We start from the raw sequence: 115,343 nt of genomic DNA, 5'->3' as shown, positions 1-115,343 counted from the left end.
TCCGCCCAGTCCTTCCGTCCCCCCGTCAGTCCGCCAGGGGTTGAAACCCCTGTCTAATAGCTAAAGTCCTCTCAAAGAGGACTGAAGAACTCATTAGTCGTCTTCAGACGACTTTAGCTTTGAGGCAGGGGTTTCAACCCTTGCCGGACTATTGGTTGTACGTTAAGTTGACAGGACGAAAGGCACGGTGCCGTGTCCCTAGTTAATAGACATCTCCTAAAAAGCAAGTTTTTAACAGGCATCCTGCCTGTTCCACAAGAATTATGGGAGATATCTAATTACCTTAATTACCGCTGTTCAATAGTTTTCTCACATCCAATATATTTTTACCCCCATCACCAATAATCAGTGGCAATTTCCCATCCCATTTTTCTATAGCCTGCCTTTCCAAAAGTTCGGGAGTCAAATTGTCCCGCAGCAACCTTTGCACTTCGGCTTCTCCCTTGGCTAAATTCACCTTAGCCTCGGCCTGTTTTACTGCCTTCAGCGCTAAAAACTCCCCTGTTTTTGCCTCTTGTTCGGCAATTTGTTTCGCCTCCACTGCCTCGCTAAACCGCTCAGAAAAGTGAACGTGTACTAAAGAAATATCATCAACGGCAATGTGATACGTAACCAGCCTCAAGGTCAAAGAATCATCAACGGCCGCTTTAACTTCTCCCCGTTTAGTAATAATCTCTTCAGCCGTGTATTTAGCCATAACTGCTTTTAATACTTCTTCAACAGCCGGCTCTATAATGCGACCAACGACTTCTTTTTCATCACCTATTTGTTGAAAAATAGCATTGGCTTCTTCTGGGATAATATGCCAATTGAGTGCTACATCTGTGAAAACATCTTGTAAATCTTTTGAGGAAGCTTCAGCGGAACTTTCCTGTTTTTGTACCCGGACGCTCAACTTTTTTACACTATAAACTGTGGGGAATATTACGTGAAGTCCTTCTCCGAGTACCTGTTCTTGCACTTTACCAAACTGCATCAGTACGCCCCGTTCTCCAGCGTTGACTGTGATAAAAAATTTGGACAAAATAGCTAAAAACACTATCAATATAGCTATTTGAACAGCTAGGTAAAAATCCTTATTTTTTTTATTGTTTGATTTGAGTGAGTCAACTTTACTGCTGGATTCTAAAATCATATTTCACCCCCATCGCACTTTATTCAAAGACAAATATTGAGTTAACCAATCGGCTATTTTCCTTCCACCAACAACTGTTCAAAATCCGCTGCCGCCAAAGGAGGACTGAACAAATATCCTTGCATTATATCGCACTTATAGCGCCATAAAAAATCTTTTTCGGCTTCTGTTTCAACTCCTTCGGCAATTACCTCAAGACAGAGACTGTGCGCCATTTCAATAATGGCTTTCACAATCGCTGCATTGGTGCAACCATCGGTGATATTGCTGATAAAACAGCGGTCTATTTTTAAAGTATCGAAGGGGTATTGCGTCAGATAGCTTAAAGAAGAATAGCCTGTTCCGAAATCGTCAAGAGATATACAAACTCCCAAATTTTTCAAATGTTGCAAAGTTGCGATCGCACTTTCGGCATCTTCTACCATCAAACTTTCTGTCAGCTCTAATTCCAAACTGCTCGCTTCCAAACCAGTTTCTGCTAAAATTTGGGCAACTCTGCTGCTGAGATCCGGTTGGTGAAATTGTCGCGGCGACAGATTCACCGCTATCCGAAGCGAAAAACCAGCATTTTGCCAAACTTGCATTTGCTTGCAAGCTGTCTGCAACACCCACTCGCCTAACTGTACAATGAAGCCAGTTTCTTCGGCCGCCGGAATAAACTCTGCAGGCGAAATCAGCCCTTTTTCGGGGTGTACCCAGCGCACTAAAGCTTCTGCGCTCATAATTTTACCTGTCTGGACATTGACTTGCGGCTGATAGTAAACTTGAAATTCTTCTCGTTCCAAGGCGTGGCACAAAGTTGTTTTTATTTGCTGTAATTTGTGGGCGGTATCTTGGATAAATTCGCTGCTTTGTGAGCGCAAAGTATTGTACTGTTCGGCGACAGCTTCTTGTTTTTTCAAGCGGCTCGATATTGCGCCCACAAGTTCAGCTTTACTAAAAGGTTTAGTCAGGTAATCATCGGCTCCTAATTCCATACCTTGCCGCATTTCAGAGCGATCGGCTTTACCGGTCAGAAAAACAAAAGGTACTGTAGCAGTAACAGGATTCGATCGCAAGGCCATCAGCACCCCATATCCGTCAAGTTCTGGCATCATCACGTCGCAAATAATCACGTCGGGAACATTTGACACCGCCGCATATAAACCTTTTGCTCCATTTTCTGCACCCGTCACGTGGAAACCTTCAGCTTTGAGGAGTTTGAGAATATTTTCCCGAATTACTTGCTCGTCCTCAATCACTAGAATCTTTTTCATAGGTCATTCCCTGAAAGCGGTATAATTGATAGGCGTTACTGAACGCGATAAGCGTGGCAATAACTGAGAACGCACAGCTCGATCGGCCCAACAGCCGAATATTTTCCGACACAAATAGCAAACGCCTGAAAAAAGCTAATTTTTCAAGCACAACTAGATTAAGGTTTCTCTGCTTAGTCAGTGCCGTCCGTATTATTACGAGGTTAATTAATAATCTCTCAACTAATTCTAGGCGATCGATAGTTAGCAGCGCCTTAAATAACTGCTAAACTAATTGTGCCACCTGAACGATTGTCTGCAAACAATCTCAGCCTATTTATACCAGTTGCCAAAAATAATGCAACTGCAAGCAAGTTCCAAACCCTTGCGGAGTCAGTCTTCCCCATTCTTCAATGTAAAATCTCAACTTTTAAATCTCAAATGGTATTACCTACTGGATTCCCTGAACCCGCACAGATTGGGGTCATAGAAGTTAAGCAATATCCTCACTACCGCGCTGTCACCTACACCCACGCAGGCGATTTGCGACAAGCAACTGGCATCGCCTTCAATCCCTTATTTCAACACATCAGCAACAACCAAATTGCGATGACAACGCCAGTAGAAGCGCGCTACACCGAAACTTCCGGGCAAATCAATGCGGTTCCCCAAGCAGAAGTTTCGTTCCTCTATCCCGCACCAAATATCGCCCCCAGCAGCGTTAACTCCGCTGTAGAAGTCACAGATACTTCTCCGATGACAGTTGTCAGCATCGGCGTGCGCGGGGCCTACACTTGGGAAAGCTACGAAAATAACCTCCAGAAACTCAAAGATTGGCTTCAAGAACATCCCGAATACGAAATAGTCGGGCCGCCGCGCCGCTTTTTTTACAATTCCCCGATGACGCCGGAAGCAACTAAAATCAGCGAGGTACAAATTCCGATCAAGTGCCGCTGACGTGAACAACTAATTCGCGAATGTGACCCCGCTGGCGGTGTTCCCAGAGGTAAATTCCCTGCCAAGTTCCTAACAGCAACCTGCCGCGATCGATCGGGATTTGTTCAGAAGTATGAGTCAGCGCAGTGCGAATGTGTGCCGGCATATCGTCTGGGCCTTCCGCATCGTGAATGTAGCGATCGCCCTCCGGTACCAGTTTAGCCAAAAAGTTAGCCAAATCCTTAAGTACATCCGGGTCAGCATTTTCTTGAATCACCAAACTAGCAGAAGTATGGCGCAAAAATAAACTACAAAGTCCCGTTTTAATACCTGAATTCGCCACCACATCTTCTATCTTAGGAGTGATTTTGCACAGAGATTTCCCTGTAGTTTGAATCTTGAGTATCTGTTGATAGTGATTCATTCGATTTTAGATTTTAGATTTTGGATGAGACTGATGCAAAAGTCTTCTGTCGGCGGAGATAGACTTTGTTTGTGTAAGATCGATTTCTAATCGCACTTATGCAAAATAGTCTACAACAGCTTGGGCGATCGCCTCCGTACCATTTTTATCCAATTTACCCGACAAACAGGGCGGATGCAGCGGTTTTCGCAAAAACTCCCAATCCCCCTCAAAAAACTCCGCCGCCGTCAAGATTTGATGTTCCGCATAATTTTGAATCCATTCAAGCAACACCGCAGCTTCTGCAAACCCTTCTCTCATTATAGAAACAACAGGTATTTCCAAGCGCAAAGCTTCCGCAAAAGTGCTGTATCCCGGTTTAGAAACTAAGCGCCCGCAGACAGGCATAATATCGACCGGACGCGGTAAAATCGGGAAAGATTGTGCAAACTCCTGACTTTTGACATAAACCAAATTCGGCAAATCGGGAGCTCCCGCATCAAAAGTAATAAATTGCCAGTCGCTAAATAGCTGTAAATTTTGATAAGGAATTTCCTCTAAACCCAATCCGCCGAAAGTCAACAATACAGTTTTTTCCAGCGGTGTTTCGATGCCGAATACTTCGCGAATTTTTTCGTTACTGTAGCGAGGATTGCCGCCCGTCAAGCCCACATCTTGAATATTGGGGAAAGCTGCCATCGGTTCGTGCAAAGGAAGACGAAAAAGCCGATCGCACATTCCGAAACATTCACCAATCCAATCTGCAATTTCTACAAATTCCCCGCCCCAATCGCGATAGATAAAATCCCACCCAAAATTGCTCATCATCCAGCAGGGAACCCCAGCCGCTGCCGCCATTCGCGTTGCCAAAGGAGGAATATCTGCCAGCACCAAACCCACCCGATTTTGCTTGATAAAATTAACTTCGCTGGCAATTAGGGAATTTTGCTTCTTCCGAATTTCCCGCAATTTTTCCAGCGTCGCGTCTTTATCCATATTCAAACTGTCAGCTTGCACGACACCCACATCAAAAGCGCGGGGACGGTGGATAAAGTCGCCACCAATATAACATTCTAGCAGCCAGCGAGGTGCTGTTGTTGTGATAATTAGTAAGATATCTGGATTTAATTCTTGAATTTTTGCAGCTACGGAGGAGACTCGGACAGCGTGGCCGAATCCGTGATTTGTGATGGCAATATATAATGTTGGTCGAGACATTGATAATAGGGAATTGGGAATGGGGAATTGGGAATTGGGCATCGGGCATCGGGAATGGGGAATTGGGAATTGGAGGTAGACACTCGAAGGCAACAAGGTCAAGCTTCAAGCGAGGCAAAACCAACAATGACACAATTAATAACTAATGACTATCGAATATGCAAGAACTCATCAATCGGACGCGCCCTCAGACCAAACAGGCAATTGATTAATTTTGTCCAGGGTTATATCTACATACTTTTGACCCTCCGTCGCCAGATTTTCCCCAAAATATCCCTCATCGCCGTCGTGCTTGTGAGGGCCGCTCAAAGCTGCTTCATAGCGGCCTTGCAAACGAGCTTGATTGAAAGGAGAAGTCGCGTACCAGTACCAGCGACTTGGAAAAACTATGCCGCCAATATCCTCAATTGAATCGCGAGTGCCGCGAAAGTGGAAAATGCGATCGGCTTCTGCAAAACCCTTTTCTCCCGAAAAGACGCCCCCAACCGAAACAACCGTAATTTTTGCCTTCAGCCGTTCTTTAAGATAGGGAGTAGCACCCAAAGCAACTTGTGCACCGCCGCTAGTGCCAATTAAAATAACTTTCAAAGGTTTTTGAGGATTAACTGAAATGGGATATTGAGCATTCATGCGATCGATAATTGCATTAGCAATTCCCTGATTGTATGCAAAGCCGTAGCGATAATCTAGAGAAATTGCAAACCTCCAGAGATTGCGAATTTTGATGAATATATCCCCCGCAATCGGCCCGCTTTTTGCCTGTTCTGCAAATCGCCAAAAAGGAGCTAGCCACCGCTCTCCTCCTAAACTTTTGTTAGAAACTGAGTAAGGAAAAACATCGCCCACGGCTACGCACTGCGGGTGACTTTTAACTAAATGCTTGAGAAAAAACTCTTCACCAGGGGTTAATTCATTCCCTGAAAAATCGCCAACTCCCGGTAAAAAGATGATATAACAATTGAGTGGCGAAGACTTGCGCGCTTCTAGATTGCCCTTATTAGAGGGCAATATCTCCGGCGGATTTTTCTTGAGGCCCAAAGTTTCGGCACTTTGATTCAGCCACCATATAACAGTTCCCACCGGCGAAAGAATACCCCAAATTATCAGGATTACACCTGCGATGAGCAACAAATTTAAACTTCCCCCGCGCAGCCATGCAAGTATCCGTAAAATCAATCTTAGCATTTAATAAAATCTGGTAGAATGCCAATTAATTACTTAATTACCTAGAAATTGTTCGGTGATTCTGCTGTATTAGAGCTTATTTTGTAAAAGTTGTCAACTATCTTGAGGAGCAGGAGTTCAACGTGAAGGGAGAAGATTCAATTGCAGGTTTGGGCGCAACGCTTTGGAACGCACTTTCTTTGAACGGCAATTTTTATGAAAAAACTCCCTACACTGGCAGAACTAAGCGAATAGCTTTAACAATTGTAATTTTAGCAGCGCTGTCCCGCGTGCTGGGCAGTGCCGTCATCTTGTTAATCAACCGAACTGAGCTATCAGTATTATTTCTAGGACTTTTGATAGAGGGTTTGGCAGTTGCGGGGGGTTATTATTTTTGGACTTTCACTATCTTTAAAATCGGGGAGTGGCTGAAGCCGGGTCACGTAACTTATCGGGAGTTGCTGGTTCCAATCGGATTTGCCTATGCCCCCCAAGTTCTGAATTTTTTAACCTTAATTCCCTTGCTGGGAGAAGGAATAGAGCGGATATTAGCTGTCTGGAGTTTGTTAGCTGTAATTGTGGCGGTTCGCCAAGGTTTGGATATTCAAACTCGCTGGGCGGTGTTAATTTGTTTTGTGGGTTGGCCGTTGATCCAAATTGCGATCGGCTTTGTGGAAGTAATTGAACAGTTGCTTTCACGATGGCTTTAATTCATCAATACGGCAGCAGTATAGTAAACTCGCTGCCCTCTCTAGGTTCCGACTTGCAAATTAACTTTCCTCCATGTTGTTCTACAACAATTTGATAACTGATAGATAATCCCAAACCACTCCCCTTACCTACCTCTTTAGTAGTAAAAAACGGATCGAATATTTTACCGCGTACCTCCGAACTCATCCCCACACCATTATCAACAATGCGAATCGCTACTTGATTTCCTTCCGCGACTTCAGTGCAAATCTGAATTGTAGGAGTCTGTTCCGAGTCAACTTCACTCCCTCTTTCGCGATAACAAGCATCAATCGCATTGGTCAGGACATTCATAAATACCTGATTAATTTCTCCAGGATAGCAGTTCACTAAAGGCAAATTGTCGTACTCCTTGATCACTTGAATATCAATTAATTTGTGATCCAAAATCATCAACGTGCTGTCGATACCTTCGTGAATATTAACCCATTTTCTATCTGATTCATCTAGCCGAGAAAAGTTTCGCAGCGACAGCACAATATCCCGAACTCTCGCAGCGCCCACTCTCATTGAATCTATCATTTTAGTGAAATCATTCATTAAAAAATCTAAATCTATTTGCTCTGTTTCATTTACTATTTCGGCCACGGGATTTGGGTAATTATTTTGGTATAAACGTAGTAGATTTAGTAAGTTCTCAGCGTATTCATTGGTGTAATGCAAATTTCCATAAATAAAGTTAATGGGGTTATTGATTTCGTGAGCAATTCCCCCTACCACTTGCCCTAAACTCGACATTTTTTCACTTTGAATTAGCTGCACTTGAGTGTGGCGAAGTTCTTCCAGTGCAGTATGCAAATTCTCAGTTCTTTGGGCTACTCGCGTTTCCAGAATACTATAAAAACGAGCATTTTCTAGAGAAATAGCTGCTTGTGCAGACAGGATTCCCAAAATTTCTACCCTGTCGCTAGTAAAAGCACCTTTTGTTAAATTGTTTTCTAAATAAAAAATTCCTGTAAGGTTGCCTTGATGGATAATTGGCAATACCAGGATAGATAGGGGTTGATTGGCTACAATATAAGGGTCAAATTGGAATTGCTCGGCTCGCGTAGCATCATCTAAAACCAAGTATTTTTGGGTTCTTTCTACATAGTTAATTAAGGAAATTGGGAGAATTTCGGATTCGGCAATCGGGAGAGATTGTAACAGAGTTACATCATTAAACTGACCTGTAAGTCCAGCTTCTATGAATAACTCATTACCTGTCTTGGCAAGAAATAATACTTTTTGAGCGCCTGCGTTTTCCTTGACAAGCTGTACGAGTTTCTCTAGCAAACGGCTGAGAATAATTTCGCTCGAAACAGCTTGAGATGCTTTGACAACAGTTGGTAAATCCAGCATCAAGCTATTGTCAACAGTAGTGGTAGCAGTCATTAACTCAACATTTTTAGATATTGCTCCTTGATTGCGATCGACTAAATAAGGATAACGGGATTCTAAGTATTTAACTTTTGCTATAGCTCCCCAGCGGATGTAGGCATAATAAGCTTTTGTCAGATAAGATCGAGCAATTATCTCTTTATCCAAAGATTGATAAAACTCTCCAGCTAATTCATATGCTAATGCTTCTTCTTGGATGTAACCGTTAGCAGCCGCTCCTTTAATAGCTAAGTCATAATAATCCATTGCTGCAAGTTTATCGCTAAAAATTCGAGCTTTCTCAGCTTCAACTAAGTCGTACTTGTGCTGATAATTCATGGGTGCATGGTAGGCCCACTTTTTCATAATTTGCTGATTAGAGTTAACAATAGCTAAGTCTGCTTCTTGATTCTCACTGTCACGATAGTTAGCCAGGAGGGCCAGCGAATAGTAGAAATTGTGTACCCCAACAGTGATTAAGCCGATCGCGCCATCTGCATATTCTGCCGCTAATTTACCGCGGGCAACAGCCGCAGCATAATCTTTAAATAAATAAAGCAGCATCAATTTAGCAACATAAGCTGCAAACAGCGACATTCGATTATTTTCTTTCTGCCAACGGGACATCACAGCAGGTTCATCCAACCCGCCGCTAACTAACCGTACTTGCTCTGCTGTGTTGCTTCTTAAGCTTGAAGCAGTTACTTGCCAAATTTGAGCATAACCTATGGCAAATCCGTGTTTATTTTTTTGCAAAAAATCCATACAAACGCTTTGTTTTTCTTCGACATATTCTAACTGTTCTCCCACTAACACTAAATTAGTAATATAGTGCATAAAATTATAAACCGCCCATTCTAAATCACCATTTTCTACACCGGATTTCATCCCTTCTACAAATGAATTAAGTGTATTTTTACTACACTCTTTCCAGATTCTTATATGAGCATTAAACATTACATAAACCTTAGCTTTCTGTTGGCTAGCATTAAATTGTTCTAGCAGCTTTAAAGCGATTAATCCAGCGTAGTAGCCAGCTTCGATGTCGCCTTCGATGCCGCACAGAATCATTCCATAAAGAGTATAGGGAAAAGTAGCTAATGCTGAATGACCGTGATCGATACAAAGATTGACCATAGTCAAGACGAGGGAGGACACAATTTCAGGTTTGGCAATATAAGCAGGAGGATAGAGGGCTGTCAGGATTTCCATAGCTGCCAGTAGATATGGATCTGTCATAACTGGCAGGTTTTCTAATTCCTCAATTCGCGGCAATTTTGGCACTGCAATGGTTTCGTTGTCTAATAGGTTGAGTCCCAGCATTTCCAGCACTTCTAAACCTGTTTCAACAGCTTTTAGCATCTGGCTTTGAGCCTGATAGAATAGGATCTTGAGCTGATACACTTTCACTATGTCAAGCTGGTTTTTAGCCGATCGCAAAACCACTTCCGCCAAAACTTCTGCTTGCTCAAAGTTGGTGTTTAAATATTCCGCTTCTAGCGTCTCTACATACAAGCGCAGCGTCATGCTATAGTTGCGAGCCCAGCTATCAGGTGCTAATAACGACATTCCCGCATTCAAATACTTAACAGCGGGTTCGTAGGCATTAGCTACTTTTGCCTTATGTCCAGCAATTAAATTTAATCCTGCTAATTCATCTTTTTCTGATTGCAGGATCAGACAATCAATTCCTACATTCAACTGGTTAATAATATCAAAAATTTTCTCTTCTACTTTATCGGCGGGCGTATTTTCAAACAGCAATTTACCGATGCTAAGATGAGTGACTTTCTTTTCATCATCAGGAATCAGCGAATATGCAGCTTGCTGGACGCGATCGTGCAAAAATTTATAGCTGATTCGCGAAGAATCGAAAGTTAAATTAGCTCCTCCTTCTCCACCCAAAAATAAAGGAATGAGGTAACTCTCATTCAAAGGAAGTATTAACCCTGCTTGCAAAGCATCCCAGAGTTCAGTCGCAGTGACTGATGGAGATTTTGCGTTGACAGTAGAGAGAACATCTAAAGTGAATTTGTCCCCAACACAAGCAGCCAATTTCAAAACTTGTTGTGTAGTCTCTGGCAATTGTTGAATCCGACTGGCTAGCAGTTCAACTACACTCTTATCTGTGATGCCAATAGCGTGAATCTCCTCAATGTTCCACTGCCACTCCCCTCTGCTTCCGGGAGACAGCAGCCGGGAAAAGTCAAATCTCAAAAGTTTTTCTTGATAAAGAGTGTTGAGCAATTGCATCAAGAAAAAAGGATTCCCACCAGTCTTATTCCAAATCAACTCCGCTAAAGGTTGAATTTTTTCTGAGTCATTCAATGTTTCAGAAATTAACTCAGTAACCTGGGCTAAAGAAAGAGGTTCCAGCACTAAATTGTTGATAATAATACCCGTTTCTTGAAGGTACTCTACTGTTTGCATTAAACGATGTGTAGAGCTAACTTCATGGTCTCGATAGGCTCCAATAAATAATAAATATTTGCTATCTGGGTCAGTCGCTAGCAATTCCATTAATTTCAACGTCGCTGAATCTGACCACTGCAAGTCATCGATAAATATAACTAATGGATGCTCTTTTTGCGCGAATACGTGGATAAATTCTTTGAATAGCCTGTTAAAGCGGTTTTGTGCTTCTGTGGGGGCAAGTTTCGCAACTGCAGGCTGTTTGCCAATTACCAATTCTAATTCGGGAATCACGTCAATAATTACTTGTCCGGCATCGCCTAGGGCGACTAAAAGTTTATGTTGCCAATCTTGTAATTTTTTGTTATTTTCGGAAAGTAACTGCTGGATCAAAGATTGAAAAGCTTGAATTAAAGATGCGTAAGGTATATTCCGCTTGAATTGGTCAAATTTACCTGAAATAAAATAACCCCGCTGTCTGGTGATGGGTTTTTGAATTTCGCTAACTAGGGCAGATTTGCCTATACCTGCATAACCAGACACTAGGATCAGTTCAATTTTTTGGGAAGGGGAAGAATTTTCCTCGCAAGGATTAGCTACACGTTCAAATGCTGCCAATAGTTCACTGACTTGGGTTTCCCGACCGTACAATTTTTGAGGAATCAACAACTGACTCAATATATCTAAGTTTCCCGGCGTAAAATCTACTATCTTGCCAGTAGTTTCTAACTGATTTAAACAAATTTCTAAATCTACCAACAATCCGCCTGCGCTTTGATATCTCTGTTCGGCATTTTTGGCAATCAATTTCATCACTATTTGTGAGATTGCTGGTGGAATGGCTGAATTAATGTGATGGGGTAAAATTGCTTGACAAGCTATGTGACTGTAAACAATTTCTAACGGGTCGTTGCTCATAAATGGCAATTGACCTGTCAGCATTTCATATAAAGTGATACCGAGAGAATAAAAGTCGGTGCGGTAGTCTAGGGTGCGGTTCATTCTCCCGGTTTGTTCGGGAGACATATAAGCAAAAGTACCGACTATCGAGTTAATATTATTAATTTGGGGATTTTCTTTGGACAATCGTGAAGCAATCCCGAAATCTGTCAGTTTAATAATTCCTGTTTGGCTGTTGATGATGATATTGCTCGGCTTAATATCTTTGTGAATAATTTTTTGAAGGTGTAGATATTCTAAGGTTTTTATAAGTTGGATGCCAAACCTCAAACAGGTGATGACTTCGAGCTTTTGTCTGGACATGAGGCGATCGAGAGATTCGCCCTCCAAGTCTTCTAAAAGCAAGCCGAGACGGTTATCAAAGGTTTCTAGGCTAATGACTTTAACTAGGCCCGGATGGTCTAAATGTTGGCGAATGCGATACTCGTGCTTGATCCGGGTAATTGCATCGAGGGTAGGATATTCAGCTTTCAGGATTTTGAGTACGGTTGTATCCTGGTGGGTGGGGATTTTTCCTCGATAAATAATCGTTTCGATACCTTCGTGGAGAGTGGAGTGGATTTGGTATTGCGAGAGAAATTGCATGGAGTTCGGCTCAGAGTTGAAAATATATCTGATTCTAGTCGCTGTTGGCTGTTGACTGTTGGCTGACGGCACGACCACCCTCAACCGTCAAAAGTCTTGACATGGCAACTGTTATATGCTTAATTCAACCATGTACTTAGGCCAACAAAAATCAAGCTTTATTTACTCGAACAAGAATACAATTTATACATAAAATGATAGTATTCATGCAATCAAGCCATTTTGCTACTATTATTCTCAATTAATATCCGATCGACAGCGGACGGCAACCACACCCCTACTATTCGGGTCTCCCCACTGTCTCTCCTCCCTTAGCAAGATACATTGTTAAAGAAGGAAATACACAAAAATTTACATCTATAATTTGTGTAGTGTTCCAAATCGCTCCTCACCAGCAGCGATACAGCCCTCGCCAAGACAGTAGGATAGAAAAAATATGTTTGAACGCTTTACAGAACAAGCCATTAAAGCAATCATGCTCGCCCAAGAGGAAGCGCGGCGCCTCGGTCACAATTTTGTAGGCACCGAGCAAATTCTTCTGGGACTCGTCGGCGAAGGCACTGGCATCGCTGCAAAAGTATTACTGGATATGGGCCTCAACTTGAAAGAGGCACGCAATGAAATTGAAAATATCATCGGTAGAGGTTCGGGGTTCCTTCCGCCGGAAATTCCTTTTACACCCCGCGTTAAGCGCATTTTTGAGACGGCCCTCAACGAAGCGCGGCAGTTAGGCCACAATTACATCGGCACCGAGCACATCCTGCTAGGGCTAATTCAGGACGATGAAGGGGTGGCGGCGAAGGTGCTGCAAAACTTGGGAATCGATCGCCAGAGAGTCCGCACGCAGGTAATCCGTGCCGTGGGAGAAGTCGCAGCGGTACCCGGAGGTAGGGGAGATAGTGGCGATCGCAAAATCCCGACTTTAGAAGAATTCGGCACAAACCTGACCAAGTTAGCCGCAGCCGGCAAACTAGACCCCGTAGTGGGCCGGGAAAATGAAATCGAGCGCGTGATCCAAGTACTCGGCCGCCGCACGAAGAACAATCCAGTGTTAGTAGGCGAACCAGGAGTCGGCAAAACAGCCCTCGCCGAAGGTCTGGCCCAGCGGATTGTTAATAGAAACGTCCCGGAAATTTTAGAAGACAAACAAGTAATCAGCCTCGATATGGGTTCGCTGATTGCTGGTACAAAGTTCCGAGGCGAATTTGAAGAAAGGCTGACGAAAATCATGGCCGAAATTCGCGCTGCCGGTAACATCATTCTGGTAATTGATGAAATTCACACCTTAGTCGGTGCAGGCGCAATTCAAGGCAGCATGGACGCCTCCAATATGCTCAAACCCGCCCTTGCTAGAGGCGAATTGCAGTGTGTCGGCGCCACTACCTTGGACGAATATCGCAAACACATCGAGCGCGACGCTGCCTTAGAACGCCGCTTCCAACCGATCAAAGTCGGCGAACCGAGCGTGGCTGAAACAATAGAAATATTGTACGGGTTGCGATCGGCTTACGAACAGCATCACAGACTGACAATTTCCGACGCAGCTTTAGAAGCAGCGGCTACACTGTCAGACAGGTATATTAACGATCGGTTTTTGCCAGACAAGGCGATCGACTTAATTGACGAAGCAGGTTCCCGCGTCCGCGTGCTGAATTCACAAACCCCGCCCGAAGTTAAAGAACTCAAAAAGCAACTGCCTGCAGTAACAAAAGAAAAAGATGCAGCAGTGCGCGAGCAAGACTTCGACAAAGCTGGAAAATTGCGCGATCGCGAATTAGAAATTGAAGCCGAAATTGCCGAAGCTACGATCAACAAAAGCCAGCTCAAAACCTCTCCTGTCGTCACCGAAGAAGATATCGCCCACATCGTGGCTAATTGGACGGGAGTACCGGTCAGCAAGCTGACAGAATCCGAATCGGAATTGCTGCTGCACATGGAAGACACCCTGCACCAGCGCTTGATCGGTCAAGAAGAAGCTGTCACCGCAGTTTCGCGGGCCATCCGCCGCGCGCGGGTAGGCTTGAAAAATCCGAATCGCCCGATCGCCAGTTTCATCTTTTCCGGCCCCACAGGCGTCGGCAAAACGGAACTTACAAAAGCCCTGGCAACTTATTTCTTCGGTTCCGAAGAAGCCATGATTCGGTTAGATATGTCCGAATTCATGGAACGCCACACGGTTTCCAAGCTCATCGGTTCGCCTCCCGGTTACGTCGGCTACGATGAAGGCGGCCAACTAACCGAAGCAGTCCGGCGCCGTCCTTACACGGTCATCTTGTTCGACGAAATCGAAAAAGCTCACCCGGATGTCTTCAACATGATGCTGCAAATCTTGGAAGACGGCCGCTTGACGGATGCTAAAGGTCGGACAGTGGACTTTAAGAATACACTGCTGATCATGACCTCAAACATCGGTTCGCGAGTGATTGAAAAAGGTGGCGGCGGTCTCGGTTTCGAGTTTGCTGAAAGTGCCGCAGACGGTCAGTACAACCGCGTTCGCAGCTTGGTAAACGAAGAACTGAAACAGTTTTTCCGTCCCGAATTTATCAACCGCTTGGATGAGATTATCGTCTTCCGCCAGTTGAACAGGGAAGAAGTCAAGCAGATTTCGGACATTATGTTGCAGCAAGTCTTCAGCCGCTTAACCGAACAGGGTATTACTTTGTCGGTGACAGACCGGTTCAAGGACTTGTTAGTTACAGAAGGCTACAATCCCAGCTACGGTGCTCGACCTTTGCGCCGCGCAATCATGCGGTTGTTGGAAGATGTACTGGCTGAGGAAATGCTGTCTGGGAAGCTGAAAGACGGCCAAAAGGCGATCGTTGATGTGGATGAAAACGGTCAGGTTAAGGTAGTGCCCGATGGCCCATCTGAGCCGAAATTGCCAGAATTCGCATTGAGCCATTAATGCCCTCTACAGACGGATAAATACTGTTAATTAAAAACCCGGTTTCTCCGAGAAACCGGGTTTTTAATTAAAAAATACCAGTTAAAAGAAAGCAACTTTAGGCAAGCTCCAATCCGGTAGCATCGTCGGGCGTAAAATCCAGTCAACAATCACGGACACAGCAACCGGAATCGATCTAATTAATCTGCGTTAATCTGTGTTTATCTGCCGATATCTGCGGTTAAAAAAAGAGAATTTCTCGAACCGCAGATGACAATGGATTGACGCAGATTCACGCAGATAAAGAGAGCTGACTCTAATCCCACGATTGCAATTGCACAACCCAATGCTGCACCAAAGCAGAAATGCGATCGCGCCGCGTTTCAAAAGTAGCAGCAATCCAGATAAACACAATCCCAAAAGCCAAACCAATTGCCCATTTTATCAGCGGGTAATCGAAGATCAGAATCACCAACTGATAGAAAACATTGATTAAAAATACAGCCGTTCCCACAAACAAAAACGCCCGAACTCGCAGCGCCAAACCCGCTGCAATCGCCACCAAACTAAAAACTGCGGCAACTAAACCGTGGCTTTGCTGAGTCAAAAGAGGCATCCCGCAAATCAGCGCAGTTGCGAGCATTCGCAGAGTGTGGCGCAGTGGTTTTTGTGCTGGTAATTTGAGAGTGCGATCGAACTGAGTAATGTAAAGTAAAGAAAGTCCTAAAGGAGTAACATAAAACTCTGGCTGAGTCAATCCTATTTCCCAAAACCACCGCAGCAATATCCAATCAATTATCGCCACACTCACATAGGTAAAACGGACTTCCTCCCTTTCCCAAGCCAGGAAAAAATAGAAGGTAGCAGCTATCAGCAAGCTAATAGGATAAAACTTAGCCGGGCTTTCCAAAATAGTAAGTATTGGAATCAGCAAAGCAATTACCTGCCAAGGTTTTTTTGACCAACCCCAGTTGTCCCAAGGCAAAATGTAAATGAAATAGGCTAATAGGGAAGCGAAGGCAACTTTCCAAGGCCCCAGCGGCCCAGAAATATACTTAACTAAAGGTGTATTGATCCAGTAAAGCCGGATGCCAAAGGCTTCTAGCCAACCTAAGTAAATCCAAATTTCTGCCCATTGGCTATCTAGATTATTTCGCCCTTGCAAGAAAGCGTATTGAACTAATAAAGCACCAGTGACTAATCCTAAACTTAAGCCAGATTTAATATCATAGGCAGAAGCCCACATCAGCAGCAAACTGCTCAAAACCCAGTGCAGGTGAGCAAATATTTTTAACTCTGCATTAGTTAAATGTAAATAATTGCTGAGCCAAGGAGATAAAATGCGATAGATATATGTTAAAGTTGTGCCGAGAGTGGCCAGGACAATTAAGCCGTCGCCAAAAGCTCCTCCTGGTGTTTGAAAAAGTTGATAGAGTAGCGATTCGTAAGCAGCAAGGGACACGCCAATTAATCCTAAATAAACCAAAGGTTTGAATTCTGGCTCCCGCCTACCTATGCCGATCGCAATTAAAGACGCCCCCAACACAGTTAAACCAGTCCAATTCGTCAAAGTGTGCGATCGGAAAGTTAAACCCAACACCCCATAAACCAAAGGTATCAAATGAATGCTAGGTAAAATTGTTCGATCGCGGTGGCGGCGCCGCCACACATCACCCAATAATTGAGTAAACAATCCGAGAGCGATATTAGCAACTGCCAAATTAATCGTAGTGCGATCGACAAAACTCAAACCGACTGCTGTCAACAACTCTAAACTCCAAGCCAAGGCATAAATTGCCAGAGGGGAAAGTTGGCGTAAACTTCGGAAAATTATCGCAGCCATTATCACCAAAATAGCAGCCAAAACTTCAGCAGAGGGCGGGAAACTCAAGGTACTGCCTGCGTACAGTTCAAAAGAATAAAAAGTAATAGTTGTTAACAGCAAGCTTGCCAGTAAGATTGCCCACCCATCTAAAGCTCGCTCGTAAATTTCAGCTAATTGAGAAGACTCAGGCAAACGGCTGGAAAAACGAACTATTATGCTGCGAAGCAACCACAGAGACAAAAGTGCGATCGCCCCGGCAATTGCCCAATCCCAACCCGACACAAAACCTAATTGATCGATCGCCGCAGCTACGAAACTCAAGCCAAACCCCACTCCAATTGCAGCCGCTGGCAATTCGACTAAATAGTAAGTATTAACCAACATTAATCCGGCTGCCAAGCCCAAACCAATTAACCGATATCCCGGAAAAGTAAAAATTAGAAATTGTGCGAATATTAAGGCGAGCGCACTAAAGGTACTGGCAACTCGTTTATGAGGAACCTCAGTATATTTAGCAACACCAGTCAATGCCAAAGGAGTCGCCAGCCAGAGCAAACTCCACTGAGGGCGGTAAGTAGCAGTACCCGCAATCAAATAATTTTGCAACAATATAAAGCTAAATCCTGCTAATACTAAGCCCAGATACCAAGAACTTTGGAACCATGCAGGATGCCAGCGGAAAAATGCCGAACTTTCTCGGAAATTAGCCGCTTTCATCCAGACAAAAAATACCCACTCAGCCACCATAAAAATCAATAATATTGCCGACCAAATATTTGGTTGCTGGTTGGGAAAAAATAAGTCTATTGCGGAAGCGATCGCGCCTAAACCAATAATGTGAGTTATGGGAACCAAAATTGCCGGATTTCCGTGTGGTTCATCCGCCGAAGCCGACCTCGAAACTCGCCGGGAATTATCGGGAATTACGTATTTCCAAGTTATCCAACCTAAAATTAAAGTAGATACTAATAAATTGAGCGATCGCCAAAACGGATTGAAAAAACTAATAACAGTTAAAACACTCCCCAAACCGAGAGCAAGGTTTGCGCCAAAACTGGCAAGTTGAAACTTTCGCTTGCGGTAGAGCCACTGGGCCACACTTACTATTAAAATTAAATAAGGCAACAGCAGAACACCCCAAAAAGCCCAAGGAGTTTCCTGAGAGTTTGTAAGCTGAGTTAAAAATGCAACAAATGGTGTTTTAATCCCTAAAGGAAGCACTCGCCAAAACAGCCAAATACTCTGAAGTCCCACCGCCTCAAGCATTAGCAAATCAAACTCTTGCCAAAACCGCACTAAACGGTTGTAAAAAAACCAAACAGCCAATCCGCTAACTGCGATCGCCTGTAGCGGAATGTCGCGAAAACAAACCAGGTATCCAAAACCCAACAAACCCATTCCCGCTAATTGCCATTTAAAAAAATTGCTGGGATTTGGCTGGTCGGATATATTGTTTTCAGTAGTCCCAGATGCGAGGGGGTGCTGCCAATCTAGCCATGCTAAAAGCACGCCACAAATCGCCAAAGCTAAACCCATTTCAGCGATATTTACACCCTTGACAAATATCGCTCGACTCAGTAAAATTCCTAACGAATAAGCTACTAAAGCCGCTTTTTTGTAAGTCAAAAAATCTCTGCTCAAACTGAAAGCAGCGGGGAATGTTTCAGTATTTACCCCACGTTGGATAGATTGCAATCGTTGTTGCTGAACTTGATAAACTGTAGTAGCAGCAGTTCCCACTGTACCCACATAAACCGCAGCCAGGGAAAAGCCGGCGAATGCCCACCCCCAGTGTAAATAACTCAATCCCAAGTGATTTAGGGCGATCGAACCAGTGATGTTTTTTCCTGAACAGCTTTGATATTGAGCTTTTATAATCCGGGTAGTTATCCAAGTCAAAATAAGTGCCGCTGCGATTGCTACCGCCCAATCCCAAGGATACCGCCACAATCCAAAAGTATCCATTGCCCAAAAATTGATCGGCACTAGCAACAGGGTTACTTCTTGCAAAGTTTGAGCAGTCAAGTGCAAATTCTGCTGTCTGTTTGCCCAACTGCTAATCGCCCAAAAGGTTAAAGTATAAGCTAACAAAACTCCATATTGTCCGGCGGCAGGAAATCTTTCCCACTGACTGGCAGCTAAGACTCCAGAGGAGACAACTACCATGAACACTCCTAAAAACAACAGCCACACCACGCTAATTTCTGCCATTAGCGACTGCAAAATTTGAGCGATAAAATTAGGGGTTTGAGTAGTTTCTGTGGGCCTAGCAACGCTTTCTCTGCTGCGAGGTAAGGCTTTTTGCGTTGATAAGGCAGGTATTTTTGGCTCGGCAATAGGATCTCGCGGGTTCTCAATTTCAGAAAGGTCTACAGCGGGCTCTGTGAGTGGGCAGACTAAATACTGCCCGCACAATTCCTCAACCTCAGCGGGCGAAAGTAAACCTAGTCGCAGCCACGCATCTAAACCTGTCAACAACTCAGGATGCGATGCTAAGACGCTCAATTCAATTTTGCTCGATCGATCTTTGGGAGACGACATCGGCTTAAACTTGTAGTACCTACATTCAAGCTATAGCCTAGATTAATGTCGAGCGAACAGGGCAACATTCCGCCATTGAAATTGGCACAATAAGTATTTATGACTAAAGAGCTGTTGCCGCAAGTGTCAACCGATAAAAAAAACCCGCTGATGAACCTACACCAGCGTGCATCAGCGGCTAAAAACTCCAAATTAGGACACAGCACCGGTGTCCTTACCGATCAACATATTGCAGCAAAGTGTCTACACTAGCATTGTGGTCTATGAAAGAAAACAAATGTTTGAAGAGGAGTTTTCCATCTGCACCCAAAACAAACTGAGCCGGCAAAGGAGCACCTAAAGCCTGACCGACTTGATAAGCCCGAAACACTTTACAGCCTGGATCAGAAAGCAGAGGCATTTTCAACCTTAAATCTCTAACTACAATTTGGCTTTGGCGATCGTCGGTACTGGCAACCATCAATAATTCTATATTGCGATCGGCAAATTTTTCCCAGTTTTCATTCAAAGCTTTAATGTGAGGAAAACAGAAAGGGCAATATTGCTTTTCAGTAAAAATCCGCGTAAAAGCCAGAACTACCGGCTTATCGCCGCGATAATTCGACAGCCGCACCAATTTGCCATTATTAATATCCGGCAATTCAAAATCTGGCGTCATCTGCCCCAGGTTCAGAACATTAGTCGCCGGAACAGGCAATAAATTTTGGAAAAACCGCTCATTTAACAATCCGCTAAAATTAGTAGAAGTCAGCATATTTCCTAATTGGGTAATTGCTAATTGCTAATTGTTAATTAAAAATCCGGTTAAATGAATTCCTCTGCGGGTACGGACACGACACTGCCGTGTCCTTACACCTATAAGGTGCTTAAACCGCAGCAAAGAATACCTTAGACTTGACCGGATCGGGAGTCATAGTCTTGTCACCGGGCTGCCAGCCGGCGGGACAAACTTCATCGGGGTGAGACTGGACGTGTTGGATAGCTTGCAGAGTACGGAGAGTTTCATCCACGTTGCGACCGAAGGCAAGATTGTTAATAGTAGAGTGTTGGATGATGCCTTCTTTGTCGATGATGAACAGACCTCTGAGGGCAACGCCTGCTTCAGGGTCGAGGACGTTGTAGTCTGAACTAATTGTTTTTTTGAGGTCAGCAACTAAGGGATAGTTGAGGTCGCCGACACCGCCTGATTTGCGGTCTGTTTGTATCCAAGCGAGGTGAGAGAATTCGCTGTCAACGGATACGCCGAGGATTTCGGTATCGATTTTCTTGAAGTCCTCGAAGCGATCGCTAAATGCTGTAATCTCAGTCGGGCACACAAAGGTGAAGTCCAAGGGGTAGAAGAACAGGACTACATACTTTTTGCCTTTATAGTCTGACAGTTTAACAGTCTTGAATTCCTGATCCACTACGGCTGTTGCTGCGAAATCGGGTGCAGCTTGACCAACCCGGAGGCATTCACTGGTCATAGATTTTGTTTCCTTTTTTACGAACTGTTACAAATATATCATACTCATAACGACTACAAGTATCTTCTCGATAAATCAAAAAAAATACGCTCTCAATTTTGAGAGCGCAGTTTTTTTATTTCATGATGGCTCAGGCGGGATTTGAACCTGCGACCTTGGGCTTATGAGTCCCCTGCGCTAACCACTGCGCCACTGAGCCAAATCTACTTCACGATTTACTATCGTAGCACGGTAAGGCTAGCTATGTCTTCTTTTCTAACAACACTATTTCTAATAACTTCCAGTAAAAGTTATGAGTTTTGATAATCATTCAAAACCCATAACTTCCGACCAGTCGTTACCGAGAAGCGCTGGACGCATCGTCGGGCAGAAAAGCCATTGGGTTGATAGCACCCTGTCCGGCGGGATGAATTTCAAAGTGCAAGTGCGGCCCGGTACTAAAGCCAGTGCTGCCCATTTCTGAAATCTGTTCCCCTTGAGCAACTTTCTGACCCTTTTGCACCAAAATTCGGCTGTTGTGGGCATAGACAGTCTCAGTGCCGTCAGGATGGGTAATTTCCACCAAATACCCGTAGCCGCCGTCGTTCCACTGAGCATAGGTAACCACCCCGTCTGATGCTGCCACAATTGGCGTGCCGATCGGCCCTGCAATATCAATTCCTTTGTGCATCCGTCCCCAGCGCCAACCGTAGCCAGAAGTCAGAACGCCCTTAGACGGCCAAATAAACCCCTTAGCAGACTGTTGTTTGCCGTTAGGCAGATAAGTCTCAGGGTTGGAAAGCGGAGGCAGTTCCGGAGAAACCATGCGTCCCAAAGACGGGTTGCTCAGGGGGTCGTAACCCTCGGCTCCCAAAGGAGCAGTTGCCACCACAGGGCGCTGCTGCTGCCCAGCAGAGTTTGGCGTCAGGTTTATCGGTTGCAGTTCCGCTGCGCGAGCGGGGTCTAAACGCTCCTGCTGCTGCTTCTGAACCTGCTCCGACCAAGCTCTTGATGGCGGTCTGCTGATTTCATTCTGCACTGCCTCAGTATAGTCGGGGGTGTAGAGATATGGATTGACACTTGGCATCTCCTCAGACGGGTTGACCGAGGGCCCGTCAGTTGGAGCCAGGGACACCGCATTGGCGCCGATCGAATTGCGCGAGGCACGATATTCCTCTCGCAGCCTGACCACTTCTGCCCTCAAGCGTTCGGAATAAGGGTTGAGAGCTTCTGCGGTGGGGAGAGCCTCCGAATTAGACTCTGGTAAAGCGCTAGTTGGATCGGCATTTGAACCCTGGGCGCTAGTATTTGCTACGAAGCTGATCGGCAGCGGGTATTCTCCCGTAGCGATGGCGGTAGCAGTTGCACTGGCTTGCCCAGGCAGGGCACTGGTGTCAACTGCACCTGTAAATGTTGGTTCGCCTTGCAGATCCAGCTTCCGTGGATCGCTAATGGTTTGGGAAACTTGAGTCAGCGGAATGCTGTTAATTTGGGGAACCATCGGCGCTGAAATATTGTTCAGACCTTCCAGGTTCTCCAGGGGAGAGACAACAGGCACTGTGGGCGCGGGTGCTGCAACGCCAGCACCGGCTATTTCCGAGGTAGACGAGCTGGGGTTCAAAGATGCGGGAACCGAACTCGCCGCCCTGACAGATGTAGAGTTAGAGGCAGAATAAGAGGCTGCCGCCTGCACCCCTGGATTTTTAAACCCAACTTGGGGAATTTTGAGCCGTTGATTGACATTCAGCAAGTTGGGGTTGCCGAGCTTGTTGACGGAGATCAGATCTGTGGGCGATACGCCGTGACCTTTGGCGATCGCATCTACCGTATCTCCCGGACGCACGCTGTAGAGAACCTCAGCCGGCCGGGCGGTACTTCCCGCAGGGGGGACTAGCACAGCCGTGGGCAAACTGGGTGTTGCCAAAGACTGTTCAATTGACTCGAATGCTCGATCGGGCGATGCTGCTTGACCTTCCCCGGAATTGGGAATTACAGGTGTGGCATTGAGGTCAGGAATACTTGTCCCAGTTGCATATCCGGGGGAGGTCAGCGTCGGTGCTGACTCGGGCACAAATGCCGCAGGTGTAGATAAATTTGCTTCCCCCTCCGACCCGAACAGGGTTCGACCCGATTCTGTGGTGCGGTTTTCCTGTTTTTTCAAACTGTCGATCGCCCCGTCTGCATTCGGGATTTCGATCGAACTTTGTTCCGGTACCGTTGTGACCAGCGGGGTCGCTGCGGTTGATGGCAGCGCTGTCATTGCTGCACTATCCAATGGCTCGGAGCCAGTCAGATTTAACTCTTGTTCGGGATTGACCGTCGCTGCGAGATCTAGCGAAGCCGATGTGCTATAGCCGGCGTTCTGTTGTGGTGTGGCTTCCGTCGCAGTCGGAATTCTGAGCTGTTGGCCAACTTGGAGTATGGTATCGGGTTGGATGTCGTTGGCAGTTGCTAGTGCCAGCGGTTCAACTTCATAATCCCGAGAAAGCTCCCAAAGGCTTTGCCCCTCCTGCACCTTAACCGTCGCGGGTTCATAAGGTGAGCCGGGCTGTTGGGCCCTGGAACCGTCAACTTGTGCCGATGTAGCGGGCCCGTTGGCCGATACTGGCTGTACTTCAGCGGTGGATTCTGATGTCGGTGCGAGATCAGACGCGCGAGCGCTGTCTCCATTTCTCGGTAGCAGGATGCCAGAAGCACCTACCGATATTGCCAGCCCGATCGTGGCGAGAGAGCGAACTCTGCCTGTGCTGAGCGTTGTCTGTTTGGATGGTTCCGCAGAACCATCTCTGTCGATTTCACTAGCCTGAACAGGCTTAATTTGGGGATATGTTCGTTTCAAAAAAACGACCTCCTACTGAGAAGCGCTAACTGTCCTTGGAAACACTCAAGGGGATCGCATGACGCTGAGTTTAAATCAACAAGCAAAAATATTCTGATTGTTGACAGCTATCATGCTTAGGCCAGATTACCTTGCTTTTTTAATTTAGACAAGCTCAAACCGTCAGAAATTTTAAAATTCTCGGTCAAACCTGCTGCAATTAACCCCACAAGCCTTACACCGCAATAGCTGGAACGAATACATAAAATCTTCGTTCCGGTAAGGCTCTGAACTCTTACCTATTATCTGACTTTATGCTAATTTCCGGACAGCCTACAACCGTATATTTACTAGATATAGTGTTCAAACCCAAGCTGGTGCTCGCTGACGCCCTAAATCGCTAAAATCCTTCGTTTTTGTTGCTGAATCATCTGGTGAGTAATTTGGTGTTGCTGATAACAATCTGTTTTTGAATGAATAAAATATATTAATGTCGGCTATCTAGATTTTCACCCCTTTGATACAAATTTCTTATATTAAAATGGAGAATTTGCCACCTCCGGCAGCTATTAAATATCTATATATTTATGTGTTGATAATGATTTATCCCAGCTCGCCCAACTGGCGTTTAGCCTCAAATAAACCCACAGCGGCGCTGACGGAGAGGTTCAAACTCCTGACTCCAGGCTGGCTCATCGGAATAAAAACTGTGGCGTCGCAGGCATCCAAGACGAATTGGGGAATGCCTACAGTTTCCGAGCCAAACATCAGCCAGTCGCTGGGCTGAAATTGGAATTCGGCGTAATTGCATCGCCCGCCAGTGCTGAATCCGATCGTTCGTCCCCCGCGCTGCTGGCGATAGGCCAGAAAAGCCGCTAAGTCTTCGTGGCAGTGGAGGTTGACGTAGGGCCAGTAATCTAAGCCGGCCCGTTTCAGGTAGCGATCGCTAATTTCAAACCCCAGCGGGCCCACTAAATGCAGTTCCGTGCCTGTGGCAGCGCAAGTGCGGGCGATATTGCCAGTATTCGGGGGGATTTGCGGGTGAATCAAGACAAGTTGGGGCATGAAGCTAATTAACCGCGAAAAATACAGCTATTGGGAAATTTCTAAAACTACCCAAAGGTAGATCTACCTTATAGCTTTTATTTATAACCTTTGTGGAGCTCCATTGATTAAATATTCTGATTTGTTTTTGGGAGTCGCTCTGCAACTTTTGACAATCAAGCATCCAGGATACAAGCCCCCGGATTCATCGGTCCAGAAATAAAAAACCTGTATCCGATAAAGGCGTCCCCGAATTTATCGGTGGGGTCGCCTCTAAAATCTAAAATCTAAAATCTAAAATCTAAAATCGATTGACCGGGAGGTTCGGGCTATTTGTATTGGCTAAGTACGCATAGCCAGGGGGCTAGTGAAAGCCCCCGTTATTATATACGGCGGGTAGTTCAGGCAACTAACTGGGCGCACAAGTTGTCTTCTAGCTCCCATTCTTGGTGAGCCATCCCCTGAATCCCTTGCAGAATAATACTGCGGGTGTCCGAACCGCCCTCGTGTAGCTTCAACCACTGCTGGGCGGTGTTGCCTTCCCGGAGAATCTTTTTGAGCGGCGAGAGAAAGCAGCTAAAGCCGCGTTTTTTGGCTATAGGCCACACTTCTCGGTAAATTTCCTCAATCCAATCTCGTGCCAGAATAGTTCTGCCGTCTTGCCAGTGGGTGAGTTCGGCATCCAAACTTTGCCGGGATGCAGCAATTTCGTTGGCGTCTGTGAGGGCAACTAAGTCTTCGTTGCGGGTGGCGGCCGGTAAGGTGCACAGTTCTAACGGGTCTAAGCTGGGGTCTTCCATCATCTGCCAAATGCGAGCTTCTAGTAAGGCAGTGATGGCTAACAAAGCCAGAGGATTGACCTCGAGGTCGCAAATTCTCAGTTCGAGGCGGTTGAGACAGTAGGGGCGACGATCGCCATTGGGCCGCACGGCAGACCACAAATGGCGGACGTTTTGCATGGTGCCGAGTTCTAGCTGTTCTTCAGTCCACTGAATGTAATGCTTGTGACTTTCAAACAGGGGGACGATGGCGGGAGTTTTGGGAAACAAACCCCACCGAGTGGAATGATAGCCCGTGACTTCGCCGTCGAGGAAGGGGGAAGAGGCGCTCAAGGCAAGGTACAGCGGTGCTTCGACGCGGGCGAGGCGGATGGCGCGCATCAGCATTTCTGGTTGGGAGATGCCGATGTTGATGTGAATGCTGGCGGTGACGACTTTGGTGCCGTAGGTTTGCTCGATGTAGGTGTGGTAAGGGTTGTTGGGATCGGATCTGTAAAATCGATCGCTACCTCCGAGAGACAGGGTACTTCCCGGCAGCAAGGTATAGTCGCCCAATTGTTTTAAATACTCGCGCAGCCGGACTCGCGGCTTGACTAAGGCGCACAGCAGGCGATCGTAGCTGCACAGCGGGGCGGTCGTGTACTCCACATTGCGGCTATCAGGCTCCCGCACAAACCCCTCTAAATCGGCAACTATGCGATCGGAGAGACCGACAACCTCACCTTCGGGAGTGCCGGTATACATTTCTACTTCAAAGCCTTTTGATAGCAGCACGTTTGTTCCTCAGCTAAGTTGAGTGCTAGTTTCTAGTATCCCAAAAATTGACCGGTTCATACTATCTTCCACGAGGCAGAGTTGAAATTTTTCGCCACTGGCACTAAAACCCGTTTTCAGTGCCGGCAAGTTTGAGCGTTTGTGTGTTAGTTGCGGGCGGGCCACGACAAATACTCCCCTCGCAAAGAGTTTCCGAGGCGGTTTTAGAGTCAAAAAGGCCGTTTGTTCGATCGCGGACGTGTTTCATGAGGCATTCGTGACGATCGAACTTATGGTCAATAGAACCCACTCCTGCCTCAGTTCGTCATCTGTTTTCTGCCTTGAGGGGGATAGCCGCAGATATATCTTGGGTGCGATCATAAAAGATCACTCTGCAATATTTTTGAGCTATTATTAACCCCTAAAAATCCCTGTGAAAGAGCCAGAAAAAACCCCTCCCAATTTTTGGAATATGCTAAGCAATTTAGCCTTAGTTCGGTTTTTGCTTTTATTTGCTTCTGGTTGGGCTGGACTGCAACTTTTAGCTTACTTTGAAACTGCCGTCGCAGTTTTCACCATTGCTGCACTCGTGGCTTTTTTGCTCAACTATCCCGTGCGAACTCTCCAAAGATTTTTACCGCGAAGTTTAGCTGTCGCCTTCGTTGTCTTGCTCACCATTTTAGTTTTTGGCTGTCTCACCGTCACTGTAGGCGTCACTCTTTTATCTCAAGGACAGCAATTAATTGACAGCATGACTGAATTTGTGAATGCTCTGGCGCCTCTATCCGAGCGCCTCGAGGCATTTCTGCGGGCGAGAAACCTGCAAGTTAACCTGCGAGTTATTGAGGAACAACTGCGAAATCAAGCTTTGGCTGGAGTTGTATCGAGTATTGCTTTTTTACAAGTATTTTTAACCAATTTATTGAATTTAATATTAATTATGGTAGTGGCTTCTTTCATGTTACTTGATGGAGAGAGGCTGTGGCTGTTAGTTCTCAAATTTATACCTCGACACCTGCACAGGCGTTTAAGCGTAACAATAGAGAAAAACTTTTTAGGATTTTTTCAGGCACAAATCCTATTAATGTTATTTTTGACAACAGCAAGTTTTTTAATTTTTCTGCTGTTAGATGTGAAATTTCCCTTAATTTTAGCGTTTATTATCGGATTGTTTGATTTAGTTCCAGGGATCGGAGCGACGCTGGGCATTAGCTTAGTTTGTTTTATTGTATTGTCTCAAAATGTGTGGCTATCTTTAAAAGTATTGGCAGCTTGCATTGTTTTGCAGCAAATTCAAGACAACTTTATTCATCCGAGACTGATGCAAAATTCGCTTAACCTCAATCCGGTAGTGGTATTTTTTGCGCTGTTAGTTGGGGCGAGAGCTGCAGGACTTTTAGGTATATTTCTGGCGATTCCGCTAGCGGGAGTGATAGTTAGCTGGTTTGACATTGAAGAAATGCAAGCGGAAGGTTAATTGATAGAGCCCTCCTACTTTATATCAAATCCGGCTGAAAAATTCAGTTTTAACGTGCCGACTCTAAGTCCCATGATTCAAAACTCTCCTGTTCCCAAAGCGCAACTAAAATTAAAGAGAATAAAGCAACTTAGGGTACACCTTACTGCGTCAAGTCAATGAATAAATTGCAAGTCAGTAGGAAATCTTTCTTCTTCTGGTTCTGGATCATAAATGTAATCGCAGTCAAAACGCAGAGCTTGAGAGTGGCGGCTGATAGAAAATCCGCAATTACTCACCATTTCTGTAGTAAAAGTTGCCATGACTAACTCAATGAGCCTTCTGTAGGAAATGTTAGGTAGTTGAACGTAATAGGTGCGTCTGGCAAAAAAGATTCTCTCATCTTTCGGTAGAATTATGCCATTAATTCTGTGTGCGTGTTGAATCGGCTTGATATAAGTTTCAATAAACTGGGACTGATTTTTTTGCAGTCTCGCTAATCTTTCGTGTTGCAACCAGCTCATTTGAAACACAATTTTAATAAATTCAAACCCCAAAATGTAGTTAAAAACATTATTGCGTTCTTCTGTACTCAAGACGAAGCGGAGTGCAGATTCTAAATATTGGTCAGTTTCTCGGCGCGATTGTTGAGCTGAGTGGATATAAAATTGTTTGATGTAGCTTCTTAAATCTGATTCGTTTAATTGTTTTTTGACCCGAAATCGGATTAAATACTCTTTGACTCGGTGTAGAGTATCTACATCTTCAAACATTTTTGAGACTAAACCGTCGGCTGTATAATTATCTAAAAATTCGGCTTGCAAGTCGGGAGTAGATGCACACAATATGTAGCAGAGGGACAAGACATAGCGCCGTTGGTTCCAAGGCAAACTTTGAGCCCAATCTTTAACTTCTAAAGGGAGTTTTTGGATCACGGTATCTGTGTGGGGGAGTTGAGCAAGGTCGGCATATTTATGTTTTTGTTTAATCATTGCCTGAAACCTTATATTAGTAAGTATACAGAGTAGTAGATCGCAGATGATGGGAGAGGGGAGCTGCGAGGGAGGGCTGCAAGTTATTCTGTCTTATTTTATTGCCATCTATCTAAATATACATTCTGTAGGGAACACAGGCCGTGATCTGTCTCACACTTTAGCGAGTTTTAAATCACAAAGGCTAGCTCTTCGCATCACATTTTGCGACTGTGAGTGTCACCCATAAAACTTATTTAGGTCACCGGAGCCACAGTGGGTTTCGTTGAGGATTAAGTCTGGTGATGCCTAAGTTTTTGTTAGTAATGATTACTGAGATCAATCATGAACTTGACTACAAATATTTTCCCGGAAAATCAGTGCCAAGACTTAACTTTTGGCGATCGCCTCGTGCAACCATTGCGACAGTGGCTTGATAGCATTGCCGTGGGAGAGCCACAAGTAACTCAGTGGTGTGCCAACTTATACTCGCACGGTGTCCTTTTGAGAGAGATATGCAGCTATGGGGACACCATCTTTTCCACATACCGCCTAAGTGCAAGCTGAATCCTGTGTATGAGGAATTAGTGGGGTTGCGTTTTCGATCGCCCTCGTTTTTTCCTAACCTATACGGGGAAGATGTAACGCCGTAGCTAATTGAGGGGTGTCATACCTCGATCGTCTATTTATCTCAATTATTGATGGGGTGTGTCGCTCTGGTAGTTGCGAGAGCCATCATTTAAGCCATAATTATTGATAATATCAATGGATGCGTCTCGATAGGAGTGGGTATCCATCGTCGCGCTGAAGCCAAAAATAATATTAAACGGTAGCATCAAAAACCATAACTATAAAAATAATTTAATGATCTACGTGGGCTCATGGAAGTGAATATGTTTAATGCAACTGAACTGCTGATTAATGCTTTTGTAAATCGACTCATTGAAGGGTACCGGTACACCTACGGCGGGTTCAAATCTGACTATAGTGAAATTATTGCTTGGGCAGCGAGTATGGCTTTGGAAAATATTGCTAATAGCGATGCTCTTTACCACAATGTGGAACACACTATTTTAGTGACCTTGGTGGGACAGGAGATTCTGCGCGGCAAGCACATCCGGGAGGGTGGTGTTTTGTGTGAACATTGGTTGCATTTCCACATTGCTTTGCTGTGTCACGATATCGGGTATGTGAAGGGGGTTTGTCGGCAAGATCGAACTGATTTGAGACTGTATGCAACGGGGATAGAGGATTCGCAAGTGAAGCTACCTCCGGGGGCAACGGATGCGAGTTTGACGCCTTATCATGTCGATCGCGGAAAAATGTTTATTGACGAGCGTTTTGGCGGTCACAAACTGATTGATGCTGAGGTGGTTAAGCGTAATATTGAGCTGACTCGTTTCCCAGTTCCTGCAGATGAAGATTATCAAGATACAGTAAATTATCCGGGTTTAGTTCGCGCTGCTGATTTAATTGGTCAGTTGAGCGATCCGCGATATTTGCAAAAGATTGCGGCGCTGTTTTACGAGTTTGAGGAAACTGGGCAAAATCTGGTTTTGGGCTATCAAAATCCGGGGGAGTTGCGGGATGGTTATCCGAAGTTTTATTGGAATGTGGTTTATCGATATGTGAAGAATGCGATCGGCTATTTGGAACTGACGCAGCAGGGGAAACAAATTGTTGCTAATTTGAGCGCGAATGTTTTTCGGGTGGAGCATTCTCAGGTAGGATTGGAGGAGGTGGCTGTAGTTCGTTGATTCCTTGTCATTGCGATGCGAGGAATGAAGCAATCTCAGCGCTGATTCCTTGTCATTGCGAGGAACCAAGCAATGCCAATAAAATGTGTAATTCCTGATAAAGTTCAGCAATCCTGTTGATATTGAAGCGCTAAATCTTCGATGAGTTCAACCATTGCGCGAACCATAGGCATTTTAGTGAGAATTTCGATCCAATACCACTGTCCATTGGGATTGAGTTCGATAAAATAGAGCGTGTCGTCCTCGTCGCGAATGATATCGAATGCACCAAAATTTAAACCAAACTCGTCAAGCATTTGATGAAGTTTGTTGAGGTAGTCGATCGGCAAGTTGTCGGGAACGTGAACGAGTTTATCCGGTTCGGTGACGCGCCAATCTAAGGTGACATCTGAATCGTTGATATGTTTGGCATCAATGCGACAGACAAAATCATGCTTGCCGATTAATGTAACGCGGTATTCTGCCTTCTTTGGAATGCGTTTTTGAAGGAAAACAGGTGCTAATCGAATGCTCTCTCGAAATGCTTCAAGTGTTTCTACATCAATGGGGCGAGTATAGCAAGCGTACTGCTTTTCATCATGTAAAAAACCAGAGTAGCGCATGGGTTTGACAATGCACTTTCCCTGTTGTGTCACAAAGTTGCAAGCCGCCTCGTATGAATTGGTAACGAGTGTTGGAGGGATGGTAATTCCGAGCTTGTGAGCAATTGGAATCTGATTAATTCGATGAGATGGCAATCTAATTTTATAGTAATGATTGACCCATCTAGCTTTGGGATATAGTCCAGAAAGTGAATAAATCAAAGATTCTGTTTCCTGTTGACAATACTTGATTGCCCAAGCATCATTAATTTGGGGATCAACTTGATAATCTTCGGGTTTTCGCCACCAAATCACGCCCACATCTTGAACTTCTCTCAAGGAGTCTTCAAAAAACAAAAAACTTGGACTGGGATTGCCAGAAGCTTGCCATTCATAAAAGTATTTACTTTTTTGGATAAAACTTTCAGAATTCAACCTAATTGCTCGAATCTTAGATTTGTGCAATTCGTTGATAACGATATCCGCATGAATGTCTGTCTCGGAAGTTACGATTAAAAGGTCGGTCATAACTAAATCAATTGAAACAATATTGACAATGAAAGACCTGTAATGCAAAATTTTATACAGGTCTTTCAAGAAACGAAATAGCGCTCGAAAGATTTTCTTGGCTACAATATTTTTTAGTCGTCCTCTTTCTGGTCCTCATCATTAGGCTGCAACCAATGTTCAGTAGAGCCCTTGCGAGTAGACCAGGAGCCACTCATGGAGGTGATGGTGGAAGTCTGTGTGCTGGGATCGTAGCTAATAGATGGCTCTTCCGAGATGTCGTACTTCGACAATATGCTCAGGTGCATCATCAAAGGATGTGCTTTTTTGTCGAGAGTGAGCTGGGTATTCGTCATGACTTAATTTTTTTTAGCGATGGCTTTCCACTCACAATGATAGAACTTACAAATTCATTTGTATAGTCGAATAAAGTCGAATAAAGTCGGATAAGGCAGAAAATTTTAAGAGCTATTCAACGGTTTTTGTATTTAAGGCGAAAATAGTCGGATCTAGAGGGTTATAATTTTATTATTGCGAGTTCGTGAGGAAAGCTGATGAATGTTAAGGAAGCACTGGCTTTTGCGGATGAAGTGGTCTTTGCGAAAACTGGCAAGCATTTAGATGATATGCAAGTTGGGGTGATTGAGGGCGTTTTGAAGCGGCAAAAGTACGGCGATATTGCCCGATCGCTGAATGGTACGGAGGGTTATGCTAAAGATGTGGGCTACGAGCTATGGCAGTTGTTCTCTGATGCTTTTGGAGAAGAGGTTAATAAGTTAAATTTGCGATCGGCACTGATTCGCAAGTCGAGGATTAGCAACGTTACTGGTGGCGTCATTACTGGTCATCATTTCGCTCATAATCATGTAATCGGATCGCTGAATATCTGCACATCACAGGAAGAGTCGCCTGAGTTTTTGCGGGGAAAGCTGCAGGCGAAAATGGAGGCGATCCAACGCTTGCAAGCAATAGGATTGAGCGACGAGCAAATCGCACAATGTTTGGATCTGACGCTAGAAGAGATTCGACAAGTCGATTTGACAGAATAGAAGATAGAGCAAAGGTGAATGGTTGATGGATTCCCCGGCTCAAGCTTGGATAGAGCATCCCATATCGCGTGTTCCGCAACTCGCCCACCCCGGAGAGTTGCGGAACACGCGATATAGCTCTTAATTCCAACAGGCCTAACCGATTTTCCCACTGGGTTAAAATAATAGGTAAGTCATTTTAAAAGAGATTGGCCATGACATTCATTAACCCCAAAACCGATTTTGCATTCAAAAAAATATTCGGCTCCAACGAAAGCAAACCAATTTTAATCAGCTTTCTCAATGCCATGATTTATGATGGCAACCCCACCATCGCCGACCTAGAAATTATCGACCCGTATTTAGCATCGAGAGTTCCGTATCTCAAAGACTCTTACCTGGATGTCAAAGCCAGGCTGGCAGGAGGCGCAACTGTAATTATCGAAATGCAAGTTTTAAATGTAGCATCTTTTGCGAAACGGGTGGTTTACAATGCTGCGAAAACTTACTCAACTCAACTGATTCGCGGTCAAGGTTACTTTAAGTTAAAACCTGTAATTGCTTTGACAATTACAGATTTTGAAATGTTTGACAATGACCAAGAAGTAATTTCTCACTTTGTCTTCAAGGAGAAAAAGCGTTTATTTGATTATGTCGATCCCGAAATTGAACTGATTTTTATAGAATTGCCAAAATTCAATAAACAATTGGATGAGTTAGAAACTTTGACTGACAAGTGGATTTATTTTATGAAAAATGCTCCCAGCTTGGAAATAGTGCCGTCAACAATGGAAACAGTATCGGAAATACAGCAAGCTTTTGCTATTGCTAATGAAACTAATTTGAATCCAGAGGAGTTGGCAGATTTAGAAGAACGCGAAATGTTTATTCTCGATCAGCAGGGTGTCTTGCTCAAGGGAATTGAAAAAGGAATCGCACAAGGCAGAGAACAAGGCATCGCAGAAGGGCGAGAAGAAGGTAGAGAAGAAGGACTCGCCCTAGGAATGAGAGAAAAGGCTCTAGAAATTGCTAGGCAACTTCTCAATTTCCTTGACAATCAAACCATTAGTCAAACTACTGGTTTGAGCGTTGAAGATATCCAAAACTTGCGGGAGGAATGAAAGGAAGGGAAAAAGTGCGATCGCCCAATTACTCTACATGTTCTCGCTACCAGGCTGAGCCGGGTAGCGCAGGTTTTTGAGTCTCTGCCTCTTTGATTGAGAATGACGCTAAATATTAATTCTCACCCATCTAATGCTTAAGGATGAGCCTGCCCTCTCTCTAAAGGAAGATTTCATTAAACCAGTAAATTCCGTATCATGCTGTAAAAGTCAGTCAGAGGGGAAAGCTATCTCCGACTCTAGCTCCGCATAACTGACCAATCTTACAATATAAAAAAATACATCTCATGACATCAGTCACTCCCAATCAAACTTCCTCTCAATACGAAGTTAGCGAACCAGAAGACAAAATTGAGTCTCTGGTAGAAGAAGTTAAGCCAGAAAGCGAACTCGATTTAGAATTCCTTTACACCAGAGACATTGAATTCCGACAAGAAACAATTTATTTTATTGTAGTCGATCGCTTTTACGACGGCGACCCCACAAATAATGAAGGACCAAACCCAGAACTGTACGATCCAGAAGGCAAAGATTGGGGCAGATATTGGGGCGGCGACTTGCAGGGAGTTATCGACAAGCTCGACTATTTAAAAGATATGGGTGTTACCGCAGTTTGGCTGACGCCACTGTTCGAGCAAGTTGAAGCATTATTTGTCGAACAAGCTGCAATTCACGGCTACTGGACTAAAGATTTCAAGCGACTAAATCCCCGCTTCATTGCCACAGGCGACAATCCTTCTATTAACCAAACACAAGAAAGTAAAGATACGCTATTTGACAAATTAGTACACGAGTTGCACCAGCGAAATATGAAACTCGTACTGGATATTGTTTGCAATCATAGCAACCCAGATTTTAGCGGTAAAAAAGGGGAACTCTACGACGACGGCGTAAAAATAGCTGACTTTAACGACGATGAAGATAACTGGTATCACCACTACGGCGAAGTCACAAACTGGGAAGATGAATGGCAAGTCCAAAACTGCGAATTGTCGGGTTTAGCAACTTTCAACGAAAACAATATTGCCTACCGGAATTACATTAAGTCAGCAATTAAACAATGGCTGGACAGAGGTGTTGATGCTTTGCGCGTTGATACAGTCAAGCATATGCCTATTTGGTTTTGGCAGGAATTTAATGCTGACATTTTAGCGCACAGACCTGATGTTTTCATTTTTGGTGAATGGATTTACAGCGATCCTCGAAACGATCGTTCTGTGGAATTTGTCAACGAGTCGGGGATGACTATTTTAGATTTTGGTCTGTGCGTGGCAATTCGAGAAGTATTGGGGAAAGGTGCCGACGCAGGATTTAAGTTAATCCAAGATGTCCTGAATTTGGATCACCGCTACTACGGGGCGACGGAGTTGATTACTTTTATTGACAACCACGATATGCCGCGGTTTCAGTCGTTGAATCCCGATCCAGAAATGCTGCTGTTGGCGATCGGTTTAATTATGACGACTCGCGGCATTCCCTGCATTTATTACGGCACCGAACAGTATCTGCATGATGATACAGATGGGGGAAATGACCCCTACAACCGCCCGATGATGGAAAATTGGGATACTGATTCGCCGATTTACCGAGCTGTGCGATTACTGTCGGGATTGCGGCGGCTGAATCCAGCTATTTCGATGGGGAGTCAGTGGCAAAAATATCTAACTCCTGATGTTTATTGTTACGTGCGCCGCTATCGCGATTCGGTGGTGTTTGTAGCGATGAATCGTGGCAATGCTGTTACAGTTAAAGAGGTTGATACTGAGCTGCCTGATGGAGAGCATACGGAGGTTTTATCGCGCCGTAAGTTTGAAGTTAAAGATGGGATGCTGTACAATTTAGAGCTGGGTGCGCGGGAAGTAATGATTTTTAGCCGCGTCGGAGAGCGAGTTAAGGCGAAAACTATTGTGCGGGCTCAGCTTAACAGCGTTAGAACTCAGCCTGGGGAAAAAATTGTGGTGATTGGAGATTGTCCTGAATTGGGGAATTGGGATATTAGTAAGGGCTACCCCTTAGAGTATATCAATACTAATACTTGGTTTGGGGAAATTCCTTTTAATGAAAGTGCGGGGAAGTTGATTTCTTATAAGTATGCGCTGCTACGGGAAGGACTGTCGCCGCTGCGAGAAAATCTGGTTTGTCGCCGCTGGGTTTTAGTTTCGGAAGGGACTGTGAAATGGCGGGATAAGTGGGCGAGTGGACGGGAATCTTAATAGTTTTAATTTGTGAGTTTTGAGTGAAACAGTTTTAGGCACAGAAACCGGGTTTGATGAACGAAAATACTTCCTTAAGGCTTTCGATTATCTTTTTAAAACCCGGTTTATTTAGTAGGTATTTAACTGCTGTAAAATTTAATTAGTAACTGCAACTCATAATTCATTACTTTTTAAATATGACTTAAGTAATAAAGAGTTTGGCTTTTTATTTATAGCAGTAAAGTGTGGATTGTGCATCCTCCGGGCGTGAGTTATGGTGCGCCTCGGCGCACCCTACATTTTTATTAAAGCGATCGCAACTTCTGGGCTAAAACATCGACATAACGTTCGCTGCTGTGCTGGTTCACAACCATTTCGTAGCCCCGCTGCGATTGAGATTCAGCTTCTTGAGGACTTTTTAGTAAATGGACGATCGCCTCCCGCAAACCTGCCGCATCTCCCACATTTACCACTTTAGCAATATCTGGGGCAGCTAAATAATCGACCATACCTTGAGTCCGAGTAATGGCGACGGGCCGCTTGCAGGCCATTGCTTCCAGTAAAGCCTGCACTCCCGCAGCATATTTATTGTCCACCAAACAAACTGCAATTACGTCTGCATCGCGGTAAAGCTGCAGTAACTCTGGCCAGTCGTAGAATTTGCAGGACATATTTTCTGGCATAGTATCGGGGAAAGCTTTCGATAAAGCCTTGGCATCTTTAGAAAAACCGCTAATTTTTACGTCAACATCTAAGTCAGCAGTTGCTGCAGCTAAGAGTCGGTAGTCGCGCTTTTCTAATCCGACGCTAACAACTGTTTGCCGCTTTTTCTCGCCAGAAACGGGACCAGGTGTGAAAAATTGGGTGTCTGTCTGTTCTAGAAGCACTAAAATGCGCGATTCAGGTATAGCTAAATAGCTGCGGATGAAGTTTGCTTGAGGGCGGGCGTTGACCATGAATAGGTCAATTTTTTCAGCCAAACCGAATAGTTTCAGGGCGACCCGGCCGCGAGGCCGATCGATATTGTGGAAAAATACTACAATTTTCGGGCGCTGGGGCAATTGGCCACACACCGCCGCCACTGGAATCCCTATGTCCTCGCCCGTACAAAATATCAGGTCGTCGCTGCTGACTTGCTTGGACAATTTACGCGCGGCGGCCCAATGTTCGGGTTTAGAAGAAATTTTTGATCGCAGCTTGTCACTCAACGATATCCCTTCGCCATCCGGGGCATGAACGGTGGCATTTAAGCGGTCTCTGAGGGTTCGCAGGAGGTGGCGAGGGCATTTGCCGAGTTTTGCATCGCGGTCAATTCCATCTAGGTCTATTTTCCGACCTAATGCCAAATGGTATTTCAAACTATTCTCCTTATAATTCTGCTGGTGCTGCCACAAATTATCTACCTCAGAAGATTCTATCGTCTGCTTTTGAACGTGCTGGTTCGAGCGATCAATTTTAGATTTTAGATTTTAGATTTTAGATTTGACTCTACAGATAAATCTGGTAAATCTGGGGGGTTCTCCCTCATGTCTAATTTTTTTTGAGTTCCACGAATCTTGTCTGGGGCTGGTATCGCAACGGCACTGATGGTTAGGAAACCGGGTTTCTCGACACCCGCGCGCAAATCCTGTACGAATAAAAAACAGTGAAACGCGCCGATCGATTGCAAGGACTTAAGCTTTTATGCTGAAGTTAGCTAAAGAATTTATGTTTAACCTCATGTATATTTCTCCAGAGCAAGATCAAAAAATTCGCTACACCATGCGCGAGTGCGGTCAAGAAGCTTACAAGCTAGCAGCCAAACCTTTTGAAGTTTCCGAGAAAGGGCCCAACGACTATGTGACGAGTATCGATCAATACCTAGACCGACAACTATCGGCAGCATTTAGCGCTTTGTTTCCTGAAGACGGCAGGATCACCGAGGAAAACGCCACCTCCAGAGCAGCTTACCGGGCCAATTACCAGCGCCTCTGGTGCATCGATCCCCTCGACGGGACTGAAGAATTTATTCGGGGAAAACTGCACTACGCTTCGATGGTGGGGCTGCTGCTGGAAGGAGAACCGGTGGCCGGCTGGCTCTACGCGCCAGCTTTTGACCAAATGTATTTTGGAGGCAAAGATTGGGGATTGTTCCAAAGTCTGGGAACCCAAGCGCCGCAACCGATCGCGCTGTGCAAACCCCCGGCTTTGACAGCGGAAAATTGTAAAATTGTTCTCGGAGACAAAGACCAGAAAAACTACGCCCGGGCGATCGCCCAAAGCATCCCCGGAGCAGAATTTTACTCGCTGGGCAGCTTTGGCTTAAAAGTGATGGAAGTTATCTTCGGTCGAGCTGGTTTGTACCTGTATCTCAACGGCAGAGTTAAAGTGTGGGATACCGCCGGTCCTCTGGCTTTAGCAAAAGCAGCCGGATTGGTGTGTTGCGACTTGCAAGGTCAACCGCTGAGGTGGACTAAAGATGCGATCGAGCCGGAAACTCTGGCCCACACCCAGTCAATCGCCATCGGCTGGCCGGAATACATAGAACCTCTGTTGGGTAAAGTTCAACAGGCAGTGGCAGGCTTGTAAACCCGTTTAAGATTAAAGAATCTGCCAATTTTACGTGAACCGGGCCTCTGCACCCTTATCATCAATTAAAGGAGCAACGGATTGTTTGTGTTCCCAAACATCGATCGTTCCCTAGCTGTTGGGTGTCGCCTAATCATATTTCCCACCTCCGCGAGTTTGCATGAAGACAGAAGCTTTCAGTGAGCTATTCCCTCTATTTAAGGGTGCTAACCCAGAAACCTTGGGAGGGCTACTATCAAATGCCGTCAAGCATGAGTATCCCCCGGGCCGAGCTGTGGTGATGGAGGATTCTTGGGGCAACGCGATTTACTTTGTCGTGTCTGGCTGGGTAAAAGTTCGGCGCTTGTCAAACGATCGAGCTGTATCAATGGCTATTTTAGGACGGGGTGCGTTCTTCGGCGAAATGGCCATTCTGGACGAATCTCCCCGATCGAATGACGTACTTGCTCTATCGCCCGTGCGACTTCTCAGCGTCACAGCTCAGCGATTTATCCAAACCCTGTTTAAAGACCCGCAATTGCACCACCGGATGCTGCAACTGATGGTGCGGCGACTTCGCCAAACCAATCACCGCTATCAACTCCGAAACCGCCAGCCAGCAGTTAAACTAGCAAATACTTTAGTCGAGCTGGCAGAAAACTACGGTCAGAAAACTGCTGAGGGCAAAGATATCTTCAATATTCCTTATGAAGACTTAGCTGATGTGACAGATATCACCCTAGATGAAACCAGCAAAATTATGGAAAAACTCGATAGTAAAGGGTGGATCAATATCGATCCAGACCACCAAACTATCCATTTGATCAACCTCAAGCACTTGATTAATTTGGCAAGTCAATGACTGATGTTACTTGTTTGGATACTTCGTCGGCTGCCGGCAACAGTCAGGGGCAACTAACAGCACCGACAATTCAATATTCGGTGGCGATGCCCAATCCTGAATCCCACCTCTTTGAAGTAACTTTGCGCGTGCAAGGTTGGTCGGAGGCGGTTCTGGATTTAAAAATGCCTGTTTGGACTCCCGGTTCTTACTTGGTTAGAGAGTACGCCCGCCACCTGCAAGATTTTAGCTCCCAGGCGGGCGATCGAGCTTTACCTTGGCGCAAGATCAGCAAAAATCACTGGCAAATCGAGACCGATTCGGTGTCAGATGTCACGGTTCGCTACCGTATTTTTGCCAACGAACTGACAGTGCGAACCAATCATTTAGACTCGACTCACGGTTATTTCAATCCGGCGGCTTTGTGCTTTTTCTTGCCCGGTTTTGAGCGCAACTGTTACACCGTGACTGTTGTTCCACCGCAGCCAGAATGGCGCACGGTTACGACTTTGCCACCTGTTTCTGGTCAAAATCTTACTTTCGCTGCTGCGGATTTTGACACTCTCGTAGACAGTCCTTTTGAGATTGGCTATCACGAAGTGTACGAGTTTGAAGTGATGGGAAAACCCCACCAGCTAGTCGTTTGGGGAAAAGGCAATTTAGATCCCGATAGCACGATTCGAGACATCCAAAAAGTGATCGAAGTCGAGGCAAAAATGTTTGGCGGTTTGCCTTACGAACGCTATGTGTTTTTCCTGCATTTGTCGGGCTCTGGTTTTGGCGGTTTGGAACACAAGGAAAGTTGTACTCTCAACTATCCGCGTTTTGGTTTTCGGGCTAAGGAAAAGTATGAACGCTTTATTCAGTTAGTAGCTCACGAGTTTTTTCACCTGTGGAATGTCAAGCGCATTCGACCGAAAGCTCTCGAAGTATTTGACTACGAAAAAGAGAATTATACTCCTTCTTTATGGTTTTCTGAAGGCACTACTAGCTATTACGATTTGGTGATTCCTTTTCGAGCTGGTCTCTACAGCGTGAAAGGTTTTTTCCAAGGTATGGCTAAGGAAATTACTCGCTTGCAGACGACTCCGGGGCGGAGCGTGCAGCCTCTGAGCGAGTCGAGCTGGGATGCTTGGATTAAACTTTATCGCCGGGATGCTAACAGCGATAATTCGCAGATTTCCTATTATTTGAAAGGGGAAGTTGTTTCGTTTTTGCTTGATTTGTTGATTCGAGCTAGACACGGCAACGAGCGATCGCTCGACGATGTGATGCGTTTAATGTGGCAGCAGTTTGGCAATGCTAATTCGACTGAAAATGGCGATTTTGACCTGAAGTCGGAAACAGAAGGCAAGTCGGCGCATTTGACATCAAACGGAGAGTTAAATTCTCCTTCGCTGCCAGCAGAAATAGGCTTTACTCCCGAAGAGTTGCAAAGTGCGATCGAGTCCGTAGCCGGCATCGATTTGAGCGACTTTTTCGCGCGCTATATAGACGGCACAGAAGAGTTGCCTTACAACAAATATCTCGAACCTTTCGGGCTGCAAATTTGGGTAGAGGAAACTGACCGAAACCCTCGCATCGGTTGGACGTTGGGAGCCGAAAACGGGCGGGAAATGGTTAAATTTGTCGAAATAGGCTCTCCGGCACAATTGGCGGGAATTGACGCTGGGGACGAGTTGCTGGCGATCGAAGGTTTTCGGGTAAATTCAGAACAAGTGGGCGAGAGGCTTAAAGATTATCAACCGGGGGACACAATAGAGGTGACAGTTTTTCACCAAGACGAACTGCGGACTTGTCGTGTGACTCTCGCGCCGCCCCGGCCTGGTCGCTACTCGATCGTGCCGGTGGAACAGCCCACCGCTCTTCAGAAACAAAACTTTACTGGATGGCTGGGAGTTCCTCTATCAAAATTGTGACATAAATGAAGGGGAACCGGAAAGAAAAGACAAGAAGGAATCAAGTTCAATTCCCAATTACCAATTACCCATTCCCAATTACCAATTACCCATTTTGATTATGCAAACCCCCCCTCCTCCATCAATTACGCCCCGCCAGATGAATCTGCTGAGAATTGTTGCTTCTATGGCCTGGGCTGACGGCGAACTGGCGACAGAAGAAGTTAATTTAATGCTCGATCGCTTTTGTAGTTTGTTTGCCCCAGATACCGACGGACAACAAATGCAACAAGAACTGCGGGATTACATCATGCAAAATATCCCCCTAGACGAGTTGATCGGCCAACTAGAAACTCAAGATGAAAAAGAATTAGTCTTGCAACTCGGCTATGAAGTGATTTCATCTAGTTCTCGCACTCCCGATGAACCCAAAATTAACGCTGAAGAAGCCGCAGCTTATCAAAAATTAGTGCAGTTGCTGAATCTTTCAGAGGATGCGGTCAAGCGTATTGAAGCTGAATCATCGGCGGGAGATACTTCGGAGGGAATTGTCGAGAAGATGGCTCAAAAATTAGAAAAGTTCATCAAAGGCTAGTTCGTGACTTGTGCGCGCTTGGCTTAAAAACCCGGTTGATTCCTAGATTTCTCGTTAATAAACCTGGAATTTTTCGTAGAAACCGGGAATAAGCCTCCCATCGGTAAGTCTTGTTAGGTAAATATCGGAATAATCATAAGTTTCTCAGTGCAACTATTTACAACTAAATCAGAAGAGAAATAAACCGGATTCTGACTCCCAATTTCCGAAGATACACTAACCAAAAAACACGGCAAATTTAATAATATTTTTATTTCCGGGAACGTTAACAGAATTTGCGATCGCCCTTCCCGCGCGCAGTCTTCCCCTTAACGAGAATTAGGGACTTAGGCAAAGCCTAAATCCCTAATTTATCTACCGATTTTTGGCGAACACTGAAAGTGAATCCAGCCAGTCATTAGTGCGGTAATTTGCTGAGGGCGTGCCAAGTTCTATAGCCGACAATTCCATCTTGCGGTAAAGCCTTGCTCAGTTGCAATTGTCGCACTGCTACATCTGTCATCGTCCCGAATAATCCGTCAATAAAGCCGAAATAGTATCCATTGATTTTCAAGACATTCTGAACAATTTTAACAGCATTACCAGAACTGCCCTTCATGACGATCGGCATATTCACAGGTGCACCAGAGTATAGTGCTTCCCAAGTGATAGGGCCGACAATCCCATCTTCTTTTAAAAAGACGCGGTGTTGATAGCCTTTGACCGCGTTTTGAACTTGCACACCGAAGATACCGTCCATCGGACCGAAATAATATGCCCAATGATATAGAAGTTGTTGTAGTTCCTTGACAGCTTGACCTGTTGAACCCATTTGTAAAGTGGGTTTGTTTACTCCCGTGGTTTCAGCAAATGCCAGACTTGATTGAGCAGTAGTATCGGCGACAATAGCCATAGTTTCATTGTTCAAGCTTCTTTCTTCGGTGTACATAATGTGGTTCCTCTCAAGATTTAAGTTTTCGTCTTTGATATTTCAGGTATAACTGGTGGGATTTGTGGATGCACAGTCACTTTTTGGAGTGTCACTCATGTGAGTGTCACTCGTTTGAGTTACCCGTTGGTTTGTCGTAAGGAATGCAAGTTGTAATATTTTGATGAGGACTTTCCTTGTCACTACAAACCAACGGGTAAGGTGCGCGGTGCGCACCCTACTACAAAATACAAAGGTGCGCGGTGCGCACCCTACCAACTACTGTTGATTGTTTACTAAGCAAATTCTCGCAAAGCTGGAATTAAATACTGTGTCAAAGTAAAGGCATCTACTCCTAATTCCGTCCGTTCTTTGGCCGCCATGATTCCGGCTTGAGCGTGCCACCAAGCTGCTGTTGCTGCAACTGATTGGGGGGGGGATTTGCGGGCGATCGCACTTGCTAATAGTCCCCCTAACAAGCCTGTGAGAACGTCGCCGCTGCCGCCTCTGGCGAGGGCTGGGGTGCTTTCGGGATTGAGGTAGGTGATGGTACGTGAAGCGCAGCTATCCCCTAGGGAATCCCCCTCCTCCTTCCAACTTATGCAAACTCTGGCTCCTTTGAGCAATACCGTTGCACCACAAAGCTGAGCCGCAGCTTGACTTGCGGCAATTCGATCCTCGCCTGTTTCGTCGGCTAATTCGGGAAATAAACGCTTGAATTCGCCAGGGTGAGGCGTGATAATTGTCAGTGCTGAGCGTTCGGACAAAATCGGGACTGTGCCGAGTTGAGCGAGGATATTTAAACCGTCAGCATCTAAAACCAGAGGTCGATCGCTCTCCAGTACAGATTCTACAGCTATTGCCGCTTCCAATGTCAGACCTGGCCCTGCGGCGATCGCATCATAAGAGCTCAAATCAATTGCTACTGGCAACTCGCTAATTGCACCGCTTTGGGTTTCGGGACATCCTATAACTAATGCCTCGGGCAACTGACTGCTCAACATCGGTTTAATCGACTCAGGAACAGCAATTGACAGCATTCCGATGCCGCTGGCTCTTGCTCCCAATGCTGCCAAAATTGCGGCTCCGCTGTAGCGGCGGGAACCTGCAATAATTAGTATGTTACCGTTAGTGTATTTGTGCGAAATGGGCGATCGGGGTAAGGGCAAATGCTGAGTTGCCGAGGCTGTTGTAATGCGTTGTATTGCTGGCGTTTCGCCCAATATTGCTGCAATATCTGCTGCCGGAATATCAAAATCAATTAATTCGGAACTGCCGATATATTCTAACGCTCTGTCTTGCAGAAATGCCATTTTCCACAAACCCAAACATAATGTATGTTTTGCCCGGATTGCCGTTCCCAAAACTTCGCCGGTATCTGTATGAATTCCCGATGGAATATCTATACTTAAAATAGGTATATTTAAATTATTTATTTCGTCAATAGCTGCGGTCGTGGCGTTATTAATTTCTCGTTCTAATCCAAATCCAAATAAACCATCTACGAGCAAATCGCAATTTTTCAGCGGTTCAATTTTGTCAACAAATGGAAGATTTAAATAACGCGCATAATCAGCGTGATTTTTTGTTAGTTCTTTTAGTTTAGAAAACGGGCAGTAAATAACTACTTGGAACCCTTGAAAGTGCAATTCGCGAGCCACAACCAAAGCATCGCCACCGTTGTGTCCGGGCCCAACCAATACCCCGATAACTGGCAATTGAGAATTAACAATATCTTGCTCTTCTCCCGTCTCCCTTCTTCCCTCTTCCTTCTTCCCTCTTCCTTCTTCCCTCTTCCTTCTTCCTTCCCCCTTCAAAAGCTCCTGAATGCGTCTAGCAATCAGTCCCGCGACTTTTTCCATTAAAGCTGCGACTGGCATTCCAGCAGCAAAGATTCTCGTTTCTATTTGCCGCATTTGGTCGGCGGTGACAACAAATTTTTGAATAGTCATATTAGTGCTAAAATTTCAGCTAACAGCAGCAGTGGCAGGTTGTAGTATACTTGTGGTATAATAAATTAGCTCGATCGAACTAACTCACAGTAAAATAGCAATTTCTCTCAGAATCATGAACAAGATTGTTGTAGGCCTCTCCGGCGGGGTCGATAGTTCCGCAGCAGCCGCAATTTTACACCATCAGGGATATGAAGTGGTGGGTTTAACGCTGTGGTTGATGAAGGGCAAAGGTCAGTGCTGCTCTGAGGGAATGGTCGATGCAGCTAAAATTTGCGAAGATTTGGGCGTTCCCCACCACATTGTTGACAGCCGCGATGTTTTTCAGGCAAGTATTGTCGATTATTTGGTGGAGGGTTACAGTGCAGGAGTTACGCCTTTGCCTTGTTCCCAGTGCAATAAAACTGTGAAGTTCGGGCCAATGCTTAAGTATGCTCGCGAAGAACTCGGAATTGAAAAAATCGCTACAGGGCACTACGCTCGGATTACTTACGATGCTGCTACGGGTCGCTATCAGTTGCTGCGGGCGATCGACCCTGCGAAAGATCAGTCTTATTTCTTGTACGATCTAACACAGGATTTGTTGGCGGGTACGGAATTTCCTTTGGGGGAAATTACCAAGACAGAAACTCGCAGAATTGCGGCGGAATTTGGCTTGACAACTGCTGATAAGCCGGAAAGTCAGGATTTGTGCTTGGTGGAAAGTAACGGTTCGATGCGGGCTTTTTTGGATAAGTACATTGCGCCGCAAAAAGGTGACATTGTGGACAAGTCAGGGCGGGTGCTCGGACAGCACGACGGCGTGCACCACTACACCATCGGCCAGCGGAAGGGACTCGGAATTGCTGCACCGGAACCGCTGTATGTGATTGAACTTGATGCTGCTGGCAATCGGGTAATTGTGGGCGATCGACAGTTGGCAGTAGAATCTGAATGTACAGTCCAGAAAGTGAATTGGGTTTCTGTGGCTGCACCGACGGCTCCGATTCGGGCTCAGGTACAGATTCGATATCGATCGCACCCCGTCCCAGCTACAATTATTCCTGTGGAACCATCCCAAGCAGAGGAAAAAGCCGGCGGTACAAGAGTTAAGTTGATTTTTGATGAACCGCAGTTGAGTATTACCCCCGGACAAGCGGCCGTTTGGTATGACGGAGACTTGCTGTTGGGCGGCGGCATCATCGAAAGAAACCAGCTTCCAAATTAAGGCAAGGGGCGGGCTAGAAGCCCACCCCACAAGAAACCCCCCACAAAAAAACTCACTCTTTGTGGAACAGGCCGGAAAGCCTGTTCCCAGAAGCCCACCCCACAAGACACTTGCCACAAGAAAATTCACTCTTTGTGGAACCGGCCGGAAAGCCTGTTCCCAGAAGCCCACAAGACACTTGCCACAAGAAAATTCACTCTTTGTGGAACAGGCCGGAAAGCCTGTTCCAAAAGGAAACTTATATTTCATTTCACAGGGGTAAATGTACCTAGCTAACTTTTTTCCAAACGCAAGATATTTCCCCTAGCATTAGTACGGTAAACCCAAGTTTGCCTACCATCAGACACCACAACCCGCCAACCTTCGACAATCATTTGACCGCAAATTTCATCCGCTGTCGCGAGTCCTAAACAAGTATTCGGCCAACTTTGTCTGCTAGATTCAATTACTTTCAACTTGTCAGCAGCAATGCCAGTGGAGTCCGACAACTCTCGGCGAACTGCTGCTGCCACGGTTTCGGGCAATTTGTTCGGGGGATTTTGGCGCGTAGCCTCGGCCAAATTGCCCGGTTCGGAAATTAGAGTATTAAGTGCCAATACCGAATAGCTGATTTTTTGGGCTACCGCTGCTGAGGAAAATTGCTGCGCGGGTTGCTGCTGTTGCCTTTCCAACTGGGAAAGGGAAGATTGGAGAGCGCCCGCCTTAGCTGCAGCGGTGTGTCTTAGCGCCGGATACATTTCCCATACCAAAATTCCTGTCAGCACTAAAGCCAAGATTACAGGATTGGGCTGCTTTTGGTCTCGGTTTTTATTTTTTTGAATTTTATTTGTGGAGATTTTTTTCATCATACGCCCTCTGCCTCACTTTACACAATGCGCGATCGCTCCTGAACACTCAACTGCAGATACTTATTTAGACACTTTTGCGGATGCTGTTAGTTCCTTTGTGCAGAACTAACTTGACTGCTGGTGCGCAGCAAGTATTTCCTACTCGCGACCGGCAGTTGTGTTTCAGGAAACTTGCACTACCCAGTTATCACTTAATTTTTACTTTTTGTCTCCGGGTATTAAGAAAAATTTATGCTTAAGTAAATATTCTTAAAATCATTTAATTGTACCCACAATCTCAGTACGAATGGCTATTCATCGTTCCCAAACTGCTAAAGCTATTTTAGACTGTGGTAGGCGAGCTGAGCCGGCGAGATGAAATGGATGCTACAAAACGTGTTGCAAGAGGACGGAAACGTATTATAAACTACGCTAGCTATCGCTGATTAATTGTATTAGCATTGTTGTTTTATAGAGCGATAGTCCCCGAAAATACTTTAATAGCAAACGTTAGTTTTTTAGTACAATATTTTTGAAATATCTCAATTATGAACAGAAAATCCCTAGGAATCCATTTAATGAATCGGCTGAGCTATCCTCAAAAATTTACCTTAATCGGTTTTCTATTTGCAATACCGTTAACCTTGGTCATGTACTTGCTGATTTCCGAAATTAACAGCAGGGTTGATTTTGCCCAAAAAGAAATCTACGGCAATCAATACCTGCGCCCGCTTCGCCACTTGAGAGAACACATACCGAAACTTCAACTGTTAAATTATCAGGGTTTAAGTCCCAATTTAAGCAATCCAGAGTCCCTGGCTAATTTAGAAGCTAAGATTGACGCGAATTTTCAATCTCTGGCAAATACCGATCGCCAGTTAGGAAAAATTTTAGTTTCTAGCGATTATTTTAATAAAATTTATCAAAGCTGGCAAAATTTTAAACTTCGTCGCAGCCAGTGGAGTTTAGAAACTTACGATTTTTTATATCAAAACTTACGAGCAGATATTAATAGATTGAGCGCTCGCGTCGGCGATACTTCCAATCTAATTTTAGACCCAGATCTAGATACCTATTATTTGATGGATGCTACTTTGCTGAAGCTTCCAGAAATGCAAAAAATATTGTCAGAGATTAGGCTAATTTCTCAAAAAAGTAGCTGGCGTTCCGATGCCACACCTGAAGAAAGAGCGAAATTGATTACTTGGGCGGGCCAATTGAGAGAACTAAATCAGGATTTAGCCATCACTATGGAGGTAGGGTTTAGCAATAATCATCGCGGGAATCTGCGACCGAAATTAAGTGCGCATTTAACAAATTTTAACTCCGTAGTAGAGCAGCTAACTGGGCACATAGATAAACTGATTAATCCCACAGCCAGAGTGGAATATTATGCCTATATTGATGGCAGCGATCGAGCTCTGACTTCGAGTTTTGAATTGTGGGACGCAACAGTTAATCAATTAGACTTTCTGCTGCAAAAACGTATTGATAGTTTTGTTGCAAAAAAACGCATAATTTTGATTTTCGTGTTGGCAATTTTAGCAATTGTTATTTATTTGTTTGTATCTTTTTACAGGGCAGTTATGCAAACTGTTTTTGTGCTGGACGAAGCGTCAAAAAAGATGGCAAGCGGCAATCTAGACCACAAAATTGTTTTGGATAACCGAGATGAACTTGGGCAAGTTGTGGGTGCATTTAACAAGATTGCCGATGCTTTAGTTGGTGCAAATCAAGAAATTACTGTTCTCAACGATCGCCTAAAAGCTGAAAATATGCGAATGAGCGCCGAACTAGATGTTACTCGCAAGATTCAGCAGATGCTGCTGCCGAAAGAACGAGAACTTAAGGAAGTTGTGGGCTTAGATATTGCGGGATTTATGGAAGCTGCCGAGGAAGTAGGCGGCGACTATTACGACGTACTCCAGCACAAAGGTAGAGTCAAAATTGGCATTGGCGATGTGACGGGACACGGATTGGAGAGCGGTGTTTTAATGATTATGGTTCAAACGGCTGTGCGGACTTTGCTCGCCTACAATGAACCCGATCCGGTGAGATTTTTAACCCCTATTAACACTGTAATTTACGATAATGTGCAGCGGATGAAATCCGAGAAAAACGCTAGCCTTGCTTTGCTAGACTATGAGCAGGGAGTGCTGAAGTTGAGCGGCCAGCACGAAGAAATGATTCTAGTGCGGTCTAACGGTTGTGTGGAACGGTTTGATACGATCGATTTGGGTTTCCCGATCGGACTGGATGCAGATATTGCTGAATTTGTTGCTGAAAAAATTGTACAGTTGCGTTCAGGAGATGTGGTTGTGCTGTACACTGACGGGATTACGGAAGCTAAAAATATGGATAAACTGCTTTATGGTTTAGAGCGGTTAATTAAGGTAATAGAGATTAACTCCCAGCGTTCGGCTGCCGAAATCAGGAAGGCTGTAATTAACGACGTGCGATCGCACATCGGCGAACAAAAAGTTTTTGATGACATCACATTGCTGGTACTCAAACAAAAATAACTACTTGGATATCCCTTCTAAAGTTTAAAATATATTCAGTGATGCCCCTGATCTCAAACTTTAGCTCTCACATCGGTATGACTCAGATTTTCGGCGATTTCATCGAGCAGTCTGCTAGCCAAGAATACTTAATAATTGGATTTTCTCCGAGTTCGGTTCCTCTCAAGCAGCGGTGGCGGAACAACGGTTTGTCGGCGGATTTTCTGGCTGACTACCTGACGACTTTTTTTCCACGCAACCAAGATGAACCCTCGACAATTGAAAGACAAGCTGAAATAAAAAGCGCTGTTAGCTACATTGCCAACGAGTTATTGGAAAATGCCATGAAGTTTAATGATGAAACCTCGGAGTACCCGATCGATATTAAACTGCAATTAGAGAGCGACCGTGTGATTTTCTCAGTTGCTAACAGCATCTCTCCGCACGCTGTGGACAAGTTTCAGGCTTATATTCAGCAGTTGCTGGCCTCCGAACCCAGCGAACTTTACATTCAGCGGCTGGAAAAAAATGCTGCGGACGAAAGCTGTACCAATTCTGGATTGGGTTTGTTGACCATGCTCACCGATTATACCGCCAAACTTGGCTGGAAATTCCAAACCATCCACCAAGACCCGGAAGTAATTGCGGTGACAACTATGGTGCAATTAACAGTATAAACAACGCTAGCGATCGATAATATCTAAGGGACTTTTTTTTGTGGCTATGGAAATTAATACAGAAGATTACCAGATCTGTTACGATCCAACAACGGCAACCGTGAGTTTTATTGGCTCTCTAAGGCTGAGCGGGCCAGCAGAGTACGCGCCGATAGCGCAGTTTCTGACCAAGGTTGCCGACTTGGAACCGACGAAAATTACCCTCAATTTGCAGCAGTTAGAATTTTTGAACAGTTCTGGCATCAATATGCTATCAAAGTTTATTATCGAGATCCGCAAAACAGCCAGGGTGCAACTGGCGGTACAAGGCTCTCAAAGCATAGCTTGGCAAGGTAAATCTTTGAAGAATTTGCAGCGCCTGATGCCGGCTTTACAGTTGGAATTTCTATAGGAAACACAATTATTTTTAGGGTGCGAGCTGTTAATCAATTTTTTGTTAGTCGAGGCGCCAATTCTCGAGTTATGCTGGAAGAACAACCATCTAGAGAACAGCTACTTTTAGAGATAGAAAGATTGCGCCAGCAAGTGGAAGACTTGAAGGAGGAAAAAGCGGATCTGGAAATCTTGCTGGAAACTACTGCTGAACATTCCGATACGGTTGAAACTGAGTTACGCTCTCGCGCATTCGAGGCGGTGCGCGAAGGCGAAATCAAGCTGGCTCAATTTCTCGAAGCGATTCCTATAGGTGTGCTCGTGCTGGATTCTCAAGGCAGACCTTACTACGTCAATCACGCCGGGGAGCAGTTACTCGGTCAAGGAGTTCTGCCCTTAAATGCAGTTGAGGATTTGTCAGAAAGTTATCAAATTTATATGGCGGGAACTGAGACTATTTACCCTTTCGAGAAATTGCCGATCGTCCGAGCTTTGAGGGGCGAAAACGCGAAGGCTGAGGATCTGGAAATTCATCAATTCCACAAGAAAGTTCCCCTTGAGATTTGGGGAACGCCAATTTTTGACGAGGGTGGCAAAGTTGCTTTTGCGATCGCAGTTTTTCAAGATTTCACGGAACGCAAAGAAGCTGAAGCCGATCGCCATTTATTTATTAAGAAACTATTTGACCTCAATCAAAACTTAGAAAAATCCCTGGATGCCGAATCAGACTTAACTGATGCCTATGGGCGATTTGTGCCTCACCAATTTCTAAATTTGTTGGGATATGAAAGTATTATAGATGTCAATTTAGGCGACCAAGTGCAGCAGGAAATGTCGGTGCTATTTTCAGATATTCGCGATTTCACGACGCTTTCAGAAACTATGACTCCCCAAGAAAATTTTAAATTTATCAATGCTTACCTTTCGCGGATGGAGCCTGCCATTACTAGCAATAACGGGTTTATTGACAAATACATCGGCGATGCAATTATGGCTTTGTTTAGTGACTTTGCAGATGATGCAGTGAAAGCGGGTATTGCAATGCTCAATATCCTAAGAAATTACAACGAATGCCGTCAAGGTGTCGGCTACGTCCCGATTCACATTGGCATTGGCATCAATTCGGGTTCTTTGATGCTGGGGACAGTGGGGGGTAAAAGCCGAATGGACAGCACTGTGATTAGCGATGCTGTTAATTTAGCATCTCGCATTGAAGGATTGACCAAAGATTACGGCGTACCTCTGTTAATTTCTCAGCAGACTTTGGAACGGTTGCGAAATCCCACAGATTATGCTATTAGGATTGTGGATAAAGTACAGGTAAAAGGAAAATCTCAATATGTCGTAGTCTATGAGGTATTTGATGCAGATCCGCCGGAAATTTTGTCGGCAAAGCTAGCAAATTTGTCTGTATATAATGAAGCTATGTTCCTGTGCGATCGCAAGGAATTCCGGGAAGCTGGAAAATTATTTGAAGAGTGTTTGCGAACAAATCCCAGCGATCATGTAGCTCGCATTTACCTGAAACGCTGTCGGGATTGGCGATCGCTCCTCAAAGGAATTTAAAGCAAGCTAGTCTATTTGAGATTTGAGATTGACTCCATATAGCAATCCTCGCATCACTTGTGAATTTCTTACTTTCTCCCTGCAGGTTCGGGGAGAGTTGGGGTGGGTGAAAAATTTACGACTCCTGTAAAGATTGATATATATCTTGAGAGTGATGACTGACCTCTGGAATCTGTCAAAGGTGTAAAATATAAACAGGTTTATAGCTGTTACTTCTGAGGCTTCTCAAAATAGAACGGCTGAGGGCCCAACAGCCAGCGATCGGTAATTTGGTGCGAGAACGGTGGCCAGCGCTGAACCTGTCTCAGAAAAAGTGGGCGGATGAATTAGGGACGACCTTTCCCCCGATTAATCGTTCGGAAAATGGACACGCTACGCCTTCGGGCTTGGCAGTCAAGCAAATTTAGAGATTGCTGGATGAGTTAGGTAATTTGCCAGATGCAACGCTTCGCGAATGCAGTCAGGCACTGCAGGCAAGATATTTTTCGGATAAGGAGTACAAAGGGTGAGTTTAGAGGGAATCAACAGCATTTTCAGAGTTAGACTACTTCCCTATGGTGTGGCGACCCTCTCCGTGGCTCTAGCACTGGCGCTAACCCGATCGCTTTTACCGTGGATCTACCCAACCACAACGCCCCTGTTTTTCATCGCGGTGATGGTGAGTGCCTGGTATGGCAGTTTTGGGGCTGGGTTGCTGGCAGCACTTTTATCCACGCTGGCAATCAACTATTTTTTTATTGAGCCGTTCTATTTCTTACAGATCGCTAATGTAGAGACAATTATTCGGCTGGGTATGTTTTCGATCGCGGCAGGATTCATCGCTTCATTCAATCTATCGTGGCGCACCGCTCTAAAAAATGCGAAAGCAGCCTTGGAAACTTTACAGGAGGCAATGGAACTCGAACAACAGGTGCAGGGCGAAGCTGCACAAGCTGCGGCGACAGAGGCAAAAGAACAGCTAGAAAGGGTACTTTCTAGCATCAACGATGGGTTTTATATCCTCGATCGCGATTGGCGCTACACCTATGCCAACGATCGCTACTGTGAAATGGTTGGAATGCCGCGGTCAGCGATTCTGGGTCAGAACGTTTGGGAGTTATTTCCGGCTGCCGTTGACACCGATGCTTATGTGCAGTTTCATCGGGCAATGCGCGAACAAACGCCGCTCCAGTTTGATTATCTCTACTCACCTTGGAATGGTTGGCATGACCATCGAATTTACCCTTCGCCCACTGGACTGACTGTTTTGCTTGCTGACATTACCGATCGCAAACAGGCCGAACTCCTGTTAATCGAGCAGAAACGACTGCTGGAGTCGATCGCATTCGGACAGCCACTAGACGACTGTCTGGCAGCCGTGTGTGACTCAGTATCCAGGCTAAATCCGGCTACCCGCGCCTGCTTCCTGCTAGCCGATGCTCAGCGGCTGACGTTTAACAGATCCATTACTCCAGACTTTCCACCGTCTTTTGGTCAAGGACTCAAGGATGCTCCGATTAACGATTTGTGCATTGGAACCTGTGGCGAAGCAGTGTATTGCGGTCAGCCCGTGACCTGCGCCGACATTGCCAACGACGATCGCTGGTCGCAAGCATGGCGAAATTTATGCGTGGCTCATGGCATTCTAGCCTGTCATTCTCAGCCCGTGCTCAGGCAGGACAATCTAGCTCTGGGGTCGCTGATGCTTTGCTTTAGCGAGGCGCGGAGGCCGACGGATTGGGAATATAAACTCGCCGAGTTCGGCACCCAAGTTGCCAGCATCGCCTTCGAGCGCGATCGATCGTTCCAGGCGTTGCGCGAGAGCGAAGAACAGTTCCGACTGGCTTCCGAAGGCGGAAATTTGGGTTTGTGGTATTGGGATATGGAAACAGACACGCTGAGTTTTACGGACATAGCCAAAGCGATGTTGGGTTTACCCGTCAATACGGCAATGTCGGTGCAAGTGTTTTTAGAAGCCGTGCATCCCGACGATCGCCCATTCGTTCACACCGTGCTGACTGAGCTAAAAGCGAATCAACCGCATACTGAAATTGAGTATCGGACGCTGTGGGGCGATGGCACCGTTCGCTGGATTTTGGCAAAGGGCGATTGCGCCTACAACGCTGATGGCGTCATAATTTCGACGCGCGGCGTATTCATCGACATCAGCGATCGCAAACAAGCCGAAGAAGCGTTGCGTCAAAGCGAAGAACAGAGTCGGAACATTCTAGAAAGCATTGATGATGGATTCTTTTCCCTGGATGAGAATTGGCGTTTTACTTACGTGAATCGGTCAGCGGAAATTCTGCTAGACCGCACTCCGGGCGCTCTGATTGGGAAGAATTTTTGGGAAGAATTCCCAGGACTCAATGGCAGCGAGTTTGAGCGGGTTCATCGGCGTGTGGCAAACGAGCGCTTGGCTTTCTCAGTCACGGCGTTTTATCCCGATCACGATCGGTGGTATGACGTTCGCACCTACCCTGCCGCGAACGGGATTACCATTTATTTCCGAAATGTCACCGATCGAAAACTGGCCGAGGAGGTATTGCAACAACGAGAAGCAGAGCTTCGTTTAGTTACCAATGCCGTGCCTGCCTTGATCTCCTTTGTAGACTCAGACCAATGCTATCGCTTCAACAATCGAGCATATGAAGAATGGTTTGGACATCCGGCAGCGCAAATCTACGGCAAGCATCTCCAAGAGGTTTTAGGCGAAACCGGGTATGAAGCGATTCTTCCTTATGTTCAGCAAGTCTTGGCAGGAGAAGAAGTGACCTTTGAAAGCCAAATTCCCTACAAAGATGGTGTAACCCGTTATGTCAATGCGACCTATGTTCCCCGCTTCAATAGCCTGGGAACAGTTGAAGGGTTTGTAGCACTGGTCAACGATATCACCGATCGCAAACAAGCCGAAGCCACACTACGGGAGAGTGAGGCACGGTTCCGGCTGATGGCAGATGCCGCCCCTGTGCTGATTTGGATGTCGGGCACCGATAAACTCTGTAATTACTTCAACCTCCCGTGGCTAAACTTTACCGGACGGACGATCGAGCAAGAAAAGGGCAATGGTTGGGCACAAGGAGTCCACCCCGACGACTTCGAGCGCTGTTTAGACACCTATGTGACTGCCTTTGATGCCCGTCAACCGTTCAAGATGGACTATCGCTTGAAACGCTGTGATGGCATATACCGTTGGATTATGGATGAAGCTATTCCTCGCTACGGATTGGAAGGTGAGTTCTTGGGCTACATCGGCTCCTGTGTTGATATTGAAGACCACAAACAAGCTGAGGAAGCCCTGCGCGAGAGTGAATCCCGCCTCCGTCTGATCTTTGAAAGCGCCAAAGATTATGCCATCTTCACCCTCGACCTTAACGGCATCATTGCCAGTTGGAACTCAGGGGCAGAACGCCTGTTGGGCTATACCGAGACCGAAGCAATTGGTTGCCCGAGTCGGATGATCTTCACGCCGGAAGATAACGAACAAGGACAACCCGAGTACCAGAGGCAAACGGCTCTACTGCAAGGACGGGCAGAAGACGAACGCTGGCACGTCCGCAAAGATGGGAATCGCTTTTGGGCCAGTGGATTGATGATGCCCCTGCTTAATGAAGCCGATTCTCCGCAGGGATTTGTCAAAATCATGCAGGACAAGACCGCACAACGGCAAGCAAGTGAGCGACTGCAATTGCTTTATGAAACTACCCGCGATCTGTTGAAGATAGAACAGCCTCTGGCTTTGATGGACACCCTATTCGGCAAACTTTCAGTGCAACTCGATCTGCACTGTTACTACAACTTCATGGTGGAAGAAAAAGACAACCGCCTGATGCTGCATTTGAGAAACTACGATGGCATCTCTGAAGAAACGGGGCAGGCGATGGCATGGATAGAATTAGGTGAATATCTCTGTGGAATGGTTGCCCAAACGCAGCAGCAACTTGTCTTGAATCAAGCCCAAATTTCCACTCATCCAAATGCTAAAGCCATCTGTGAAATGGGCATCACGGCTTACGCGGGTCAACCGTTAATCGCTCAAGGGCGGTTATTAGGAACGCTCTCATTTGCCAGTCAGACTCGGACGCAGTTCACACCTGCAGAAATCGAGCTGCTGCGATCGACCTGTGACCAGATCGCGATCGCTCTGGAACGGGCAAGCCTGAACGATTCACTCCAGCAGCAAGCGGAACAGCTAAGACAGGCAAATCGGATCAAGGATGAGTTTTTAGCGGTACTATCCCATGAATTGCGATCGCCCCTCAATCCCATCCTGGGCTGGACAAAGCTGCTGCAAACTGGCAAGCTTGATGCGGCGAAAACTGCACAGGCGTTAGCGACGATCGAACGCAACGCCAAGCTGCAAAGTGAACTGATTGAAGATTTGCTCGATGTCTCGAAAATTCTTCAAGGCAAGCTCAGTCTTAATATTCGTCCAGTCGATTTAGCTTTAACTGTGGAATCGGCGATCGAAACTGTCAATTTGGCTGCTGTTGCCAAATCCATTGATATTCGGACTGTGTTAGATCCTCAGATTGGACAAATTTTGGGGGATTCGGGCCGTTTGCAGCAAGTTGTGTGGAATCTTGTTTCTAATGCGGTCAAATTCACCTCAGCCGGGGGGCGCGTTGAGGTGAATTTGACTCGTGTTGGTAATCAGGCTCAAATTACGGTGGCGGATACAGGGATTGGCATCGCACGGGAGTTTTTACCCTACGTGTTTGACTACTTCCGGCAAAAAGATGGCGCTACAACCCGCAAGTTTGGTGGCTTGGGGTTGGGGCTGGCGATCGTGCGGCATCTAGTGGAACTCCACGGCGGCACCGTTGGGGCAGATAGCCTCGGTGAAGGGTTAGGAGCTACCTTTACTGTAAGACTGCCCCTATCCGGGAAGGTAAGACAAGAAAACTCTCTTGCAGGACTTTCGGAACGATCGACTGCGGAGGAACCGTTATCCGGGATGCGGATACTTGTGGTAGATGATGAGCCGGATATGCGAGACTTGATTTCGTTTTTGCTAGAAGATGCAGGTGCAGAGGTGCTGACTGTTGCTGTCCCTCAAGAAGCGCTCACAGCCTTGACTAATTTCCAGCCAGATGTCCTGTTGAGCGACATTGGAATGCCGGGGATGGATGGCTATATGCTGTTGCGGCAAGTGCGAACTCTGCCGCCAGAACGGGGTGGGCTGATTCCCGCGATCGCCCTGACTGCCTATGCGGGTGAGTTTAATCAACAGCAAGCTTTGCAAGCTGGATTTCACCGACATCTGGCAAAGCCGATCGAACCGGATAAATTAATTAAGACGATCGCTGCACTTGTTAGCAATAACAGTCATCGCCCAGCAAGCTATAAAAATTGAGCCGAAGGATCTTAAACCGATCGAACATCACCCAGCTTTTAAGTTGCTGTGGTTAGGCAGCGATATTTGTATTACAGGAGAATCTACCAATAAATCCGGTTTCTAGTCTAACAGTGCGTAAGTCCTGATAATATAATCAATAATTTGGAGTGTCAAAAAAAGACGATGAGAATCAACAAGCAGCAGCCTAAAATATTTATAAAACCTTCAGTCATTAAAGCGATAGCTCTGTTCTTTCTGTGCTGCTTGTTAACTGCAAGTTGTGGACAGGGGCCACGTCGATCGGTGAATGCGAGCGGCGAAAATGCTAATAACCGCGTTACTATTGGCACAACCTTGAAATTGCGGACGATCGACCCTGCGGACGGTTACGAAACCTTATCAGGACAATTGCTGCGAAATTTGGGCGACACTCTCTACACTTACAAGTCGGGAACTACAGAGTTAATCCCGCATTTAGCGACAGCAATGCCAAAAGTTAGCCAAGACGGATTGACATATACAATCCCCTTGCGTCAAGGAGTTATTTTTCACGACGACACACCGTTTAACGCCGCAGCAATGGAATTTTCCTTGCAGCGGTTTATCCAAAATGGTGGCAGTCCGGCTTTGTTGTTGAGCGATGCAGTGGAATCGGTGAAAGCCACGGGCGAATACGAATTAACTTTTCGACTCAAAAAGCCTTTTGCTGCTTTTCCTTCCCTGTTGACATTTTCCGGTATGTGTGCAGTTTCTCCAAAAGCTTACGAGATTGGGCAGGGTAAATTTAAACCCGATATTTTTGTGGGAACTGGACGTTACAAGCTGGCGAAGTACGGCAGCGATTCTCTTAAGTTTGACGTGTTTGACAAGTATTGGGGGGAAAAGCCAGTTAATCAAGGAATTGACATTTTGCTGCTTTCTAGTTCGTCAAATTTGTTCAATACTTTTCAGACTGGTGCAGTCGATGTGGCTTATTTGTCTCTGGATGCAGACCAAGTTCGCAGCTTGGACGAGGGAGCAAAAAAAGGGAAATGGCAGGAAATCGCGGGAGAAAGCAGTACGGTTAATTACATGACGCTGAATATGCAGTCTAAACCGCTGGATAAGTTAGAAGTGAGACAAGCGATCGCAGCACTGATGGATCGCCCGCTGATTAACGAGCGCGTACTGCAGGGACAAGCACAACCGCTTTACAGTCTGATTCCCACAACCTTGGACGTTCAAAAACCGGTTTTCAAAGAACTGTACGGCGACGCCAACACGGCAAAAGCCAAGGAACTTTTAACGAAAGCGGGATACTCGGCCACAAATCCTTTTGTTCTGCCAATTTGGTATGCTTCGGCTTCCAGAAAAAGAGCTTTAGTCGCGAGTACGATCGAGGCGCAAACTAAACTCAAAATGGACGGAATCATGCAGGTAGAAATTAACAGCGTTGAATCTCCGACTTTGTTTCAAAACATAGAGAAGGGAATTTATCCTGCGGTTTTAGTTGATTGGTCGGCCGACTTTTTTGACGCTGACAATTACATTCAGCCGTTTTTAGATTGTGCCACAGGTTCGGAGGCGGGCGGCTGCTCCAAGGGTGCAAGCCAAAGTCAGGGTTCGTTTTATTATAGCGATCGGGTAAATCAACTGATCGACAAGGAGCGCAAAGAAACAAACCCTCAAACCCGCAAAGCCATATTTGCCGAAATTCAAGACATACTGGGTAAAGATGTACCTTTCATCCCTCTTTGGCAGGATAAGGACTATACATTTGCTCAGAACAGCGTCGCCGGGGTCCGTCTCGAACCGACGCAATCTTTTCCTTTTTGGTTCCTGAAAAAGCAATAATTCTTTACAATAATTTTCTGGAGTTGAAACGTCAATAATTATTGCATATTTTGTGCACAACAGGGTGATGATTGTCACAGTTTATCAAAGAGACTGATCACCCTAACCTCTTTAATAATGTGGGATATTATTAAAGAGAGATTTTGCTGAGGGTGGGTATATGAAACTTGGAATTTTAACAACAACAGGGCTGCTGATTGCGATCGGTTGTGCCTCGGGAGTAAAGGCAGAAAACGTATCACACGTCAAGCAATTATTAGAAACTAAAAAATGTAGCCAATGTGACTTGACAGGAGCGCAGCTTGCTGGTATGAATCTGAGCGGGGCAGATTTGAGCGGTGCGAATCTAAGAGGTGCAAATTTGAACGGTGCAAATTTGGACGAAGCCAAACTGAATGAAGCAAATCTGAAACAAGCTAAATTGCAAGGTGCGAGTTTAATTGGGGCTAAAATGCACGGGGCTAATTTGGAGGGTGCTGATTTGAGCCGCGCTAATTTGAGTTTGGCGGGTTTAGTGATTGCTAGTTTAAAAAATACGAATCTCACCAGCGCTAATTTAATCGGCGCTAATTTAGAAAGCGCCAATTTGGCGGGTGCAAACCTGAGAAATGCTCGCCAGTCTATAGCGAATTTAGCGAATGTCAGCCTCAGAGGTGGCAGTTTGTCGGGAATAGACGTACAGGGAGTCAACTTGCGGGATGCAAATTTGACCAATGCAAATTTGAACGGTGCAAATTTGAACGGTTCGGACTTGACAGGTGCTAATTTAAAGAATGCCAATATGGCAAATGTAGATTTGCAAAACGCTTCTTTGCCGTAGGACGATCGCCAATTGCTATATCAAATTCTGGTGCTTAACAAACTTAATATAATAACGTAGGGGCAATTCTGAAATTGCCCCTACAGTTTTAATTGTAGGATTTATCTTGTTCCCGGTCGCTGCGTAGGTCAATCGATTTTAGATTTTAGATTTTAGATTTTAGATTTTAGATTTTAGATTTTAGATTTTAGATTTTAGATTTTAGAAGTGGGCCCACGGATAAATTCGGGGGGCAATTTTCATCGGAGACAGGTTTTTTATTTCTGGGTCCTGAGTCTGCGCGTTGGAATGAATTTGGGGCTTGTATCTTGGCTGCTTTCGGTCAATCGATTTTAGAGTTTAGAATTGAAGCATTGAGCCCACGGATAAATTCGGGGGCTTGTATCCTGGATGCTTCCGGTCATTATTCGGTGTGCGAAGCTTTTCCCTGGCGTTTGCGATTGCTTCATATTTGGATCTAGGATCAATCTGCCTCGTGAGCATCTTGGGCGAAGCGGATAATGTCATCATCGCCGAGGTATTCGCCATTTTGGATTTCAATCATCACCAGGGGAATAACGCCGGGATTTTCTACGCGATGAGCAGTATTCATCGGAACGTAGGTTGACTGTTTCTGCATGAGAATCGTCTCTTTGTCGTCGCAGATAACTTTAGCGGTACCGGAGACGACAACCCAGTGCTCGCTGCGGTGATAGTGCATTTGGGTGCTGATGTGGTGCCCAGGCTTGACTTCAATGCGATTGATCTTATAACGATCGCCCGCGTCTATGACTGTAACTTGGCCCCAGTAGCGGGTTTGTGTGCGATCGTCAATTGTTTCGGTTGTGTCCACTGTTTCCACCATGCTGTTTATCTCGCTAACGGTGTCTGTAAAAATATCTGTAGTTAAAAGTATATCAGGGATGGGGTAAGTGCGTAAGTGCGATCGATTTAAAGATTACTGAATTAGTCGCCACTCGCGAGCATCAGTAAATTGCGACCAATGTCCCACATTTGTTGTAGCAATTACCACATCATTGCCTTCACTTGCCTCCAATATTGCTTGAGCCGCCAAAATCACATCCCCGTCAAGTGAATTAGGTTCGGCTGTTGGTCTTCCTCTCATTCTCGAATCAGCCCACAACTGAGCAGCCAAAAGCATTACCTCTGTAGTCAAAGGACGGTATGTAAGGACATTCTTGAATAGGTCAAGTTTTCTGATACCTCTCTCTTTTCCCGCTCGAATCAATTCTCGCCGCACCTCATAGTCAGCAATTTCAGGCAGGATTACCATTTCGCCATTTTGTAGTAAGGAGTCTAGCCAAAGTTGGCATTCCAAATAAGGAGGTTTGGCTTGAGGGTTTGTTACCATCCCTAATGGACCAGAATCCAAAATAATTATTCTGCTCATTGAAACAAGGGTCGATTAGACATCAGATCTTCATTTATCACTTGTTCTAGATATTCCGCAGTTTCTTTTTGGTCTTGTTCGTCATCCTCTTCTCGCCACGATCGCAATAATTCAATTGCACCTTGATTTCTTTGTATCCGTTCCTCCAGCGACAGTTTAGTAATGTCTATTTTCTCAGGTGCGGGAACCTCCTCGGACAAGACTGGCTTTACTGTCACCGTTTCCATAAATAAGCGCATCATCTGGAGTAAGTTTGGCCAATATTCTCTGGGAGTTTGCTGAATTACGCGGAGAAATTCCGCGATCGGCTGGCTTAAGGGGCGATCGCTTTCTTTGTCTTCCACCGTAGGAGTTTCGGGAGCGGATTTTACTGTCCCTTGGCTTTCGCTGCTTAAAACTTGTTCGGACATAATTACTTTTTTCCTTTCTCTCATTTACTCATATTATAAACAAAGGGCGGGCAATTGCCCGCCCCACTTTTTACTTGCTCAACACACCATCGGGAATCCCCAAAATATCCTCAATGCGAGGCATATCTTCCAAAGCAATCACTCGCCCTTCATCCTCAAAACCAGCAATTTGATCGAAATTCAAATAGCGATACAAATCGCCAGCAAAAGGATCGATTCTCTTCGCCACAATCTCATTGTATTCTTGGACTGTGGGAATTCGACCTAACAGCGAACAAACGGCCGCCAATTCCGCTGAACCCAGATAAACTTGTGCATCTTTGCCCATGCGGTTGTTAAAGTTGCGAGTAGAAGTTGAAAACACCGTTGTCGCATCTTTAACCCGCGCTTGATTCCCCATACAAAGACTGCAACCAGGCATTTCTGTACGCGCTCCAGCGGCTCCAAAAATGCTGTAATAACCTTCTTCTTTGAGTTGCTGTTCGTCCATGCGAGTTGGCGGACAAATCCACAGGCGAGTTTTAACTTCTCCTGCACCTTCCAACACTTTCGCAGTAGCGCGGTAGTGACCGATATTTGTCATGCAAGAACCGACAAATACTTCGTCAACGCGATCGCCCGCAACCTCACTCAACAACTTAACATTATCCGGGTCATTGGGAGCAGCCACAATTGGCTCTTTAATCTCGTTCAAATCGATCTCAATTATCTCCACATATTCCGCATCAGCATCCGCCTCCATCAGCACCGGATTTGCCAGCCATTCCTCCATCTTCGCCACCCGGCGCATCATCGTCCGCGCATCTTGATAGCCCCGCGCCACCATGTTTTTCAGCAGCGCGACATTGGAGCGAATGTACTCGGAAACAGTCTCCACGCTCAATTTAATGGTGCATCCAGCGCAAGAACGCTCGGCCGTCGCATCGGTCAATTCAAAAGCCTGCTCAACCTTCAAATCGGGCAAACCTTCAATCTCCATAATCCGCCCCGAAAAGACGTTCTTCTTATTCTGTTTCTCGACGGTTAGCAAACCTTTTTGAATTGCCACATATGGAATTGCATTCACAACATCCCTGAGCGTTACTCCGGGCTGCAATTCACCTTTAAACCGCACTAAAACTGATTCCGGCATATCCAAAGGCATGACGCCCAAGGCAGCAGCAAAAGCCACCAATCCCGAACCCGCAGGAAAGGAAATTCCCAAAGGAAAACGAGTGTGAGAATCGCCGCCAGTTCCCACTGTATCTGGCAATAACATTCGGTTCAGCCAAGAGTGAATAATGCCGTCTCCGGGGCGCAAAGCTATGCCGGCGCGCTCTGCCATGAAATCGGGCAATTCATGGTGAGTTTTGACATCAACTGGTTTCGGATAAGCGGCAGTGTGGCAGAAACTTTGAATTACCAAATCGGCGCTAAATCCCAAACAAGCAAGTTCTTTTAATTCGTCCCGAGTCATTGGCCCGGTGGTATCTTGCGAGCCAACTGTTGTCATTACTGGTTCGCAAGATGTACCGGGACGAACCCCGGACAAACCGCAAGCTTTGCCTACCATTTTTTGTGCTAAAGTGAAGCCTTTTCCGGTATCGGCGGGAATAGTCGGGCGGGTAAAAATAGTGCTAGGTTCTAGTCCTAAAGCTGCGCGGGTTTTGTCGGTTAAAGTTCGTCCAATTAATAGCGGAATTCGGCCACCTGCGCGAACTTCGTCTAATATTGTGTCGGGTTTGAGGGTGAAGGTGGAGATAATTTCTCCGGCTTCGTTGGTGATTTCGCCTTTGTAGGGATGGATGGTAATTACCATTCCTGTTTCCATTTGGGAGACATCACATTCGATCGGCAAAGCGCCGGAATCTTCAGCGGTATTGAAGAAAATCGGGGCGATCGCACCTCCTAAAATATAACCGCCACTGCGCTTGTTCGGCACAAACGGAATATCATTGCCAATGTGCCAGAGCACAGAATTAATCGCCGATTTCCGCGAGGAACCGGTGCCGACAACATCACCAACATAGGCTACGGGATGACCTTTTTGCTTCAAGTCTGCAATGGTTTGCAAAGCCCCAGGCATCTTACTTTCGAGCATCGCCAAAGCGTGTAGGGGAATGTCGGGCCGCGTGGTAGCATGAGGTGCAGGCGACAAGTCATCAGTATTGGTTTCTCCAGGAACTTTGAAGACTGTCACGGTAATCGCTTCTGGCAACACAGGACGACCTGTAAACCACTCGGCATCCGCCCAAGAATCGACTACCTGCTTGGCGTAGGGATTGGTATCCGACAAAGCTATAACGTCGTGGAAAGCGTCGAATACTAACAACGTTTTGCTCAGTGCCCGGGCGGCGGTGGCGGGAATTGCGATTTCGGCAGTAGGATTGAGCAAATCGATTAAAGATTGGACGTTGTAACCGCCCATCATTGTCCCCAGCAGGTAAACTGCCCATTTGGGAGCAATTAGGGGGCTGTGGATTTCGCCTTTAGCAATGCCAGTTAAAAAACCAGCTTTGACGTAGGCGGCGCTGTCTACGCCTGGGGGGACGCGATCGCGCAATAATTCTATTAAGGTTTCTTCTTCTTGTGCCGGCGGATTTTTCAGCAGTTCACACAGTTCGGACGTTTGCTGGGCGTCTAGCGGCAGGGGTGGAATTCCCAAAGCAGCCCGTTCGGCAGCGGTACGGCGGTAAGATTCAAGCATTTCTCCTCTCTCCTCGGATAGTATTCGGTGGTGGTGTGTAGGTGACTTTACTTTTTAGATTAGGAGCTTCCGCTGCACATTGGGTAAAGTACCTCGCCATACATCAAAACTTAACGCAACTTTAAAAACAGTAGATTTTCATACCAAAGACAGATGTGGTCTCCACCGAGATTGCATGATATCAAACTCCAGCCGAGCAGTTTAGGGGGTTCATTGGCATTGTTGTGGTTAAGATTAATGTGTGGTGGGCTACTGTCGATCGTCCTCTGCATCCATCCCTGACAACTAAAGCTAGGGAAGCATTTGTCAATGAGCAATTATGCTCAGAATTTACTCGAATTGTGGGTACAAAACTCAGATTGACGCGATCGAGGAATCATGCCGAGGGCCATATATGCCCACCTACTCCCAAATCACGAATTTTCTACTCCTAGAAAAGCAGTTTTTTTGAGTAATCTTACTGGTTGACAAATGAAATTAAGTCTTCAGTTGTTACCAATGCTCTGCATCGGAAATCGTCATTTACCACAAGTTTAAAAAAGTTGTCCTGCTAATGGATCGATTAAAGAATGGAAAGTTTTATCCCTGAAAACTCTGAAAACTGTCACGGCTGGGTCTCCAAGCCAGACTTGTACAAAGAGCTGCAAGGAACCAAAGAATTACTGCTGACCATAGCTAACTCGATGCCGATACCCTTGATCGTCAGCAGTCTGGCGGACGGCACAATTCTTTATAGCAATGATTTATGCCGTCAGGCTTTCGGGTTCACAGGATTCAAGTCGATCGACCGCCAAAAAGCCGAAATACTCTACCACAAACCAGCAGAGCGCCAGGAATTGCTGTTGCGGCTCGCCCGCAACGGACACGTCCGCGAGACAGAAGTCCGGCTTAAAAAAGCTGACGGCACGCTGTTTTGGGCAAGTGTATCGATGCGGTATCTGACATTGGTGTCGGGGAAAGCTGTTCTGTCGGTGTTCAGCGACATTACGGATCGGAAGCGAGCGGCTGCCAAGGAGCAGGAATTGCTCACCTCAATCCACTCGCGGGCGCGCCAGCAAGCGGCCGTCGCTTACTTGGGGCAGCAGGCCCTGGCCGAAACAGATTTGTCTGCACTGATGGACAAAGCTGCGGTTTTAATTGCTCAAACCTTGGACGTTGATTATTGTCAGTTGTTAGAACTGTTGCCCTCTGGTCATGCTTTTCTGCTGCGAGCGGGGGTTGGCTGGCAGCCGGGCCTCGTCGGCAGCGCTACTGTTGCCGCTTCTGCCCGATCGCAAGCAGGTTACACATTGCTCTGGGGCGAACCGACAATCGTCGAAGATTTGCGGGTGGAAACGCGCTTTAGCGAGTTGCCGCTACTGCATAACCACCGGGCTGTCAGCGGCGTTACTGTAATTATTCCCGGCAATCGAGGACTGGGGAGCAACTGGGGACAAGCAGAACCAGCGAACAGTTCCTCCTCGCAGGCCTGGGGCATTTTGGGGGTTCATAGCAGCCAAAAGCGGGTTTTCAGTCAAGATGACGTTTATTTTGTAGAAGCGATCGCCAACGTGTTAGCTGCGGCGATCGAGCGCATTATATCGCAAGAGCGCTTACAAATGATGGAACGGGCGATCGAAAGTTGCAGCAACGGCATTGCAATCACCGACGCAACCGTTGCAGATAATCCGATTATTTATGTCAATCCCAGTTTTGAGCGGATTACGGGTTATCGCAGAGACGAGTTAATGGGGAAGAATTGCCGATTTTTGCAGGGTACAGACACTGACAGCCCCGCTGCCCAACAATTGCGAACTGCGATTGAAGAAGGCAGAGAATCTCAAGTTATATTACGCAACTTTCGGAAAGACGGCACGCCTTTTTGGCACGAACTGTCGATCGCTCCGGTTTACAACTCGCGGCGACACTTAACCCACTTTATTGGAGTACAAACAGACATTACCGACCGCCAGCGATCGGAAGAAGAATTATTTTTAAATTCTCAAGCTTTAGCAGCTTTTAGCGCTAATCTCAAACACTTGCACCGGATTACAACTTATCATTATCAAAACTTTGAAGAACGGGTTGACGATTATCTAACAGCAGGCTGTTTGATGTTTGGACTTTCTATGGGCATCCTGGCTGAAGTTGAAAACGAGAATTTTATTGTTCGAGCAGCGAAAAGCGATTTAGAATACTTCGTGCGAGGCTTAGAATTGAACCTCGGCGATACTTACTGCGCCGCAGTCATTAAACTTAACAAAACAGTTGCGTATTCTCATATAGGAGCAGATATTGAGATGCGCGAACATCCTGCTTATCAGAACTGCCAGGCGGAATCTTACATCGGAACGCCGATCTTTGTTAACAATAAAACTTACGGTACTTTGAGTTTTAGTTCGCGAGAAATAAAGCAAAGAAAGTTCAAGTACGAGGAAATAGAAATTATAGAATTGATGGCTCAAAGTATTGGCAAAATTCTGGCGGTTCACCAAATGGAAGTCGAACGCCAGCAAGCTGAAAAAGACCGATGCGAGTTAATAGTATCTCTCAAAGAAAGTGAAGAACGCTATCGCCGTTTAGTAGAACTATCTCCCGAAGCGATCGCCGTTCACAGTGAAGGAAAAATCGCCTACATCAATGCTGCGGGCGCTAAACTCCTCGGTGCGAATTCTCCCGAGGCGCTAATCGGCTTTCCGGTATTGCATTTCGTCCATCCAAACTATGTGGAAACAGCCAGAGAGCGCATTCGGCTAGTCGAGAAAGAAAATAAGCCTCTCGACCTTGCCGAACAAAAACTGATGCGGCTCGACGGACAAATAATAGATGTTGAAGTTGCCGGCATCCCCGCTACTTATCAAGGCTCAACCGCCGCCCAGATTATTATCCGAGATGTCACCGAGCGCAAGCGAGTAGAACGGGAACTGCTGCACGGCGCTTTTCACGATGCGCTGACAGGCTTGCCCAACCGCCTTTTGTTCCTAGACAGGCTAGGACAAGCCATCCGCCGATCCAATCAGTCCCCCGATTACAAATTTGGTTTACTTTTCCTAGATTTAGACCGCTTCAAAGTAGTTAATGATTCTTTAGGACACGTTTTAGGAGACAAACTGCTAATCGCCCTCGCCCAGCGACTGCAAACCTGCGTCCGAGTTTCTGATACCGTCGCCCGGCTGGGGGGAGACGAATTCACCATCCTGCTAGACCACATTCAGAGCCTCAGCGACGCCACCCTCGCAGCTAAAAAGATACAAAAAGAACTGACGAAGCCGTTTCATCTCGAAGGGCACGAAGTATTTACCACCGCTAGCATTGGCATTGTTTTCAGTCGAGGCGAAGCCACCGCCAGTGGCGCATCAAATTCGTACACTCACCCGGAAGAATTCCTACGCGATGCTGACATCGCTATGTACCGCGCTAAAGCTTTGGGTAAGGCCCGCCACGAAGTGTTTAATTTGGCGATGCACGACCAAACTATGTCGCTGTTGCAGTTAGAAACTGACCTGCGGTTGGCTATTTTGGGCAAGGAGGAATTAGGAGAGAGCAAGAATCAATGTTCGCACTTTATTGTGCACTACCAACCAATTGTTTCGATCGCCAGCGGTGCGATCGAAGGTTTTGAGGCTTTGGTGCGCTGGCACCACCCTGTTCGGGGTTTAGTTCCGCCGTCTACTTTTATCCCTGTAGCTGAAGAAACAGGTTTGATCGTGCCTCTGGGAGCCTGGGTGTTGCGGGAAGCTTGTCAGCAATTGCGGATTTGGCAAGAAATGTTAACTGAGGAAGAGAGAAGAAGTCCGATGGAAGTCGGAATAAGGAATGAACAAGTCCGATGGAAGTCGGCAACGGGCAATCTACAGGATTTAACTGATTTAACTGATACACGGAATGAGGAACAGGGAAGAACGAACAGGAAAGAAAGAATCGCTAAAAAATTACCAGTTCCCAGTTACCACTTCCCGATTACCGATTTCCACTCCCCAGTTCCCAATTCCCCATTCCCAATTCCCAATACTTCGGCTACTTCGGCTTCGCTCAGTACAAGTACGCTCAGTACAACTTCCCAGTTACCACTTCCCAATTTTAAATTACCAATTATTGATCCTTCGGAATTAACAATGAGCGTCAATCTTTCTCCTAAACAGTTAGGTTTCCCGAATTTAATCGATGAAATCGATGAAATTTTAGCAGAAACTGGCTGCGATCCGAGCTGTTTAAAATTGGAGATTACTGAAAGCGCGATCGTAGAAAATGTGAAAAAAGCCAATATTGTGCTAGCCGAATTAAAAGGTAGAAATATTCGATTGTCGATCGACGATTTCGGTACTGGCTATTCGTCTTTAAGTTACTTGCACCGTTTTCCGCTGGATACACTGAAGATCGATCGATCTTTTGTAAGCCGCTTGGGGGCTGTCGAAAATGGTGACGACGGGGGTCAGCCTTTGCAGATTGTGCGGGCGATCGTAACTTTGGCTCACAATTTGGGATTAAATGCGATCGCCGAAGGTGTAGAGACAGGCGAACAGTTAGCACAGCTTCGAGAACTCGACTGCGAATTAGCTCAGGGATATTGGTTTTCTAAACCTTTGGACAGTTCTGCCGTGACAGAAATGCTGATAAATCTCGGTAATAGAGCAATTATGGACTGAGTGAAGACATTTTTGCTACAAACTCACACTCTCAAAACTGATGCACCAGGGAATAAATGGTGCATCAAAATTACATTTTCGGTGATGATATCAAATCTGTTAGCATCGGAATTATTCATCTGCGTGAATCCGCGTTAATCTCTTGTCATCTGCGGCCCGATAAATTCTCTTTTTTGAACCGCAGATGAGGGCAGATTAACACAGATTAACGCAGATGAATTAGATTAATTCCGGTTGCACCGTCGATGATTGTTGACTATTGACTCGATTTTATCAAGACAATGCTACCGGATTTGAGATGGTTGAAAATTACCCAACTGACGCACCGTAATGTTTTCGCCCTTGCCAATTGCCGATTGCAACTTACCAATTCCCCATTAACAATTAGCTTTGAGGGGAATCTCGATCGCCAATTCTGTACCCTGTCCCGGCGAAGAAGTGCATTTGAGCGACCCGTTGTGTCTGTCTGTAACAATTTGATAGCTAATTGACAAGCCCATCCCAGTGCCTTTACCCACAGGTTTAGTGGTAAAAAACGGGTCAAAAAGCCGAGTGCCGACAGTCTCGGGTATTCCCGGCCCGTTGTCAGCAATCCGAATGATTACCTTGCCCGCTGGCGATATTTCAGTGCGGATGCGGATGTGGCTGGGCTGTTCCCGCATTTCCTCAGCAGAACGGCGCAGATCCCGTTCTTCCAAAGCATCCAAAGCATTGCTCAAGATGTTCATAAATACTTGATTTAACTGTCCGGCATAACATTCTACTAAGGGCAAATTGCCGTATTCTTTAATCACCTCAATTTCTGGATGATTGTGTTTAGCTTTGAGCCGGTGCTGCAAAATCATCAGGGTACTATCTATGCCGTCGTGGATGTTGACTGCTTTCTTTTCGGCTTCGTCCATGCGGGAAAATGTGCGAAGAGAAGCAACAATTTGTTGAATTCTGTCTGCACCGACTTTCATTGAGGAAAGCAACTTTGGCAGGTCTTCCATCAGAAAGTCGAGTTCAATAGCTTCTACTTCCTCTTGAATTTCCGGGACTGGATCGGGATAGTGGTTTTGATAAAGTTCGATCAGGTGCAGCAAGTCTTGAGTATAGTCGTTGGCGTGGGTGAGATTGCCGTAAATAAAGTTAACTGGGTTGTTGATTTCGTGGGCAACTCCTGCCACAAGTTGACCGAGACTCGACATTTTTTCATTTTGAATTAACTGCGATTGAGTGCTGGTTAATTTCTGCAAGGTTTGCTCTAATTCGAGAGCTTTATTGCTAGTTTGGGCGTAAAGATCGGCTTGGTTGAGGGCGATCGCCAATTGAACTGTAACCGCTTGCAACAATTCTACTTCGCTGTCGCTCCAATGTCGCACAGAAGCGGAGTGGGAGCAGGTAACAACACTCACGACTCCCGAAAGTGCCTGCATGGGAATTGCCAATATAGATTTGTAGCCCATAAAACTAAGAGACTTTCTCCAAACAGTGTCTGCGATTGCTCCGACATCATCGACTTGCAGCGTTTCTAGACGCAAGACAGTTTCTCCTAAAGCACCGAAGTCAGAAGCTTTATAGCGACCTGTTAAATCTGGAAGTTGGGGGAGGCGAGATTCTTTAATAATTTCCCAGAAAGGTTCCTCCCCGTCGCAGCGATACCAGCTAAAGTTGCAACGATCGATCTGCATGAAAGCGCGAATTTCTTGGACTGCGACAGCAATAATGCTGTCAAAATCGAGGGAATTGCGGATTTGAGTAGTGAGGTTGTTGAGCAATTTTTCTCGATCGGCCTGCTGTCTGAGTCGGGCTTCCGATCGCCTCAAGGCAATTTCTCCCTGCTTGCGATCGGTAATATCTTCGGTGACAGCTAATAGATATTGCGGTTTGCCATCAGCATCGAGGATTGATGTTTTCTTGGTATGAAATATCCGCGTTTCTCCCTGCCTCGTTTCAATCTCTTCTTCGGCGATTTCTACAATTTGCCGGTTGTTGAGCACTTCCCGGTCTTTGGTGGTGAAAAAATTAGCTTGTTCTGTTGGGAAAAAGTCGTAATCATTTTTGCCAATCACTTCTGCTGCACTGAAACCGAGTAACTGTTCAGCTACTGGGTTCCACAGTACAAATCGCAGTTCTTGGGCATCCTTGGCAACCACTCCTACGGGTATGGTTTTGAGTACGGACTCCATAAACTGTTGGGCGTGTTGGAGTTCTGCTTCTGCCTGTTTGCGATCGCTAATATCTCGGACGTTGGCAATGATGCTGAGATTGCCGTTAAGATGAATTCTAGACAGGGCAATTTCTGCATCAAAAGTTGAACCGTCGTTGGGACGCCTCGCTTTCCATTCCACGCGACCTGTTCCGCCGGCTAATACTCTTTCCCAAAGTTCTTCCATTTTCTCAATGGGATTGTCGCCACTTGAATAGTCATTTTTAAGTGATAATTTTGTTGCTTGTTCCAGGCTCACTCCGTACATTTCTAACATTCGATTGTTGACATCGAGAATGTTGCCTTCTAAATCGTGAATGAAGATAGCATCGTAGACATTGTTAAATATAATTCGCAGGTTTTGCTCGGAAACTTGCAGCGCTGCTTCTGCCTGTTTGCGATCGCCAATTTCTTGTTCTAATTGCGTGACGGCTTGGGAAAGTTCGGCCGTGCGCTCGCTCACTCTGTCTTCCAACTCGGCTGCTGCTTGCCGCAGTGCTGCTTCGGCGACTTTGCGATCGGTAATGTCGATCGCCGCACCGAACAGTTTTACCACCTTGCCGTTCACATCGGTTTCGGCTTGACCCACGGCGTTCACGTGTCGCAAGATGCCGTCGGGACGGTAAAGGCGAAAGTCAAAATCAAAAGGGATGCCTGTTGCGAGTCCCCGCTGCACTTGGGTTTCCCACAATTCCAAATCTTCTGGATGAATCAGAGCTACCTGTTCGGCTATGTTGGGCGCAAAGGCGGCCGGTTCGAGCCCGAAGATGCGGAAGAGTTCCTCCGACCAAGTGATGGTTCCGGTGGCTGCGTCGAGTTCCCAATTACCGACGTGGGCGAGCCTCTGGGCTTCTTTGAGCTGCCGCTGGCTGTTGCGGATGGCGGTTTCGGCAACTTTGCGATCGGTGATGTCGAGCAAAACGCCGCAAAATATTATTTCGCCGGTTTCGCTGCGGGTGGGCATGGAGTCGCCCTGCCACCAGCGAATCTCACCGTCGGGCTTGACTAACCGCCCTTCGTAGTGCCAGGGACAAAGATTTTCTACGGCTTCGTTGACGGAAGCGAGGTGGCTTTCCGAGTCTTCGGGGTGGATGCGAGAAATGAATGTATTTAAGTCTCGCGTCATTTCTGCTGCTGTGACGCCCGTGAGATCGAAGATGCGATCGCTAACGTAGTCAACTTGCCAAACTCCGCCGCGGTTGCAAAACTGGAACAGAGCTCCGGGGATGGTGGCCGCGATCGTCCGGAACCTGGCTTCGCTGGCACTGAGGGCGGCAAAAGTCTGGCGCAGTTCTGCCGTGCGTGCTTCTACTCTGCGCTCTAGTTCTGCATTGGCGTGTTGTAAGGCTGCTTCTGCTCGCTTGCGATCGGTAATGTCGGCGGCTGTACCGGTGGTGCCTAGGAAGTTTCCGGTTTCGTCGTACAGGGCGATGGCGTTGAACATCAAATGTTTCATGCTGCCGTCTTTGGCTATGTGGGTGCTTTCGTACTGGAAAACTGATTCTCCGGCAAACAGGCGGGCGAAAACTTCTAAATCTTTCTGGCTTTGTTCGGGTGCCGCAAAGTCGGAGAACGGCCTACCGATCATTTCTTCTGGTTCGTAACCGTAGATGTACTTAACTGCTGGGTTGACGAAGGTGTAGCGCCCGATCGCATCGACCGACCAAATCATGTCTTGGGAGGTTTCTACCAGGCTGCGGTATTTGGTTTCGCTGGCTTTGACGGCTTCTTCTGCTTGTTTGCGTTCCGTCATGTCGCGGGAGACACCGACAGTCATGACGATTTGGCCGTCGGCGTTGCGGATCGGTGTTTTGACAGTGCTGAACAGCCGCACTTTTCCGTCGTAGCGCGTCACCGGTTCTTCGGAAATTTGCAGAGTCTGTCCGGTGTCAAATACGAAGGCGTCATCTCTGACGTACTGGAGAGTATTGTCGGGATCGGCGAAAGGTGCGTCTACGATGCCTTGAAGTTCCTCTTCAGTCATGCCGTAATAGTGGCGGAACGCTTGATTTGCCCAAACAATTTTGGATTTGGGGCCTTTGACTAATACCATATCGGCGATCGAATCGAGAATTTGGTGATATTTTTGCTCGCTGTCGCGGAGTTTCTGCTGTGCCGCTTCGATTTCTGCTAATTGCCTCTGGGTTTGCAAGTGCAGTTCGGCTTGGTGGATAGCAACTGCTAAATGGTCGCCTACTTGTCTGGCAAATTCGATTTCGTCTTCTTGCCACTGGCGGGGTTGACCGCAGGAGTGAATGCACAGCAATCCCCACAGGTGCTGGCCTTGCAGTAGGGGTACGACTAAGTTGGCTCGGATTTGAAATCGCTTGAGGATTTTGAGGTGACAAGGGCTCAACCGGGCTTTGTAAATGTCCGTGACTGCTTGAACGTATCCTTTGGCATAGTTGGCGGCAAATTGTTCGCCGAAACAGTAGTCGCGGACTCTGGTTCCCAAAGATGGGCTGTATTGGGGCAGTACGTCTTCGGACACTACTTCGCCTTCATTCCATTCGGATTCGGGAAAGAAGCGGTAGACGGCGACTCGATCGGCATTTAGGAGTTGCCGAACTTCGGTGGCTGTGATTTTGAATATTGTTTCTAAGTCTAGGGATTCACGAATTTTGCTAATAACTCCCATCAGCGCTTGCAGCTTTTTGAACCAGGTTTGAGACTGCGTTTGTCTTTCTAGGTGAGCTAGTTTCTCGCGCAGGTTGCTGACTTCGTGATACAGGTATTCATGAAACATAATGCTTTTTTTTTAGTTATTTTGCGGTTTGGTATCGAGGTTGATGGCATCTCAATAGCGCTCTGCAAGTTGAGCCTGGTAACTCAAAAAGGTAAAGAACATATTCTCCTCCTTCTGCTAGCACTTAGCGGCTACTCACGTTGCATTTCCGTATTTTTTCGAGATTTGCAGGTCAATCGACCATCTTAGCTCCCGTATATTTACTGAAAAAAGGCATAACTTGCTACGTCATAAATTGTCAATTATTGAGAATTAGGATAACAAAACTTACACATAAACCCGGTTTATTAAGGTAATTAACTCAGGTAATCTCCGAAAGTATAACGAAGAAACCCGCTTCCCTGGCGCGATCGGGAGGAGCGTCCCTGACTAATTTTGACATTTTTTTTGCTCGCCTTCGGTTGAAATTGTCACCTTTTTATTATTACCGCCAAAAGGATAAATTTCCTATAAACTCACATTTCGGTTTCTACCTTTAAAGTGCAACCTGTGGTTCTGCCATACTATTGCGAGTGAGAGATAACCCTAAACCCACTGCGTGTTGGTTTAGTAAAGAAAACTGGGAAGATTATTGTTGAAAATTTAAGAGAAATTCCGATGCCCTTGTCGCGAATAAAAAATTTAACTGCGTATGTCAATTTTTGCTTTTTTACCAAATTTGTGAGAGTACAATATTGTGTTTATCGAACGGTTATTTTTTACCCTTTTTTCTGCTTTTAAAATACAGCATAACAAGCATGATTAATAATATTTATCAAAGCGAGGTTGAAATCCGATCAGCAAACTTCCGACATATATATCGCACTCTCATACTCAATATAAATTATTATATTGAAGCGACGAGCGATCTGCTGCTGCGATCGACGAACTGCTACAAACTTAAGAAGCCTTTTGCAGTATTGCCTTCGCTTCCTCAATATTTTGGGCAACTAATTTTCCCGACTCGATAAAGGCTGTTCTTTCAGTATCGCTGAGTTCGAGTTCCACTATTTGTTCGACTCCCTGATCTCCCAAGCGGCAGGGCACTCCTAAAAAGATATCTTGCACACCGTATTCGCCGTGCAAATAAACGCAGCAAGGCAAGAGTCGCGACTGATTAAATAAAATAGATTCTACCATCAAACAGACAGCAGATGCGGGTGCAAAATAAGCACTACCCGTCTTCATCAATTCTACAATTTCTGCGCCGCCGTGGCGAGTCCGCTGTACAAGTCGATCGATCGCCCCAGCATCCATAAGTTGATTGATGGGAATACCGTTGACAGTAGAATAGCGGGGCAAAGGAACCATCAAATCGCCGTGAGAACCGATGACAGTTGCATTGATTTCAGCAATTGAAACGCCCAATTCCATTGCTATAAAAGTTTCAAAGCGGGCAGAGTCGAGAACTCCCCCCATCCCCATGACTCGGTGTTTTGGCAAATCCGCAGCTTCCCAAGCTAAATAAGTCATGATATCTAGGGGATTTGTGACTGTGATTAAGATTGCTTCGGGAGAATGCTCGATCGCCTGTTTTGTGGCTTCGGTGACAATTCGAGCATTGATTTTAATTAAATCTTCCCGATTGATACCGGGTTTGCGCGGCACTCCGGCGGCAATTACTATGATATTTGAGTTTGCTGTATCTGTATAATCATTTGTACCGACAATTTGGCGATCGTGGCGTTCGACTCCCCTGGCTTCCATCAAATCCAAAGCAACGCCCTGCGGCCAACCCTCCACAATATCTAGCAATACTACATCTGCCAGATTTTTCTCAGCAATTCGCTGGGCTAAGGTACTGCCCACTTTGCCTGCACCAATAATTGATACGCGGTTTGATGGAGAATTCATTGGATTTTAGATTTTAGATTTTAGATTTTAGCAATCAGCTTAATTGGGGAAAGGTGCGCGGTGTGCACCCTTCGCTACATTAAGAGCAGTGATGTTTAGTTTTGGTGACTTACTTAAAATCTTCGAGTTGATCTACCCGCAGCCAAATATTGGGAGTGGGAACTTTGCCAAATTTGACGAAGGCATAGTCGCCGCGAACATCCATCACTTCGCCCTTTGTTTCAAATATATACGAGGAAAAGCGCTGGTCGCTGGCTTTGGCTTCTAGACTGTTTTCCAATTTTTCGCGTACAGCGCGAACTATACTGCCTTTCTTGATTGCCATAACTTGCTTTGTTTAGTTTAAAAAACTATACAAATTTTAATCTAGATTTGGCTTGAAAGTCACTCTGCGATTGAAATGGCTACTAAAAAAACGAAGCCCGCCTACACGGACTAAGGAATAAAGGGGTGCGATACGTGGGGTAAATCTAAAATCTAAAATCTAAAGCCTAAAATCCATTCACTGCTTCCTATATCTGACAAATGGGGCAAAAATGAGTCGATCGCCCTGCTAATTTTATACGTTCGATGGTTGTGGAGCAAGTGCGGCAGGGTTGACCGGCGCGATTGTACACCCAAGCGACGCCGCCGTAGTTGCCGTTGACACCTTGGACGTTGAGAAAATTGCTAAAAGTGGTGCCACCGGATGCGATCGCCTTCTGTAAAACTTGAATAATAGCTGTATGGATGCGCCCAATTTGCTCTGCGGTCAAATCCGCGCACAGAGTTGTGGGCATCACTCCCGACAAAAACAAAGTTTCGTCTGCGTAAATATTGCCCAAACCAGCTATCAGTGCTTGGTCTAGCAAAGCTGTTTTAATTGGTCGCGCCCGCCGGTGCAGCTTGCGGGTCAAATATTCTGTTGTAAACTCGTCGGAAAACGGTTCGGGCCCTAAAAGTTTCAGACCGATGACTGTGCTGGAAACCTCGGTTTCTTCAGGCACGTACCACATTTGCCCGAAGGTGCGCTGGTCTACAAACCGCAATTCTTGGTTTCCTTCAAAGAATAGCCGCACTCGCGCGTGTTTTTGCAGGGGTTCGGATCTGTTCACCCACAGCAGTTGTCCGGTCATCCGCAGGTGAACGCCCAACCAGCCGGCTTTTGAGGGAAGGAGGAAGGAAGAAGGAAGAAGGGAAGAGCTTGGAGTTCGATCCCTAGATTCTTCCCCTTTCCGTTTTTCTCTTTCTCCTTCTGGGAATTGAGATAGTTCTGCCAGGAGGTATTTGCCGCGTCTGTACCAGCGGGCGATCGACTTTCCTTTGAGTTTTGTCAAAAAATCGGTCGCAGAGATTGAGCGGGCGATCGTGCTGTTTAACAACACGTCCCCGCCCAACATTTCTCGATCGAGGGTTGCTTGATTCAAGCCCCGGCAAATAGTTTCAACTTCTGGCAGTTCTGGCACAATTAGCGTTGTTCTGTTCCTTGACCTTGAGGCGAACCTTGGACAGTGCCGGGGGTTTCGGAGCCCGCTTTGCTGTCCGCGGTAGTTTTCGGCTGCTGCGAGGGGCTACCCTGGCCGGTTTGCCGAGTTTTCTCGTCGAGGGTGGTTTGTTTGCCGCCGGAAGCTACTGGAGTCCCTGTTTTCGCTTTTGCTTTGGGTGCTGCCACTTCGACTAATTCGCTTTGGGCGTAGTTGTTAGTGTTGACGCCTGCATAATTTACGCTGTTAAAGCGAACGATAACTGGGTATTTAATGCCGCTTTGGTCTACCGTAGCAACGGTGCCCACTTCTTGATACCAGTAGGATTCTTTGCGGAGAATCCGAACTGTAGAACCGCGTTGAACCATGAGCTTTGTTTCCTTTGCGATGAATAAACGGATAAAGCCATTTTTTTTACTTTAGTCGATCGCGCGACGCATTTAAAGTCGGCAACGGAATTTTTACCTCCCACGCCGTTTTTTGGTTGCTGGTTTGTAAAGAAAGGTAAAGTTGTTTTGAGGGCGATCGCTGGATAGGAAAAATAAATAAACAGATATTATCCGTTATATACAAGCAGTGCGATCGGGTTGATAAAAAAGTTTACAAATCCGATTTTGTGGGTGGCGGGCGGGATGCCCAGCCATAAGAGGAGACGGCAGTGCCGTGTCCCTACAATTAATCGGGGCTCGTTTGATCGGAGAAAACGGGTGGGATGCCCAGCCGTAAGAGGATACGGCAATGCCGTGTCCCTAAAATTAATGGGGGGATGGTGACATTTATCAGGGAGGGCAATCGATTATTTTAGGGTAGGGAAACGGCACTGCCGTGTCCTCGATAATTAATCGGGTAATGGATTATTTTGATGTAGGGAAACGGCATTGCCGTGTCCGAATTTGCCGTTTTGTCGATTTGCTTAATCAATCTTGTATTTAATTATCTGGCCGCGCTAAAGTATTGCAAAGTGCGGGGAATATTTAAAGTATGTCGTTAATTGATTTAGGTAATACTAAAGTTAGGGTTCTTGGATGGAGTGCGGTGATGGGTGTTGCGCCAATGATTGCCAGCGCGATCGCCAATCCGGGAGTGACAGCAGCATTGGGTGTGATGGCCAATCCCGTCGTTGGGGGCATTTCGATTTTAGCAACGATCGCGGGCGGTATTGCGGGGAATATGGCGGCTAACGAGTTGGGAAATCTGATGACCGAAAAGTTGGCAAAAAATCCGAATATTCTTGACAATCACGATTTGATTAAGGCGGCGGGTGAGGTGATCGGCTATCTTTTGAAAGAGGTTGCGAAGTCGGATGAGTTAATTGCGATCGCCAAAACCAAAAATTTGCCCTCTCCAGAACAGGCTTTAGATCGATTAGCCGAGAAGACTCCTGAATATTGGCTGAACATTAACACACAAACGGCTGATTTGTCAAGGGGTTTAAATATTTCGGAAGAGCAACTGACTCTGATTTTTTCGGCGGATGCTGCGGAGTTCGATCGAGTTACGGGATTGACACCGGAAGATTGGGCAAAATTCATCGGGGAATTCGCCGCCAGCGAGGGGAAATCCTTTGATGCAGAAATCGTGGATTTTGTGGCGCAAAGACTCTACGAAAGATTTCCGCAGGCGTACCGGGAAGTGCTGAAACAGGATGCGGCGCAGGGAGGAGAAAAGTTTGCGGCGATGCTGTTGAATCTGCACCAAATTGCTTTGGCGGATCTCAAGGATTTGGGGCTGCAAAATCGGGAGATTCTGGACAAGTTGGAGGGGGTAGCAACTCGCGAACAGATTTGTCAAGTGATGGCGAAATTGGGCGCGATCGAAGTTGAAATCCGCGACGATTTGGCGCAGATTCGGGCATTGCTGCAAAGATATATCGATCCTGCTGCGCCGCGTTTGCCGATTCCTGTGAAGTCTGAGACGATTATTCAGGACAGAATTAAAGACTTTACCGGTCGGAAATTTGTGTTTGAAGCAATTAACGAGTTTCTGAAGACAAAGCAAAAAGGCTATTTTGTTTTGGAAGCGGAACCTGGTGTTGGGAAAAGCGCGATTATGGCAGCCTGTGTGGTGATGTTGAAGCGACGCTGCGTTACTCATTTCAACTCGCAACCGGACGGAATTATCAGCGCTGAAACTTTTTTGGAAAATGCTTGCACTCAGTTGATTGAAGGTTTTGGCCTTAAAGATAAGTATCCGCGACTGCCGGAAAATGCCCTAAAAAATAACAATTTTCTAGGCGATTTGCTGAAGGAAGTTAGCGCTAAGTCTAGCAGGGATAAAAAAATAATTTTTGTTGTGGATGCGCTGGATGAAGTTGATTTGAAGTTGCAAAGTAGCGGTAGCAATGTTTCGTATTTGCCTAATGATTTGCCGGATAACGTTTATTTTATTGTTTCCAAGCGACCGGAATTTCTGCCAATGCCGGCAGCTAACCGGACAGTTTTTGATTTGATGAAATACGATGCAAAAAGTCTCGAAGATGTCGAGGATTATCTGGCAAAACGCACGGAGAGAAGCAAGTTAATTCAGGATTGGATTAAGTGTCGAAATTTGCAGCGGGAACAGTTTGTGACGGCGGTAGCCGAAAAAAGCGAAAAGAAATTTATCTACCTCCGCCACGTACTTGATGAGATTGAAGGCGGCACATACAATGATGTGAATTTAAATGATTTGCCAGCGGGTTTGGAGGAATATTATCAAAAACACTGGGGACAGATGAAAGGCAGGGAAGGCGATCCTCTGCTGGACTTGAAGATTAGGATTATCTATTTCCTGTCGCAAGCTGAGGAAGCAGTTTCTTGTCGCTGGTTGGCTAAATCTGCCGGCGAGGAAAATGTGATGAAAGTACAGCAGGTGGTCGTAAAATGGAATTCGTTTTTGCGACAGGAGAAAGTAGGGAAGGAAACTCGATACACTATCTATCACAACAGTTTTCGGCAGTTTCTTGAAGCGGATGAAACCGTGCAGTCGGCTGGACTAACACTGGAAGATATTAATGATGACATTAGTGATAACTCTACAGAAGGAGCGCCGCTATGAGCGAATTAGGTGTGTGGTTGGCGCAGCAGTGTCAGGAAGATCAAGATTTGCTGCTGAAATACCAACCGAAGAGATTTGCGAAAGGGGGGAAGGTTGACCGTTATTGTGCTTGGTTGACGGATTTCGGTTTTATTGAGATGAAACTGGAATTTTTGGGGGTACAAGCGCTAATTGAGGATTACGATTTGGCGAGATTTTCTGATGTTTTGCTGTCGGAGGAGCAAGGTCAAACTCTGAGATGGATTCAAGGGGCAATCCGCAAGTCGGCGCACGTTTTGGATCAGGATAAAACGCAACTGGTAGAGCATCTGTGGGGGAGATTGTTGGATTTTGAAATACCCCAGATTCAGGGGTTGCTGGAACAAGCAAAGCAGTCGAGAGATCGTCCTTGGTTGCGGCCTGTGAGGGCTAATTTAGAGCGGGCAAATGAAGGTGCGCTGCGGACGCTTGTTGGTCATAGTTCCTTGGTAAATGCAGTGGCGATCGCACCCGACGGAAAAACAGCGATTTCCGCATCTTCGGATAAAACCCTGAAAATCTGGGACACCGAGACAGGCCGGGAACTGAAAACTCTCACGGGTCATAGTTCCGAGGTAAGTGCAGTGGCGATCGCACCAGACGGCCAAACCGCGATTTCGGGTTCCGGGGATAATACCCTGAAAATCTGGGACACCGAAACAGGCCGGGAACTGAAAACTCTCACCGGTCATAGTTCCTTGGTACTAGCAGTGGCGATCGCACCCGACGGAAAAACAGCGATTTCCGCATCTTCGGATAAAACCCTGAAAATCTGGGACACCGAGACAGGCCTGGAACTGAAAACTCTCACGGGTCATAGTAGCTGGGTAACAGCAGTGGCGATCGCACGCGACGGTAAAACAGCGATTTCCGCTTCAAGGGATGATACCCTGAAAATCTGGAACACCGAGACAGGCCGGGAACTGAAAACTCTCACGGGTCATAGTTCCGGGGTAAATGCAGTGGCGATCGCACCCGACGGTAAAACAGTGATTTCCGCATCTTCGGATAAAACCCTCCTGAAAATCTGGGACACCGAGACAGGCCGGGAACTGAAAACTCTCACGGGTCATAATAAGTCGGTAAAAGCTGTGGCGATCGCACCCAACGGTAAAACAGCGATTTCCGCTTCCGAGGATTCTACCCTGAAAATCTGGGACACCGAGACAGGCCGGGAACTGAAAACTCTCACGGGTCATAGTAAGTCGGTAAATGCTGTGGCGATCGCACCCAAAGGTAAAATAGCGATTTCGGCTTCCAATGATAAAACCCTGAAAATCTGGGACACCGAGACAGGCCGGGAACTGAAAACTCTCACGGGTCATAATAAGTCGGTAAAAGCTGTGGCGATCGCACCCAACGGTAAAACAGCGATTTCCGCTTCCGAGGATTCTACCCTGAAAATCTGGGACACCGAGACAGGCCGGGAACTGAAAACTCTCACGGGTCATAGTAAGTCGGTAAATGCTGTGGCGATCGCACCCAAAGGTAAAATAGCGATTTCGGCTTCCAATGATAAAACCCTGAAAATCTGGGACACCGAGACAGGCCGGGAACTGAAAACTCTCACGGGTCATAGTAAGTCGGTAAAAGCACTGGCGATCGCACCCAAAGGTAAAATAGCGATTTCCGTTTCATGGGATACAACCCTGAAAATCTGGGACACCGAGACAGTCCGGGAACTGAAAACTCTCACGGGTCATACTCGCGATGTAACAGCAGTGGCGATCGCACCCGACGGTAAAACAGCGATTTCCGCTTCATACGATAAAACCCTGAAAATCTGGGACACCGAGACAGGCCGGGAACTGAAAACTCTCACGGGTCATAGTAACTCGGTAAATGCTGTGGCGATCGCACCGGATGGACTCACAGCGATTTCGGCTTCAGAGGATAATACCCTGAAAATCTGGGATTTGCTCACAGGTAAAGAGGTTGCTAGTTTCAGCGGAGATAGTACATTTTATGGCTGTGCTTTTGCGCCTGATGGAGTGACAGTTGTAGCGGGGGATGTGTCGGGCCAGGTGCATTTCCTGCGTTTGGAAGGAGTTAGCGGCGGGCGATAATCAAATTTTTGTGTTTGGAGGGGCGAGCTAATTTGAAATCCTCGGCGGTTGAAATCCCGGCGGTTGGAAACCGCGTCTACACAAACGATGTCCACGCGGACGAAGAGGGTATTCGGAGATTGAAAATCATCGGCTGAAATCTTCAACCCGCTTTCGTCGGGTTTTGTCGGTGTAGCCGCGGTTTCAACCGCCGGGTTTTTTGTGGATGGGCGATCGGGTTTTTTGTTGATCGGGCGATCGGGTTTTTGGTTGATGTGCGATCGAATTGGGGAGAAATGTGCGATCGGGTTTTTAGGTTTCAACCGCCGGGTTTTTTGTGGATGTGCGATCGGGCTATAATACAGAAAACTTGACAACAAAAATGACTGTCATGAAAGAGTTAATCCAACAAGACTTAGAAAAGCTCGATCGAGAACAACTAAAACAAGTATTTGAATTTATTGCCTTTCTGAAATTCCGTGCCAAATTAGTGACTATTCCTGCGATCGATGAAACTAAATTAGCTGCACTCTACAACGAATTTGCCGAAGAAGACCGACAACTTGCAGAACTTGGAATCAGCGAATATGCAGAACTTCTCAAACATGAGGATTTGGCATGACAACCAGGCGGGGTGAAATCTGGATTGCCGACTTCGATCCGACACAAGGTTCCGAACAGGCTGGTGTACGTCCCACAATCGTTTTTCAGAACGATACTATTTCGAGGTACACGACTACTATTATCAGTATTCCTCTCACAACTAATCTGCGCCGTGCCTCTCTTCCTTCGTGTGTTTTGATTCCCGGCGGTGAGGGAGGATTAGCTCAAGATTCTGTTGCATTGTGCCATCAAATGCGAGTGTTGGAGAAAACAAGACTGCGAAATAAAATTGGTGAACTTAATCCAGAAATACTGGTACAATTAGAGAATATCGTATTATTTACATTGGGTTATTTACCTTAAAAAATAAATCTTCGGCGATTTAAATCCCCGCGGTTTCTGGGTCGTCGCCACAAAGAAACCGGGTTTTTGCCCGAATCTGTGGGTGGTAACGAAGTATTTCGGAAAAAACCCGGTTTCTGACCGCCCGTGAAAAGTTTGATAAATTAATGACAGATAAGATCGATCGACCATTAGCAACAGTAATACTCGCAGTCAGTGCCGATGGTAAAATTGCCGATGTAGTACGATCGCCCGCGAGATTCGGTTCTGCCAACGACAAAGCGCACCTCGAACAGCAAGTAGCAGCAAGCGACGCGGTTTTGTTCGGCAACGGCACGTTACAGGCTTATGGGACGACGATGAGAGTAATTTCGCCGGAATTGGTCAAACAGAGGGAACTGCAAGGGAAGCCCCCACAACCGATGCAAATTGTATGTTCGCGATCGTCCCAATTTGACCCAAACTTGCGATTTTTCCAGCAACCGGTGCCTCGGTGGCTGCTGACGGGGCAAGACAGTAGGCACACAGCATTGCCGTTTCCCTACCCGATGACAAACAGTAAGTTCGATCGAATTATCTATGCGAAAACCGCAGGTGGAGAGATTGATTGGATTGATGCGTTTCAACAGCTAGCAAGCTTCGATATCAAACGCTTGGCGATTCTGGGTGGGGGAAAACTGGTAGCGTCTGTGCTGGCTGCAGGCTTGGTAGACGAACTTTGGCTGACGGTATGCCCGTTAATTTTAGGTGGCGCGGATGCACCGACACCTGTGGAGGGAGAGGGTTTTTTGGCGGATTTAGCTCCAAAATTGGAGCTTTTGGCGGTTAAACAGGTGGGACAAGAGGTATTTTTGCATTATCGGGTCGATCGATAGTCGCGCATTTTAACTGGTTCCCCGGCTCTGCCTGGGAACCCATGTAAGCGAGGCTGTGCCTCGCCAGCGCAAGGAAAATCGAGGCAGAGCCTCTGGATCTGCGTTACCAGGCAGAGCCTGGTAACAAGTGTGGAACAGGGGAAATTATATTAAGTTAAATAAAGTTCGATCGCTCTACGCACAAGTCTCCCTATGCTGAAACAGCCAAAACCTCAATATTCTGTAGCATGGATTAGCAAAATAGGCGAAATCCCGCAAGCGTCGTGGGATGCCCTGGCGATGCCACTAAAAACTCCATTTCTCGAATGGGATTGGCTGAACAATCTCGAAGTATCGGGCAGTGCAACAGGTAAAACCGGTTGGCTACCGCATCACTTAACAGTCTGGCGAGACAAACAGTTGATTGCTTGCGCGCCACTTTATGTCAAAAGTCACAGTTACGGGGAATTTGTATTCGATAATCAGTGGGCGGATTTAGCCCAACGTTTGGGTGTTCACTATTATCCCAAATTGATGGGAATGACGCCGTTTACTCCGGCTGAAGGCTATCGGTTTCTGATTGCCGAGGGGGAAGATGAAGACGAGTTAACGGCAGTAATGGTAAGCGCGATCGACCATTTTTGCGATCGCCACAATATCTCTGGTTGCAATTTCCTTTATGTCGATCCAGAATGGCGCGAAAGAATGGAAAGCCACGGTTTCAGCAGTTGGCTGCACCACAGTTATATTTGGCAAAATCAAGGCTATCAAAATTTTGACAATTATTTAGGCGCATTTAATGCCAACCAGCGCCGCAATATCAAACGCGAACGCAAAGCAGTCGATCAAGCTGGTTTGTTGATAAAAACGCTGACGGGCGATGAAATTCCCCAAGCCATGTTTGCTCAAATGTATGCTTTTTATGAGAATACTTGCGACAAATTTGGTTGGTGGGGAAGCAAGTATCTGACTAAGCGATTTTTTGAACAGTTGCACCACAATTATCGCGATCGAGTTTTATTTGTAGCCGCCTACGATAAGGAAGATGAGAGACAGCCGGTGGGTATGTCTTTTTGTTTGTATAAGGGCGATCGACTGTACGGGCGTTATTGGGGAAGTTTGCAGGAAATAGACTGTTTGCACTTCGATGCTTGCTACTATACGCCGATCGAATGGGCGATCGATCGGGGCATCCAAAGCTTCGATCCGGGTGCGGGGGGCAGACACAAAAAACGGCGCGGCTTTCCAGCTACGCCAAATTATAGTTTGCACCGATTTTATAACAACCGTCTGGCCCAAATTCTCAAGTCTTATATCGGTCAAATCAACGAAAGAGAACAGGAAGAAATTGATGCAATCAACGAGGATTTACCTTTTACTAAGTTACCTCCGTTGTTACTAGGCGAGTGACGGTGGACTGGGAATTTGGAATGGGAAATTGGGAATTAGTAACAGCCTATCGGTGTCAACATAATACTAAAATCCTGTGTATAATATCTCGTTTGTATCCAAGTTTCGATCCCCCTCGCATCCCCCTTTAAAAGGGGGACTTTGAATGCTCTTCCCCCTTTATTAATAGGAGTTAGAGGGGACGTAAGAATACTCTTGTCCCCCCCTTATTAAGGGGGGTTAGGGGGGATCAAAACTCGACTATAAACGATATTTATTATGGATTTTAGTGTGAAGTTGACACGAATGGTAACAGTCAACCGTCAACAGTCAACCGTCAACAGTCAACAGTCAACCGCCAACTAATTAACCTAATTCAAAAATACTCTCCCATCTTCCTGAATTTCTAGGGATTTTGTATCAGCGGCCACCTCAGTTGTCGCGCCGAAACTGACTTGCAACATTCCCGGCATCGCGGTTGCTTGGGGGCGAACCAGCACCAATCCGCCGTCGGGGCGCTGGTAAGTGAGGGTGATTGGCACTGGGAGGGTTTGAAGCAAAATTTCCGATTGTTCACCCAGAGTGCGCGGCTGGGTAACGCCTACGATTTGATAATTGATGACAGCATTGGTGGTATTCACCAGTTTAATTACTATCCCGCCTTCAGCAGGCGTAACTCGCGCACTGGGCAGGGGGAAGCGGGGAGGCGCGTCTGTGGGTGTAGATGGCATCCCGCTGAGGCCCGGACTCGCAGCCGGAGTTGGTTCGCTGACGGGTTCTTCAGTGGCTGCGGGAGTCTCTGCGGGTTGGGAAACGGGTTTTCCTTGTTGGGGCGGGGGGCCGCCGGCGTGGGAAAGTGTTGCGAGACTAACGAGTAAACCTCCGCAGGTGGCTGCTAGCAAGCTGATTTTTTTTAACGGTAGATTGTGGCGAAACATAAATAACTCCTCACAAGTTCGATCGAGGTTTTCCAACAAGGTTTATGTTAATCTATGCGTGAATTGAATTTTAATAGCTGGGTTTGGGGCAGAGGTAAGAAGAATCAGGCTTGAGGGGTAGATTTTTTTTAACCGCAGAGGGCGCAGACGGCGCAGAGGAGGAGGGGAAGTTTTAGGGGCGAGATGCTTCTGATTTGTGGGCGGGGAGGGTGACGGTAACGGCGGTACCTCGATCGACTTGGCTGTCAATGCGGATTTGGCCGCGGTGATTTTCGACAATTGCTTTGGCGATGGCTAATCCTAAACCGGAACCAGCGGCGCTGCGGTGGGTACGGGCGGGATCGGCGCGGTAGAATCGATCGAACAAATGCGGCAGGGCTTCTGCGGAAATTCCGATGCCGGTGTCTGTTACTTTTATTTGCAGCGCTGGATTTAACATCGGCGAATTTCTTTTGTTTTTAGCTGCCACCTCCAATTCTACTTGAATTTGACCTCCAGAGGGGGTGTACTGCACGGCGTTGCTGACGATATTGGTAAAAAGTCGGGCTAGTTGATCCCAGTCTCCCAACACTGTAAAGTTGTCCTCAGCGTTGGGCAGATCGACAATTTCCAAAGAAAGAGAGAGATTTTGGGTAGTGGCGTGAGCCTGTTGTTCTTCAATTACCTCCATCAGCAAAGCATCGAGAGGAACCTCAATCCACTGCTGCTGAACGATACCGCTATCTTGTCTGGCTAAAAACAGCAAATCATCAACCAAGCGCCCCAAACGGCGCGTGAGACGTTCGATAACTTGTAGCTGTTGATGCTGCTGCGGTTCGATATCCGGTTCCGCTAAAGCTACTTGGACGTTAGTTTGAATAGTGGCGATCGGATTTCTGAGTTCGTGAGAAGCATCAGCGGTAAACTGTTTGAGACGCCCGTAAGACTCCCGCACCGGCGCCATCGCCAATCCCGACAGCAGCCAGCCAATAGCTGCAACGCAAATTAGAGTTAAACCCGCGCCCAAAATCAAATCGAGAATTAATTGGCGGATGGGTTTTGTCACTTCAAACCAAGGATGGCTGACTCGCAAATATCCCAGAACTTGGCGCCCGATTTGTACTCGCTGCGTTACTTGTCTGAGGGAGTGGTTTTGATCGGACTGCAACTTATTATTAATTATCCAAACTGTTTCGCCGGTGCGGTTAGCGTGAATGGGAATATTCAACGGTTCCGATAATGTAGACCACAGCAATTCGCCCGTAGGACTGAACCATTCTAAATCAATGTGGTCGTCTTCTACTGCATCGGTACTATCTCGAAAACTCGCTTGAATATTAACTTGCAACTTAATTTTATCTTCAGTATTAGGGAAATTGAGCGGTTCGATAACGAGAGTTCGCTCTATTACTTCAACAACGTGATGCAGGGTGTCATCTATGCGATCGATCAAAGTATTGCGGACATAGAAATAGAAACCAGTGGCGAATACAAGTAACAATACAGCAGTAACGGCAGTGTACCAAATAGCAAGGCGGCGGCGGGTAGCTTGAAACATATTGCGAAAGAAGTTCGGCAACTGATTTTGTAATGGATTCAATAGGTTTAACCAATTTAATAACTATAACCTTCTTCTCTTCTTCTCTTCCTTCGTGCCGCTTGGCTAACGCGCCTTCGCGGTTCGTTAAAAAAAGCCTTGTTCGCAAATCATCCAAAAAAACTCTAACAACTTTCCATTCTTGATACTTCAGACAGATGTGGAGAGAGCTGTCACCCTAGTATTGTAAGCGCGAAAGTTTTTAGGTAAAAGCCTGTGAATAAATTTTTATTTCGAGCCGCGATCGGGCTATTAATGGCATTTTTTGGGGCAATCACCTATTTTACAAACGACGTACAAAATCCGGTAACTGGAGAGAGACAGCGCGTGCAGCTTTCTCCCCGCCAAGAGGTAGTTTTGGGATTGCGGGCGCGAGATCAAATGGCCGCTAAGTACGGGGGGCTTTATCCCAGCCAGAGTATTCAGCAGTATATCGATCGAGTAGGAGAACGAGTTGTCAACGGTTCGGCGGCGAAACAAGCTGGTTATCCGTTTGAATTCCACCTGCTGCGAGACGCCCAAACTGTCAATGCTTTTGCTTTACCGGGGGGACAAGTTTTCATTACTGCGGGGCTGCTGCGGCGGCTGAATTCCGAGGCTCAATTGGCTGCGGTACTGGGGCACGAAAGCGGTCACGTTGTGGCGCGCCACGGTGCGGAACACTTGGCAAAGCAGCAGTTGGGCAGGGCTTTGGTAACGGCGGTTGGGGTAGCTACTAGCGACGATCGCGGGGGCGGTCAGCAGGCAGCATTAATTGCTCAAGCTGTCAATCAAGTTGTCGGTTTGCGGTACGGTAGATCCGATGAACTTGAGAGCGATCAGCTCGGTTTTCGGTTTATGACGGAAGCGGGTTACGATCCTAGAGGTATTGTTGAGGTGATGCAAATTCTCGGTTCTGCTAGGAAGGGCGAAGCGCCGCCGGAGTTTTTGAGTTCTCACCCAAACCCCGAAAACCGAGTTCAAAAGTTGCAAGCTTTAATCGCACAAAATTACCCTAACGGCGTTCCAGCTAATTTGGTGTCTGGACGCGATGAGTTTGCTAAGAATTTGTCTGGCGGTTAGGGATAATTGCATCGGGCTTTACCGAAATTAAGGGGTCTAAAGCCCCGTCCTTCTAGGACGGCTTTTTATTTTATTGTATTTTATTTTCTCTGAGTCCCCCATGAGAACATTTTGACTATACAATAATAGTATGAAGACTCTGAAGTTCAAACTATACAATCATAAGCGAAATAAATACCTCAAGCGAACCATCAATGCTGCCGGGGTAATTTATAACCATTGTATAGCACTCCATAAACGGTACTACCGGATGTGGGCTAAGCATTTGAACTGCGCCAAACTTCAGGCTCATATTGCCAAACTGCGGAAGCGCAATCCGTTCTGGCAGTTGGTTGGATCTCAAGCTGTGCAGGATATCTGCCAGCGCATTGAGAAAGCCTACCAGTTGTTTTTCAAACATCATCAAAAAGGAGTGAGGGCGCCGGGATTCAAGAAAGTAAAGAAATATAAGTCTTTCACCTTAAAACAGGCTGGATACAAGTTTTTAGGTGGCAATCGGCTCAAGATTGGGCAGAAAGTGTATCAATATTGGAAATCGAGAGAAATTGAGGGAACAGTCAAAACTTTAACCATTAAACGCACGAGATTAGGTGAGTTGTTTATGGTTGTGGTTGTTGATAGCGTTTCGGAGTCAGAAAGCAAATTCGAGACGAGTAGAATCGCTGGATTTGACTTTGGTTTAAAAACGTTCCTCACCGTCTCGGATGCTGCCAAAATCGAATCGCCTCAATTCCTCAAACAGTCGCTTAATGCCATCCAGAAAGCGAGTCGCCAGCACTCTCATAAACAGAAAGGTTCAGCCAATCGGGAACGCGCTAGAAAGTATCTTGTTCGCCAGCATGAAGATGTGGTGAATCGGCGCTCTGACTGGTTCTGGAAGCTGGCACATAAACTAACAGATAAGTTTGACGTGCTGTGCTTTGAGACGTTGAACCTGAAGGGAATGCAACGCCTCTGGGGACGGAAAATTTTAGATTTAGCATTTGGGGAATTCCTGCAAATTCTGGGATGGGTGGCGACGAAGAAAGGTAAACAAATCATTTTTATCGACCGTTGGTATCCATCGAGCAAGACTTGCTTTCATTGCAGTCATGTTCTGGAAAAACTAGATTTATCAGTGAGAGAATGGCGTTGTCCGTCCTGCCAATTACTAAATGGGCGGGATGAAAATGCCACCAAAAATATTTGTGCGGTTGGGGCATCAACCGCTAAGTTAGGCGATGTCAGACGGGCGAGAGCCTGCAATTGCTGTTTGACCTTAGAATCCCCGTGCCTGATGGCCGGGGAGTATGTCAAAAAAGTTATTACTATAGGCGGATCTAAGTTCGGCTTGGATTTGACACGATCGACTTAATGAGCGATCGAGCAATTTGAAAGTTGAAAACCATGATCGAATCTTGGATGATTATCGGCGGCGTGACTTTCTTAGTCGCCTTCGGCACTTTGTTTTTTAAACTGCGCGATATTAACTGGGCAGTCAAACTTAAAAGACCGGATTGGATGTTTTTTGAGCCTGCTATTCCGTTGATTTGGACGGTAATTTTTGCTTGCGGGGCCGGCAGCGCTTCTGTCGTTTGGGAACATGAGCCAGGGAGCCTTAAAATATGGCTGCTGATGGTTTTGTACTTGCTTTTAGAAGTTGTAACAGTTGCTTATATTCCCACTACTCTCAGAGCCAAAAGTCTCAAAGTAGGGACAATTTTGGGAGGGGCTGGCGAGATTGTGGGAGCTGTGTTGACGTTGGCTGTTTTGCCGATTTCTCAAACTGCGGCTTTGTTACTTTTGCCTTACGTTATTTGGGGTGCGATCGGCACTTATACCACTTGGGAAATGATTCAGTTAAACCCAGAAGCGGCATAAATATTCGGTGTTCTTCGGCGCACCCTACATACTATAACGCTCTTCTCTTCTCTTCCTTCGAGTCCTTAGCGTCTTGGCGCTTACTCAAAAAAACATTGTTAATAATAGCAAATCCGTGCTAGCGGGTTAACCCACCCGATAAAGTGAGGAAATCCGCTTAACAGTGTGTGGGTATTTGATGAGAAAATAGATGAATAAAACTGCTTTAAATCAAAGGATGACAGTTATCAATGGCTATTAAAGACCAGCCCCAAGCACCTCGTTTTCGCCAAATTAGCAATATTTTGTTATTGCTATCAAGTTTGTTTTTGCTGGCAAACATCTTTTTACCCAATTTGTTCGGCCCCCAAATTCCGCAAGTGCCTTACAGCTTGTTCGTCCATCAAGTACAAGAACAAGATGTAGTCAGAGCTTCAGTAGGTCAAAATGAAATTCGCTACCAACTCAAAGGCGAAGGCGACAAACCCGGTCAAGTGCTCTCCACTACGCCAATTTTTGACCTGGAACTTCCTAAACTTTTGCAAGAAAAAGGCGTTGAATTTGCGGCAACTCCCCCTGCCAAAAATGGCTGGATCGGCAGTGTTTTAAGCTGGGTGGTTCCGCCGCTGATTTTTGTGGCGATTTTTCAATTTTTCATGAACAGGCAGGGTGGCGGGCCACAGGGTGCGCTCTCGCTCGGCAAAAGCAAAGCTAAGGTCTATGTAGAAGGCGAATCGGCGAAAATTACTTTTGCTGATGTGGCTGGAGTAGAAGAAGCTAAAACTGAATTAGTCGAAGTTGTTGAGTTCCTGAAAACTCCTGACAGATTTACGGCAATTGGCGCGAGAATTCCGAAGGGCGTGCTGTTAGTCGGGCCTCCGGGAACTGGCAAAACGCTGTTAGCGAAAGCAGTGGCTGGTGAAGCTGGCGTGCCGTTTTTTAGCATTTCGGGTTCGGAGTTTGTGGAACTGTTTGTAGGTGTTGGTTCTGCAAGAGTTAGAGATTTATTCGAGCAGGCTAAGAAACAGGCTCCTTGTATTATTTTCATAGATGAATTGGACGCGATCGGCAAATCTCGTAGCAGTAACGCTAGCTTCGGTGGGAATGACGAACGCGAACAAACTCTCAATCAACTGTTAACTGAAATGGATGGTTTTGCGGCGGGCAATACTACGGTAATTGTGCTGGCTGCAACTAACCGCCCAGAAAGTTTGGATGCTGCTTTGTTGCGCCCTGGCCGTTTCGATCGCCAAGTTTTAGTCGATCGCCCCGATTTATCGGGCCGCGAAGAAATTTTGAACATTCACTCTCAAAAAGTGAAGTTGGGCCCGGATATTGACTTGAAGGCTGTCGCCACTCGCACCCCCGGTTTTTCGGGCGCAGATTTGGCAAATTTGGTCAATGAAGCTGCCTTGCTAGCTGCTCGCAACAAGCGCCTAACTGTAGCTCAGGAAGACTTTTATGAGGCGTTTGAGCGCGTTGTCGCTGGCTTGGAAAAGAAAAGCCGGGTGCTCAACGAAAAAGAGAAAAAGATTGTGGCTTACCACGAAGTCGGGCACGCGATGGTGGGTGCTGCGATGACTGGCGGCGGCGAAGTGTCAAAAATCTCGATCGTCCCGCGCGGTATGGCTGCACTGGGTTACACGTTGCAAGTACCGACAGAAGACCGTTTCTTGTTGGATGAATCGGAACTGCGCGGTCAAATTGCTACACTGCTGGGCGGGCGATCGGCTGAGGAAGTCGTGTTTGGTAGCATTACTACTGGCGCTTCAAATGACTTGCAAAGGGCGACTGATTTAGCTGAACGGATGGTGACAACTTACGGGATGAGTAAGGTTTTGGGGCCTCTAGCTTACGATCGAGGTCAACAAGCAATGTTCCTCAATGACGGTATGGGAAATGCCCGCCGTGCGGTAAGTGCTCAGACTGCTGAGGCGATCGACCAAGAAGTGAAGGAAATTGTCGAAACTGCACACCAACAAGCTGTGGATATTCTGAAAGCAAATCGGGAATTGTTGGAAACAATTACGCAGAAGCTGTTGGAAACTGAAGTGGTGGAAGGCGATGCACTTCGCGAATTTCTCCATCAAGTGCGGCCTTTAGATAAGGTTACGGCTTGAGGTTAATAGGGTTTAATTAAACCGCAGATGAACGCAGATGATTCCAAATCATCTGCGTTTTGCGATCGCACTCCACGATGAGCCGACTGAAACAGACAACGGCAAACGGACAAATCTGCGTTTGTGCGATAATCCCTCTCTATCGAAGGCTTACCACCATTCCGCAAACCCCCAAAATTTGGCGGAACAGGAAAAGATCCTCTTTGGCAGATTGACGACAGCAAGATCCTCGGAAATATTGAATCTGTGCAATATCGTCCAACTCATGTCAGTATTTTGCTAAGCGCTACAATGCTTTTAGAGAAATATGAAGCAGCCCTGGTCCCGACACAGAACGAATGGGAGAAAGTTTGATAGTTTAATTTAGTCAACAGGAAAACAGCAATGGCATGGGTGTTTAGCTTATCGGCTGAATGTGGCACAAAGCAATCTGAAGCACAGCAATTTGCTCAATATTTCAATGAAATTTCCTTGGTGCTCTCAAACGGTAGACATTCCCAATGTCGGGCAGAAATTTTTCAGGACATAGAAGAAAATTGGTGGTGTCGTGTTTGTCCAAGTGGCATCAGTGAGATGGGAATTGACACTCCAGAAAGTGCTTATTTAATGACGGAAATAGGTATATTTCTGTATCAGAGTTTGCGGTTTGCTCCACCGTTTCGGTATGCTTTAGTTGATATGGAAGTAGATGAGTTTAGAACCTACAGCGAATTGATTGAAGAGCCTGCCTTGGTTTTTCCTGGATTGGTTTTAGCTGAAGCTGTTTGGCAAGCAATCGGAGCATCTTCAGTTTTTCTATCGTTCACTCTTGGATATGTTTGGAAGCCCTATGAAGGTGAAGTTTATAGACCACTACTAGCATCACCGGACTTAAAAAACAAGCTTGATGAATTGCTGAGCGTGGGGTAAATCCTTTCAATGGAGGCATCACCCCTCACAGTAAATACCAAACTATGCGATGTTTGCAGAAATAGCGATCGCCCCTACCTATCTAATTAGTCGCTCCCTACAGCGATCGTTATAAACATACAGAAACCCGGTTGCTTCAAAACACCGGGTTTCTCCATATTGTTGCTGCATTTTCGACCGATCAAATTCCGTTTATGTAAGCCATAACAGGAGAACCTTGCTGCTGCTGCTGCGCGATTTCCAAAAGGCGCTGAATGCGCTCCTCTGTCGGCGGGTGAGTGCGGAAAAGTGACTGCAAACCTTTAGTCGAAAAAGGATTCACAATCAGCAGCGGTGACATCGCAGGATTGCCGTGCATCGGAATTTCATGACCCATTTTCTCCAATTTTTGCAGCGCGTTTGCTAAGCCGATCGGGTTATTGGTAATTTCCACCGCACCGCTGTCGGCTGCAAATTCCCTCGTCCGAGAAATCGCCATTTGAATTACGGTTGCTGATAGCGGTGCTAAAATGATTAAAAACAGCAAACCAAACGGATTTGGGCCTTGTCTGCTATCCCGCGTTACCGGGCCGTAAAGCGCTCCAAAAGTCAGAATTCGCCCGACAAATGTAATGGCGCCGGCAATTGTTCCTGCAACTGCTTGAGTGAGCGTGTCGCGGTTGCGGATGTGGGTGAGTTCGTGGGCTAAAACGCCTTCCAATTCTTCGCGGGAAAGCAGCTTAATGATGCCTTCAGTAACTGCTATTGTCGCGTGTTCCGGGTCTCTTCCTGTGGCGAATGCGTTCGGAGATTGAGTGGGAACTAGAAATATTTTCGGCACCGGAATTTGGGCTTTTTCGCTCAGCGATGCTACCATATCGTAGATTTCGGGAGCTTCGCTGCGGGCGATCGGCTGAGCGCGGTAAGCCATTAACGCGGCGGTGTCGGAATAGTACCAAGAGCTAAAACTTGAGAAAGCCGCTAGCGCTAAACCGATGTAAAGTCCTTGCTCGTTGCCGATTAAATAATAACTTCCTAAAACGAGAAGGCCGCTTAGGAGTCCTAAGAGAGCGGCTGTTCTGAGTTGATTTGTTCCTAACATGGCGGGTTGAGGGCGATCGCTATTTTGATATTTTTTATCTTGTAATTAGATTTTCATATTTGCGGGCGATCGCGCCTCTATCTGCCGAAATAAGTGCAGCAGCCAATAGTAGTATTTCACCTTTTCAGTCAGAAAATGAGAATGCCGAAGGAGGCTCTATCTGCTTGCTTTCTTGAGCCAGCATATCCGCAGATATGACATTCCCAGGCAGAGCTTGGAAACGAGATTAATCTCACGAATTGGCGGCCCAAAGAATATCAATATCGCTGTATTGCTTGAACATTGAATCAGCACTCACAAGCGTCATCTCCTCCATCTGAGCCTGGGCAATCAGCATTCGATCGAAGGGATCTCGATGATGTAATGGTAACGGAGCCGCTCGCAGGGCATGAGGTGCTGTAATTTCGAGCGATCGCGCATCTAACTGTATCATGCGTGTCGAAATGTAGGTATCTATCGGTTCTGGCAGTGGTAACTTTCCGATCGCAACTTTGATGCCCATTTCCCAGACACTAGCAACAGAAAACCACAATTCGTTCGTTTCATCGGCAATATGTGCGATCGCCTCCTCATTCAATCGATCTGGTTGGGCAAACCACCACAAAAAACACTGCGTATCCAGCAAGAGTTTCACTCTTCATCTCCCTCGAATGCTGTCAAAATCTCTTTTGGCAAAGGATCGTTAAAGTCCTCTGGCAAAACAAATCTCCCTCGATCTTGTCCCAAACTAGCTCGTCGATTGGATGAAGTACGAAACGGAACCAACTTCGCGACTGGGATGCCTTCGTTGGAAATAATGATTTCTTCTCCCAGTTCCACACGCGACAATAGTCGTGATAAATTTGTTTTAGCTTGATGGATATTTACAGTTTCCATGCTCTTAAAAAACCAAGTCTATAAACTAAGTATAACCAAATAAACGCAGACAATCTTAAATTCATCTGCGTTTACCTGCGTTCATCTGCGGTTCAATTCTCCAACCCTAAACAGCTTGCACTTGCTTCTCCTCAACAGCAACAGGTTCTTGATATACTGTTTGAGACTCATTAGCCAAAAACTCAGCCAATTGAGCTTCAATTTCATCCCGTACAATCTGGCGGTATTCGAGGAAATGCTCGTTGTGAGCACACACAGTCAAATAATGATCCCAAACCGCAGGATTGCGTTTGAGAATGCTGAACAAATGATGCCAGAACTTCCACCGAGTTTTGCGCTTGACTCCCTGCCGCCAAACCACAGTTAGCAGTGCTCGCAAATCGATCCAACTGGGAACTCTTGCAGGTATCTTTGCTGTAGGTGCACCCAACATTAAGAAATGGCGATAAGTCCGGTCTAAATATTTCTCAGCATCGTACACTTCGCAGAATGCCTCGACATATTCGCGGGCAATATCTTCGAGAGGCCGCGTCGGGATAAAGTTCATCAAAGTAGTCTGATTGAGGTTGCCAGATTTGTCGCGCAACCGCCCTTCTTTTGCTAGTCTGTGGGACAATGCAGTGTGTGGCAAAGCTTGCAGCATTCCAAAGGTTGTACTCGGAATGGCTGCTGCTTCGGCAAACTTGACAATCCGCTGACCGGCACCGGGTTTTTCGCCGTCAAATCCGATGATAAATCCGGCCATTACTCGCAAACCCGATTTGGCAATTAATTCTACGGATTCGATCAGGGAATTGCGGGTATTTTGGAATTTTTTGGTCATTTGCAAGCTTTCTTCATCAGGGGTTTCAATCCCTAGAAATACTGCATTAAAATTGCAAGCAACCATCATGTCCATCAATTCTTGGTCTTGGGCTAAATCGATGGACGCTTCTGTGTTGAAAGTAAACGGGAATTTGTGTTCTTCTTGCCAGACTTGTAAGTCTTTTAGCAACAGTTTGACGCTGCGTTTGTTGCCGATAAAGTTGTCGTCTACCATGAACACGCCGCGCCGCCAGCCCAAGTTGTAGAGATAGTCTAATTCTGCTATCAATTGTTGGGGGTTTTTGGTGCGGGGTTTGCGGCCGTAGAGGACGATGATGTCGCAGAATTCGCACTGGAAGGGACAACCTCGGGAAAATTGAATCGACATCGAGTCGTAGGCGTCTAATTCCAGCAAGTCGAAGCGGGGAACGGGGGTTGTGGTAACATCGGGTTTTACGCCGTCCGATCGATAAATTCCGCTTTTTTCGCCGCGCGCTATTGCTTCGACAAACATTGGCAAGGTGATTTCGCCTTCGTCGAGAATCAGGTAATCTATGCCCGCTGCTTGAGGTTCTTCGGGTACTGAAGTCGGGTAAGGGCCGCCGCAAGCTACGGATTTACCGCGCCGTTTTGCTTCGCGAATTATGTCTAGCAAATCTTCTTTTTGGACAATCATTGCGGACAGAATAACGAGCTCTGCCCATTCCCATTCAGCTTCTGTAATTTGTCTGATATTGCGATCGACTAACTTAAATTCCCATTCTTGGGGTAAAATAGCTGCTACAGTTACCAAACCCAGCGGTGGCAGCAGCACTTTACGATCGACTAATTCTAAGATTTTCTCGTAAGACCAAAATGTTTTCGGAAACAGCGGGTAAACTAGAAGAACTCGCATTATATGTTAAACCTCACATCAGTAAACAACTTGCGATCGGGCTGGCGTGTTTGAGAGTTTTATCGACTCTCAAGACTTCATGTTAAGGCTAAAATTACGATCTTGCACTCGATCGAATATCTGGCGAGGGGTCACACCCCCTAAGCCACACACAATGAGCGCAATTTTTAGCTTGCAGTTCCCTGTTAAAGTTTGCAAATGCTGATATCTTATCGTATTTGACCCTTAATTGAGGATAATCGCATTTAAAAAGCATGGGATTAAGGCAAAAAAAACTTGAAACAGTAAATTAGTCGTTTGGTGTGCACGAATCACCCTACATTACTCGTTTAGTGCACATTCCTTCTTCCCTCGAACCTCTTCCTTCTTCCTGACATCCGTTACATCCGTTACATCCGTTACATAATCCGCTGCCGAACTTCCTTCTCCCCTACTTTGAATCTTTGCCCGGAATCCCGCTAGTTCTTAACATATCTGCCACTGTGCCGCAGTAACTCGGCATTCCTATGCTTTCGGGATTCACCAGATTTTGATAGGTAAAATGGCGGTAGCTGATACAAAATCTATCCCAAGCAGCCACCTGAATTCGGAACAGCCAAATAAAGAAATCTGCTAGCCAAGGTGACAGAGTAATCCGAAAAAATATGTTTTTATTCAAATACTGGCAAGCTTGTTCTACCACTTCATTAGCTGTAATTGCCGGATTTCCTAGCACAAAATGTCGCGGTTCTTCGGAAGCAGGTGGATGTTCAACTAAATAATTAACTACTTTGGCAATATCTGCACCGTGGATGAAGTGAAAACTGCCATCTGCCTTAAACCAGCGAATCAAACCAATCCATTTGGCGACAAGTGGCAGACCAGATGACAAGTGAGAAACTGGTTTTTCTGCATCTCCTCCCAATACTAATGTCGGGTAAAGTGCTGTAATTGGAGGCACATTTGTCAAGGCTGACAAATGCACCATGCAGTTGTATTTTGAGCTAATATAATCTGTTCCTAGTTCCCCGGCTTCTTTCAGCAAATTGTTGTCTCGACCGAGAATACTTGCCGTTGAAAAATAAATTACTTGCTGGCAAGTCTGTGGCGAAAGTAGTTGAATTAGGCGGAGAGTTTTGGTTACGTTAACGTCAAACACTTCTTGAGTTCCTCCCCAAGCAGTGGCAGCTAAAATCGCTACATTTATTGTTTGGAGAAGTTCGGCATGTCGATCGATATCTCGCATATCGCCTTGTATTATATGGATGCCGGGGCGGGCTTTCCAGTCAAATTTTAATTTTTCTGGGTTGCGAACTAAGAGGTAAAGTTCGTGGTTTGTTTCTTGAATCAAAGTTTCGGCCATGTAGTGACCGATACAGCCACTTGCACCCGTCACAAAAATTTTTTTGGAGTTCATTTTGCCGCAGGGGAAGAGGGAGGATTTGAGGATTTTTCGAGGGTAGGGAAACGGCATGGCCTATTAGTGCCAACTTCAACCTAAAGTCCATGAGGAATATCGCTTTTATTCGAGTCCAGATCCCCCTAAATCCCCCTTAATAAGGGGGACTTTGAGTGGTTCATATCCCCCCTTATTAAGGGGGGTTAGGGGGGATCTAGACTTTGATACAAACAAGAGAGACGGTGGGTTTTACGTTAAGTTGACACTAATGGACTCTTGGAGTGTCCTACAAATATGAGTTGCAATTAACCGGATTCGATCGCATTCTACAATCGAAATCAAATTAAGCAGCAACTGCAAGCAATTTGTCGGCTTGTTTTGCGGTTTCAAAGAAGAAACGCACGTTATCTTCGGGAGTTCCCGGTAAGACGCCGTGTCCCAAATTGAGGATGTGTCCGCGATGACCGGCTTTGCGAATTGTATCAAGAATTCGATCGCGAATAAACGGTTGAGAACCAAACAACACGCCGGGATCGAGATTTCCCTGAACGTTCATGTTGGGGCCCAAACGCTTGCGCGCGTCGGCCATATCAACCGTCCAATCCACGCTGATGATATCCGCGCCGGATGTTGTCATGCGTTCGAGGAGGCCGGCGCTACCGGTGACTAACAGAATTAGCGGGGTGTCGGGATGGGTTTTTTTGACTTGCTCGAATACTTGTTTCTGGTAAGGTAGGGCGAAGGTGTCGTAGTCCTGCGGGGAGAGTTGGCCGGCCCAGGAGTCGAACATTTGCACTACTTGGGCGCCGCAGTCGATTTGATAGCGCACGTAAACGGCGATCGCATCGGCGAATTTCGACAGCAACTGATGCAGTAAAGTTGGATCGGAAAATGCCATGTTTTTGATGATGGCATAATCCTTAGAACCTTTGCCCTCAACGGCATAGGCTGCCAACGTCCAGGGCGCGCCCACAAAGCCGAGCACGGTGGATTTGTTGCCGACTTCTTCGCGCAGGGATTTCAGGATTGTTTTGATAAACGGCAAGCTTTCTTCCGGGTTCAGCGGTTGCAGGTTGTCAATTTGCTGCTGAGTGCGGATGGGTGCGTGGATAATCGGGCCTTTACCTTCGGCGATGTCCATGTCGATGCCCAAACCGGGCATAGGGGTGACAATATCGGAAAACAGAATTACGCCGTCGGGTTGAAACGCGCGCCACGGCTGAAGGGAAACTTCGATCGCAACTTCGGGAATTTCGGAACGTTCGCGAAACGAGGGATACTTTTCTCGCAAATCTCGATAAGCCTTCATGTAGCGGCCGGCTTGACGCATCATCCACACGGGCGGGCGGTCTAGGGTTTCGCCGCGGGCTGCCCGCAACAACAAGGGAACTTCATTTAATGCCGACATTTTAACTTTTCTCTACCTTAGATATTTCAATGCCTTTGGTAGCTTACCACTGTGCGATCGTCCTTTTTGACAAAAAATTCATCTGTCAGCGGGGAGGGAGATGAGGGAGTGGCTGAGTTCGATAGCAACCTTCTGGCACGGTCAAGGAATTCTTAATAGCTGAAACTATTGCTAATACGGAATTTTCACATCCACGCTTCTGCTACAATGACAATGCAAACTAACAGAATCCGCGACCGCGACCTCAAGCAGACGAAGCATCTAGGACTGGCGCAGCAGGGAAGCACCCAAAATGAGGACGGCGAAATAAAAATATGTTTTTTGACAATTGGTTTGAAATAATTCGGATTTTGACGCTCGGCGTTTCCGCTTACGCCGCGCTGATTGTTTTGCTGCTCGTCTCCGGCAAGCGAACTCTGTCGAAGTGGAATGCCTTCGATTTCATCGTTACCATCGCGCTCGGTTCGACGCTGGCGACTGTCATCATGTCAAAAGACGTTTCGCTCGTCGAGGGCATTTTTGGACTCGGCTTGCTCATCGGGCTGCAATTCATCGTCACGTGGCTTGCCGTGCGGGTAAAGTGGGTAAAAAATCTCATCAAAGCCGAACCTACTATGCTGCTCAACCAAGGCCAATTTCTGCCTGTGGCGATGCGGCAGCAGCGCGTGAGTGAAGAGGAAATTCGGGCGGCGATTCGGGGGACGGGCAGCGCGTCGATCGAAGAAATCGAAGCAGTCGTGCTAGAAACCGACGGCAGCATGAGCGTTGTCAAAAAATCTCCGAACACTTCGCGATCGGCTCTCAAAGATGTAACTTAGTCGATCTGTGAAATACCCAAACTAAACGGAGTACCGTTATAATTCGGGCTTCGTGTCTCGTTTGCCGTCGCTCTATTGGGGATATTCATTGCTGAATATTCGTCATCAAAGACGATCGGAGTCTTACACAGCATCTCTGGGCTTTTACGCCCTTTATCCCCTCGTAGGGAACCCACGCCGAAGTCCTATTTCCTAAGACCAAAAACTATTTTCGTACAACAAACATGGGTTATTTTTTACAGCAGGGCATACCATACTAACCAGCGGTCTGCCTTTTCCTCCTTTCTCTCGCCGTTTCCCGGTAAACATATTACTGCTACTATGACCGTTTTGTTATTACAGCCGAGTGAGTGGGTCGCAACCATCTATATATTAACTCAAATCAACTCTATATGCCAACTCTTTCTATATTTTTGTTTGGCTTATATCCCAACACCGAACCGGGTACAGTTACGGTGTGGGACTTACACCAATTGAGTTAAATCGAAACTATCTCGTCACACAGACTCCGCCCACCACTACCCGACATTGATCTGGGCCCGCATCGAATCTACTATCATTCCGCCTCGCCGAGTCTAACTCTCTAGTCCGCGAATTGTAATAATAATCTCCCGCCGGATACCTTCTATTCGGGACCGCGCAGTAAGTTGAATCTTGATTACCATCGTCAAACCTTACTCTCACCATAGAACGTCTCTCGCGACAATCAACAGACCGCAAGTCAAAATCATCTTGCAACAGCCGTTCTCTATCATATCCACCGTCATATCGATCGTCATCTCGCCTGGTGTACCAATCGTCCCGCGAATTGCGAGCTCGTCTGTCGCCCCCATCAATTCCCGAAACTTCCAGCGTGTAGCTACCGCCTCTAGCTGCATCTTTTGCTAACACTAACAGTTTATAATCGCCACTACGGGGAATTTGATAATTAAAAGAACGGTCTTGCGTAAAAGCGACTTGTTTGTTGTTCCCGTAAAACAGCACCATTACGGGAGTAAAACCGCGACTTCTATCTGTATCTAAAAACACTTCAATGTTGTCCCCTTCCCTCGCGCTGAATGTGTATTCTTGGCCGCGCAATTCTTCGGTCGGAGATCCCGGAACCCACATATTTCGGAAACGGTAAATCGGGGAAGTGCGGCGAATTACTCCATCTATGCGATCGTTATTCCCTATCTGTTCGCCAACAGCACTAGACGAAATGCCAGTGAGTGCCAATCCTGCAACTAGCACAGTGGCCGCAATACTGTTTAACAAGTTGTGTGTTCTCATATCCACCTCTTTGCGAAAGTTTTAAAATCTTTTTGCTGTGTTGCCAGCAACATTTGCACATATAATCCATTTTAAATGTAATTTTGGCTATCTAGTGTTAGCCTCACCCGACGGGACTATTTTGTTGCTGTAAACTATTATCTGGCAGGATTTACGCCACCCCTCTAGATATAGCGTGAATGTAGGGGCAAACCTCCCGCGATTCGCGATCGCACAATCTCGATTCCCCAAAACCTCCGTAGATTTACTTATAGTGGTTGGAGCTTGAAAACTTTGATAGAATGAAACATCCCTGCTTAGAATTAGGTAGTGGCAATTGATGCAATTCACGATCGTGTTTTTTGCTATGCCATTAAATTTAAATCCGTTCTTCAAACTATTGTACTCGCTCTTGCCCTACCGGGAAGCAACCATTCATATACCATTTTCCAAAAATGTAGTCCGCCAACGGCTTGCTGCCAAAGTTCGTACAGGTTTAACGGTTCACAAAGCTATAATCGGGGGAAGCCGAATTCTTTACTGCTACCAAATCGAGCTTGATGGTGATTTCCTCCGCGCGACAATTACTGGCGGAGATTGGAGAGGCTTTTTGGTGGCGACAGGACAAATTCAAGACGTTGAAGGCGGTTCGGTGTTGCCATTGAAGATGAGTCTTCCCACTATATCTATTGTCTTTTTACTGTCTTTGGGATTGGGTTGGCTTGTATTTTTCTTTGTCACCGAAAAACCACCCTTAGAAATCATCCCATTTTTCCTGATAATTTTACTATTATCCTATGCTTTATTTATGCTTCAGTTTCGCTACCATGCACAACGCACCTTAAATATTCTGAAATCGACAATTCTTTTACAGAACTTTGATGAATGATTTTCAGGCTATCTAAAAAGTAGTTTTTACCCGCAACTGAGCAATCCCGAATCAGCGTCAAGACTAGCTATAATTCCCATCGGTAAAGCAGCGTTAACTCCCTCGTGCCCGAAGGGCAAATCGGATACAATCGGAATATTCAAGTCCCCCAGCCGATCGCGCAAAACCTCTTCAATGCTAAAACTAGGAATACTCGGGTCAATCTCGCAGCGACTGAAGCGCCCCACAGCAATGCCCCGCACCCCAGCGAAAGCCCCCGCCATCCGCCACTGAGTCAGCATTCGATCGACCCTGTAAGGAGCCTCGGAAACATCCTCAAATGCGAGAATAACCCCGGTCAAATCCGGTTGATACGGGGTTCCGAGCAAATGAGAAGCCACGGTCAGATTCGCTGGAAACAGCCGGCCGGTGGCTTTTCCGCTGCCCCATCCTTTACCTTGCAAAGATTGTAAGGGACGACCTTCTATGCAGTCAAAAAGTCGATCGACAGACCAATCCGGTTCAGCAGCCAAAGTTGTCAGCATCGGCCCGTGAACACCCCAAACACCCAATTTAGCCTGATTCCACAGCAAAGCAGTAATGTCGGAAAAGCCGATTAACCATTTCGGCGAATGGGAATCGGGAGTTGGAAATTGGGAATTTTCCGCCTTTCCCACATTTCCTTTTTCCAAAAGTCGAGTGCTGCCGAAACCGCCTCGAACACAGAGAATACCGCGACAATCCGGGTCATTTAGGGCATCTGCTAGCTGTCGGACGCGGTTTTCGTCGGAACCGGCCAAATAGCCCCAGCGATCGTCAAAACCCGGTGTTAATTCAATTCGATACCCGCGGGATTTCCAAATTTCTACACCCTTTTCAAAGTTGGTTGATTCTCGCAAAGTGCCACTAGGGGCAATTACTTTGAGCAAATCTCCTGGTTGCAGAAATTTTATGTCAGTCATTAGTTATTAGTTATTAGTTAGAGCGTGTTTGGTGAATCATCGTAATTCTGTAGGGGCGGGTTTTACAGACAATTTCTGACTAAAACAGACTATCTCGAAAACCCGCCCCCACCCACCCATAAATACAAACCTACATTTTCGGATTCGATGCAAATTTCAGGTGGATTTGGGTTATCGGTTGTGGCGGGGCGGGTTTATCTAGATTGTTGATTATCGTTAGATATTGTCTGTAAAACCGCCCCTACGGGATATGGTTGATTATTGATTTAGGAGTGAGTTTTTCAGATTGTTTGTTAATCATTACTACGGCAAAGTCAGAATTTCTACCCCAGAATCTGTGACAGCTAACGTGTGCTCAAATTGAGCCGAAAGTTTTCCATCCTTGGTGATAGATGTCCAACCATCGGCGAGAATTTCCACTTCCCAAGTACCCTCATTAATCATCGGCTCGATCGTAAAAACCATGCCTTGTCTGAGCTTTTTTCCCGTACCCCGCTTGCCGTAGTGCAGAATTTCCGGTTCAGTGTGAAAGACTCGGTGAATCCCGTGTCCCGCAAAATTTCGCACTACCGAAAAACCTTGTGCTTCAGCATATTCTTGAATCGCGGCACCTATGTCGCCCGTACGAGCACCCGGTTTGACTTCGGCAATTCCTCTTCTTAAACATTCCTCGGTTACTTCAACTAACTTTTTCGCTACAGGGGAAGGTTTACCCACAAAAAAAGTTTTGGAAGTATCGCCATGATAACCATCAACTAAAGGTGTTACATCAATATTAATAATGTCACCTTCTTTCAGAATTTGTTTCGCATTCGGGATGCCGTGACAGACTACTTCATTGACGCTAGCACACAGAGATTTGGGAAATCCTTTATAGCCTAGCGGAGCGCTTTTTGCTCCGTGTGCCAAAGTCCAGCGTTCGGCTTCATCGTTAATTTCCAGAGTGCTGACACCAGGTTTTACCATTGGTTCGAGATGTAGCAGAAGTTCGGCCGCTAAACGGCCTGCTTGGCGCATTTTTTCGATTTCTCTACTGGATAAAAGCACTAAACGTTCGGTTGCCATAGTTTTTTCTGTTTTCTTTTTTTGTGGTCGATTAAGAGTTTATTTAACTCAACTTTAGAATAGATTTGAATTGCTGTTCAATAAACTTGTAAGGTGCGTCCGTCAGCGAATCTTGGTAACATTTTGCCAGTATTATTACTGACGCCCCCTACTAGCAGTGATAGATTTGAACCAGTGTTCACAACGATCGCCCAAAGCTGCTAAAGAATATTCTACCTCTGCTTGTCGCCGGCAAGCGCTGCGGTCAATTTGGTCTAAGCGGGCGATCGCACCTACCAAGCCATTTACGCTATCAGGCTCCACTAAAAAGCCCGTCAGTCCGTCTCTAACAATTTCCGCCGGCCCCCCGCGCTCGTAAGCAATCACGGGCACACCGCACGCTAAAGCCTCGATCGCGACATTTCCGAAAGCTTCCACCCAACGTGGTGTCATCAACAATGCTCGGCACTGACGGACTAGCTCTTGCATTTGGGTTGTTGTCAGAAACCCTAAATATTCTACCGGAGCATCCGGGTAATCTGCACAAATTTTTTGCCAATAATCCTCATCTTGCATTTTGCCCATAATTTTCAGGGGAATGCCTGTAATTTTCGCTGCTGCTACTGCATCTTCTAAGCCTTTTTCCGGGGCGATGCGGCCTAGCCAAGCTAATTTAGACTGCGGTTTGTTGCAAAATTCGTACAGGGATAAATCTATGCCATTTCCCAACAACTGACATTCATCGGCAAAGGCGAATGTTTTGGCTTGAGAAGCGGTGTGAACTCCGATCGTACCAGGAAACTCGAGGGCGGTTTGTCCGGCAATGCGATCGAGGGCTGCGGAAAGGGAGCCCATGCTGATCAAATGTGCGATCGGAGTCCTAAAAAATGGTGTCAAATAAAACGGCAGCCAATCGTAGGCAAAATTAACAATGACATCCGATTCATCCTGAACTTGGCGAGCATATTCCCACATATTCGCCAGCACAGAATCTGCGGGCATCACAATAGGATCATTGTAATCTTGTGTTTGGGCGGTTACTTGCAAATCACCCGTTATTTCGATTACTGGAATTGATTCTAAGACTGAACCTATCGGCGCTACAACTGCTATTTTATGACCGCGACTCTGCAATTCTTTAGCAATGTTAAGGACTGTAAGTTCGACCCCGCCGCCCAACCCCGAACCTAGTTGACCGACCGAAGTTGACAGAAACAATAGTTTTAAAGGGTTATTAGTCATTAGTCCTTAGTAATTAGTCAGCATTCACTAATTTTAACATAATCTAAATTATAAATTCTCCAATCTCAAATCTCAATTTTTAAATGATTTTAAAATTGCTACATTTATTAATCCATCCCAGAACGCGGACGGATGCGATTCAACTGATTGATTGCCCAGCGAGCAGTTTCCTGAACTTCTGGATCTGGATCGTCAGTCGCACGGTGCAACAAGTAACTGATTTGATTCACCAATTCGTAAATCCGCGTCAAGTCTCGAATTGCATTTTTACGCACTTCTGGATTTTCATTCTGCAGCGAAATTGACCAAGCATTATTCATTGGTTTGAGGGTGCGAATGCCAATTTCCGAGAGACTTGCCAAAATTAAACTGTACTGCTTCGAGTCCGAATTTGGTAACAAATCGAGCAACGGCTCAACGGCTCTGGAATCTCCCCGCTGACCTAGTTCCCAAATTGCTTTGCCCCTCTTTGCCGGATTTAGCTGCTGCAAATCTTCAATCAGTGCTTCAATAATATCAACTTGAGGTCTACCATCCGTTTGGGGAAGGGCAATATCTTTCTTGCGACTCGCTAGGGAATCGCCTTGATTAGTAGTTGTTTCGGGAATGTTGAAACCTGTGTTGCTGTAACCATTGCTGTGAGTTTCCAATGGCGAGGTGTCGGAATTAATTCGATCGCCCTCGAATGCTGCATCCTCGGATTCGGATTCCCCGGATTCCCTGATAAAAGGTCGATCGCTGCTCTCGATACTGTAGTCTTTTGGCAAATCCAAAGGGTAGGGCAAGGCTGACAGCGATTGTCGCCCAGAAGAAGTCTCTTGCGGTCTAATTTCGTGCGAGTTTGTAGGAGAACCGGGATTAGTGAACTGAGAGTTTCTTTGGTTGTGGCGATCAAATCTTCCCCGTCTTCGCTTAGAATGATTTGACTCGCCGCTGCTAACTAATTTGAGCATGATAAATACTGCCGCTGCCGTGACGACAACTGCTGCCAAACCCAACATTAAGAACCCCCGCTGACGAGACAAAATGACGATCAAATTGGATACCGATTTCGGGATCTTAGAATTAGATTTGGACGTTTTGGACGGCTTAGATTTGTTTTTATCGGGCGCTGGAGACGGTTTTGAAGGCTGGGAATCCTGGCGATCGTCCGGGGGAGAGTTCGCCTGAGCAATTTCTTGGGAAACAGCACGCGCAGAGGCATTGAGTACCTGTTGCCCTCCGTCGGCACTTGGACTGAACGCAGCGCCCAGACAGGCAATGCAGGTGAACAAACATACAGAGGAGCGGTAATGCGCCATAAGACTCAATCCGGGTTTTGAGAGGCAACGCCGCATGACGAGCTTTAGTTTAACCTTGAGTTAGCTCGATCCTAGCTGCTATGGGCTTAACTAACTCACAAATAAAATAGCACCAGACTAACGAAAAACCCTGGTTTGAGAGGGCACTGAGCCAGATCTTATAAGCACAATTGTGTCATTCACGTGCAACTCCTTTAAATAATTAGTTTAATTAGTTTAAAACGAACAACTACATCGGCGGCCGCGACTTTAGCAGCGGCATCCCAAAAGTTGATTGCAGCTAATCTCACCTACGTGCATTGTGCCGTGCAGGCCGCGCAGCGCAGCACTGCGGGGGCGCTAGCAGACGATTGTGGCTCGCCCTCGATTTCTCACTAATAGCGTGGCATGACCAAGAGTTTAACAAGCTTCCGAGCCTGCGGGTCGATCGTTTTTGTCTGAATTTGGACCCAAGTGGGACAGGGGGATTGGCAGTGGTAACGAGAAACTTGGTTTTTTCGTTAATTTTTCGCTGCTAAACCGCATATTTTCCGTACATTTAAGGACGCACTCTCGACGCTCATAAACCCGTTTTATTTACCAAAAATGCTGTCAGAAAGAGAGCGGTGATTTGACCGATGTTAATTTCAAGGGGGGCACTTATCCCGGATAGAAGTGTTTGGGCGATCGACTAAGATAACCGTTAGGAAATATTGTATTCAGCTAGCAAGCGCTAAAAATCATACTATCTTGTAAAAGAAGGGTCGGATTTAGTTAGAAGCTATAGTGAGAGCGAGTATACCCTTTCACGCACGCGCCCTCTCCCCACCTTCAGTTTATTTGTACCCACTTACTTAAGTTAAATCAATCGGTATTTCATCCTGTGTCGCCAAATTTGATATAAGATCGAGCTAAATTTCTAGTGTGAGAGTAGAGGCGTTTGTGAGCCAACAAGATATTTTAAATTTAGCAAAAGAAGGCGATGCTAGGGCGATCGCCTTTCTGATCGGCCTAGCACTCCAAAGCTTCGGCGTCACGGCTAAAGCCAGCCGGGAAAATGACACCCTGCACCTGCTGCTGGAAGCAGAACATTTACCCGCAGAAGAAGCCTGTCTCCGAGTCGCAGTCAAAGGGTTGCAGCGGCTGCAACCAAATAACCTTTACTCCGTGACAGTTTACGGGCGGCGCAGTGGCCAGCAATTGCCCGCTTGGACTCAGACGGTAGAATTAAAAAAACGCTTGACTTCCGAAACCGTGAGTCCGTTAGTGGCCGTGAATGCAGCAGTAGCTGCGAGTGCAGCAGTAGCCGCTAGTGTAGCCGCTTCTCCCATTCCTGTGACTTTGCCCAAGCTAGAAAAACCTCAAAATGTCACAACAGCGCCCACTCAAACACCAGAAAAATCTCCGCCCCAACCCCCTAAAATCCCAACTGCAAAACCCCCAAACCAAAGGCAGCAAAAGCCCTCACCGCAGCCAGAGTTAGCCCGCACTAAAACTAAAAAATCTGGGCTGTCAGTCGGTGCTCTGAGTCTAATTCTCGTACCGATATCCGGCTTTGTGCTGGCTTCTCAACTTTACAAATCCTCAACCACCGCTACTAATAACCCTCTCACGTCAAAGCCTGCGGTACAAGAAGTGCGATCGACACCCGCGCCTGCACCCGCAGCCAAACCCCTTCCCGCTCCAAAATCGCCCTCTCCTGCCGCCAAAAAACCTGCCATTGTGCCCGCCACTGTCAGCATCAAAGCAGTTGGTGACATGATCCCCGGCACAAATTATCCCTACAATAAACTGCCGGCAAAAAAAGAGATGTTATTAGAGTCGGTAAAACCGTACCTCAAAGGAGCTGATATTCTGTTTGGCAATTTTGAAAGCACGATGACGGATTATCCTTACAGTTCCAAAGCAGGCGGCGGACGAATGCTGTTTGCCTTTCGGACGCCTCCGAGTTATGCGAAAATTTTCAAAGATGTTGGTTTTGATATTTTGAATGTTGCCAACAATCACTCTTACGATTTTAACGAGCAGGGATTTAAGGACACAATTAAAAACATCGACAGCAATGGCATGAAGGCTGTTGGTAAAAGAGATCAAATTGTTTATCAAAATGTCAAGGGTGTGAATTTTGCCTTTATCGGTTTCAGCAACTACGGCGAAGTTCACAATTCCTTGCTGGAACTGAAAGCGGGAGCAGAAGTTGTCAAAAAAGCTAAGGAAAAGGCTGATATTGTAGTGATATCAGTTCATGCTGGCTCTGAAGGAACGGGAGCTCTGAATGTGAGAAATAAAACTGAGTTCTTTTACGGAGAAAACCGGGGAAATATGGTTTTGTTTTCGCGGACGATGATTGATGCGGGAGCCGATTTGATTTTGGGACACGGCCCGCACGTTCCCCGAGCGATGGAACTTTATAAAGGGAAATTGATTGCTTATTCCCTGGGCAATTTTTTGGGTTATCGCACTTTGTCCACGGCAGGAGCACTCGGTCAATCTCTAATTTTGGATGTGAAAATGACTCCGCAAGGGGATTTTGTTTCTGGTAAGATTATCCCCGTCCAACTTGACGGGCGAGGTGTTCCGGCTGTTGATAACAAATTTAGGACTGTGGGGTTGATTGACCGTTTGACAAAGAGCGATTTTCCCAATAGCGGTTTGACAATTGATGACAAGGGACAACTTTTGAAAAAGAGTAAGTAGTTATTGGGAATTGGGAATTTTAACTGGTTCCCAGGCAGAGCCTGGGAACCGATATCCAGGGGCTCGGCCTCGAAAAGCGATCGGGAAAATTGGAGGCTGAGCCTCCGGATCTGCGTTACCAGGCTCTTCCTGGGAACAAGTAATAATCAATCGCCCATTACAATGCTCTACAGCTTACCCGCGCCTATAGTGCAATCATCGTTTTCAAAGCTTCTTTCATTTCGTCTGCTGTCGTCGTTGCCGTACCGAACTGACGCACGACAATACTAGCCGCCAAATTGCCCAAAACTGCCGCTTCCCAACCAGATGCACCGACGCACAAAGCTAAAGTCATTGCTGCTACAACTGTATCTCCCGCACCGGTTACGTCGAATACATCAGTCTTGTTAAAAGGGGGAATGTCCCAACTTTGAATGGCAAATTCGCCCTTTTCACAAATGGATGTTGGAGAAGGTGAATTTTTGATTTCTTCGCCGATCGCCCTTTCAAACAAAGTCATCCCTTCTTCGCCGCGAGTAATCAGGATTTTTTGAGCTTGAGTTAAGTTCAATAAATCGCGTCCTGCTTGCATTAAAGTTTGAGGGTTTTTGATAGCATATCCGACGGCTTGCTCGGCTTCGGGCAAGTTCGGAGTAAATAACATTGCTCCAGAATATCGCTGCAAATTGGTTTGAGCATCTACAATTGTTTTGCCGGGAACCACTGCCGATTCGATCGCCAAATTCGTCCAAACTCCGTCGCCGTAGTCGGAACAAACCACGGCATCTACTGTCGGTATTTGCTGCCGGATGTAGTCTGCCAGTTGCAACTGCAAATCTAAATCCGGCAACTCGTCCGATTTGCGATCGACTCGGACAATTTGCTGAGTTACCGACTGCCGCGCGTGCCCGGAAATTCGAGTTTTGGTGACAGTTGGACGCTGCGAATCGATTAAAATCCCACCCGTATCAATTCCCGCCGCCTCAAAAATACCGCACAAAGCCTTTCCCTGGTCATCTTTTCCCACCAAACCAGCAACTTTTACTTTGCCTCCCAGTTTGGCTAAATTATAGACAGCATTTGCGCCACCTCCTGGTACTTGCTGAGTATTTTCGTAGCGCAAAATCAACACAGGTGCTTCGCGGGAAATTCGCTCTACTTGTCCGGTAAGAAACTCGTCCAAGGTCAAATCTCCGATCGCTAATACCTGCGCTCGATCGAAGCAGTCTAATCTTTTCAATAATTGCTCTGTTGAGGCACGCAGTTGAGGCAAAAAATCGGAATAGTCGTTAGTCATTAACCAAAAAAATGAGACTGAGGAGTTAATAATTGAGTGTGGAACGAGCGGGAATTAAAAATCCTAATATTAATTAATAATTAATTTCCTCCCTTGTTTTATTTTTAACTTTTAATTGATTTTCTCACTGGGATTTTGATAAACCAGTTGCAGGCTATTGGCGATCGCACTCGCTCAAACAATTTGGCAAAAAAATGCAGATAAAATCGCAGCCTTTGAGACTCAACTGAAAGTTTCACGGTGTGGAAGTTTCCTTCTACATAAGTGCCTTCAAAAAACACCAGAATTATTTCAATTTCTGCTTGATGATCGTAATCACCTGAGTCATTTGTTTTTTGAGTGCATCAATTTCCGCTTGCATTTTCGCCATTTTCGCAGTCATCGCCTGAATTTCGGCGGCGCCCCCTCCAGAAGTGGGTGCAGCGGCTGCTGCTGGGGCTTCCGGTACTGGTTTCTTTTTGGCCAGTACCATCGCCGATTTGATTGCCTCGGTTAGCTGCTTCTTCTCAAACGGTTTGGCGATGAATGCAAAAAAATGCTTCTCAAAGGGTTTCGGAATTTTTTCCATCACCTCTTCTTCGCGGCCCGACATGATCACCAAAGGTATCTTAGAAAGCTCAGGATGGGCTTGCACTTTTTGATACACTTCCCAACCGCTGACTTTGGGCAGTAGGAAATCTAACATAATTAGATTTGGCCGGGCTTGACGGATCAGTTTGAGTCCCTCTTCGCCGTCTTTTGCTTCTAGAACTTCAAAGTTACCCTGAGGCAACATCTCTCGGACTCGGACGCGGATGACTTTACTGTCATCGATTACCAAGATTTTTTGACCAGCCACGACTGACTCCTTCAGTAATGAATGAGTGATGATTTGCAACCTTCAGTATATCCCTAACAGAATTCTACCCATAATTCTGGGCGAGTTTAGTTTTGTTGCACCTCGGCACGATCCTGATTTCGGGTGATACTCCTACAAGTTCAGGGGCTTTGATTTCGGATACGATCGAAGGAATTAACTCAATCGCCACTTAATTTTATGTCGCCCCAAACTCCTAAAACTCCTACTGTCAAAGCAGTTGCCGCCCAAATGCGGGGTGAAATCGAGGCGATGCCGGAGTGGTTGCGCAGGCCGGTTGGCAAAGCTAGCGAACTTTCCCAGGTGCAAAAAATTATCAAACAGCGGCAAATTCACACGATTTGTGAGGAGGGGAGATGTCCCAACCGGGGCGAGTGCTACGCGCAAAAAACGGCGACTTTTTTGTTGATGGGGCCGACTTGCACCCGCGCTTGTGCTTTTTGTCAAGTAGATAAAGGCCATTCTCCGATGCCGCTAGACCCGGAGGAACCGCAAAAGGTGGCCGAGGCTGTGCAGTTGTTGGGTTTGCGCTATGCAGTGCTGACTTCGGTGGCGAGGGATGATTTGCCGGATGGGGGTGCGGGTTGGTTTGCCAGGACGATCGCCCAAATCCGCAGTCTAAACCCGCATACTGAAGTTGAGGTGCTGACGCCGGATTTTTGGGGGGGAATCGGGAGGAGTTCAGAGGGGGAGAATTCCGGCCTCGATGAGTTGCAGCGACAGCGGATTCGGACGGTGGTGGAGGCTAAACCGGCTTGTTACAACCACAATATTGAGACGGTGCGGCGGTTGCAAGGGCCGGTGCGGAGGGGGGCGAAGTACGATCGCTCGATCGACGTTCTGCGTATTGTTAAGCAATATGACCCAACTATTCCCACCAAATCCGGTTTGATGTTGGGGCACGGGGAAACCGAAGCCGAGATAGTCGAAGCGATGACTGATTTGCGGGATGCCAAGTGCGATCGGCTCACCCTCGGTCAATACATGAGACCATCTCTAGAGCACCTCCCAGTGCGTAAATACTGGACGCCGGCCGAATTTGACCGTTTTGGGTCGATCGCGCGGGAGATGGGGTTTGAGCGCGTGCGATCGGGGCCTCTCGTCCGCAGTTCATACCACGCCGGAGAGAGCGATTGAAATTAATCTGAATTCAACTCGGTATAAACTCCTTGTTACAAAAAATAACTCTAGAGGATTGTGCATAAGTGCGACGCTCTCTGCTATTTGTAAATAGAGTGACATTATGAATTAGGAGCTTTACCTATGCCAGAGATAGCGAAGAACCAATTAAAATCCGACTCCGTGATGAAAACGGGCAAATTCCCTTACACATTTCGTGCAGGCTGGTTTCTCTTGCTGTTAGCAATCAATTTTTTGGTTGCAGCCTATTATTTCCATATCATTGAATAGTTCTGCGACTTAATTTTTAGCAGACCCTGCTGTTTTCGACCTCAACGTCAGAGAATGGGAGAGGAGGAGAGGGGGACAGTTTGGAGTTGGGAGTTGGCGAGAATATGACTTCATTCTTCTAACTAATGACTACTGACTTTTTTCCTCTTCCCTTGAACCTCTTCCTTTTGACTAATGGCTAATGGCTAATGACCAATGACTAATGACTTCTCTAGCGATTTCTCGACGCTTCTAGCTTTGACAAGCGCTCTTGAATTTTGATAATATCTTGCTTATTTTCAATTGCCAAAGTTGCTAAATTGTCAAACAGCGGGTCTCCAGACGGCGTTCTAGGATTTGTGCGACCAGAACCGGAAGGAGACTGAGGCCGGTTAACTCTAGAACCTTGATTCTGCAAACTGTAGATTTGTCCTCGGAGTTCAGAAATTTGACGTTCTAATTGAGTAATGCGAAATTCTAATTGAGTTGTGGATTGGGCGGGTGTAAAAATTGGCGAAACAGCAATTGCCAAGGCACAAGCCAGACACAACACACATAGTTTCAAGGCGCGATGGCGAATATTTTTCGGCATAGCTTTAATGATTTAAATTATACCAGTTCTAGGATAACAAATCGCCGCTATTTTTGGTCTCTATCAGAAGTATGTCTTATGGCAACTAGGAACGTAGCTATTTTAATGTTCGATGATGTCGAGGTACTGGACTTTGCAGGCCCCTTTGAAGTGTTTTCGGTGACATCAGAATTAAATAAGGGCGATTCCCTTCGGGATAGCTTCGCTTCACGACCTTTTGCAGTCTCTACCGTAGCCGAACATCCAGGTGCTGTCAACGCCCGCAACGGTTTGAGTGTAAATCCCGACTGCACCATTTCCGATTGTCCGCCACCGGATATTTTAATTATACCGGGAGGGCAAGGTACGAGAAAGTTAATCGATAATTCAGCAGTTATTAATTGGATAAAAGATTGTGCGCGAACAGCAGAATTAGTGCTTTCTGTCTGTACGGGTTCGCTGCTTTTGGCAAAAGCTGGTTTGTTGGAAGGTTTGGAAGCAACTACACACCATCGGGCATTGGAGTTACTGAGACAATTAGCGCCCAACACAACTATTATCGAAAATCAGCGATTTGTAGATAACGGCAAAATCATCACTTCTGGGGGAATTGCTGCGGGAATTGATATGTCTTTGCACGTTGTCGGCAAGCTTTTGGGAACAGCACAAGCTGAACAAACAGCAGAGCACATGGAATATAAAATTGGGAATTAGTAATTGGGAATCGAGTTAATTCAGGACATACACAAAACCTCTAAATGTAGGGTGCGCAATGCGCACCTTACTGGGAATCGAGTTAATTCAGGACATACACAAAACCTCTAAATGTAGGGTGCGCATTGCGCACCTT

Annotated in this window: 86 protein-coding genes and 1 tRNA gene; 43 read left to right on the top strand and 44 right to left on the bottom strand. The window is 46.2% G+C overall.

The features are described from left to right. Nucleotides 1–283: 283 nt before the first annotated feature. Together QUB77_RS10270 and QUB77_RS10265 are read right to left on the bottom strand one after the other, a co-directional pair. Nucleotides 284–1,135, bottom strand: a complete 852-nt coding sequence (locus QUB77_RS10270) for a prohibitin family protein (RefSeq protein WP_333171977.1) — start codon at nt 1,133–1,135, stop codon at nt 284–286. A 53-nt stretch (nt 1,136–1,188) separates the two neighbouring features. Further along, a complete protein-coding gene (locus tag QUB77_RS10265; RefSeq protein ID WP_333171975.1) occupies nt 1,189–2,391 on the bottom strand; it encodes an EAL domain-containing response regulator in 1,203 nt (400 codons plus the stop codon). Nucleotides 2,392–2,811: 420 nt separating this feature from the next. On the opposite strand from QUB77_RS10265, the gene QUB77_RS10260 reads away from it, so the two are divergent. Beyond that, nucleotides 2,812–3,327: a heme-binding protein gene (locus QUB77_RS10260; RefSeq protein ID WP_333171973.1), complete on the top strand. Its 516-nt coding sequence runs from the start codon at nt 2,812–2,814 to the stop codon at nt 3,325–3,327. On the opposite strand, the gene QUB77_RS10255 is transcribed toward QUB77_RS10260, so the two are convergent. The 3 genes from QUB77_RS10255 to QUB77_RS10245 all read right to left on the bottom strand — a co-directional run bounded on the left by QUB77_RS10255 (nt 3,314) and on the right by QUB77_RS10245 (nt 6,112). After that, nucleotides 3,314–3,730, bottom strand: a complete 417-nt coding sequence (locus tag QUB77_RS10255) for a secondary thiamine-phosphate synthase enzyme YjbQ (protein WP_333062634.1) — start codon at nt 3,728–3,730, stop codon at nt 3,314–3,316. The genes QUB77_RS10260 and QUB77_RS10255 overlap by 14 nt on opposite strands. Before the next feature lie 96 nt (nt 3,731–3,826). After that, on the bottom strand, nt 3,827–4,927 hold the full coding sequence (locus tag QUB77_RS10250; RefSeq protein WP_333172124.1) for a glycosyl transferase: 1,101 nt from the start codon (nt 4,925–4,927) through the stop codon (nt 3,827–3,829). 171 nt (nt 4,928–5,098) lie between these two features. Beyond that, complete coding sequence (locus tag QUB77_RS10245) at nt 5,099–6,112, bottom strand: hypothetical protein (RefSeq protein ID WP_333171971.1); 1,014 nt, start codon at nt 6,110–6,112, stop codon at nt 5,099–5,101. Nucleotides 6,113–6,234: 122 nt separating this feature from the next. Here QUB77_RS10245 and QUB77_RS10240 point away from each other — a divergent pair, with 122 nt between their 5' ends. Beyond that, on the top strand, nt 6,235–6,801 hold the full coding sequence (locus QUB77_RS10240) for a hypothetical protein (protein WP_333171969.1): 567 nt from the start codon (nt 6,235–6,237) through the stop codon (nt 6,799–6,801). A gap of 4 nt (nt 6,802–6,805) precedes the next feature. Here QUB77_RS10240 and QUB77_RS10235 read toward each other — a convergent pair whose 3' ends face one another. After that, complete coding sequence (locus tag QUB77_RS10235; protein ID WP_333171967.1) at nt 6,806–12,157, bottom strand: AAA family ATPase; 5,352 nt, start codon at nt 12,155–12,157, stop codon at nt 6,806–6,808. A gap of 436 nt (nt 12,158–12,593) precedes the next feature. Here QUB77_RS10235 and QUB77_RS10230 point away from each other — a divergent pair, with 436 nt between their 5' ends. After that, the gene (locus QUB77_RS10230; RefSeq protein ID WP_333171964.1) at nt 12,594–15,062 is read left to right on the top strand and encodes an ATP-dependent Clp protease ATP-binding subunit; all 2,469 of its coding nucleotides are present in this window, start codon (nt 12,594–12,596) and stop codon (nt 15,060–15,062) included. Between the two features lie 295 nt (nt 15,063–15,357). On the opposite strand, the gene QUB77_RS10225 is transcribed toward QUB77_RS10230, so the two are convergent. The 7 genes from QUB77_RS10225 to gshA all read right to left on the bottom strand — a co-directional run bounded on the left by QUB77_RS10225 (nt 15,358) and on the right by gshA (nt 26,267). Beyond that, the gene (locus tag QUB77_RS10225) at nt 15,358–19,407 is read right to left on the bottom strand and encodes a hypothetical protein (protein ID WP_333171962.1); all 4,050 of its coding nucleotides are present in this window, start codon (nt 19,405–19,407) and stop codon (nt 15,358–15,360) included. Between the two features lie 214 nt (nt 19,408–19,621). Further along, a complete protein-coding gene (locus tag QUB77_RS10220; protein WP_333171960.1) occupies nt 19,622–20,161 on the bottom strand; it encodes a redoxin domain-containing protein in 540 nt (179 codons plus the stop codon). 112 nt (nt 20,162–20,273) lie between these two features. Continuing rightward, entirely contained in the window at nt 20,274–20,873 is a 600-nt protein-coding gene (locus QUB77_RS10215; RefSeq protein WP_190663488.1) for a peroxiredoxin, read from the bottom strand. Between the two features lie 126 nt (nt 20,874–20,999). Continuing rightward, nucleotides 21,000–21,072 (bottom strand) — tRNA-Met (locus QUB77_RS10210). Between the two features lie 138 nt (nt 21,073–21,210). Then, nucleotides 21,211–23,691, bottom strand: a complete 2,481-nt coding sequence (locus QUB77_RS10205; RefSeq protein WP_333171958.1) for a peptidoglycan DD-metalloendopeptidase family protein — start codon at nt 23,689–23,691, stop codon at nt 21,211–21,213. A 582-nt stretch (nt 23,692–24,273) separates the two neighbouring features. Continuing rightward, nucleotides 24,274–24,735 (bottom strand): tRNA (cytidine(34)-2'-O)-methyltransferase, encoded by a 462-nt coding sequence (locus QUB77_RS10200; RefSeq protein ID WP_333171955.1) that lies wholly within the window; start codon nt 24,733–24,735, stop codon nt 24,274–24,276. 380 nt (nt 24,736–25,115) lie between these two features. Continuing rightward, nucleotides 25,116–26,267: a glutamate--cysteine ligase gene (gene gshA / locus QUB77_RS10195; RefSeq protein WP_333102688.1), complete on the bottom strand. Its 1,152-nt coding sequence runs from the start codon at nt 26,265–26,267 to the stop codon at nt 25,116–25,118. 412 nt (nt 26,268–26,679) lie between these two features. On the opposite strand from gshA, the gene QUB77_RS10190 reads away from it, so the two are divergent. Continuing rightward, nucleotides 26,680–27,723, top strand: coding sequence for an AI-2E family transporter (locus QUB77_RS10190; RefSeq protein WP_333171953.1), 1,044 nt, complete (start codon nt 26,680–26,682; stop codon nt 27,721–27,723). 155 nt (nt 27,724–27,878) lie between these two features. Here QUB77_RS10190 and QUB77_RS10185 read toward each other — a convergent pair whose 3' ends face one another. After that, complete coding sequence (locus QUB77_RS10185; RefSeq protein WP_333171951.1) at nt 27,879–28,694, bottom strand: cobyrinic acid a,c-diamide synthase; 816 nt, start codon at nt 28,692–28,694, stop codon at nt 27,879–27,881. Between the two features lie 324 nt (nt 28,695–29,018). Here QUB77_RS10185 and QUB77_RS10180 point away from each other — a divergent pair, with 324 nt between their 5' ends. The 3 genes from QUB77_RS10180 (at nt 29,019) to QUB77_RS10170 (ending at nt 30,430) form a co-directional block, all read left to right on the top strand. Then, on the top strand, nt 29,019–29,240 hold the full coding sequence (locus QUB77_RS10180; RefSeq protein WP_333172128.1) for a hypothetical protein: 222 nt from the start codon (nt 29,019–29,021) through the stop codon (nt 29,238–29,240). Further along, nucleotides 29,189–29,326 (top strand): Mo-dependent nitrogenase C-terminal domain-containing protein, encoded by a 138-nt coding sequence (locus tag QUB77_RS10175; RefSeq protein ID WP_333171949.1) that lies wholly within the window; start codon nt 29,189–29,191, stop codon nt 29,324–29,326. The genes QUB77_RS10180 and QUB77_RS10175 overlap by 52 nt, the downstream gene beginning before the upstream one ends. A gap of 240 nt (nt 29,327–29,566) precedes the next feature. Beyond that, a complete protein-coding gene (locus QUB77_RS10170) occupies nt 29,567–30,430 on the top strand; it encodes an Npun_R2479 family HD domain-containing metalloprotein (RefSeq protein WP_333171947.1) in 864 nt (287 codons plus the stop codon). 104 nt (nt 30,431–30,534) lie between these two features. On the opposite strand, the gene QUB77_RS10165 is transcribed toward QUB77_RS10170, so the two are convergent. Further along, nucleotides 30,535–31,539 carry an MvdC/MvdD family ATP grasp protein gene (locus QUB77_RS10165; RefSeq protein ID WP_333171945.1) on the bottom strand — a complete coding sequence of 335 codons (1,005 nt, stop codon included), beginning with the start codon at nt 31,537–31,539 and terminating at the stop codon, nt 30,535–30,537. A 533-nt stretch (nt 31,540–32,072) separates the two neighbouring features. On the opposite strand from QUB77_RS10165, the gene QUB77_RS10160 reads away from it, so the two are divergent. From QUB77_RS10160 to QUB77_RS10150, 3 genes are all read left to right on the top strand, one after another. Continuing rightward, on the top strand, nt 32,073–32,567 hold the full coding sequence (locus tag QUB77_RS10160) for a hypothetical protein (RefSeq protein ID WP_333171943.1): 495 nt from the start codon (nt 32,073–32,075) through the stop codon (nt 32,565–32,567). Between the two features lie 194 nt (nt 32,568–32,761). Next, entirely contained in the window at nt 32,762–33,667 is a 906-nt protein-coding gene (locus QUB77_RS10155) for an Rpn family recombination-promoting nuclease/putative transposase (protein ID WP_333171942.1), read from the top strand. Between the two features lie 287 nt (nt 33,668–33,954). Then, nucleotides 33,955–35,880, top strand: coding sequence for an alpha-amylase family glycosyl hydrolase (locus QUB77_RS10150; protein WP_333171941.1), 1,926 nt, complete (start codon nt 33,955–33,957; stop codon nt 35,878–35,880). 287 nt (nt 35,881–36,167) lie between these two features. On the opposite strand, the gene QUB77_RS10145 is transcribed toward QUB77_RS10150, so the two are convergent. Next, on the bottom strand, nt 36,168–37,220 hold the full coding sequence (locus QUB77_RS10145; protein ID WP_333171939.1) for a glycosyltransferase: 1,053 nt from the start codon (nt 37,218–37,220) through the stop codon (nt 36,168–36,170). Nucleotides 37,221–37,545: 325 nt separating this feature from the next. Between QUB77_RS10145 and QUB77_RS10140 the strand changes: the two genes are divergently transcribed. The 4 genes from QUB77_RS10140 (at nt 37,546) to QUB77_RS10125 (ending at nt 41,743) form a co-directional block, all read left to right on the top strand. Then, a complete protein-coding gene (locus QUB77_RS10140) occupies nt 37,546–38,430 on the top strand; it encodes an inositol monophosphatase family protein (RefSeq protein ID WP_333171937.1) in 885 nt (294 codons plus the stop codon). A 160-nt stretch (nt 38,431–38,590) separates the two neighbouring features. After that, nucleotides 38,591–39,271 (top strand): Crp/Fnr family transcriptional regulator, encoded by a 681-nt coding sequence (locus QUB77_RS10135; protein WP_333171935.1) that lies wholly within the window; start codon nt 38,591–38,593, stop codon nt 39,269–39,271. Further along, on the top strand, nt 39,268–41,169 hold the full coding sequence (locus QUB77_RS10130) for a M61 family metallopeptidase (protein WP_333171933.1): 1,902 nt from the start codon (nt 39,268–39,270) through the stop codon (nt 41,167–41,169). The genes QUB77_RS10135 and QUB77_RS10130 overlap by 4 nt, the downstream gene beginning before the upstream one ends. Before the next feature lie 100 nt (nt 41,170–41,269). Continuing rightward, the gene (locus tag QUB77_RS10125) at nt 41,270–41,743 is read left to right on the top strand and encodes a TerB family tellurite resistance protein (RefSeq protein ID WP_333171931.1); all 474 of its coding nucleotides are present in this window, start codon (nt 41,270–41,272) and stop codon (nt 41,741–41,743) included. Between the two features lie 397 nt (nt 41,744–42,140). On the opposite strand, the gene QUB77_RS10120 is transcribed toward QUB77_RS10125, so the two are convergent. Both QUB77_RS10120 and QUB77_RS10115 read right to left on the bottom strand, forming a co-directional pair. Beyond that, nucleotides 42,141–42,671, bottom strand: a complete 531-nt coding sequence (locus QUB77_RS10120) for a peptidoglycan-binding protein (RefSeq protein ID WP_333171928.1) — start codon at nt 42,669–42,671, stop codon at nt 42,141–42,143. A gap of 275 nt (nt 42,672–42,946) precedes the next feature. Further along, complete coding sequence (locus tag QUB77_RS10115) at nt 42,947–44,602, bottom strand: NAD(P)H-hydrate dehydratase (RefSeq protein ID WP_333171926.1); 1,656 nt, start codon at nt 44,600–44,602, stop codon at nt 42,947–42,949. A 115-nt stretch (nt 44,603–44,717) separates the two neighbouring features. Between QUB77_RS10115 and mnmA the strand changes: the two genes are divergently transcribed. Continuing rightward, nucleotides 44,718–45,809: a tRNA 2-thiouridine(34) synthase MnmA gene (mnmA, locus tag QUB77_RS10110; RefSeq protein ID WP_333171924.1), complete on the top strand. Its 1,092-nt coding sequence runs from the start codon at nt 44,718–44,720 to the stop codon at nt 45,807–45,809. A gap of 272 nt (nt 45,810–46,081) precedes the next feature. On the opposite strand, the gene QUB77_RS10105 is transcribed toward mnmA, so the two are convergent. Then, complete coding sequence (locus QUB77_RS10105; protein WP_333171922.1) at nt 46,082–46,657, bottom strand: hypothetical protein; 576 nt, start codon at nt 46,655–46,657, stop codon at nt 46,082–46,084. Between the two features lie 527 nt (nt 46,658–47,184). On the opposite strand from QUB77_RS10105, the gene QUB77_RS10100 reads away from it, so the two are divergent. The 7 genes from QUB77_RS10100 to QUB77_RS10070 all read left to right on the top strand — a co-directional run bounded on the left by QUB77_RS10100 (nt 47,185) and on the right by QUB77_RS10070 (nt 59,722). After that, nucleotides 47,185–49,158 carry a PP2C family protein-serine/threonine phosphatase gene (locus QUB77_RS10100; RefSeq protein WP_333171920.1) on the top strand — a complete coding sequence of 658 codons (1,974 nt, stop codon included), beginning with the start codon at nt 47,185–47,187 and terminating at the stop codon, nt 49,156–49,158. Nucleotides 49,159–49,235: 77 nt separating this feature from the next. Then, on the top strand, nt 49,236–49,814 hold the full coding sequence (locus QUB77_RS10095; RefSeq protein ID WP_333171917.1) for a DUF6272 family protein: 579 nt from the start codon (nt 49,236–49,238) through the stop codon (nt 49,812–49,814). Nucleotides 49,815–49,860: 46 nt separating this feature from the next. After that, entirely contained in the window at nt 49,861–50,205 is a 345-nt protein-coding gene (locus QUB77_RS10090) for a slr1659 superfamily regulator (protein WP_333171915.1), read from the top strand. A 71-nt stretch (nt 50,206–50,276) separates the two neighbouring features. After that, entirely contained in the window at nt 50,277–51,752 is a 1,476-nt protein-coding gene (locus QUB77_RS10085) for an adenylate/guanylate cyclase domain-containing protein (RefSeq protein WP_333171913.1), read from the top strand. A 505-nt stretch (nt 51,753–52,257) separates the two neighbouring features. Beyond that, complete coding sequence (locus QUB77_RS10080; protein WP_333323000.1) at nt 52,258–57,087, top strand: PAS domain S-box protein; 4,830 nt, start codon at nt 52,258–52,260, stop codon at nt 57,085–57,087. 165 nt (nt 57,088–57,252) lie between these two features. Then, nucleotides 57,253–58,902, top strand: a complete 1,650-nt coding sequence (locus tag QUB77_RS10075) for an ABC transporter substrate-binding protein (protein WP_333322998.1) — start codon at nt 57,253–57,255, stop codon at nt 58,900–58,902. Between the two features lie 160 nt (nt 58,903–59,062). After that, nucleotides 59,063–59,722: a pentapeptide repeat-containing protein gene (locus QUB77_RS10070; protein ID WP_333171907.1), complete on the top strand. Its 660-nt coding sequence runs from the start codon at nt 59,063–59,065 to the stop codon at nt 59,720–59,722. A gap of 463 nt (nt 59,723–60,185) precedes the next feature. Here the strand turns inward: QUB77_RS10070 and QUB77_RS10065 are convergent, their stop codons facing one another. The 4 genes from QUB77_RS10065 to acnB all read right to left on the bottom strand — a co-directional run bounded on the left by QUB77_RS10065 (nt 60,186) and on the right by acnB (nt 64,208). Then, on the bottom strand, nt 60,186–60,566 hold the full coding sequence (locus tag QUB77_RS10065) for a cupin domain-containing protein (RefSeq protein WP_445251890.1): 381 nt from the start codon (nt 60,564–60,566) through the stop codon (nt 60,186–60,188). A gap of 93 nt (nt 60,567–60,659) precedes the next feature. Next, complete coding sequence (locus QUB77_RS10060) at nt 60,660–61,073, bottom strand: nucleic acid-binding protein (RefSeq protein WP_333322996.1); 414 nt, start codon at nt 61,071–61,073, stop codon at nt 60,660–60,662. A gap of 35 nt (nt 61,074–61,108) precedes the next feature. Further along, entirely contained in the window at nt 61,109–61,522 is a 414-nt protein-coding gene (locus QUB77_RS10055) for a hypothetical protein (protein WP_333171904.1), read from the bottom strand. Nucleotides 61,523–61,592: 70 nt separating this feature from the next. Beyond that, nucleotides 61,593–64,208: a bifunctional aconitate hydratase 2/2-methylisocitrate dehydratase gene (acnB, locus tag QUB77_RS10050; protein ID WP_333322994.1), complete on the bottom strand. Its 2,616-nt coding sequence runs from the start codon at nt 64,206–64,208 to the stop codon at nt 61,593–61,595. A gap of 569 nt (nt 64,209–64,777) precedes the next feature. Here acnB and QUB77_RS10045 point away from each other — a divergent pair. Then, entirely contained in the window at nt 64,778–68,833 is a 4,056-nt protein-coding gene (locus tag QUB77_RS10045) for an EAL domain-containing protein (protein ID WP_333322992.1), read from the top strand. Nucleotides 68,834–69,210: 377 nt separating this feature from the next. Here QUB77_RS10045 and QUB77_RS10040 read toward each other — a convergent pair whose 3' ends face one another. The 5 genes from QUB77_RS10040 to QUB77_RS10020 form a co-directional block, all read right to left on the bottom strand. Further along, a complete protein-coding gene (locus QUB77_RS10040; RefSeq protein ID WP_333171899.1) occupies nt 69,211–73,770 on the bottom strand; it encodes a PAS domain S-box protein in 4,560 nt (1,519 codons plus the stop codon). 879 nt (nt 73,771–74,649) lie between these two features. Next, entirely contained in the window at nt 74,650–75,603 is a 954-nt protein-coding gene (mdh, locus tag QUB77_RS10035) for a malate dehydrogenase (RefSeq protein ID WP_333171897.1), read from the bottom strand. A gap of 109 nt (nt 75,604–75,712) precedes the next feature. Next, on the bottom strand, nt 75,713–75,928 hold the full coding sequence (locus tag QUB77_RS10030; RefSeq protein ID WP_015178120.1) for an NAD(P)H-quinone oxidoreductase subunit O: 216 nt from the start codon (nt 75,926–75,928) through the stop codon (nt 75,713–75,715). Between the two features lie 187 nt (nt 75,929–76,115). Then, the gene (locus tag QUB77_RS10025) at nt 76,116–77,048 is read right to left on the bottom strand and encodes a DNA-formamidopyrimidine glycosylase (protein ID WP_333171895.1); all 933 of its coding nucleotides are present in this window, start codon (nt 77,046–77,048) and stop codon (nt 76,116–76,118) included. Between the two features lie 2 nt (nt 77,049–77,050). Next, nucleotides 77,051–77,434, bottom strand: a complete 384-nt coding sequence (locus tag QUB77_RS10020; RefSeq protein ID WP_333171893.1) for a photosystem I reaction center subunit IV — start codon at nt 77,432–77,434, stop codon at nt 77,051–77,053. A gap of 613 nt (nt 77,435–78,047) precedes the next feature. Between QUB77_RS10020 and QUB77_RS10015 the strand changes: the two genes are divergently transcribed. The 7 genes from QUB77_RS10015 (at nt 78,048) to QUB77_RS09985 (ending at nt 85,374) form a co-directional block, all read left to right on the top strand. Further along, nucleotides 78,048–80,102 carry an ATP-binding protein gene (locus QUB77_RS10015; RefSeq protein WP_333171891.1) on the top strand — a complete coding sequence of 685 codons (2,055 nt, stop codon included), beginning with the start codon at nt 78,048–78,050 and terminating at the stop codon, nt 80,100–80,102. Beyond that, complete coding sequence (locus tag QUB77_RS10010; protein ID WP_333322990.1) at nt 80,099–82,186, top strand: beta-propeller domain-containing protein; 2,088 nt, start codon at nt 80,099–80,101, stop codon at nt 82,184–82,186. The genes QUB77_RS10015 and QUB77_RS10010 overlap by 4 nt, the downstream gene beginning before the upstream one ends. Nucleotides 82,187–82,387: 201 nt before the next feature. Further along, nucleotides 82,388–82,525, top strand: a complete 138-nt coding sequence (locus QUB77_RS10005) for a hypothetical protein (RefSeq protein ID WP_333171887.1) — start codon at nt 82,388–82,390, stop codon at nt 82,523–82,525. 31 nt (nt 82,526–82,556) lie between these two features. Further along, nucleotides 82,557–82,787: a hypothetical protein gene (locus QUB77_RS10000; RefSeq protein ID WP_333171885.1), complete on the top strand. Its 231-nt coding sequence runs from the start codon at nt 82,557–82,559 to the stop codon at nt 82,785–82,787. Beyond that, complete coding sequence (locus QUB77_RS09995; RefSeq protein ID WP_333171883.1) at nt 82,784–83,131, top strand: type II toxin-antitoxin system PemK/MazF family toxin; 348 nt, start codon at nt 82,784–82,786, stop codon at nt 83,129–83,131. Before QUB77_RS10000 ends, QUB77_RS09995 begins: the two co-directional genes overlap by 4 nt. Before the next feature lie 146 nt (nt 83,132–83,277). Then, on the top strand, nt 83,278–83,985 hold the full coding sequence (locus tag QUB77_RS09990; RefSeq protein WP_333171881.1) for a dihydrofolate reductase family protein: 708 nt from the start codon (nt 83,278–83,280) through the stop codon (nt 83,983–83,985). A 192-nt stretch (nt 83,986–84,177) separates the two neighbouring features. After that, complete coding sequence (locus QUB77_RS09985; RefSeq protein ID WP_333171879.1) at nt 84,178–85,374, top strand: GNAT family N-acetyltransferase; 1,197 nt, start codon at nt 84,178–84,180, stop codon at nt 85,372–85,374. 350 nt (nt 85,375–85,724) lie between these two features. Here the strand turns inward: QUB77_RS09985 and QUB77_RS09980 are convergent, their stop codons facing one another. Together QUB77_RS09980 and QUB77_RS09975 are read right to left on the bottom strand one after the other, a co-directional pair. Further along, nucleotides 85,725–86,291 carry a hypothetical protein gene (locus QUB77_RS09980; protein WP_333171877.1) on the bottom strand — a complete coding sequence of 189 codons (567 nt, stop codon included), beginning with the start codon at nt 86,289–86,291 and terminating at the stop codon, nt 85,725–85,727. Nucleotides 86,292–86,463: 172 nt separating this feature from the next. Continuing rightward, on the bottom strand, nt 86,464–87,828 hold the full coding sequence (locus QUB77_RS09975) for an ATP-binding protein (RefSeq protein WP_333172120.1): 1,365 nt from the start codon (nt 87,826–87,828) through the stop codon (nt 86,464–86,466). A 255-nt stretch (nt 87,829–88,083) separates the two neighbouring features. Between QUB77_RS09975 and QUB77_RS09970 the strand changes: the two genes are divergently transcribed. The 6 genes from QUB77_RS09970 (at nt 88,084) to QUB77_RS09945 (ending at nt 93,797) form a co-directional block, all read left to right on the top strand. Continuing rightward, nucleotides 88,084–88,929: a M48 family metalloprotease gene (locus tag QUB77_RS09970; protein ID WP_333171875.1), complete on the top strand. Its 846-nt coding sequence runs from the start codon at nt 88,084–88,086 to the stop codon at nt 88,927–88,929. A gap of 130 nt (nt 88,930–89,059) precedes the next feature. Beyond that, nucleotides 89,060–90,283, top strand: a complete 1,224-nt coding sequence (locus QUB77_RS09965) for a transposase (RefSeq protein ID WP_333171873.1) — start codon at nt 89,060–89,062, stop codon at nt 90,281–90,283. 32 nt (nt 90,284–90,315) lie between these two features. After that, entirely contained in the window at nt 90,316–90,789 is a 474-nt protein-coding gene (locus QUB77_RS09960; RefSeq protein ID WP_333171871.1) for a tryptophan-rich sensory protein, read from the top strand. Nucleotides 90,790–91,019: 230 nt separating this feature from the next. Then, nucleotides 91,020–92,888 (top strand): ATP-dependent zinc metalloprotease FtsH4, encoded by a 1,869-nt coding sequence (ftsH4, locus tag QUB77_RS09955; protein ID WP_333171868.1) that lies wholly within the window; start codon nt 91,020–91,022, stop codon nt 92,886–92,888. A 37-nt stretch (nt 92,889–92,925) separates the two neighbouring features. Next, the gene (locus tag QUB77_RS09950) at nt 92,926–93,171 is read left to right on the top strand and encodes a hypothetical protein (RefSeq protein ID WP_333171866.1); all 246 of its coding nucleotides are present in this window, start codon (nt 92,926–92,928) and stop codon (nt 93,169–93,171) included. 101 nt (nt 93,172–93,272) lie between these two features. Then, nucleotides 93,273–93,797 carry a hypothetical protein gene (locus tag QUB77_RS09945; RefSeq protein WP_333171864.1) on the top strand — a complete coding sequence of 175 codons (525 nt, stop codon included), beginning with the start codon at nt 93,273–93,275 and terminating at the stop codon, nt 93,795–93,797. 181 nt (nt 93,798–93,978) lie between these two features. Here QUB77_RS09945 and QUB77_RS09940 read toward each other — a convergent pair whose 3' ends face one another. Beyond that, nucleotides 93,979–94,878 (bottom strand): M48 family metalloprotease, encoded by a 900-nt coding sequence (locus QUB77_RS09940; protein WP_333171862.1) that lies wholly within the window; start codon nt 94,876–94,878, stop codon nt 93,979–93,981. Here QUB77_RS09940 and QUB77_RS09935 point away from each other — a divergent pair. Then, a complete protein-coding gene (locus tag QUB77_RS09935; RefSeq protein WP_333171860.1) occupies nt 94,866–95,054 on the top strand; it encodes a hypothetical protein in 189 nt (62 codons plus the stop codon). The two genes, QUB77_RS09940 and QUB77_RS09935, sit on opposite strands and share 13 nt — an antisense overlap. A gap of 56 nt (nt 95,055–95,110) precedes the next feature. Here the strand turns inward: QUB77_RS09935 and QUB77_RS09930 are convergent, their stop codons facing one another. The 5 genes from QUB77_RS09930 to hemE form a co-directional block, all read right to left on the bottom strand. Continuing rightward, entirely contained in the window at nt 95,111–95,512 is a 402-nt protein-coding gene (locus QUB77_RS09930; RefSeq protein ID WP_333171859.1) for a type II toxin-antitoxin system VapC family toxin, read from the bottom strand. Continuing rightward, nucleotides 95,509–95,754 carry a type II toxin-antitoxin system Phd/YefM family antitoxin gene (locus QUB77_RS09925; protein WP_333171857.1) on the bottom strand — a complete coding sequence of 82 codons (246 nt, stop codon included), beginning with the start codon at nt 95,752–95,754 and terminating at the stop codon, nt 95,509–95,511. The genes QUB77_RS09930 and QUB77_RS09925 overlap by 4 nt, the downstream gene beginning before the upstream one ends. A gap of 106 nt (nt 95,755–95,860) precedes the next feature. Beyond that, entirely contained in the window at nt 95,861–97,453 is a 1,593-nt protein-coding gene (locus QUB77_RS09920; protein ID WP_333171855.1) for a B12-binding domain-containing radical SAM protein, read from the bottom strand. Between the two features lie 430 nt (nt 97,454–97,883). Then, the gene (locus QUB77_RS09915; protein ID WP_333171853.1) at nt 97,884–98,849 is read right to left on the bottom strand and encodes an NAD(P)-dependent oxidoreductase; all 966 of its coding nucleotides are present in this window, start codon (nt 98,847–98,849) and stop codon (nt 97,884–97,886) included. Between the two features lie 325 nt (nt 98,850–99,174). Continuing rightward, entirely contained in the window at nt 99,175–100,239 is a 1,065-nt protein-coding gene (hemE, locus tag QUB77_RS09910; RefSeq protein ID WP_015178097.1) for a uroporphyrinogen decarboxylase, read from the bottom strand. Nucleotides 100,240–100,553: 314 nt separating this feature from the next. Between hemE and QUB77_RS09905 the strand changes: the two genes are divergently transcribed. Beyond that, nucleotides 100,554–101,057, top strand: a complete 504-nt coding sequence (locus QUB77_RS09905) for a YetF domain-containing protein (protein ID WP_333171851.1) — start codon at nt 100,554–100,556, stop codon at nt 101,055–101,057. 489 nt (nt 101,058–101,546) lie between these two features. Here the strand turns inward: QUB77_RS09905 and QUB77_RS09900 are convergent, their stop codons facing one another. Next, a complete protein-coding gene (locus QUB77_RS09900) occupies nt 101,547–102,329 on the bottom strand; it encodes a hypothetical protein (RefSeq protein ID WP_333171849.1) in 783 nt (260 codons plus the stop codon). Nucleotides 102,330–102,675: 346 nt separating this feature from the next. On the opposite strand from QUB77_RS09900, the gene QUB77_RS09895 reads away from it, so the two are divergent. Beyond that, the gene (locus QUB77_RS09895; RefSeq protein WP_333171847.1) at nt 102,676–103,197 is read left to right on the top strand and encodes a hypothetical protein; all 522 of its coding nucleotides are present in this window, start codon (nt 102,676–102,678) and stop codon (nt 103,195–103,197) included. 26 nt (nt 103,198–103,223) lie between these two features. Here the strand turns inward: QUB77_RS09895 and QUB77_RS09890 are convergent, their stop codons facing one another. From QUB77_RS09890 to QUB77_RS09875, 4 genes are all read right to left on the bottom strand, one after another. Next, nucleotides 103,224–104,138: an LD-carboxypeptidase gene (locus tag QUB77_RS09890; protein ID WP_333171845.1), complete on the bottom strand. Its 915-nt coding sequence runs from the start codon at nt 104,136–104,138 to the stop codon at nt 103,224–103,226. A gap of 303 nt (nt 104,139–104,441) precedes the next feature. Further along, nucleotides 104,442–105,203, bottom strand: coding sequence for a type I methionyl aminopeptidase (gene map, locus QUB77_RS09885; protein WP_190659689.1), 762 nt, complete (start codon nt 105,201–105,203; stop codon nt 104,442–104,444). Nucleotides 105,204–105,338: 135 nt separating this feature from the next. Continuing rightward, nucleotides 105,339–106,424: a glycosyltransferase family 4 protein gene (locus tag QUB77_RS09880; RefSeq protein WP_333171843.1), complete on the bottom strand. Its 1,086-nt coding sequence runs from the start codon at nt 106,422–106,424 to the stop codon at nt 105,339–105,341. Nucleotides 106,425–106,531: 107 nt separating this feature from the next. Next, a complete protein-coding gene (locus QUB77_RS09875) occupies nt 106,532–107,725 on the bottom strand; it encodes a HEAT repeat domain-containing protein (protein ID WP_333171841.1) in 1,194 nt (397 codons plus the stop codon). 921 nt (nt 107,726–108,646) lie between these two features. Here QUB77_RS09875 and QUB77_RS09870 point away from each other — a divergent pair. After that, complete coding sequence (locus QUB77_RS09870) at nt 108,647–110,401, top strand: CapA family protein (RefSeq protein ID WP_333171839.1); 1,755 nt, start codon at nt 108,647–108,649, stop codon at nt 110,399–110,401. Between the two features lie 184 nt (nt 110,402–110,585). Here the strand turns inward: QUB77_RS09870 and QUB77_RS09865 are convergent, their stop codons facing one another. Together QUB77_RS09865 and QUB77_RS09860 are read right to left on the bottom strand one after the other, a co-directional pair. Next, the gene (locus QUB77_RS09865; protein ID WP_333171836.1) at nt 110,586–111,677 is read right to left on the bottom strand and encodes a PfkB family carbohydrate kinase; all 1,092 of its coding nucleotides are present in this window, start codon (nt 111,675–111,677) and stop codon (nt 110,586–110,588) included. Nucleotides 111,678–111,963: 286 nt separating this feature from the next. Beyond that, nucleotides 111,964–112,515: a response regulator gene (locus tag QUB77_RS09860; RefSeq protein ID WP_333069606.1), complete on the bottom strand. Its 552-nt coding sequence runs from the start codon at nt 112,513–112,515 to the stop codon at nt 111,964–111,966. 198 nt (nt 112,516–112,713) lie between these two features. Between QUB77_RS09860 and lipA the strand changes: the two genes are divergently transcribed. Next, nucleotides 112,714–113,670, top strand: coding sequence for a lipoyl synthase (gene lipA, locus QUB77_RS09855; protein ID WP_333171834.1), 957 nt, complete (start codon nt 112,714–112,716; stop codon nt 113,668–113,670). 126 nt (nt 113,671–113,796) lie between these two features. Further along, entirely contained in the window at nt 113,797–113,943 is a 147-nt protein-coding gene (locus QUB77_RS09850; protein ID WP_333171832.1) for a photosystem I protein PsaX, read from the top strand. A 211-nt stretch (nt 113,944–114,154) separates the two neighbouring features. Here the strand turns inward: QUB77_RS09850 and QUB77_RS09845 are convergent, their stop codons facing one another. Beyond that, entirely contained in the window at nt 114,155–114,514 is a 360-nt protein-coding gene (locus QUB77_RS09845; protein WP_333171831.1) for a hypothetical protein, read from the bottom strand. Between the two features lie 78 nt (nt 114,515–114,592). Here QUB77_RS09845 and QUB77_RS09840 point away from each other — a divergent pair, with 78 nt between their 5' ends. Beyond that, the gene (locus QUB77_RS09840; protein WP_333171829.1) at nt 114,593–115,207 is read left to right on the top strand and encodes a DJ-1/PfpI family protein; all 615 of its coding nucleotides are present in this window, start codon (nt 114,593–114,595) and stop codon (nt 115,205–115,207) included. Nucleotides 115,208–115,343: the final 136 nt, after the last annotated feature.

The organism is Microcoleus sp. AT9b-C3 (assembly GCF_036705485.1).
GTDB lineage: Bacteria > Cyanobacteriota > Cyanobacteriia > Cyanobacteriales > Microcoleaceae > Microcoleus.
Note: the sequence above shows the minus strand (reverse complement) of the source record. Positions and strands in the feature narration are given on the sequence as shown.

Excerpts from the sequence above, each read along its gene's own strand:
- QUB77_RS10270 (WP_333171977.1), bottom strand. The coding sequence starts at position 1,135 with ATGATTTTAGAATCCAGCAGTAAAGTTGACTCACTCAAATCAAACAAT.
- QUB77_RS10265 (WP_333171975.1), bottom strand. The coding sequence starts at position 2,391 with ATGAAAAAGATTCTAGTGATTGAGGACGAGCAAGTAATTCGGGAAAAT.
- QUB77_RS10260 (WP_333171973.1), top strand. The coding sequence starts at position 2,812 with ATGGTATTACCTACTGGATTCCCTGAACCCGCACAGATTGGGGTCATA.
- QUB77_RS10255 (WP_333062634.1), bottom strand. The coding sequence starts at position 3,730 with ATGAATCACTATCAACAGATACTCAAGATTCAAACTACAGGGAAATCT.
- QUB77_RS10250 (WP_333172124.1), bottom strand. The coding sequence starts at position 4,927 with ATGTCTCGACCAACATTATATATTGCCATCACAAATCACGGATTCGGC.
- QUB77_RS10245 (WP_333171971.1), bottom strand. The coding sequence starts at position 6,112 with ATGCTAAGATTGATTTTACGGATACTTGCATGGCTGCGCGGGGGAAGT.
- QUB77_RS10235 (WP_333171967.1), bottom strand. The coding sequence starts at position 12,157 with ATGCAATTTCTCTCGCAATACCAAATCCACTCCACTCTCCACGAAGGT.
- QUB77_RS10230 (WP_333171964.1), top strand. The coding sequence starts at position 12,594 with ATGTTTGAACGCTTTACAGAACAAGCCATTAAAGCAATCATGCTCGCC.
- QUB77_RS10225 (WP_333171962.1), bottom strand. The coding sequence starts at position 19,407 with ATGTCGTCTCCCAAAGATCGATCGAGCAAAATTGAATTGAGCGTCTTA.
- QUB77_RS10220 (WP_333171960.1), bottom strand. The coding sequence starts at position 20,161 with ATGCTGACTTCTACTAATTTTAGCGGATTGTTAAATGAGCGGTTTTTC.
- QUB77_RS10215 (WP_190663488.1), bottom strand. The coding sequence starts at position 20,873 with ATGACCAGTGAATGCCTCCGGGTTGGTCAAGCTGCACCCGATTTCGCA.
- QUB77_RS10200 (WP_333171955.1), bottom strand. The coding sequence starts at position 24,735 with ATGCCCCAACTTGTCTTGATTCACCCGCAAATCCCCCCGAATACTGGC.
- QUB77_RS10185 (WP_333171951.1), bottom strand. The coding sequence starts at position 28,694 with ATGATTAAACAAAAACATAAATATGCCGACCTTGCTCAACTCCCCCAC.
- QUB77_RS10180 (WP_333172128.1), top strand. The coding sequence starts at position 29,019 with ATGAACTTGACTACAAATATTTTCCCGGAAAATCAGTGCCAAGACTTA.
- QUB77_RS10175 (WP_333171949.1), top strand. The coding sequence starts at position 29,189 with ATGCAGCTATGGGGACACCATCTTTTCCACATACCGCCTAAGTGCAAG.
- QUB77_RS10170 (WP_333171947.1), top strand. The coding sequence starts at position 29,567 with ATGTTTAATGCAACTGAACTGCTGATTAATGCTTTTGTAAATCGACTC.
- QUB77_RS10165 (WP_333171945.1), bottom strand. The coding sequence starts at position 31,539 with ATGACCGACCTTTTAATCGTAACTTCCGAGACAGACATTCATGCGGAT.
- QUB77_RS10160 (WP_333171943.1), top strand. The coding sequence starts at position 32,073 with ATGAATGTTAAGGAAGCACTGGCTTTTGCGGATGAAGTGGTCTTTGCG.
- QUB77_RS10155 (WP_333171942.1), top strand. The coding sequence starts at position 32,762 with ATGACATTCATTAACCCCAAAACCGATTTTGCATTCAAAAAAATATTC.
- QUB77_RS10150 (WP_333171941.1), top strand. The coding sequence starts at position 33,955 with ATGACATCAGTCACTCCCAATCAAACTTCCTCTCAATACGAAGTTAGC.
- QUB77_RS10140 (WP_333171937.1), top strand. The coding sequence starts at position 37,546 with ATGCTGAAGTTAGCTAAAGAATTTATGTTTAACCTCATGTATATTTCT.
- QUB77_RS10135 (WP_333171935.1), top strand. The coding sequence starts at position 38,591 with ATGAAGACAGAAGCTTTCAGTGAGCTATTCCCTCTATTTAAGGGTGCT.
- QUB77_RS10130 (WP_333171933.1), top strand. The coding sequence starts at position 39,268 with ATGACTGATGTTACTTGTTTGGATACTTCGTCGGCTGCCGGCAACAGT.
- QUB77_RS10125 (WP_333171931.1), top strand. The coding sequence starts at position 41,270 with ATGCAAACCCCCCCTCCTCCATCAATTACGCCCCGCCAGATGAATCTG.
- QUB77_RS10120 (WP_333171928.1), bottom strand. The coding sequence starts at position 42,671 with ATGTACACCGAAGAAAGAAGCTTGAACAATGAAACTATGGCTATTGTC.
- QUB77_RS10115 (WP_333171926.1), bottom strand. The coding sequence starts at position 44,602 with ATGACTATTCAAAAATTTGTTGTCACCGCCGACCAAATGCGGCAAATA.
- mnmA (WP_333171924.1), top strand. The coding sequence starts at position 44,718 with ATGAACAAGATTGTTGTAGGCCTCTCCGGCGGGGTCGATAGTTCCGCA.
- QUB77_RS10105 (WP_333171922.1), bottom strand. The coding sequence starts at position 46,657 with ATGATGAAAAAAATCTCCACAAATAAAATTCAAAAAAATAAAAACCGA.
- QUB77_RS10100 (WP_333171920.1), top strand. The coding sequence starts at position 47,185 with ATGAACAGAAAATCCCTAGGAATCCATTTAATGAATCGGCTGAGCTAT.
- QUB77_RS10095 (WP_333171917.1), top strand. The coding sequence starts at position 49,236 with ATGACTCAGATTTTCGGCGATTTCATCGAGCAGTCTGCTAGCCAAGAA.
- QUB77_RS10090 (WP_333171915.1), top strand. The coding sequence starts at position 49,861 with ATGGAAATTAATACAGAAGATTACCAGATCTGTTACGATCCAACAACG.
- QUB77_RS10085 (WP_333171913.1), top strand. The coding sequence starts at position 50,277 with ATGCTGGAAGAACAACCATCTAGAGAACAGCTACTTTTAGAGATAGAA.
- QUB77_RS10075 (WP_333322998.1), top strand. The coding sequence starts at position 57,253 with ATGAGAATCAACAAGCAGCAGCCTAAAATATTTATAAAACCTTCAGTC.
- QUB77_RS10070 (WP_333171907.1), top strand. The coding sequence starts at position 59,063 with ATGAAACTTGGAATTTTAACAACAACAGGGCTGCTGATTGCGATCGGT.
- QUB77_RS10065 (WP_445251890.1), bottom strand. The coding sequence starts at position 60,566 with ATGGTGGAAACAGTGGACACAACCGAAACAATTGACGATCGCACACAA.
- QUB77_RS10060 (WP_333322996.1), bottom strand. The coding sequence starts at position 61,073 with ATGGTAACAAACCCTCAAGCCAAACCTCCTTATTTGGAATGCCAACTT.
- QUB77_RS10055 (WP_333171904.1), bottom strand. The coding sequence starts at position 61,522 with ATGTCCGAACAAGTTTTAAGCAGCGAAAGCCAAGGGACAGTAAAATCC.
- acnB (WP_333322994.1), bottom strand. The coding sequence starts at position 64,208 with ATGCTTGAATCTTACCGCCGTACCGCTGCCGAACGGGCTGCTTTGGGA.
- QUB77_RS10045 (WP_333322992.1), top strand. The coding sequence starts at position 64,778 with ATGGAAAGTTTTATCCCTGAAAACTCTGAAAACTGTCACGGCTGGGTC.
- QUB77_RS10040 (WP_333171899.1), bottom strand. The coding sequence starts at position 73,770 with ATGTTTCATGAATACCTGTATCACGAAGTCAGCAACCTGCGCGAGAAA.
- mdh (WP_333171897.1), bottom strand. The coding sequence starts at position 75,603 with ATGAATTCTCCATCAAACCGCGTATCAATTATTGGTGCAGGCAAAGTG.
- QUB77_RS10030 (WP_015178120.1), bottom strand. The coding sequence starts at position 75,928 with ATGGCAATCAAGAAAGGCAGTATAGTTCGCGCTGTACGCGAAAAATTG.
- QUB77_RS10020 (WP_333171893.1), bottom strand. The coding sequence starts at position 77,434 with ATGGTTCAACGCGGTTCTACAGTTCGGATTCTCCGCAAAGAATCCTAC.
- QUB77_RS10015 (WP_333171891.1), top strand. The coding sequence starts at position 78,048 with ATGTCGTTAATTGATTTAGGTAATACTAAAGTTAGGGTTCTTGGATGG.
- QUB77_RS10010 (WP_333322990.1), top strand. The coding sequence starts at position 80,099 with ATGAGCGAATTAGGTGTGTGGTTGGCGCAGCAGTGTCAGGAAGATCAA.
- QUB77_RS10000 (WP_333171885.1), top strand. The coding sequence starts at position 82,557 with ATGAAAGAGTTAATCCAACAAGACTTAGAAAAGCTCGATCGAGAACAA.
- QUB77_RS09995 (WP_333171883.1), top strand. The coding sequence starts at position 82,784 with ATGACAACCAGGCGGGGTGAAATCTGGATTGCCGACTTCGATCCGACA.
- QUB77_RS09990 (WP_333171881.1), top strand. The coding sequence starts at position 83,278 with ATGACAGATAAGATCGATCGACCATTAGCAACAGTAATACTCGCAGTC.
- QUB77_RS09985 (WP_333171879.1), top strand. The coding sequence starts at position 84,178 with ATGCTGAAACAGCCAAAACCTCAATATTCTGTAGCATGGATTAGCAAA.
- QUB77_RS09980 (WP_333171877.1), bottom strand. The coding sequence starts at position 86,291 with ATGTTTCGCCACAATCTACCGTTAAAAAAAATCAGCTTGCTAGCAGCC.
- QUB77_RS09975 (WP_333172120.1), bottom strand. The coding sequence starts at position 87,828 with ATGTTTCAAGCTACCCGCCGCCGCCTTGCTATTTGGTACACTGCCGTT.
- QUB77_RS09965 (WP_333171873.1), top strand. The coding sequence starts at position 89,060 with ATGAAGACTCTGAAGTTCAAACTATACAATCATAAGCGAAATAAATAC.
- QUB77_RS09960 (WP_333171871.1), top strand. The coding sequence starts at position 90,316 with ATGATCGAATCTTGGATGATTATCGGCGGCGTGACTTTCTTAGTCGCC.
- ftsH4 (WP_333171868.1), top strand. The coding sequence starts at position 91,020 with ATGGCTATTAAAGACCAGCCCCAAGCACCTCGTTTTCGCCAAATTAGC.
- QUB77_RS09950 (WP_333171866.1), top strand. The coding sequence starts at position 92,926 with ATGATTCCAAATCATCTGCGTTTTGCGATCGCACTCCACGATGAGCCG.
- QUB77_RS09945 (WP_333171864.1), top strand. The coding sequence starts at position 93,273 with ATGGCATGGGTGTTTAGCTTATCGGCTGAATGTGGCACAAAGCAATCT.
- QUB77_RS09940 (WP_333171862.1), bottom strand. The coding sequence starts at position 94,878 with ATGTTAGGAACAAATCAACTCAGAACAGCCGCTCTCTTAGGACTCCTA.
- QUB77_RS09925 (WP_333171857.1), bottom strand. The coding sequence starts at position 95,754 with ATGGAAACTGTAAATATCCATCAAGCTAAAACAAATTTATCACGACTA.
- QUB77_RS09920 (WP_333171855.1), bottom strand. The coding sequence starts at position 97,453 with ATGCGAGTTCTTCTAGTTTACCCGCTGTTTCCGAAAACATTTTGGTCT.
- QUB77_RS09915 (WP_333171853.1), bottom strand. The coding sequence starts at position 98,849 with ATGAACTCCAAAAAAATTTTTGTGACGGGTGCAAGTGGCTGTATCGGT.
- hemE (WP_015178097.1), bottom strand. The coding sequence starts at position 100,239 with ATGTCGGCATTAAATGAAGTTCCCTTGTTGTTGCGGGCAGCCCGCGGC.
- QUB77_RS09905 (WP_333171851.1), top strand. The coding sequence starts at position 100,554 with ATGTTTTTTGACAATTGGTTTGAAATAATTCGGATTTTGACGCTCGGC.
- QUB77_RS09900 (WP_333171849.1), bottom strand. The coding sequence starts at position 102,329 with ATGAGAACACACAACTTGTTAAACAGTATTGCGGCCACTGTGCTAGTT.
- QUB77_RS09895 (WP_333171847.1), top strand. The coding sequence starts at position 102,676 with ATGCCATTAAATTTAAATCCGTTCTTCAAACTATTGTACTCGCTCTTG.
- QUB77_RS09890 (WP_333171845.1), bottom strand. The coding sequence starts at position 104,138 with ATGACTGACATAAAATTTCTGCAACCAGGAGATTTGCTCAAAGTAATT.
- map (WP_190659689.1), bottom strand. The coding sequence starts at position 105,203 with ATGGCAACCGAACGTTTAGTGCTTTTATCCAGTAGAGAAATCGAAAAA.
- QUB77_RS09880 (WP_333171843.1), bottom strand. The coding sequence starts at position 106,424 with ATGACTAATAACCCTTTAAAACTATTGTTTCTGTCAACTTCGGTCGGT.
- QUB77_RS09875 (WP_333171841.1), bottom strand. The coding sequence starts at position 107,725 with ATGGCGCATTACCGCTCCTCTGTATGTTTGTTCACCTGCATTGCCTGT.
- QUB77_RS09865 (WP_333171836.1), bottom strand. The coding sequence starts at position 111,677 with ATGACTAACGACTATTCCGATTTTTTGCCTCAACTGCGTGCCTCAACA.
- lipA (WP_333171834.1), top strand. The coding sequence starts at position 112,714 with ATGTCGCCCCAAACTCCTAAAACTCCTACTGTCAAAGCAGTTGCCGCC.
- QUB77_RS09850 (WP_333171832.1), top strand. The coding sequence starts at position 113,797 with ATGCCAGAGATAGCGAAGAACCAATTAAAATCCGACTCCGTGATGAAA.
- QUB77_RS09845 (WP_333171831.1), bottom strand. The coding sequence starts at position 114,514 with ATGCCGAAAAATATTCGCCATCGCGCCTTGAAACTATGTGTGTTGTGT.
- QUB77_RS09840 (WP_333171829.1), top strand. The coding sequence starts at position 114,593 with ATGGCAACTAGGAACGTAGCTATTTTAATGTTCGATGATGTCGAGGTA.